The 113,675-nt window shown below is 60.2% G+C and carries 105 protein-coding genes and 1 other RNA gene (1 of these 106 running past the window's edge); 65 read left to right on the top strand and 41 right to left on the bottom strand.

Annotation, left to right across the window (positions count from 1 at the left end):
- The first annotated feature begins 49 nt into the window (after positions 1–49).
- From ubiD to CKW26_RS16495, 3 genes are all read left to right on the top strand, one after another.
- Positions 50–1,516 carry a 4-hydroxy-3-polyprenylbenzoate decarboxylase gene (gene ubiD, locus CKW26_RS16485; RefSeq protein ID WP_095049380.1) on the top strand — a complete coding sequence of 489 codons (1,467 nt, stop codon included), beginning with the start codon at positions 50–52 and terminating at the stop codon, positions 1,514–1,516.
- On the top strand, positions 1,516–2,484 hold the full coding sequence (locus CKW26_RS16490; RefSeq protein WP_095049381.1) for a CDP-6-deoxy-delta-3,4-glucoseen reductase: 969 nt from the start codon (positions 1,516–1,518) through the stop codon (positions 2,482–2,484). Before ubiD ends, CKW26_RS16490 begins: the two co-directional genes overlap by 1 nt.
- 196 nt (positions 2,485–2,680) lie before the next feature.
- The gene (locus tag CKW26_RS16495) at positions 2,681–3,349 is read left to right on the top strand and encodes a gamma-glutamylcyclotransferase (protein WP_095049382.1); all 669 of its coding nucleotides are present in this window, start codon (positions 2,681–2,683) and stop codon (positions 3,347–3,349) included.
- On the opposite strand, the gene glpT is transcribed toward CKW26_RS16495, so the two are convergent.
- Positions 3,325–4,674 carry a glycerol-3-phosphate transporter gene (gene glpT / locus CKW26_RS16500; RefSeq protein WP_016985912.1) on the bottom strand — a complete coding sequence of 450 codons (1,350 nt, stop codon included), beginning with the start codon at positions 4,672–4,674 and terminating at the stop codon, positions 3,325–3,327. The two genes, CKW26_RS16495 and glpT, sit on opposite strands and share 25 nt — an antisense overlap.
- A 224-nt stretch (positions 4,675–4,898) precedes the next feature.
- Between glpT and CKW26_RS16505 the strand changes: the two genes are divergently transcribed.
- Both CKW26_RS16505 and CKW26_RS16510 read left to right on the top strand, forming a co-directional pair.
- On the top strand, positions 4,899–5,528 hold the full coding sequence (locus tag CKW26_RS16505; protein ID WP_095049383.1) for a flagellar basal body-associated protein FliL: 630 nt from the start codon (positions 4,899–4,901) through the stop codon (positions 5,526–5,528).
- 178 nt (positions 5,529–5,706) lie between these two features.
- Entirely contained in the window at positions 5,707–6,321 is a 615-nt protein-coding gene (locus tag CKW26_RS16510; RefSeq protein WP_095049384.1) for an energy transducer TonB, read from the top strand.
- 54 nt (positions 6,322–6,375) lie between these two features.
- Here CKW26_RS16510 and CKW26_RS16515 read toward each other — a convergent pair whose 3' ends face one another.
- A complete protein-coding gene (locus tag CKW26_RS16515; protein ID WP_095049385.1) occupies positions 6,376–7,353 on the bottom strand; it encodes an NADPH:quinone oxidoreductase family protein in 978 nt (325 codons plus the stop codon).
- A gap of 150 nt (positions 7,354–7,503) precedes the next feature.
- Between CKW26_RS16515 and CKW26_RS16520 the strand changes: the two genes are divergently transcribed.
- Positions 7,504–7,911 (top strand): flagellar basal body-associated protein FliL, encoded by a 408-nt coding sequence (locus CKW26_RS16520; protein ID WP_027610485.1) that lies wholly within the window; start codon positions 7,504–7,506, stop codon positions 7,909–7,911.
- A gap of 16 nt (positions 7,912–7,927) precedes the next feature.
- Here the strand turns inward: CKW26_RS16520 and CKW26_RS16525 are convergent, their stop codons facing one another.
- The 4 genes from CKW26_RS16525 to CKW26_RS16540 form a co-directional block, all read right to left on the bottom strand.
- On the bottom strand, positions 7,928–9,046 hold the full coding sequence (locus CKW26_RS16525) for an ABC transporter permease (protein WP_095049386.1): 1,119 nt from the start codon (positions 9,044–9,046) through the stop codon (positions 7,928–7,930).
- The gene (gene rbbA, locus CKW26_RS16530; RefSeq protein WP_095049387.1) at positions 9,046–11,775 is read right to left on the bottom strand and encodes a ribosome-associated ATPase/putative transporter RbbA; all 2,730 of its coding nucleotides are present in this window, start codon (positions 11,773–11,775) and stop codon (positions 9,046–9,048) included. The genes CKW26_RS16525 and rbbA overlap by 1 nt, the downstream gene beginning before the upstream one ends.
- On the bottom strand, positions 11,772–12,737 hold the full coding sequence (locus CKW26_RS16535; RefSeq protein ID WP_095049388.1) for an HlyD family secretion protein: 966 nt from the start codon (positions 12,735–12,737) through the stop codon (positions 11,772–11,774). Before CKW26_RS16535 ends, rbbA begins: the two co-directional genes overlap by 4 nt.
- Positions 12,738–12,858: 121 nt before the next feature.
- A complete protein-coding gene (locus CKW26_RS16540) occupies positions 12,859–13,308 on the bottom strand; it encodes an EVE domain-containing protein (protein WP_095049389.1) in 450 nt (149 codons plus the stop codon).
- Between the two features lie 197 nt (positions 13,309–13,505).
- Here CKW26_RS16540 and CKW26_RS30070 point away from each other — a divergent pair, with 197 nt between their 5' ends.
- A complete protein-coding gene (locus tag CKW26_RS30070) occupies positions 13,506–13,661 on the top strand; it encodes a hypothetical protein (RefSeq protein ID WP_016985917.1) in 156 nt (51 codons plus the stop codon).
- Positions 13,662–13,697: 36 nt separating this feature from the next.
- Here CKW26_RS30070 and CKW26_RS16550 read toward each other — a convergent pair whose 3' ends face one another.
- The 4 genes from CKW26_RS16550 to CKW26_RS16565 all read right to left on the bottom strand — a co-directional run bounded on the left by CKW26_RS16550 (position 13,698) and on the right by CKW26_RS16565 (position 15,115).
- Complete coding sequence (locus tag CKW26_RS16550) at positions 13,698–14,303, bottom strand: 5-formyltetrahydrofolate cyclo-ligase (protein ID WP_093429753.1); 606 nt, start codon at positions 14,301–14,303, stop codon at positions 13,698–13,700.
- Positions 14,304–14,382: 79 nt separating this feature from the next.
- Positions 14,383–14,561, bottom strand: a non-coding RNA gene (ssrS, locus tag CKW26_RS16555) — 6S RNA.
- Positions 14,562–14,591: 30 nt separating this feature from the next.
- Positions 14,592–14,909: a cell division protein ZapA gene (locus CKW26_RS16560; protein ID WP_093429754.1), complete on the bottom strand. Its 318-nt coding sequence runs from the start codon at positions 14,907–14,909 to the stop codon at positions 14,592–14,594.
- Positions 14,906–15,115: a TIGR02449 family protein gene (locus CKW26_RS16565; protein WP_007911197.1), complete on the bottom strand. Its 210-nt coding sequence runs from the start codon at positions 15,113–15,115 to the stop codon at positions 14,906–14,908. Before CKW26_RS16565 ends, CKW26_RS16560 begins: the two co-directional genes overlap by 4 nt.
- Before the next feature lie 125 nt (positions 15,116–15,240).
- On the opposite strand from CKW26_RS16565, the gene CKW26_RS16570 reads away from it, so the two are divergent.
- The 10 genes from CKW26_RS16570 to gcvP all read left to right on the top strand — a co-directional run bounded on the left by CKW26_RS16570 (position 15,241) and on the right by gcvP (position 27,845).
- Positions 15,241–15,801, top strand: coding sequence for a YecA family protein (locus CKW26_RS16570; protein ID WP_095049390.1), 561 nt, complete (start codon positions 15,241–15,243; stop codon positions 15,799–15,801).
- A 27-nt stretch (positions 15,802–15,828) separates the two neighbouring features.
- Positions 15,829–17,163: a Xaa-Pro aminopeptidase gene (gene pepP / locus CKW26_RS16575; protein ID WP_095049391.1), complete on the top strand. Its 1,335-nt coding sequence runs from the start codon at positions 15,829–15,831 to the stop codon at positions 17,161–17,163.
- The gene (gene ubiH / locus CKW26_RS16580) at positions 17,160–18,347 is read left to right on the top strand and encodes a 2-octaprenyl-6-methoxyphenyl hydroxylase (protein WP_095049392.1); all 1,188 of its coding nucleotides are present in this window, start codon (positions 17,160–17,162) and stop codon (positions 18,345–18,347) included. The genes pepP and ubiH overlap by 4 nt, the downstream gene beginning before the upstream one ends.
- A complete protein-coding gene (locus CKW26_RS16585) occupies positions 18,340–18,825 on the top strand; it encodes a DUF4442 domain-containing protein (RefSeq protein ID WP_095049393.1) in 486 nt (161 codons plus the stop codon). The genes ubiH and CKW26_RS16585 overlap by 8 nt, the downstream gene beginning before the upstream one ends.
- 9 nt (positions 18,826–18,834) lie before the next feature.
- Complete coding sequence (locus CKW26_RS16590) at positions 18,835–20,052, top strand: 2-octaprenyl-3-methyl-6-methoxy-1,4-benzoquinol hydroxylase (RefSeq protein ID WP_177409260.1); 1,218 nt, start codon at positions 18,835–18,837, stop codon at positions 20,050–20,052.
- Positions 20,053–20,273: 221 nt separating this feature from the next.
- Positions 20,274–21,278, top strand: a complete 1,005-nt coding sequence (locus CKW26_RS16595) for an extracellular solute-binding protein (protein WP_095049395.1) — start codon at positions 20,274–20,276, stop codon at positions 21,276–21,278.
- 154 nt (positions 21,279–21,432) lie between these two features.
- Positions 21,433–23,049 carry an iron ABC transporter permease gene (locus CKW26_RS16600; RefSeq protein ID WP_095049396.1) on the top strand — a complete coding sequence of 539 codons (1,617 nt, stop codon included), beginning with the start codon at positions 21,433–21,435 and terminating at the stop codon, positions 23,047–23,049.
- Between the two features lie 156 nt (positions 23,050–23,205).
- The gene (gene gcvT, locus CKW26_RS16605; protein ID WP_095049397.1) at positions 23,206–24,288 is read left to right on the top strand and encodes a glycine cleavage system aminomethyltransferase GcvT; all 1,083 of its coding nucleotides are present in this window, start codon (positions 23,206–23,208) and stop codon (positions 24,286–24,288) included.
- Between the two features lie 50 nt (positions 24,289–24,338).
- Positions 24,339–24,722 carry a glycine cleavage system protein GcvH gene (gene gcvH / locus CKW26_RS16610; RefSeq protein WP_095049398.1) on the top strand — a complete coding sequence of 128 codons (384 nt, stop codon included), beginning with the start codon at positions 24,339–24,341 and terminating at the stop codon, positions 24,720–24,722.
- Positions 24,723–24,971: 249 nt separating this feature from the next.
- Positions 24,972–27,845 (top strand): aminomethyl-transferring glycine dehydrogenase, encoded by a 2,874-nt coding sequence (gene gcvP / locus CKW26_RS16615; protein ID WP_095049399.1) that lies wholly within the window; start codon positions 24,972–24,974, stop codon positions 27,843–27,845.
- 190 nt (positions 27,846–28,035) lie between these two features.
- Here gcvP and CKW26_RS16620 read toward each other — a convergent pair whose 3' ends face one another.
- From CKW26_RS16620 to CKW26_RS16630, 3 genes are all read right to left on the bottom strand, one after another.
- Positions 28,036–28,356 (bottom strand): DUF2388 domain-containing protein, encoded by a 321-nt coding sequence (locus CKW26_RS16620; protein ID WP_171057234.1) that lies wholly within the window; start codon positions 28,354–28,356, stop codon positions 28,036–28,038.
- Between the two features lie 65 nt (positions 28,357–28,421).
- Complete coding sequence (locus CKW26_RS16625) at positions 28,422–30,206, bottom strand: GspE/PulE family protein (protein ID WP_095049400.1); 1,785 nt, start codon at positions 30,204–30,206, stop codon at positions 28,422–28,424.
- Positions 30,207–30,298: 92 nt separating this feature from the next.
- Positions 30,299–30,637, bottom strand: a complete 339-nt coding sequence (locus tag CKW26_RS16630; protein ID WP_095049401.1) for a hypothetical protein — start codon at positions 30,635–30,637, stop codon at positions 30,299–30,301.
- Positions 30,638–30,763: 126 nt separating this feature from the next.
- Between CKW26_RS16630 and CKW26_RS16635 the strand changes: the two genes are divergently transcribed.
- A complete protein-coding gene (locus tag CKW26_RS16635) occupies positions 30,764–31,228 on the top strand; it encodes an Lrp/AsnC family transcriptional regulator (protein WP_095049402.1) in 465 nt (154 codons plus the stop codon).
- Positions 31,229–31,295: 67 nt separating this feature from the next.
- Here the strand turns inward: CKW26_RS16635 and CKW26_RS16640 are convergent, their stop codons facing one another.
- The gene (locus CKW26_RS16640) at positions 31,296–32,666 is read right to left on the bottom strand and encodes an inorganic triphosphatase (RefSeq protein WP_095049403.1); all 1,371 of its coding nucleotides are present in this window, start codon (positions 32,664–32,666) and stop codon (positions 31,296–31,298) included.
- Between the two features lie 155 nt (positions 32,667–32,821).
- On the opposite strand from CKW26_RS16640, the gene argE reads away from it, so the two are divergent.
- Positions 32,822–33,967 (top strand): acetylornithine deacetylase, encoded by a 1,146-nt coding sequence (argE, locus tag CKW26_RS16645; protein ID WP_095049404.1) that lies wholly within the window; start codon positions 32,822–32,824, stop codon positions 33,965–33,967.
- A gap of 238 nt (positions 33,968–34,205) precedes the next feature.
- Positions 34,206–35,507, top strand: coding sequence for an amino-acid N-acetyltransferase (gene argA, locus CKW26_RS16650; RefSeq protein ID WP_064116338.1), 1,302 nt, complete (start codon positions 34,206–34,208; stop codon positions 35,505–35,507).
- An 82-nt stretch (positions 35,508–35,589) separates the two neighbouring features.
- On the opposite strand, the gene tauA is transcribed toward argA, so the two are convergent.
- Complete coding sequence (gene tauA / locus CKW26_RS16655) at positions 35,590–36,525, bottom strand: taurine ABC transporter substrate-binding protein (RefSeq protein WP_371917967.1); 936 nt, start codon at positions 36,523–36,525, stop codon at positions 35,590–35,592.
- A gap of 418 nt (positions 36,526–36,943) precedes the next feature.
- Between tauA and CKW26_RS16660 the strand changes: the two genes are divergently transcribed.
- From CKW26_RS16660 to CKW26_RS16700, 8 genes are all read left to right on the top strand, one after another.
- A complete protein-coding gene (locus CKW26_RS16660) occupies positions 36,944–38,308 on the top strand; it encodes an OprD family porin (protein WP_095049405.1) in 1,365 nt (454 codons plus the stop codon).
- Positions 38,309–38,605: 297 nt separating this feature from the next.
- Positions 38,606–39,244 (top strand): peroxiredoxin, encoded by a 639-nt coding sequence (locus CKW26_RS16665; protein ID WP_016772650.1) that lies wholly within the window; start codon positions 38,606–38,608, stop codon positions 39,242–39,244.
- Positions 39,245–39,562: 318 nt separating this feature from the next.
- Entirely contained in the window at positions 39,563–40,156 is a 594-nt protein-coding gene (ssuE, locus tag CKW26_RS16675; RefSeq protein ID WP_095049407.1) for an NADPH-dependent FMN reductase, read from the top strand.
- A gap of 89 nt (positions 40,157–40,245) precedes the next feature.
- A complete protein-coding gene (locus tag CKW26_RS16680; protein WP_038358995.1) occupies positions 40,246–41,211 on the top strand; it encodes a sulfonate ABC transporter substrate-binding protein in 966 nt (321 codons plus the stop codon).
- Positions 41,212–41,236: 25 nt separating this feature from the next.
- Positions 41,237–42,385 carry an FMNH2-dependent alkanesulfonate monooxygenase gene (ssuD, locus tag CKW26_RS16685; protein WP_007939251.1) on the top strand — a complete coding sequence of 383 codons (1,149 nt, stop codon included), beginning with the start codon at positions 41,237–41,239 and terminating at the stop codon, positions 42,383–42,385.
- Between the two features lie 8 nt (positions 42,386–42,393).
- Positions 42,394–43,176, top strand: a complete 783-nt coding sequence (ssuC, locus tag CKW26_RS16690; RefSeq protein ID WP_095049408.1) for an aliphatic sulfonate ABC transporter permease SsuC — start codon at positions 42,394–42,396, stop codon at positions 43,174–43,176.
- Positions 43,173–43,979, top strand: coding sequence for an aliphatic sulfonates ABC transporter ATP-binding protein (ssuB, locus tag CKW26_RS16695; protein ID WP_095049409.1), 807 nt, complete (start codon positions 43,173–43,175; stop codon positions 43,977–43,979). Before ssuC ends, ssuB begins: the two co-directional genes overlap by 4 nt.
- A gap of 27 nt (positions 43,980–44,006) precedes the next feature.
- Complete coding sequence (locus CKW26_RS16700) at positions 44,007–44,222, top strand: molybdopterin-binding protein (RefSeq protein ID WP_003229256.1); 216 nt, start codon at positions 44,007–44,009, stop codon at positions 44,220–44,222.
- A 167-nt stretch (positions 44,223–44,389) separates the two neighbouring features.
- Here the strand turns inward: CKW26_RS16700 and CKW26_RS16705 are convergent, their stop codons facing one another.
- On the bottom strand, positions 44,390–45,016 hold the full coding sequence (locus tag CKW26_RS16705; RefSeq protein WP_034151970.1) for a TetR/AcrR family transcriptional regulator: 627 nt from the start codon (positions 45,014–45,016) through the stop codon (positions 44,390–44,392).
- 243 nt (positions 45,017–45,259) lie between these two features.
- A complete protein-coding gene (locus CKW26_RS16710; protein ID WP_007913842.1) occupies positions 45,260–46,636 on the bottom strand; it encodes a glutamine synthetase family protein in 1,377 nt (458 codons plus the stop codon).
- Positions 46,637–46,914: 278 nt separating this feature from the next.
- Here CKW26_RS16710 and CKW26_RS16715 point away from each other — a divergent pair, with 278 nt between their 5' ends.
- The 8 genes from CKW26_RS16715 (at position 46,915) to CKW26_RS16750 (ending at position 55,729) form a co-directional block, all read left to right on the top strand.
- Complete coding sequence (locus CKW26_RS16715) at positions 46,915–47,271, top strand: glutamine amidotransferase (RefSeq protein ID WP_095049410.1); 357 nt, start codon at positions 46,915–46,917, stop codon at positions 47,269–47,271.
- 95 nt (positions 47,272–47,366) lie between these two features.
- Positions 47,367–48,725: a glutamine synthetase family protein gene (locus CKW26_RS16720; RefSeq protein ID WP_034151968.1), complete on the top strand. Its 1,359-nt coding sequence runs from the start codon at positions 47,367–47,369 to the stop codon at positions 48,723–48,725.
- 56 nt (positions 48,726–48,781) lie between these two features.
- On the top strand, positions 48,782–50,146 hold the full coding sequence (locus CKW26_RS16725) for an aspartate aminotransferase family protein (protein WP_095049411.1): 1,365 nt from the start codon (positions 48,782–48,784) through the stop codon (positions 50,144–50,146).
- A 172-nt stretch (positions 50,147–50,318) separates the two neighbouring features.
- Positions 50,319–51,431, top strand: coding sequence for a polyamine ABC transporter substrate-binding protein (locus CKW26_RS16730; protein ID WP_007913851.1), 1,113 nt, complete (start codon positions 50,319–50,321; stop codon positions 51,429–51,431).
- A gap of 187 nt (positions 51,432–51,618) precedes the next feature.
- Positions 51,619–52,716: a polyamine ABC transporter substrate-binding protein gene (locus CKW26_RS16735; protein ID WP_095049412.1), complete on the top strand. Its 1,098-nt coding sequence runs from the start codon at positions 51,619–51,621 to the stop codon at positions 52,714–52,716.
- Between the two features lie 66 nt (positions 52,717–52,782).
- On the top strand, positions 52,783–53,925 hold the full coding sequence (locus CKW26_RS16740) for an ABC transporter ATP-binding protein (RefSeq protein WP_095049413.1): 1,143 nt from the start codon (positions 52,783–52,785) through the stop codon (positions 53,923–53,925).
- Positions 53,926–53,960: 35 nt separating this feature from the next.
- Positions 53,961–54,842 carry an ABC transporter permease subunit gene (locus CKW26_RS16745; protein WP_176471306.1) on the top strand — a complete coding sequence of 294 codons (882 nt, stop codon included), beginning with the start codon at positions 53,961–53,963 and terminating at the stop codon, positions 54,840–54,842.
- Positions 54,839–55,729: an ABC transporter permease subunit gene (locus CKW26_RS16750; RefSeq protein WP_093429780.1), complete on the top strand. Its 891-nt coding sequence runs from the start codon at positions 54,839–54,841 to the stop codon at positions 55,727–55,729. Before CKW26_RS16745 ends, CKW26_RS16750 begins: the two co-directional genes overlap by 4 nt.
- 141 nt (positions 55,730–55,870) lie before the next feature.
- Here the strand turns inward: CKW26_RS16750 and CKW26_RS16755 are convergent, their stop codons facing one another.
- A complete protein-coding gene (locus CKW26_RS16755) occupies positions 55,871–56,512 on the bottom strand; it encodes an HD domain-containing protein (protein WP_095049415.1) in 642 nt (213 codons plus the stop codon).
- 154 nt (positions 56,513–56,666) lie between these two features.
- On the opposite strand from CKW26_RS16755, the gene CKW26_RS16760 reads away from it, so the two are divergent.
- Positions 56,667–57,632: a GlxA family transcriptional regulator gene (locus CKW26_RS16760; RefSeq protein ID WP_095049416.1), complete on the top strand. Its 966-nt coding sequence runs from the start codon at positions 56,667–56,669 to the stop codon at positions 57,630–57,632.
- Positions 57,633–57,833: 201 nt separating this feature from the next.
- Here CKW26_RS16760 and CKW26_RS16765 read toward each other — a convergent pair whose 3' ends face one another.
- On the bottom strand, positions 57,834–60,242 hold the full coding sequence (locus CKW26_RS16765) for a penicillin acylase family protein (RefSeq protein WP_095049417.1): 2,409 nt from the start codon (positions 60,240–60,242) through the stop codon (positions 57,834–57,836).
- A 102-nt stretch (positions 60,243–60,344) separates the two neighbouring features.
- Complete coding sequence (locus CKW26_RS16770; RefSeq protein WP_095049418.1) at positions 60,345–60,923, bottom strand: DUF6436 domain-containing protein; 579 nt, start codon at positions 60,921–60,923, stop codon at positions 60,345–60,347.
- A gap of 99 nt (positions 60,924–61,022) precedes the next feature.
- Here CKW26_RS16770 and CKW26_RS16775 point away from each other — a divergent pair, with 99 nt between their 5' ends.
- The gene (locus tag CKW26_RS16775; protein WP_095049419.1) at positions 61,023–61,970 is read left to right on the top strand and encodes an alpha/beta hydrolase; all 948 of its coding nucleotides are present in this window, start codon (positions 61,023–61,025) and stop codon (positions 61,968–61,970) included.
- Between the two features lie 73 nt (positions 61,971–62,043).
- On the opposite strand, the gene CKW26_RS16780 is transcribed toward CKW26_RS16775, so the two are convergent.
- Positions 62,044–62,775 (bottom strand): DUF2059 domain-containing protein, encoded by a 732-nt coding sequence (locus tag CKW26_RS16780; RefSeq protein ID WP_095049420.1) that lies wholly within the window; start codon positions 62,773–62,775, stop codon positions 62,044–62,046.
- A 108-nt stretch (positions 62,776–62,883) separates the two neighbouring features.
- Here CKW26_RS16780 and CKW26_RS16785 point away from each other — a divergent pair, with 108 nt between their 5' ends.
- Positions 62,884–63,516 carry a 2OG-Fe(II) oxygenase gene (locus CKW26_RS16785; RefSeq protein ID WP_095049421.1) on the top strand — a complete coding sequence of 211 codons (633 nt, stop codon included), beginning with the start codon at positions 62,884–62,886 and terminating at the stop codon, positions 63,514–63,516.
- A gap of 1 nt (position 63,517) precedes the next feature.
- Positions 63,518–64,003 (top strand): DUF523 domain-containing protein, encoded by a 486-nt coding sequence (locus CKW26_RS16790; protein ID WP_095049422.1) that lies wholly within the window; start codon positions 63,518–63,520, stop codon positions 64,001–64,003.
- A 255-nt stretch (positions 64,004–64,258) separates the two neighbouring features.
- Here CKW26_RS16790 and CKW26_RS16795 read toward each other — a convergent pair whose 3' ends face one another.
- Positions 64,259–64,822, bottom strand: a complete 564-nt coding sequence (locus CKW26_RS16795; RefSeq protein ID WP_095049423.1) for a transporter substrate-binding domain-containing protein — start codon at positions 64,820–64,822, stop codon at positions 64,259–64,261.
- 135 nt (positions 64,823–64,957) lie between these two features.
- Here CKW26_RS16795 and CKW26_RS16800 point away from each other — a divergent pair, with 135 nt between their 5' ends.
- On the top strand, positions 64,958–65,383 hold the full coding sequence (locus CKW26_RS16800; protein ID WP_095049424.1) for a DUF4399 domain-containing protein: 426 nt from the start codon (positions 64,958–64,960) through the stop codon (positions 65,381–65,383).
- A gap of 61 nt (positions 65,384–65,444) precedes the next feature.
- Here the strand turns inward: CKW26_RS16800 and serA are convergent, their stop codons facing one another.
- Positions 65,445–66,674, bottom strand: coding sequence for a phosphoglycerate dehydrogenase (serA, locus tag CKW26_RS16805; RefSeq protein ID WP_008085296.1), 1,230 nt, complete (start codon positions 66,672–66,674; stop codon positions 65,445–65,447).
- Positions 66,675–66,880: 206 nt separating this feature from the next.
- Here serA and CKW26_RS16815 point away from each other — a divergent pair, with 206 nt between their 5' ends.
- The 4 genes from CKW26_RS16815 (at position 66,881) to CKW26_RS16830 (ending at position 71,275) form a co-directional block, all read left to right on the top strand.
- Positions 66,881–68,275 carry an FAD-binding oxidoreductase gene (locus CKW26_RS16815; protein WP_026000500.1) on the top strand — a complete coding sequence of 465 codons (1,395 nt, stop codon included), beginning with the start codon at positions 66,881–66,883 and terminating at the stop codon, positions 68,273–68,275.
- A gap of 39 nt (positions 68,276–68,314) precedes the next feature.
- The gene (locus tag CKW26_RS16820) at positions 68,315–68,980 is read left to right on the top strand and encodes a fumarylacetoacetate hydrolase family protein (protein ID WP_093429791.1); all 666 of its coding nucleotides are present in this window, start codon (positions 68,315–68,317) and stop codon (positions 68,978–68,980) included.
- 258 nt (positions 68,981–69,238) lie between these two features.
- On the top strand, positions 69,239–70,162 hold the full coding sequence (locus CKW26_RS16825) for an SdiA-regulated domain-containing protein (protein ID WP_095049425.1): 924 nt from the start codon (positions 69,239–69,241) through the stop codon (positions 70,160–70,162).
- 195 nt (positions 70,163–70,357) lie between these two features.
- Positions 70,358–71,275: an SdiA-regulated domain-containing protein gene (locus tag CKW26_RS16830; protein ID WP_095049426.1), complete on the top strand. Its 918-nt coding sequence runs from the start codon at positions 70,358–70,360 to the stop codon at positions 71,273–71,275.
- Positions 71,276–71,421: 146 nt separating this feature from the next.
- Here the strand turns inward: CKW26_RS16830 and rpiA are convergent, their stop codons facing one another.
- Positions 71,422–72,096, bottom strand: coding sequence for a ribose-5-phosphate isomerase RpiA (rpiA, locus tag CKW26_RS16835; RefSeq protein WP_007913886.1), 675 nt, complete (start codon positions 72,094–72,096; stop codon positions 71,422–71,424).
- A gap of 146 nt (positions 72,097–72,242) precedes the next feature.
- Between rpiA and ilvA the strand changes: the two genes are divergently transcribed.
- Positions 72,243–73,757 carry a threonine ammonia-lyase, biosynthetic gene (gene ilvA, locus CKW26_RS16840; protein WP_041072159.1) on the top strand — a complete coding sequence of 505 codons (1,515 nt, stop codon included), beginning with the start codon at positions 72,243–72,245 and terminating at the stop codon, positions 73,755–73,757.
- A 40-nt stretch (positions 73,758–73,797) separates the two neighbouring features.
- Positions 73,798–74,211, top strand: a complete 414-nt coding sequence (locus CKW26_RS16845; RefSeq protein ID WP_095049427.1) for a DUF2269 family protein — start codon at positions 73,798–73,800, stop codon at positions 74,209–74,211.
- Between the two features lie 93 nt (positions 74,212–74,304).
- Here the strand turns inward: CKW26_RS16845 and CKW26_RS16850 are convergent, their stop codons facing one another.
- Positions 74,305–74,961, bottom strand: a complete 657-nt coding sequence (locus CKW26_RS16850) for an HAD family phosphatase (RefSeq protein ID WP_095049428.1) — start codon at positions 74,959–74,961, stop codon at positions 74,305–74,307.
- A gap of 143 nt (positions 74,962–75,104) precedes the next feature.
- Here CKW26_RS16850 and CKW26_RS16855 point away from each other — a divergent pair, with 143 nt between their 5' ends.
- Positions 75,105–75,584, top strand: coding sequence for an RNA pyrophosphohydrolase (locus CKW26_RS16855; RefSeq protein ID WP_003229203.1), 480 nt, complete (start codon positions 75,105–75,107; stop codon positions 75,582–75,584).
- A 22-nt stretch (positions 75,585–75,606) separates the two neighbouring features.
- The gene (gene ptsP / locus CKW26_RS16860; protein WP_007913900.1) at positions 75,607–77,886 is read left to right on the top strand and encodes a phosphoenolpyruvate--protein phosphotransferase; all 2,280 of its coding nucleotides are present in this window, start codon (positions 75,607–75,609) and stop codon (positions 77,884–77,886) included.
- Positions 77,887–78,201: 315 nt separating this feature from the next.
- On the opposite strand, the gene CKW26_RS16865 is transcribed toward ptsP, so the two are convergent.
- Positions 78,202–78,948 (bottom strand): NRDE family protein, encoded by a 747-nt coding sequence (locus CKW26_RS16865; protein WP_095049429.1) that lies wholly within the window; start codon positions 78,946–78,948, stop codon positions 78,202–78,204.
- 132 nt (positions 78,949–79,080) lie between these two features.
- On the opposite strand from CKW26_RS16865, the gene CKW26_RS16870 reads away from it, so the two are divergent.
- The 3 genes from CKW26_RS16870 (at position 79,081) to CKW26_RS16880 (ending at position 81,780) form a co-directional block, all read left to right on the top strand.
- The gene (locus CKW26_RS16870) at positions 79,081–79,863 is read left to right on the top strand and encodes a sulfite exporter TauE/SafE family protein (RefSeq protein ID WP_016983201.1); all 783 of its coding nucleotides are present in this window, start codon (positions 79,081–79,083) and stop codon (positions 79,861–79,863) included.
- A 79-nt stretch (positions 79,864–79,942) separates the two neighbouring features.
- Positions 79,943–80,758 (top strand): prolipoprotein diacylglyceryl transferase, encoded by an 816-nt coding sequence (gene lgt, locus CKW26_RS16875; protein ID WP_007913003.1) that lies wholly within the window; start codon positions 79,943–79,945, stop codon positions 80,756–80,758.
- Between the two features lie 50 nt (positions 80,759–80,808).
- Positions 80,809–81,780 (top strand): thymidylate synthase, encoded by a 972-nt coding sequence (locus tag CKW26_RS16880; RefSeq protein WP_034153704.1) that lies wholly within the window; start codon positions 80,809–80,811, stop codon positions 81,778–81,780.
- 118 nt (positions 81,781–81,898) lie between these two features.
- Here CKW26_RS16880 and cadR read toward each other — a convergent pair whose 3' ends face one another.
- Entirely contained in the window at positions 81,899–82,348 is a 450-nt protein-coding gene (gene cadR / locus CKW26_RS16885) for a Cd(II)/Pb(II)-responsive transcriptional regulator (protein ID WP_007912999.1), read from the bottom strand.
- Positions 82,349–82,432: 84 nt separating this feature from the next.
- Here cadR and CKW26_RS16890 point away from each other — a divergent pair, with 84 nt between their 5' ends.
- The 7 genes from CKW26_RS16890 (at position 82,433) to CKW26_RS16920 (ending at position 91,513) form a co-directional block, all read left to right on the top strand.
- Positions 82,433–84,742, top strand: a complete 2,310-nt coding sequence (locus tag CKW26_RS16890; protein WP_095049430.1) for a heavy metal translocating P-type ATPase — start codon at positions 82,433–82,435, stop codon at positions 84,740–84,742.
- Between the two features lie 13 nt (positions 84,743–84,755).
- Positions 84,756–85,619: a LysR family transcriptional regulator gene (locus CKW26_RS16895; protein WP_064116303.1), complete on the top strand. Its 864-nt coding sequence runs from the start codon at positions 84,756–84,758 to the stop codon at positions 85,617–85,619.
- 221 nt (positions 85,620–85,840) lie between these two features.
- Positions 85,841–86,917, top strand: a complete 1,077-nt coding sequence (locus tag CKW26_RS16900; protein ID WP_095049431.1) for a putative 2-aminoethylphosphonate ABC transporter ATP-binding protein — start codon at positions 85,841–85,843, stop codon at positions 86,915–86,917.
- Complete coding sequence (locus tag CKW26_RS16905) at positions 86,917–88,641, top strand: putative 2-aminoethylphosphonate ABC transporter permease subunit (RefSeq protein ID WP_095049432.1); 1,725 nt, start codon at positions 86,917–86,919, stop codon at positions 88,639–88,641. The genes CKW26_RS16900 and CKW26_RS16905 overlap by 1 nt, the downstream gene beginning before the upstream one ends.
- 26 nt (positions 88,642–88,667) lie before the next feature.
- Positions 88,668–89,693, top strand: a complete 1,026-nt coding sequence (locus CKW26_RS16910; protein ID WP_095049433.1) for a putative 2-aminoethylphosphonate ABC transporter substrate-binding protein — start codon at positions 88,668–88,670, stop codon at positions 89,691–89,693.
- Positions 89,694–89,819: 126 nt separating this feature from the next.
- Positions 89,820–90,953 (top strand): TIGR03364 family FAD-dependent oxidoreductase, encoded by a 1,134-nt coding sequence (locus tag CKW26_RS16915; RefSeq protein WP_095049434.1) that lies wholly within the window; start codon positions 89,820–89,822, stop codon positions 90,951–90,953.
- Positions 90,953–91,513, top strand: a complete 561-nt coding sequence (locus CKW26_RS16920) for a phosphonate degradation HD-domain oxygenase (protein ID WP_095049435.1) — start codon at positions 90,953–90,955, stop codon at positions 91,511–91,513. The genes CKW26_RS16915 and CKW26_RS16920 overlap by 1 nt, the downstream gene beginning before the upstream one ends.
- Before the next feature lie 160 nt (positions 91,514–91,673).
- On the opposite strand, the gene CKW26_RS16925 is transcribed toward CKW26_RS16920, so the two are convergent.
- Positions 91,674–93,059, bottom strand: a complete 1,386-nt coding sequence (locus CKW26_RS16925; protein ID WP_095049436.1) for a GTPase/DUF3482 domain-containing protein — start codon at positions 93,057–93,059, stop codon at positions 91,674–91,676.
- The gene (locus tag CKW26_RS16930) at positions 93,052–94,431 is read right to left on the bottom strand and encodes a DUF2868 domain-containing protein (protein WP_095049437.1); all 1,380 of its coding nucleotides are present in this window, start codon (positions 94,429–94,431) and stop codon (positions 93,052–93,054) included. The genes CKW26_RS16925 and CKW26_RS16930 overlap by 8 nt, the downstream gene beginning before the upstream one ends.
- Positions 94,432–94,516: 85 nt before the next feature.
- Between CKW26_RS16930 and CKW26_RS16935 the strand changes: the two genes are divergently transcribed.
- Positions 94,517–95,029, top strand: a complete 513-nt coding sequence (locus tag CKW26_RS16935) for a dihydrofolate reductase (RefSeq protein WP_095049502.1) — start codon at positions 94,517–94,519, stop codon at positions 95,027–95,029.
- 114 nt (positions 95,030–95,143) lie between these two features.
- Here the strand turns inward: CKW26_RS16935 and CKW26_RS16940 are convergent, their stop codons facing one another.
- A complete protein-coding gene (locus tag CKW26_RS16940) occupies positions 95,144–96,535 on the bottom strand; it encodes an L-cystine transporter (protein ID WP_095049438.1) in 1,392 nt (463 codons plus the stop codon).
- A gap of 242 nt (positions 96,536–96,777) precedes the next feature.
- On the opposite strand from CKW26_RS16940, the gene CKW26_RS16945 reads away from it, so the two are divergent.
- A complete protein-coding gene (locus tag CKW26_RS16945; RefSeq protein ID WP_093429808.1) occupies positions 96,778–97,839 on the top strand; it encodes a phosphorylcholine phosphatase in 1,062 nt (353 codons plus the stop codon).
- A gap of 206 nt (positions 97,840–98,045) precedes the next feature.
- On the opposite strand, the gene ilvD is transcribed toward CKW26_RS16945, so the two are convergent.
- The 6 genes from ilvD to CKW26_RS16975 all read right to left on the bottom strand — a co-directional run bounded on the left by ilvD (position 98,046) and on the right by CKW26_RS16975 (position 105,774).
- On the bottom strand, positions 98,046–99,887 hold the full coding sequence (gene ilvD / locus CKW26_RS16950) for a dihydroxy-acid dehydratase (protein ID WP_095049439.1): 1,842 nt from the start codon (positions 99,885–99,887) through the stop codon (positions 98,046–98,048).
- A gap of 257 nt (positions 99,888–100,144) precedes the next feature.
- Entirely contained in the window at positions 100,145–101,377 is a 1,233-nt protein-coding gene (locus tag CKW26_RS16955) for a multidrug effflux MFS transporter (protein WP_093429810.1), read from the bottom strand.
- A complete protein-coding gene (locus CKW26_RS16960) occupies positions 101,370–102,347 on the bottom strand; it encodes a diiron oxygenase (protein ID WP_095049440.1) in 978 nt (325 codons plus the stop codon). Before CKW26_RS16960 ends, CKW26_RS16955 begins: the two co-directional genes overlap by 8 nt.
- Positions 102,344–103,417 carry a SagB family peptide dehydrogenase gene (locus tag CKW26_RS16965; RefSeq protein ID WP_095049441.1) on the bottom strand — a complete coding sequence of 358 codons (1,074 nt, stop codon included), beginning with the start codon at positions 103,415–103,417 and terminating at the stop codon, positions 102,344–102,346. The genes CKW26_RS16960 and CKW26_RS16965 overlap by 4 nt, the downstream gene beginning before the upstream one ends.
- Before the next feature lie 440 nt (positions 103,418–103,857).
- Complete coding sequence (locus CKW26_RS16970; RefSeq protein WP_093429813.1) at positions 103,858–105,054, bottom strand: class I SAM-dependent rRNA methyltransferase; 1,197 nt, start codon at positions 105,052–105,054, stop codon at positions 103,858–103,860.
- 180 nt (positions 105,055–105,234) lie between these two features.
- Entirely contained in the window at positions 105,235–105,774 is a 540-nt protein-coding gene (locus CKW26_RS16975; RefSeq protein WP_095049442.1) for a type 1 glutamine amidotransferase domain-containing protein, read from the bottom strand.
- A 228-nt stretch (positions 105,775–106,002) separates the two neighbouring features.
- Between CKW26_RS16975 and CKW26_RS16980 the strand changes: the two genes are divergently transcribed.
- The 3 genes from CKW26_RS16980 to CKW26_RS16990 all read left to right on the top strand — a co-directional run bounded on the left by CKW26_RS16980 (position 106,003) and on the right by CKW26_RS16990 (position 108,033).
- Positions 106,003–106,815 (top strand): HDOD domain-containing protein, encoded by an 813-nt coding sequence (locus tag CKW26_RS16980; RefSeq protein WP_175559546.1) that lies wholly within the window; start codon positions 106,003–106,005, stop codon positions 106,813–106,815.
- Between the two features lie 12 nt (positions 106,816–106,827).
- Positions 106,828–107,640: a bifunctional DNA-formamidopyrimidine glycosylase/DNA-(apurinic or apyrimidinic site) lyase gene (gene mutM, locus CKW26_RS16985; RefSeq protein WP_034153682.1), complete on the top strand. Its 813-nt coding sequence runs from the start codon at positions 106,828–106,830 to the stop codon at positions 107,638–107,640.
- A 69-nt stretch (positions 107,641–107,709) separates the two neighbouring features.
- Entirely contained in the window at positions 107,710–108,033 is a 324-nt protein-coding gene (locus CKW26_RS16990) for a multidrug transporter (RefSeq protein WP_095049443.1), read from the top strand.
- Positions 108,034–108,175: 142 nt separating this feature from the next.
- Here CKW26_RS16990 and CKW26_RS16995 read toward each other — a convergent pair whose 3' ends face one another.
- The 5 genes from CKW26_RS16995 to CKW26_RS17015 form a co-directional block, all read right to left on the bottom strand.
- Complete coding sequence (locus CKW26_RS16995; protein ID WP_003195146.1) at positions 108,176–108,427, bottom strand: YfhL family 4Fe-4S dicluster ferredoxin; 252 nt, start codon at positions 108,425–108,427, stop codon at positions 108,176–108,178.
- Positions 108,428–108,574: 147 nt separating this feature from the next.
- Positions 108,575–109,054 (bottom strand): pantetheine-phosphate adenylyltransferase, encoded by a 480-nt coding sequence (coaD, locus tag CKW26_RS17000; RefSeq protein ID WP_003229157.1) that lies wholly within the window; start codon positions 109,052–109,054, stop codon positions 108,575–108,577.
- Between the two features lie 115 nt (positions 109,055–109,169).
- Positions 109,170–110,765 carry a GMC family oxidoreductase gene (locus CKW26_RS17005; protein ID WP_095049444.1) on the bottom strand — a complete coding sequence of 532 codons (1,596 nt, stop codon included), beginning with the start codon at positions 110,763–110,765 and terminating at the stop codon, positions 109,170–109,172.
- A 90-nt stretch (positions 110,766–110,855) separates the two neighbouring features.
- Entirely contained in the window at positions 110,856–111,401 is a 546-nt protein-coding gene (locus CKW26_RS17010; RefSeq protein WP_095049445.1) for a twin-arginine translocation pathway signal protein, read from the bottom strand.
- A gap of 29 nt (positions 111,402–111,430) precedes the next feature.
- Entirely contained in the window at positions 111,431–112,861 is a 1,431-nt protein-coding gene (locus CKW26_RS17015; RefSeq protein ID WP_095049446.1) for a coniferyl aldehyde dehydrogenase, read from the bottom strand.
- Between the two features lie 146 nt (positions 112,862–113,007).
- Here CKW26_RS17015 and CKW26_RS17020 point away from each other — a divergent pair, with 146 nt between their 5' ends.
- Positions 113,008–113,675: the 5' portion of a TetR/AcrR family transcriptional regulator gene (locus CKW26_RS17020; RefSeq protein ID WP_007913599.1), read on the top strand. It continues 4 nt past the right edge of the window; 668 of the gene's 672 nt are visible here — the first part of the coding sequence; it begins with the start codon at positions 113,008–113,010; its stop codon lies beyond the right edge, outside the window.

Below are 113,675 nucleotides of genomic sequence, written 5' to 3' on the forward strand. Positions count from 1 at the left end.
CCCGTCAGAGCAGGTAGGATGTACGCCTATTTTGAGGGTGCCATCGTCAATGAAATTCAAGGATCTTCGGGATTTCGTGCAGCAGCTTGAGCAGCGCGGAGAGTTGAAACGCATCCAGATTCCCGTCTCGCCGGTGCTGGAAATGACCGAGGTGTGCGATCGCACGCTGCGGGCCAAGGGCCCGGCGTTGCTGTTCGAGAAACCCACCGGCTACGACATCCCGGTGCTCGGCAACCTGTTCGGCACGCCTGAACGGGTGGCGATGGGCATGGGCGCCGAATCGGTCAGCGAGCTGCGCGAAATCGGCAAGCTGCTAGCGTTCCTCAAGGAGCCGGAGCCACCGAAGGGCTTGAAAGACGCATGGTCGAAACTGCCGATCTTCCGCAAGATCATCTCGATGGCGCCGAAAGTCGTCAAAGACGCGGTGTGCCAGGAAGTGGTCATCGAAGGCGACGACGTCGATCTGGCCATGCTGCCGGTGCAGACCTGCTGGCCCGGCGACGTCGGCCCGCTGATCACCTGGGGTCTGACCGTCACCAAAGGCCCGAACAAGGATCGCCAGAACCTCGGTATCTACCGTCAGCAAGTGATTGGCCGCAACAAGGTGATCATGCGCTGGCTCAGCCACCGTGGCGGCGCTCTCGACTTCCGCGAGTGGTGCGAGAAGCATCCGGGCCAGCCGTTCCCGGTGTCCGTCGCCCTGGGTGCGGATCCGGCGACCATTCTCGGCGCCGTGACGCCAGTGCCGGACAGCCTGTCCGAATACGCTTTCGCCGGGCTCTTGCGCGGTAACCGCACCGAACTGGTCAAGTGCCGTGGTAACGACCTGCAAGTGCCGGCCACCGCCGAAATCATCCTCGAAGGCGTAATCCACCCGGGCGAGATGGCTGACGAAGGTCCTTACGGCGATCACACCGGTTACTACAACGAAGTCGACAGCTTCCCGGTGTTCACCGTCGAGCGCATCACCCACCGGATCAAACCGATCTACCACAGCACCTACACCGGTCGTCCGCCAGATGAGCCGGCGATCCTCGGCGTTGCGTTGAACGAAGTGTTCGTGCCGATCCTGCAGAAGCAGTTCCCGGAGATCACCGACTTCTACCTGCCGCCGGAAGGCTGTTCGTACCGCATGGCTGTGGTGACGATGAAGAAGTCGTATCCGGGGCACGCCAAGCGCGTGATGCTCGGTGTCTGGTCGTTTTTGCGACAGTTTATGTACACCAAGTTCGTTATCGTCACTGACGACGATATCAACGCCCGTGACTGGAACGACGTGATCTGGGCCATCACCACGCGTATGGACCCCAAGCGCGACACGGTGATGATCGATAACACGCCGATCGACTACCTCGACTTCGCCTCGCCGATCTCCGGCCTGGGTTCGAAAATGGGCCTCGATGCCACCCACAAGTGGCCGGGCGAAACCACTCGCGAGTGGGGCCGTGTGATCGTCAAGGACGACGCCGTCACCCAACGGATCGATGCCATCTGGAATCAGTTAGGAATAGATTGATGCGTGTAACCCTGCAGCCCTCCGGAGCAGTGCTTGAGATACAGCCCGGTGAGCGGATTCTCGACGGCGCGCGGCGTCTGGGCTACGAATGCCCGCAAAGCTGCCGCAACGGTAATTGTCATGTGTGTGCGGCGTTGCTGGTTGAAGGCCGCGTCGCGCAGGATGGCAAAGTGCACGACCACGGCGAGTTCTACACTTGCATAGCCGAGCCGCTGGAAGACTGCATCCTGCTGTGGGATGGCGTGCTCGCGCTGGGAGAACTGCCGGTGCGCAGCCTGTCATGTCAGGTCATCGAATGCCGCGACGTGGGTGGCGACACCTGGCGTGTGCGGCTGCGCGCTCCGGCGGGCAAGCCACCGCGTTATCACGCCGGGCAGTATTTGATGATCGAGCGCGAGAACGGTGAGAAGTCAGCGTTCTCCATGGCCTCGGCACCGCACGGCGGGCGTGATCTTGAAATCCACGTGCTGGCGCGCGAAGCCAGTGCACTGAGCCTGATCGAACAGCTGCAACGCAACGCGATGGTGCGGGTCGAGTTGCCGTTCGGCGATACGCATCTGGCCGAGCTGCCCGACGGGCCGCTGGTGTTGGTTGCCGCCGGCACCGGCATGGGCCAGATTCACGCCCTGATCGAACACTGCCGCGCTAAAGGCTTCAAACACCCGGTGCATCTGTACTGGGGCGTGCGCCGTCCGGAAGATTTCTATGAGATCGAACATTGGGACGAGTGGCTGAAATTACCCAATCTGTTCCTGCATAAAGTCGTCAGCGATCAATGCGGTTGGGAAGGGCGCTGCGGCATGCTGCACGAGGCAGTCTGTGAAGATTTCCCAGATCTGAAACCGCTGCACGTCTACGCCAGCGGCTCGCCGGCCATGGTCTACGGCACTCTGGACGCACTGGTTGAAGCGGGCATGGACGCCCATCAAATGCGCGCCGACGTGTTCGCTTACGCCCCCCGCTCCTGATTCGTTATAACTCGCTATATAGCCGATCGGTATTTATGTAATCGCATAAATACCGCTAGGTTATATATCAATCAGGCAATCAATTAAGAACTGTGCCATGGCACTCAAATTGCCTTAAAACATATGTGCCTTATTGTTACAGCGGTGCGTTCTATTAAGTAATTCTTCACCCGCGGGGAGCTGAACGCTATTCGCCATGAGCGCCATTGAAAACGCTTTTCTGAATTTGAATTACCCTCCGCGGCTCGATCTTGGGCCGCAGCTGACGCACGAACAACTTCTCGCTTCCATGCAATCAACCATGGCGCGCCACAAGGGCGGGCCGGTGTGGCTGTTCGCGTATGGCTCACTGATCTGGCGGCCTGAATGCTCGGCGGTGGAGCGGGTGCGCGGACGCGTGCATGGTTACCATCGCGGTTTGTACCTGTGGTCGCACGAGCATCGCGGCACGCCGGAAATGCCCGGCCTGGTGTTTGGTCTGGATCGCGGCGGTTCGTGCAGTGGCTTCGCCTATCGCTTGCCGGAAGATAATCTCGACGCGGCGCTGTACGCCTTGTGGAAACGCGAGATGCCAGTGCCTTCCTACCGGCCACACTGGCTCAACTGCCGGCTCGAAGATGGCAGTCAGGTTCAGGCGTTGGGATTCGTTTTGGAGCGACACCTGCCCAGCTATGCCGGCAACTTGCCGGATCACGTGCTGAGCCAGGTGTTCGCAAGCGCTTGCGGGCGTTACGGCACCACTCGCGATTATGTCGAGCAGACCGCCCACGCCCTGCGCAGCCACGCCATGCCAGACCGTAATCTGGAGGCGCGGCTCAAGCGCTGTAAATCACAAAGCGATCAAGCGACTGCTTCACGGCTCTGACTGGCGACTTGCTTGTGCCATAGCGTCGGGGCCAGGAAGGCCATCGCCAGCAGGCAAGCGCCCACCAGCAGGACGAAACCGCCGTCCCAGCCAAAATGGTCAACGGTGTAGCCCATCGCCGCACTGGCCGCGACCGAACCACCCAGATAGCCGAACAGGCCGGTGAAACCCGCAGCCGTGCCGGCGGCTTTCTTCGGCGCCAGTTCCAGCGCCTGCAGACCGATCAACATCACCGGGCCGTAGATCAGGAAGCCGATCGAAAACAGCGCGATCATGTCGACGGTCGGGTTACCGGCCGGGTTCAGCCAGTAAACCAGGGTCGCCACGGTCACCAGCGCCATGAACACCATACCGGTCAGGCCACGGTTGCCACGGAAGATCTTGTCCGACATCCAGCCGCACAGCAGCGTGCCCGGAATGCCCGCCCACTCGTAGAAGAAATAGGCCCACGAGGTTTTATCCACGGTGAAACCCTTGGCTTCTTTCAGGTAGGTCGGCGCCCAGTCCAGTACGCCGTAGCGCAGCAGGTAAACGAAGACGTTAGCCATGGCGATGTACCAGAGCATTTTGTTGCGCAGCACGTATTTGACGAAGATTTCCTTGGCACTGAATTCGTCTTCGTGGCTGGCGTCGTACCCTTCCGGGTAATCGTTCTTGTACTTCTCGATGGGCGGCAGGCCGACCGATTGCGGGGTGTCGCGCATGGTGATGAAGGCAAATACCGCCACGCCCAGCGCCACTGCTGCCGGTACGTAAAACGCCGCGTGCCAGTCGTTGAACAAGCCCATGCCGAGCAGGAACAGCGGGCCGATCAGGCCGCCGCCAACGTTATGCGCCACGTTCCACACGGATACCACGCCACCGCGTTCCTTCTGCGACCACCAGTGCACCATGGTCCGGCCACTTGGCGGCCAGCCCATGCCCTGGGCCCAGCCGTTGATGAACAGCAGGATGAACATCATGGTCACGCTGGACGTTGCCCAAGGCGCGAAACCGAAAATGAACATCACCCCAGCCGAGACCAGCAGGCCGAACGGCAGGAAGTAGCGCGGGTTGGAACGGTCGGACACCAGGCCCATGAGGAATTTCGACAGGCCGTAGGCGATGGCAATCGCCGACATCGCCAGGCCCAGATCGCCACGGCTGTAGCCTTCGTCGATCAGGTACGGCATGGCCAGCGAGAAGTTTTTGCGCAGCAGGTAGTAACCCGCGTAGCCAAAGAAGATACCGGCGAAGATCTGCCAGCGCAGGCGTCGGTACGTGCTGTCTATTTTTTCTTCAGGCAATGGAGCCTGATGTGCGGCAGGACGAAAGAAAGCAAACATTCAAGAGCTCCAGATTTCTTGTTTTGACTGCGGATGCGAATGTTACAGTTTCGTTACCGAAAATAGCACCGGTTCGCATCGAGCAAATAGCGGAAAATGTTGGAAGTCGCGCGTTCCTTTACGAACCTGTCGCTCAGCTGTAAGAACAGGGCGTTTTTGTCGCGCCTGGAATGTTGTGTCTTAGACTCGCGATCTATGGATCGACTGATTTCGCGAGATAAACGATGACCCCGAAAGTTCGCAGGCTATTGCCCAGACTGTTGATGGTCGCAGTGGTGACTGTTTCAGTGTTGGCACTGAGCTTCGCCCAAGGTTCTGCGGCGCCAGGCCTGCGCAATGTCACCGTGTTGATCGTTCGTCATGCGGAAAAGCCTGATGTAGGCCGTGAACTGAATGCCCGGGGCGAACAACGCGCTGCGGCTTATGCCGACTATTTCACGCCGTTGAAACTGGATGGCCAGGCGCTCACCCCTCAGCGTCTGATCGCTACCGCCGACAGCCCGGAAAGTATGCGGCCACGGCAGACACTGATCCCGCTGTCCCAGCGCCTGCAACTGCCCATCGAACAGCCCTGCGCCAATAACCAGGTCGACGAGCTGGTCACTCGGCTGCGCAAGCACAATCAGGCAAAAACCGTGCTGATTGCCTGGCACCATGGGCACATCAATAAGCTGATTGCCGCTTTCGGCGGCGATGGCCCGGCGCTTATCGGCCAGCCGAAATGGCCAGTGGATGTGTATGACTGGCTGATTGTTCTGCGCTTCGATGACAAGGGGCAGTTGGTCCAATCTCGTAGTCGGAAGGTTCAGGAACAGTTGATGCCCGGTGACGTTACAGGCGCAAACGGCAGCTAAACATCCGTCGGAAAAATTACCTGCGACTATTCGCGCAGCGGATTTTCCCGGTTTCCCGAGGGGATCAGGGAAACGTCCTGCATGCAGCGGCGAAGGTGCGCCATTCAGTTAAAAGTCACTGCTCAGTAACCTTTGTGTTGTTGCCGGAGGGGGCAACTCACTAGGGAGGGGCAGGATCATGCGCTGGATTTTTGCTGGGCTTTTGTTGGTAATCGGCGGTTCTGCGCTGGCCTCAGAAGTGTTTTTGATACCGGAAAACAATCCCCAGCCGATTTACCCGCTGGAGCTGCAAAGGGCGGGTGTAACGGGCGAGGTGAAGGTTAGTTTCATTGCCAGTGCGGATGGTTCAGTCAGCGAAATCAGCATTCGAGAGAGCACTCACCCTGACTTTTCCGATGCGGTTCGAGACGCTATAGCGCAGTGGCGTTTCAAGCCTTGGACGGTTGAAGGGAATAAACCTGAACAGCAGGAAATCATCGCGCCAATGATTTTCAGGCTCGATCTGGATCTGCCCATTCACGTCAATCAGCAACTGAAAGCCTTGCGATGCCGTACGGTTAACGAGAACCTCGCCAACATTGCAGAGTACTCATGGATCGATTCGGCGGTATTTGCTCAAACCCGCGCCTATCTCTCGAACGTCTTCCATAAAACTCAGCTACCGGACGCACAACGTCTGGCGATGATTGCCAAGATGAATCGGCAGGTTGAAAAGATCGTCAGGGCTTGTCGGCAGAGTCCGACGCGTAAATTCATAAGCCTGTTACCAGCGGAGATTCGTGAGTTGCTTTGATAACACAGGCCAGAACGACCGAACCGGGCATTCTGGCCTGCATCGAAAGATTACTCAGCGCACTTGCACTACAACCTTGCCCACGGCCTTGCGCTGGCCAAGATCATTGATCGCCTGCGCCGCATTGCTTAGCGGATACACCTGCGATACCAGCGGTTTCAACTTGCCCTCGGCAAACCAGCCGAACAACTGCTGGAAGTTCGCCGCGTTGTCCTGCGGCTGGCGCTGGGCGAAGGAACCCCAGAATACTCCGAGTACCGCCGCGCCTTTGAGCAGGGCGAGGTTTACCGGCAGTTCCGGAATGCGCCCGCTGGCGAAGCCCACCACCAGCAGGCGACCATTCCAGGCGATGGCGCGGATGGCTTGGTCGAACAGATCACCGCCGACCGGGTCGTAAATCACGTCGGCGCCCTGGCCGTCGGTGAGGCGTTTGATTTCGTCCTTGAGGCTGGTTTCGCTGTAGTTGATCAGCTCATCGGCGCCGGCAGCCTTGGCCACGGCGAGCTTCTCCGCGCTGCTGGCGGCAGCAATGACGCGGGCGCCCATGGCTTTGCCGATTTCCACCGCCGCCAGGCCGACGCCGCCGGATGCACCGAGTACCAGCAGGGTTTCCCCCGCTTGCAGGTTGGCGCGTTGCTTGAGGGCGTGCATCGAGGTGCCGTAAGTCATGCTGAACGCGGCGGCGGTGTTGAAGTCCATCGACGGCGGAATCGGCAGCACGTTGTAGCCCGGCACCGCGACCTGTTCAGCGAAGCTGCCCCAACCGGTCAGGGCCATGACCCGGTCGCCGACCTTGAGGTGGCTGATCTTTTCCCCGACCTCCGTGACCACGCCAGCCGCTTCACCACCCGGCGAGAACGGGAAGGGTGGCTTGAACTGGTACTTGCCCTCGATGATCAGCGTGTCCGGGAAGTTGACCCCGGCGGCGTGCACCTCCAGGAGGATTTCGTTCTTCTTCGCGACAGGGCTGGCGACGTCTTCCAGCACCAGCGATTCGGCAGGGCCGAAGGCTTTGCACAGCACGGCTTTCATCAGGGCTATTCCTTTGGGAGTGATGGCCGATAAGTGTAGGTGTGTCAGTCAACGGGTCAACGAGCATGCCCGGCCCTGATAGTCAGCCATAAGCTTGTGCTTGCGTGGCGGGTCGTTATGCTAGGCCGCAAACCGGATAAGGAGCGAATTGTGAAAGCGTGGATCATGTTGTTGCTGGCCCTGTCTCTGCCTGTGGCAGCGCTGGCCGAAGAAGCTAAAGAAGGCGAGGCGCCGAAGGTCAACTACATCACCCTGAGCCCGCCGTTCGTGGGCAACTACGGGTTGGACGGCACGCCGAAGCTTAAGGTTTACAAGGCCGATGTGGCATTGCGCGTGACCGGTGAGGAGGCGACCAAACTGGTCAAGGCCAACGAGCCGCTGATCCGTAATCAGCTGGTGGCACTGTTCACCCAGCAGACCACCGAGGCGATGGGCAGCATCGAGGGTAAAGAGAAGCTGCGTCAGGAAGCGTTGAAGCAGACCCAGCAAGTGATGAATGACGAGACCGGCAAGCCGGTGGTTGAGGATCTGTTGTTCAATAACCTGATCATTCAGTAAGTGCGTTGGCTGCTGTTCAGGACGCCAGGCTTTTGCGAAAGCGCGCCAGCGCGATGACGAAGAACAGCAGGCCGATGGCCGTCAGCGCCAGCAAGTCCGGCCAGACCACGCTCAGCCCGGCGTCGCGAAACAGAATCGCGGCGCTGAGGCTGACAAAATGTGTGGACGGCGAGCCCTGCATGACCCACTGCAGCCATTGCGGCATGCTGTCCAATGGCGTGCTGCCACCCGACAGCAGCAACATCGGGATGATCACCGGAATCGCCAGCAAGCCGAACTGCGGTGTCGAGCGTGCGAGTGTCGCCAGAAAGATCCCCAACGCGGTACTGGCAAACAGATAAACCGCAGTCACCAGCAAAAACAGGCTCATCGAGCCGGACAGCGGCACGCCGAGTGCGCCTTTGACCACCACCTCCAGCGACAGCCAGGTGCACAGCACCACCACCAGCAGGTTGCTCCAGATTTTCGCCAGCATGATTTCCAGCGCCGTCAGCGGCAGCACCAGCAAATGGTCAAGCGTGCCGTGCTCGCGTTCGCGCAGCAGCGCCGTGCCCGTGAGGATGATTGCCAGAATGGTGATGTTGTTGACGATCTGAATCACCGCCAGAAACCAGCCACCCTCCAGGTTGGTGTTGAACAGCGCGCGGGTGGTCAGTTGAATCGGCGTTTTGCTCGCGGCATCGCCCTGGTCGCCATAGGCCTGCAGCTCGCGCTGGAAAATCCGGCTGATGTAGCCAGCGCCCATGAACGCCTGGCTCATCGCGGTGGCATCGACGTTGACCTGAATGGCCGGTTGCCGCGCCGCCAGTAGATCGGTTTGAAACCCCGCCGGAATGTTGATCACGAAAGTGTACTGGCCGCTGTCCATGACCTGGTCCAGTTGCGGGTAGGGGAGCAGCACTGGCGTCTGGAATTCCGGCGGTTGCAGGGCCTGGGCCAACTGGCGCGAGAGGGCGCTGTGGTCTTCGTCGACGATCGCCACGCTGGCGTTGTGCACGCCGATCACCGAGCCGGCGGCAGGCATGTAGATCGCCACGGTGAAGGCGTAGAACAGGAACAGCAGCAACACGCTGTCGTGGCGCAGGCTGGTCAGTTCCTTGAGCCCCAGGCGCAGGATGTGCGCGAACTTGTGCATCAGGCCTCCTGCTTTTTCAGCATGATCAGGCTCAGCCCGGTGAACCCGACAAAGAACCCGAACAGCGCCAGGCACTGCGGCCACAGCTGCCGCAGGTCCAGCGCTTTGGTGAACGTCCCCACGGCAATGTCGAGAAAGTGTCCTGCCGGAAACAGCATGCCCATCACCGCAGCCGCTCCTTCCAGTGAAGAACGCGGCACGATAAGTCCGGAGAACTGGATGGTCGGCAGGCTGGTAATGATCATGGTGCCGAGGATCGCGGCGATTTGCGTGCGGGTGAACGCCGAGATCAGCAGGCCCATGCTAGTGGTCGCTAGCACATACAGCAGGCCGCCAAACGCCAGCGTCAGCAGGCTGCCCTTGAACGGCACGCCAAACAGCCAGCGGTTCATCGCCACCAGCAGCGCGAGATTGACCAGACTGACCAGCAGGTATGGCGCCTGTTTGCCCAGCAGAAACTCCAGGCGGGTCAGGGGCGTGGCGTAGAAGTTGGTGATCGAGCCGAGTTCTTTTTCGCGCACGATGCCGAGTGCGGTGAGCATAGCCGGAATGAACGCCAGAATCAGCGCCATGACCCCGGGGCCAATAGCGTTGACGCTGACCACATCCTGGTTGTAGCGAAAGCGCGTTTCCAGGCTGGCACCCGCCTGGTGGTTGATGGCGGGGCTGCTCTGTTCGGCCAACTGTTGCAGGTTGGCCAGGTGCACTGCTTCGACATAATTGCGGCTGGTCTCGGCGCGAAACGGCATGCCGCCGTCCAGCCACGCCGCCACCGCAGGCTGGCGTCCGGCGTACAGGTCGCGGCCAAATCCGGGCGGGATTTCCAGCGCCAGTTTGATTTCCGAGCGTTGCAGGCGGCGGTGCAGCTCTTGAGCGTCGTGGATGGCTGGCCGTTCATCGAAGTAGCGCGAGCCGCGAAAGGCTTCCAGATAGGTTCGGCTCTGCGGGGTTTGATCCTGATCGTAAACGGCGAACGCGAGGTTCTCTACGTCGAGGGAAATTCCATAGCCGAAAATCACCATCATGAAAATCGCCCCCGCCAGCGCAAAAGCCATGCGCACTTTGTCGCGCAGCAGCTCCTTGCCTTCGCGGCTGGCCACTGCCAGCAGGCGACCGAGGCTGAAACCGCGTTGCTGGTCTGGCGGCGCGGCGGCTGGCGCTGATGGCGCTGTCGGCGATTCACTCGCGGGAGGCGATGGGGCAGTGCCTTGGGCCTGTTCCAGACACGTCACGAAAGCGGCTTCCAGCGTCTCTCCGGCAAACTGACGCTGCAGCGCTGCCGGGGTGTCGCAAGCGAGGACTTTGCCGGCGTGCATCAGCGAAATGCGGTCGCAGCGCTGGGCTTCGTTCATGAAGTGGGTGGAGAGAAAAATCGTCACGCCTTGCTCGCGGGACAGTTCGATCAGCAGTCGCCAGAAGTCATCACGGGCTGCCGGGTCGACGCCGGAGGTCGGCTCATCGAGGATCAGCACTTCCGGACGATGCAACACCGCGACCGCCAGCGACAGGCGTTGACGCAGCCCGAGAGGCAGGGCACCGGACGGCTGATCGGCGACGCTGAGCAGGTTGAAGCGCTGAATCAATGCGTCGATGCGTTGCGCGCTTTCGGACTTGGGCAAGTCGAACAGACGGGCGTGCAGCTCAAGGTTCTGCCGCACGCTGAGTTCGCCATACAGCGAAAAGCTCTGGGACATGAAGCCGACCCGCTTGCGCGTGGCCAGATCCTTGGCGTTCACCGGATTGCCCAGCAGTGTCGCGCTGCCTTCGCTGGCCGGCATCAGCCCGGTCAGGACTTTCATGGTCGTGGTCTTGCCGCAGCCGTTGGAGCCGAGAAAACCGAAAATCTCGCCGCGACCGATGGCGAAGCTGACGTGATCCACCGCAGTGAAGTCGCCGAAGCGCAGCGTCAGGTCGTGGGCTTCGATGGCAATGTCGGTGGTACCGCCAGTACGCGGCGGAATGACCAACGGCTGAGCGTCGTGATGACTGTCGCCCTGGAAGTGTGTGAAGGCTTCATCGAGTTTGCCGCTGGGGGTGACGGCCGCTAGCTCGCGACTAAGACCGGTGGCAATCAACTGGCCGTTGTCGAGCATCAGGCAATGCTCGAACTGTTCAGCTTCTTCCATATACGCAGTGGCGACCAGCAGGGTCAATTGCGGGCGCTCGCGCCGTACATCGTCGATCAGCTCCCAGAAGCGTCGGCGTGAGAGCGGGTCGACGCCGGTGGTCGGCTCATCGAGAATCAACAGATCCGGCTCATGGATCAGCGCGCAGCACAGGCCCAGCTTCTGTTTCATGCCGCCGGACAACTTGCCTGCAGGGCGCTCGGCGAACTTTAGCAGGTCGGTGGCGAGCAGCAGATTGTGCATGCGTTGCTCGCTGTCGGCTTTCGACAGGCCGAACAGCGTGGCAAAGAACTGGATGTTTTCGCGGATCGACAACTCGGGATACAGGTTGCCGCCCAAGCCCTGGGGCATGAAGGCGATGCGCGCATACAGCGTGTCGCGGTGGCGGCGCTGCTGGATCGGCCCGCCGAGGACGTCCAGTTGCCCTTGCTGCAAGGCCTTCACGCCGGCGATCAGCCCGAGCAGGCTGGACTTGCCCGCGCCATCGGGGCCGATCAGCCCGCAACGGGTGCCGGCTGGCAGGCTGAAGGTGATAGCGCTCAGTGCTTGCTGTTTGCCGTAGCGGTGCGCGATAGCGTTCGCCTGAACCGCGAGGCTGTTCATTGCAGATTGGCCGGCCAGGCAATCGGCGCGGTGCGCACATAACCGGCGCCGGGCATGCCGGGCTTGGCTTGCGGCACGGCGCTGGGTTGGGTCAGGCGCAGCTTGACGCGGAACACCAGTTTTTGCCGCTCGTCACGGGTCTCGACCTCTTTGGGGGTGAACTGCGATTTGCCGGCGACGAAACTGATCTTCGCCGGCAAGGGTTTGTCGGGCAGGGCATCGAGCAGCACCCGGGCTTCATCGCCTACGGCCAGACGCCCGGCCACCGAGGCAGACAGGTAGAGGTTCATGTACTGATCGTTGGGATCAATCAACAGCAGGACGCGGCCACCGGCCCCCAGCACTTCGCCGGGTTCGGCCATGCGCAACTGGATCACCCCATCAATCGGCGCGCGCAGGCTGCTGTCGTCGATTTCGCTGGTCAGTTGAGCGACCTGTGCCTGCGCCGCGCCGATCGCTGCAGCGACCGCCGACACTTGGGCGCGGGCCGCCGTCACGGCAGCATTGCCGGTGCCGATACGCGACTGCAATTGATCGATAACCTGGGCGCTGACGAAACCGTGCTTGAACAGCGACTGAGAGCGCCCGAGTTCCTGCTGGGCCAGCAGCAATTCACTCTGGCGCAATTGCACATTGGCCTCGGCGGCGTTGAGGTTTTCCCGGGCGCGCAAGACTTCGGCTTCGGCTTGAGTGCGCTGGGCTTCGAGGGTGCGGGTATCCATGCGCGCGAGCAGTTGGCCCTTGTTGACCTTGTCGCCTTCATCGACCAGCACCTCGGCCAGGCGTCCAGGTGTCTTGCTGGCGATCTGCACTTCGGTGGCTTCCAGCCGCCCGTTGCCCATCGACAGCCCTTCGACCAGACGGCTGCTGATCGACATCCAGTAACCGAGCCCGCCGGCGGCGGCGAGTAACACCAGAAGCGACCCGGCGTATAAAAGTGAAGAGCGGCTGTGCGTCGACATGGGGGCATCCTGCGGCTGTGGCGTGCAGTCTGACTGTTCAAGCGTTGCAGTCGCTTGATGTCAGTCAACCGAGCGCCAAGCCTAGCCCCTTTTTCGGCTAATAACCGTGACCGGGCAGTTCTCAGCGCAAGCCGAGCACGGCGGCCCACTGTTCGGCCGTCACGGGCATGACCGACAGGCGACTGCCTTTTTGCACCAGTGGCATGTCGGCCAGCGCGGTTTGCTGCTTGAGGTAATCCAGCTTCAATACCCGGGCGAACGTCTCTACGTGGGCAACATCAATCGCGCTCCAAGCGTTTTTCTCGGGTGTAGCTTTCGCATCGAAGTAATGACTCTGCGGCTCCAGTGCGGTGGGATCCGGGTACGCCGCTTCGATAATCTTGCCAATCCCTGCAATCCCCGGCTCCGGGCAGCTGGAATGGTAGAAAAAGAACTCGTCACCCACGGCCATCGAGCGCAGGAAGTTACGCGCCTGATAGTTGCGAACTCCGTCCCAGCGCGCTGTGCCGAGCTTTTCCAGACCTTTGATAGAGAGTTCGTCGGGCTCGGACTTCATCAGCCAATAGGCCATGGTTTTTGCTCCTGAAACGGTCATTGGGCAGGTTGTCGGGCAATTTTATGACAAACCGACAGTCGGTTGACGTCAGCGTTTGCGCGCAGGTTCACGTTGTCGCAAAATGCCGGCCTTTAAAGCTTGACGCTGCTGCACGGCCTACGAACGGAAACCGCTGCTGTCATCGTGATGATGTGCCTTGAGGGGGGCAATCGATGAAACGCAAACCGGATCTACTATGGACTTTGGTAATTTTGTTTGGCTTGGGCGTCGTAACCACCGGTTATGCGCAGAGCTTGTGGTCGAACAAGGCCGACGCGCCGATTGAAGTCGCGCAACAGGTGCAACAGTCGACAGCCTTCAAACGCTGAAACGGCTTTCTCGACGCCGCTGATCTGCGCGGCGTCCTATCCCGCGAAATACCACGCCTTGTCGCTGACCGTGCCTTGTAACGGTACATCCCAGCTTGCCTGCGCCAAGCGTTCGACTTTCTGACATTCATGGGCCAGGCCCAGCAGCGTCGGCTTGCGCCAGCTTTTTCGCCGAGCCAGATACGCCAGGCTGCGATCATAGAAACCGCCGCCCATCCCCAGTCGCCCGCCGACATCGTCAAACCCTACCAACGGCAATAACACCAGATCCAGTGCCCAGACCTTGCGTTGCTGTGCCAGATTGGCTCGCGGCTCGAGAATGCGGAAGCGATTGGGTTTAAGTTTCTCGCCGGGACGAATGCGTTGGAAAACCATCTTGGTGCGTGGCCAGGCGCTGAGCACCGGCAGATAAGTCGATTTACCCCGACGTTGGGCTTCGCGCAGCAGAAGGCGCGGATCGATTTCACCATCGGTGGGCAAATACAAAGAGATATGTCTGGCCCGGCGAAAGTGCGGGTCTTGCGCCAGTTGCCGGTACAGGCCCTTGGCGGCCTGGCGTTGTTCGCTCTTGGTCAGCGCACGACGCGCCTTGCGCAGCAGGCGGCGGAGTTGCGGGCGGGGCAGCAGCGCGGGTTCGGTCATGGTTCGGCTTCGGCAGGTTGGACGAAAACGTACGCATAAAAAATCCGATGGCGGTTTTCACCGACATCGGATTCGAATCAGGCTCCCCGGATGAACCGCTGTCAACTTAGCCCTTGAACCCGAAAGTTCAAGGTGGAAGATGCAGTAGACTTTAAGGCTTTCCGTCTAGCGGACATGCACACCAGCCCAACGTGCAACTTCCAGGGTAGTGCGAATCGGCTCAGGGACATCGTCAACTGGCAAGCACCCCAGGGAGTGCCGCGAGTATACCGCAAGCGGCCAGCTGAATCAGCCCTTGCTGGTGTTCTGATCGTCGGCGAGCACCAGATCGACACGATCGAGCAAGTCACGCACCTGTTCACGGGTCGAACCGCTGGCCTGGATGTCCGGACGCTCTTCTTTGTGCAAGAGGTCATGGGTGATGTTCAGCGCGGCCATCACGGCGATACGGTCGGCACCGATGACTTTGCCGCTGCTGCGGATCTCACGCATCTTGCCATCCAGATAGCGCGCGGCACTGACCAGATTGCTGCGTTCTTCCTGCGGGCAGATGATCGAATATTCTTTATCGAGGATCTGCACGGTGACGCTATTGCTTGAACTCATGAGTCTTGCTCCAGGGCCTTGAGGCGCGAAATCATCGATTCGACCTTACGCCGGGCGATTTCGTTTTTTTCAATGAGGTGAGCGCGTTCCTCGCGCCAGGTCTTTTCCTGAGCTAGTAAGAGTGCATTTTGACTCTTTAGTTGCTCGACTCGGCCAATCAACAGTTCGAGTCTGGCCATCAGCGCTTGCAGGTCGGTGTCTTCCATTGTGTCCACGTGTTCGTCTGATGGGGGGTAGCTGGCGGACAGCCTTTAATAGTCTTGGCGAGTCTGTCGATGTAGGATACAAGGCCTTCATTCTAGACATAGCGCCGTCTGGCGCCTAGCTGCCCATGACCAATGCGAATTCCCCGTACCAAGCCTTTGCCACCCTGCTGACTTCCAGCGGCCACAACGTTTCGCCTGCCGAACTGCACGGCGTGCTGCTCGGGCGCAGTTGCGCCGGTGCCGGCTTCGATAACGAAGGCTGGTTGATCGACGCCGCCGAACTGCTCGAAGGCGATATCCAGGACAACGTCCGTAACGCCCTCATCGGCCTGCAAGAGATGGTCAAAGGCGAGCTGACCGGCGACGACGTCACTGTCGTTCTGCTGCTGCCGACCGATGACGCACCGCTGGCTGACCGCGCCGCTGCACTGGGCCAATGGTGCCAGGGCTTCCTCAGCGGTTTCGGCCTGAACTGCCGCGACAGCAGCATGCTCAGCACTGAAGCCACCGAAGTGCTGCAGGATCTGGCCGCCATTTCCCAAGTGCAGGATGCTCTCGAAGAATCCGAAGACGGCGAAACCGACTACATGGAAGTCATGGAGTACCTGCGCGTTGCGCCGTTGCTGCTGTTCTCGGAAACCAAGAAAGCCGACGTGCCGCCAGCCGCCAAGCCGTCGCTGCATTAATCGCGTGCCAGGGAAAGCCATCTGCCCATGACCCATATCCCCAAAGCGGAATACAGCCGTCGCCGCAAGGCCCTGATGGCGCAGATGGAACCCAACAGCATCGCGATCCTGCCCGCCGCCGCGGTCGCCATTCGCAACCGCGACGTCGAGCATGTCTACCGTCAGGACAGCGACTTCCAGTACCTCAGCGGATTTCCCGAGCCGCAAGCCGTCATCGTTTTGATGCCCGGCCGTGAACATGGCGAATACGTGCTGTTCTGCCGTGAGCGCAACGCCGAACGCGAATTGTGGGACGGTTTGCGCGCCGGGCAAGAGGGCGCGATCCGCGACTTCGGTGCCGACGACGCTTTCCCTATTACCGACATCGACGACATCCTCCCCGGCCTGATCGAAGGCCGCGACCGGGTGTATTCGGCGATGGGCAGCAACCCTGAATTCGACCGTCACCTGATGGACTGGATCAACGTGATCCGCTCCAAGGCGCACCTCGGCGCCCAGCCGCCGAACGAATTCGTTGCCCTGGATCATCTGCTGCACGACATGCGTCTGTATAAATCGGCGGCAGAAGTGAAGGTGATGCGCGAAGCCGCACGGATCTCGGCGCAAGCCCACATCCGCGCGATGCAGGCCAGTCGGGCCGGGCTCTACGAGTACAGCCTCGAAGCCGAACTCGACTACGAATTCCGCAAGGGCGGGGCGAAAATGCCGGCTTATGGTTCGATCGTCGCCGCCGGGCGCAATAGCTGCATCCTGCATTACCAGCAGAATGACGCGCTGCTCAAGGACGGCGACCTGGTATTGATTGATGCCGGTTGCGAGATTGACTGCTACGCCAGCGACATCACCCGCACCTGGCCGGTCAACGGCAAGTTTTCGCCCGAGCAGAAAGCGATCTACGAATTGGTGCTGGCCTCGCAGGAAGCCGCGTTCGCCGAAATCGCCCCGAACAAACACTGGAATCAAGCGCACGAAGCCACGGTTCGAGTGATTACCACGGGGCTGGTGAAACTGGGATTGCTGCATGGCGAGGTCGATGAGTTGATCGCCAGCGAAGCCTATAAAGCCTTTTACATGCACCGCGCCGGTCACTGGCTGGGCATGGATGTGCATGACGTTGGCGAGTACAAGGTCGGCGGCGAATGGCGAGTGCTCGAGGTCGGCATGGCGCTGACCGTAGAGCCGGGCATCTACATCGCCCCGGACAATCAGAACGTCGCGAAGAAATGGCGCGGCATTGGTGTACGTATCGAGGACGACGTGGTGGTGACCAGAACCGGTTGTGAAATCCTCACCAGCGGCGTGCCGAAAACCGTCGCTGAAATCGAAGCGCTGATGGCGCAAGCAAGGACCCACGCGGCATGAGTCGAGTCAATCTGGCAATCATCGGTGGCGGTCTGGTCGGCGCCAGTCTGGCGTTGGCCTTGCAGGCCGGGGCCAAGGCGCGTGGCTGGAAGATCGTCCTGATCGAGCCGTTCGCTCCCGGCGACAGTTGGCAGCCGAGCTACGACGCACGTTCGTCGGCGCTGTCCTTCGGCTCGCGGCAGATTTATCAACGGCTGGGCGTGTGGCAGGAAATCTCCCGTCGCGCCGAGCCGATCAAACAGATTCACGTCTCCGATCGTGGCCGTTTCTCTACCGCGCGCTTGTCGGCGATGGAAGAGGGTGTGCCAGCGCTCGGTTATGTGGTGGAAAACGCCTGGCTCGGCCAGTGCCTGTGGCAGCACATCGATAAAGACGTGATCAGCTGGCGCTGCCCGGCGGAAGTCACGCGTATGGAACCGCTGCCCGATGGCTATCGCCTGACCCTCAATGATGAAACCACCCTTGAATGCGACCTCGCGGTGCTCGCCGATGGCGGTCGCTCCGGTCTGCGCGAGCAGTTGGGCATCAACGTGCGCAAGCGTCCGTACAACCAGAGCGCGCTGATCGCCAACATCACCCCGAGCGAAGCGCACAACGGCATGGCCTTCGAGCGTTTCACCGACGAAGGGCCGATGGCCTTGCTGCCGCTGCCGGAAAACCGCTGTGCTCTGGTCTGGACCCGTTTGGGCATGGACGCGCAGCGCCTGGCCGATTTGAGCGAGCGCGATTTCCTCAGCGAATTGCAGGGCGTGTTCGGATATCGCCTCGGCACGTTGAAACAGGTTGGCGCGCGGCATCTTTATCCGCTGACGCTGGTCGAGGCCGAAGAACAGGTGCGCTCGCATCTGGCTGTGCTCGGCAACGCGGCGCACAGCCTGCACCCGATTGCCGGTCAGGGTTTCAACTTGTCACTGCGTGATGCCGATGCCTTGGCCGCCGCATTGTTGTCCAGTGAAAAGCCGCTGGGCGACTTCGCCACATTGCAGGCTTATCGCGAGCGTCAACGTCTCGATCAGGATCTCACCGTCGGTTTTTCCGATCAGGTCACACGCCTGTTCGGCAGCACGCAGCCATTGGTTTCGTTGGGCCGTAACATCGGCCTGCTCGGCCTTGATCTGTTGCCGCCGGCCAAGCGCTGGTTTGCCCGTCAGGCCATGGGTTTGGGAACACGTCCGGATGCTTAAGTGGTTGACCGCTAAATTCGGCAAGGCGCGGTTGATGCGTTGGGTGATGACGTTCTACCCGCCGTATCTTGGCGCCGGTGTACGGGTTCGGCATATCAGCGATGATTTCCGCGACGTTCAGGTGTCGATGGGGCTGGGCTGGTACAACCGCAACTACGTCGGCACTCAGTTTGGCGGCAGTCTGTATTCGATGGTCGACCCGTTCTTCATGCTGATGCTCATGGAAAACCTCGGCTCGAAGTACATTGTCTGGGACAAGGCTGCCGACATCGATTTCATTGCACCGGGCAAAGGCCCGGTATTCGCCCGCTTCAATATCGACGAGACCTTGCTCGCCGAGATTCGCCGGCAAACCGCCAATGGCGAGAAATACCTGCCGCAGTTGCAGGTCGACATTCATGACGGCGCCGGCAATCTGGTGGCGCGGGTCGGTAAAACCCTTTACGTGCGGCTCAAGCCGCAAGCGAGACAGGCTTAAAGCATGGAAATGCGCGCAGATCTGCTGATTGTCGGAGCCGGAATGGTCGGCAGCGCCCTGGCGTTGGCGTTGCAGGACAGCGGGCTGGAAGTCCTGCTGCTCGATGGCAGCCCGCTGAGCGTCAAGCCGTTCGATGCCGACGCGGCATTTGAACCGCGTGTGAGCGCGCTGTCGGCAGCCAGCCAACGCATCCTCGAACGCCTCGGCGTGTGGGACGGCATCGCCAAGCGCCGCAGCAGCCCGTACACCGACATGCACGTCTGGGACGGCAGCGGCACCGGGCAGATCCATTTCTCGGCGAGCAGTGTGCACGCCGAGGTGCTGGGTCATATCGTCGAAAACCGTGTGGTGCAGGACGCCTTGCTCGACCGTTTGCACGATTGCGATCTGGGCATGCTCGCTAATGCGCGGCTGGAACAGATGCGCCGCTCGGGCGATGACTGGTTGCTGACGCTGGCTGACGGTCGTCAGTTGCGCGCGCCATTGGTGATTGCCGCTGACGGTGCCAACTCGGCCGTTCGCCGCCTCACCGGGATGGCCACGCGCGAGTGGGATTACATGCACCACGCCATCGTCACCAGCGTGCGCAGCAGCAAGTCGCACCAGATGACCGCGTGGCAGCGCTTTACCGATCACGGGCCATTGGCGTTTCTGCCGCTGGAGCGTGACGGGCAGCAGGATTGGTGTTCGATCGTCTGGTCGACCACGCCGAGCGAAGCCGAGCGCTTGATGGCGCTGGATGAAGCGGCGTTCTGCCGAGAGCTGGAGCGTGCCTTTGAAGGCCGCCTCGGCGCAGTCATCAGTGCCGATCCGCGACTGTGCGTGCCGCTGCGTCAGCGTCATGCCAAACGTTACGTGGCTGAAGGCCTGGCGTTGATCGGCGATGCGGCGCACACCATTCACCCGTTGGCGGGGCAGGGTGTGAACCTTGGCTTCCTCGATGCGGCGGTGTTGGCCGAAGTGCTATTGCAGGCGGCCGAACGCGGTGAGCGTTTGGCGGATGCGAAGGTGCTGAGCCGTTACGAGCGTCGGCGCATGCCGCACAACCTGGCGCTGATGGCGGCGATGGAAGGCTTTGAGCGGTTGTTCCAGGCGGATCCGTTGCCGGTCAGGTGGTTGCGTAATGCCGGGTTGAAGCTGGTGGAGCAGATGCCGGAAGCGAAGGCGCTGTTTGTGCGTGAAGCCCTTGGGTTGACCGGGGATCTTCCGGCCCTCGCCAAACCCTGATCTCTTCGTTGCTGCTGATGGCCTCATCGCGAGCAGGCTCACTCCTACAGGGGAACGCATTCCAACTGTAGGAGTGAGCCTGCTCGCAATGGCGCCCGGCCAGGCACCACAATTTTCAAACTGTGCAACATCTGGTAACTCCTTCAAAAAGAGTTCGATTGAGGTGGTAAATGTGAGTCCTTATCATTTGGCCCACATTTTCCGACCGAGAGACCACTCCCATGTTGGCACCCAAGCGTCTTCTGACTGCACTGGCCCTGACCCTGATCGGCAGTACAACGGCCCAGGCCGCTGATGAGGTGGTGGTTTACTCGTCGCGCATCGATGAGCTGATCAAACCGGTCTTCGATGCGTACACTGCCAAGACTGGGGTGAAGATCAAGTTCATCACCGACAAGGAAGCGCCGCTGATGCAGCGCATCAAGGCCGAAGGTGAGAACGCCACCGCCGACCTGCTGCTCACCGTTGATGCCGGCAACCTCTGGCAAGCCGAGCAGATGGGCATCCTCCAGCCGTTCACTTCGAAAGTCATCGATACCAACATTCCGCTGCAATATCGCTCGTCTACTCACGCCTGGACTGGCCTGAGCCTGCGCGCGCGGACCATCGCCTACTCCACTGAACGCGTGAAGCCGGGCGAGCTGAGCACCTACGAAGCACTGGCCGACAAGAACTGGGAAGGGCGCCTGTGCCTGCGTACGGCGAAGAAGGTCTACAACCAGTCGCTGACCGCGACCATGATCGAAGTCCATGGCGCCGAGAAGACCGAAAAGATCCTCAAGGGCTGGGTCAACAACCTCTCCACCGACGTGTTCTCCGATGATGTCGCGGTGCTCGAAGCGATCAACGCCGGGCAATGCGATGTCGGCATCGTCAACACTTACTACTACGGCCGCCTGCACAAGCAGAAGCCCGAGCTGCCGGTGAAACTGTTCTGGCCGAACCAGGCGGATCGTGGCGTGCACGTGAACCTGTCGGGCATTGGCTTGACCCAGCATGCGCCGCACCCGGAAGCGGCCAAGGCTTTGGTTGAGTGGATGACCACACCTGAGGCGCAGAAGATCTTTGCTGACGTGAACCAGGAGTTCCCGGCCAACCCGGCGGTGGCGCCTTCGGAAGAAGTGGCGGCGTGGGGCAAGTTTGTCGCTGACACCTTGCCGGTGGAAGTGGCGGGCAAGCGTCAGGCTGAAGCGATCCGGATGATGGATCGGGCGGGTTGGAATTGAGGCTTTTTCGATAGACTTGTGATCGTTCCCACGCTCTGCGTGGGAATGCATCCATCGACGCTCTGCGTCGTGCCGCCGACAGCGTGACGCAGAGCGTCACAGGATGTGTGCCCACGCAGAGCGTGGGCACAATCATTTGAACGAGACTGTTTCCTTGGCCCACCCTGCCCAACGCCGCTGGTATCCCATCGTTTTCGCCATCGCCGCACTGGTGCTGTTGCCCCTGAGCGTTCTGCTGCTTTCCTGGCAGACCATCGATCAACAGATCTGGTCGCACCTGTGGCAAACCCAGATGCCGCGCCTGCTGGGCAATACCCTGACGCTGGTCGTTGGCGTCGGTGTCGGTGTGACGCTGCTCGGCGTCAGCCTCGCCTGGCTCACCAGCCTCTGCGAATTTCCCGGGCGGCGCTGGCTCGACTGGGCGCTGATGCTGCCCTTTGCCATTCCGGCCTACGTACTGGCGTTCGTCTTCGTCGGCCTGCTCGACTTCGCCGGCCCCGTACAAACCCTGCTGCGCGAATGGTTCGGCACCGATCTGCGCCTGCCACGGGTGCGCTCCACCGGCGGGGTGATCATCGTGCTGGTGCTGGTCTTCTATCCCTACGTTTACTTGTTGGCGCGCACCGCATTCCTCGCTCAGGGTAAAGGCCTGATGGAAGCGGCGCGGGTGCTTGGCCAATCGCCGTGGCAAGCGTTCTGGCGTGTGGCGTTGCCGATGGCGCGTCCGGCCATTGGCGCCGGCGTGGCACTGGCGCTGATGGAAACCCTGGCGGATTTCGGCGCGGTCTCGGTGTTCAACTTCGACACCTTCACCACCGCCATCTACAAGACATGGTACGGCTTCTTCAGCCTGTCGAGTGCGGCGCAGCTGGCCAGTCTGTTGCTGCTGGTGGTGATGCTGGTGCTCTACGGCGAACGTCGCGCGCGTGGCGCCAATCGGGCGGGCAACGAGCGGCCACGGGTGAAAGCCCTGTATCACTTGCGCGGGCTCAAGGCGTTCGCGGCGATGAGCTGGTGCGCACTGGTGTTCGCCTGCGCCTTCGTCATTCCGCTGCTGCAACTGATCGTCTGGTTCTGGCAGCGCGGCCGTTTCGATCTGGACGAGCGCTACGCGGGGCTGATCCTGCACACCTTGTATTTGGGCGGCATGGCGGCGCTGATTACCGTCAGTGTTGCGCTGTTGTTGGCGTTTGCCCGGCGGCTGGCGCCGACGCAGGCGATCAACTCTGGTGTTGGTCTGGCCAACCTGGGCTACGCCTTGCCGGGTTCGGTGTTGGCCGTGTCGATCATGCTGGCGTTCAGTTATTTGGATCGCGAGCTGGTGATTCCACTCTCCGGTTGGCTCGGCGGCGCGGGCAAACCGCTGCTGCTTGGCAGTCTGGCGGCGTTGCTGATGGCCTATCTGGTGCGTTTTATTGCGGTGGCGTACGGGCCGTTGGAAAGCAGTCTGGCGCGTATACGGCCCTCTTTGCCCGAAGCAGCACGTAGCCTGGGTGTCAGTGGGCCGCGACTGTTTTTCAAAGTGTATCTGCCGCTGTTGCTGCCCGGCGCGCTGAGCGCGGCGCTGCTGGTGTTCGTCGATGTGCTCAAGGAAATGCCCGCGACCCTGCTCATGCGCCCGTTTGGCTGGGACACGCTGGCGGTGCGGATCTTTGAAATGACCAGTGAAGGTGAATGGGCGAGGGCGTCTTTGCCAGCGCTGACCCTGGTTCTGGTCGGTCTATTGCCGGTCATCGGACTGATCCGCCGCTCGGCACACCGAAACACTTAGTCGTCAGTCCTGAATCATGCGGCTACAATGCGCGGCATTCGGTGCGGTTCGTCTGACAGACCCGTTCGCTGAAATCGGCTGAAAGCCTTCTATTTCGCGGCTTTCACCCCGTACAGCGGCTGTCCGCACCTTCGCCACGCCCGGAAGGAGAAACCCATGGGACAGCGTACGCCTCTGTATGACCTGCATCTCGCCCTCGGCGCGAAGATGGTCGATTTTGGCGGTTGGGACATGCCACTGCATTACGGCTCGCAGGTCGAGGAGCACCACGAAGTGCGCCGCGATTGCGGGGTGTTCGATGTTTCCCACATGACCGTGATCGATGTCACCGGCACCCAGGCCAAGGCCTGGCTGCAGCATTTGCTGGCCAATGATGTCGACCGCCTGCACCGCCCCGGCCGTGCGTTGTACAGCACCATGCTCAACGAGCGTGGCGGCATCGTCGACGACATGATCGTCTACCGCCTCGACGACGCTTATCGACTGGTGTTCAACGCTTCGACCCGCGATCAGGATCTGGCCTGGATGAGCGCGCAGCGCGGCGATTACGACGTGCAGCTGCACGAGCGCTCCGAGCTGGCGATGCTCGCCATCCAAGGCCCACAGGCCCGGCACAAGATTGCCGAACTGGTGACCCAGTCGCGCGCCACGCTGATCCAGCACCTCAAACCCTTCGAAGGCTATACCGACGGTGACTGGTTCATCGCGCGTACCGGTTATACCGGTGAAGATGGCCTGGAAATCTGCCTGCCGGCCAATCAGGCGCCGGGGTTCTTCAACGATCTGGTCGGTGCCGGCATTTCCCCGATCGGCCTCGGTGCCCGCGATACCCTGCGGGTTGAAGCCGGTATGAACCTCTACGGTCAGGACATTCACCAAGACGTTTCACCATTGGCCTCGAACATGGCCTGGAGCATTGCCTGGGAACCGGCCACCCGCCAGTTCATCGGCCGTGCTGCGCTGGAGGCGGAAAAAGCTGCCGGCATTGCGCACAAACTGGTTGGTCTGGTCCTGGAAGAACGTGGTGTTTTGCGCGCTCATCAAGTGGTTCGCATCGCCGATGTTGGCGAAGGGGAGATCACCAGTGGTAGTTTCTCTCCTACGCTGAGCAAATCGATTGCCCTGGCGCGTGTTCCGATGGCCACCGCCGACCGCGCCGAAGTGGAAATCCGTGGCAAGTGGTACCCGGTACGGGTGGTCAAACCGACCTTCGTACGCCATGGCAAAACTTTGATCTAACCTTTTTCCGGCGGGCATGACCGCTGACCCAATTCCAGAGGACACCGAAGATGAGCAATATTCCCGCTGAACTGCGTTTTGCCGAAAGTCATGAATGGGCACGTCTGGAAGCCGACGGCACCGTCACCGTGGGCATCAGCGATCACGCGCAGGAAGCGCTGGGCGATGTGGTGTTCGTTGAGCTGACCGAAGTAGGCAAGGTGTTCGCCGCTGAAGATCAGGCTGGCGTCGTTGAATCGGTGAAAGCTGCTTCCGACATCTACTCGCCGATCAGCGGTGAAGTCATCGCGATCAACGAAGAGCTGGGCGGTTCGCCAGAGCTGCTGAACTCCGATCCGTACGGCGCATGGATCTTCAAGCTCAAGCCAAGCGATAAGGCTGAGCTGGACAAGCTGCTGGATGCCGGCGCTTACAAGGCTGCTATCGGCGAGTAAGTTCTAAGCAATACCCAAAGCCCCGACTTGTCGGGGCTTTTTTATGCACGATACAAATCCCCTGTAGGAGTGAGCCTGCTCGCGATAGCGTTCTTTCAGACTCATTAATGCGATTGACACACCGCAATCGCGAGCAGGCTCACTCCTACAGGGGGACGGGGTGCACTGAAAATGGGTTGCCACATCGGCTGCTATGCTGGTTTGACCGTGTTGCATTGACGCCGAGCGCCAGCCAAGAGAGAGCCCGTCATGTCCCAGTTGCCGTCCCTGAGCCATTTACGCGATCCCGATGCCTTCCTGCGCCGTCACCTCGGCCCCGATGCAGCCGAGCAACAGGCGATGCTCGACAGCCTTGGCCTCGGTAGTCGAATTGAACTGATCGAGCAAACGGTGCCGCCAGGCATTCGCTTCAATCGCGCGCTCGAGCTGCCACCCGCGCTGGATGAACAAGCCGCGCTGGCCAAGCTGCGCAGTTACGCCGAGCAGAATCAGGTCTGGACCAGCCTGATCGGTATGGGCTACCACGGCACCCTGACGCCAACCGTCATCCTGCGCAATGTGCTGGAAAATCCCGGCTGGTACACCGCGTACACGCCGTATCAACCGGAGATCGCTCAAGGCCGGCTCGAAGCGCTGTTGAATTTCCAGCAACTGACCATCGACCTCACCGGCCTCGAGTTGGCCAACGCTTCGCTGCTCGATGAAGCGACGGCGGCTGCCGAAGCCATGGCACTCGCCAAACGTGTGGCGAAGTCGAAGAGCAATCTGTTTTTCGTCGATGAAAACTGCCATCCACAAACCATTTCGGTGCTTGAGACCCGCGCCGAAGGCTTCGGTTTCGAGCTGATCATCGACGCTGTGGATAACTTGAAACAGCATCAGGTGTTCGGGGCGTTGTTGCAGTATCCCGACACCCACGGCGAGATTCACGATCTGCGGCCATTGATCGACCACCTGCATGCGCAACAGGCGCTGGCTTGTGTCGCGACGGATTTATTGAGTCTGCTGTTGCTGACGCCGCCGGGCGAGTTGGGTGCCGATGTAGTGTTCGGTTCCTCCCAGCGATTCGGCGTGCCGATGGGATACGGCGGGCCGCACGCAGCATTCTTTGCTAGCCGCGAGGAATACAAACGGGCGATTCCCGGGCGGATCATCGGCGTGTCGAAGGACGCTCGGGGTAACGTCGCATTGCGCATGGCGCTGCAAACCCGCGAACAACATATTCGTCGTGAGAAGGCCAATTCGAACATCTGTACCGCACAAGTCCTGCTGGCCAACATTGCCAGTTTCTACGCGGTCTATCACGGCCCGGAAGGTTTGAAGCGCATCGCCCAGCGCACGCATCGACTGACCTGCATTTTGGCGGCTGGACTTGAGCGCAAGGGCATCAGTCGGGTCAACGCACAATTCTTCGACACGCTGACGCTGGACGTCGGCGGTGCGCAAACGGCGATCATCGAGAGTGCCCAGGCTGCGCAGATAAATCTGCGGATTCTCGGGCGCGGTCGGGTCGGGTTGAGTCTCGATGAGACCTGCGATGAACGCACCGTGGCGAATTTGTTCGATGTGCTGCTCGGTGCCGATCATGGGTTGAACGTCGAGGAACTCGACGCCGAAACCCTTTATTCCGGTATCCCCGACAATCTCCAGCGCAACACCCCTTACCTGCGTCACCCGGTGTTCAACGCCCATCACAGCGAAACCGAGATGCTGCGTTATCTCAAGCAACTGGAGAACAAGGATCTGGCGCTCAATCAGTCGATGATCCCGCTGGGCTCGTGCACCATGAAACTCAACGCCACCAGCGAAATGATCCCGATTACCTGGCCGCAATTCGCCGACCTGCATCCGTTCGTGCCGCGTGAGCAGGCGGTCGGTTATACGCTGATGATCGAGGAGCTGGAGCGCTGGCTGTGCGCAATCACCGGGTTCGATGCGATCTGCATGCAGCCCAACTCCGGCGCTCAGGGCGAGTACGCCGGGTTGCTAGCGATCCGCAAATACCACGAAAGCCGTCAGCAGGGGGCGCGGGAGATCTGCCTGATTCCGTCCTCGGCCCATGGCACCAACCCGGCCTCGGCGCAAATGGCCGGGATGCGCGTAGTGATCGTCGAGTGCGACGAGGCGGGCAACGTCGATCTGGAGGATCTGAAAGCGAAAGCCGCCGAGGCTGGGGATAAGTTGTCGTGCCTGATGGCGACCTATCCGTCGACCCACGGTGTGTACGAGGAGGGCATCAGCGAGATCTGCGAGGTTATCCACAAGTACGGCGGTCAGGTCTACATGGACGGCGCCAACCTCAATGCGCAGGTCGGGCTGGCGCGGCCGGCGGACATCGGCGCCGACGTGTCGCACATGAATTTGCACAAGACCTTCTGCATCCCTCACGGCGGTGGTGGGCCGGGCATGGGGCCGATCGGCATTCGCGCGCATCTGGCACCGTTTGTCGCCAATCACCCGGTGGTGCCAATTGAAGGGCCGCTGGCGCAGAACGGCGCGGTCAGCGCGGCGCCCTGGGGCAGCGCGAGCATTCTGCCGATCAGCTGGATGTACATCGCCATGATGGGCCCGCAACTGGCGGATGCCAGCGAGGTGGCGATTCTGGCGGCGAACTATCTGGCGCAGCATCTATCCGGCGCATTCCCGGTGTTGTACACCGGGCGCAACGGGCGGGTCGCTCACGAATGCATTCTCGACCTGCGGCCCTTAAAGGCGCTGACCGGGATCAGCGAAGAAGACGTCGCCAAGCGCCTGATGGATTACGGCTTCCATGCGCCGACCATGTCCTTCCCGGTGCCGGGCACGTTGATGGTCGAGCCGACCGAGAGCGAATCGAAGGCTGAACTGGATCGTTTTATCGGTGCGATGCTGAGCATTCGTGCAGAAATCACTGAAGTGCAAAACGGCAACTGGCCGGCCGAGGACAACCCGTTGAAACGGGCGCCGCATACCCTGGCGGATGTCACCGGGGTTTGGGAGAGACCCTACAGCATCGAGCAGGGCATCACCCCGGATGCGCACACCAAGGCGCACAAGTATTGGCCGGCGGTGAATCGGGTGGATAACGTTTACGGCGATCGCAACCTGTTCTGCGCCTGCGTACCGGCGGATGATTACCGCTGAACTCTCTGGTGGCACATCGTCCCCTGTAGGAGTGAGCCTGCTCGCGATAGCGGTGTATCAGGCAAATTCTCCGGTGACTGATTCACCGCTATCGCGAGCAGGCTCACTCCTACAAGGGATTGTGGTGGGTCTGAAATCCGGGCAAAAAAATGCCGCTCTGTTGAGCGGCATTTTTGCTTCGGCGAACGGCTTACTCGGAAGCCACGGCGTTCTTCGCCAGGATCGCATTCGCCAATTCCATATCGGTCGCCTGCAGGCCCGGATTGTCGGCGCGGACTTTCTGCATCGCCGCTTCCAGATACGGTCCGCGAATGCCGCCATCACTGGCAACGAAGCTGCCGGCATCGTCCTGTGCGGCGATGATCAGCTTGTGATCCTTGAAGGTCAGGTAGGTCGAACCGGTAGTGGCACCGGACGAGATGACGTTACGCCAAAAGCTGTCCGCCATGGCCGAACCAACGGGAAGGGACAGCAAGGCCAGAGTGGCGACAGCAAGTTTGAGACGCATGATGAGATGACTCCAGGGGGTTAACTAGGGCCTTGGATCGCCATTCCCTGATCCGGTTCCGTGGCGGCTTATTTCTGCTCGCTCTGCGGCGTCACCCGCAGCACTTCTTCCACCGTCGTCAGCCCTGCTGCGACTTTCTGTGCCCCGGACAGACGCAAACTGCGCATGCCTTCCTTGAACGCCTGCCGACGAATCGCCGTGAGGTCGGCGTCCGGGGTGATGAACGCCTTGAGGCTGTCGCTCAGTTGCATGATCTCGTAGACCCCGGCGCGGCCGTGATAACCGGTGTCGCGGCATTCCACGCAACCAATGGCACGTTGTGCATTGCCCGGCAGCGGCGCCTGCCACGGGCGGGTCAGGGTTTGCCAGTCTTCCTCTGCCAGCGTCAGCGGTGCCTTGCAATGCGGGCACAAGGTGCGCACCAGACGCTGGGCCATGACACCTAGCACGGTGGCCTTGATCAGGTAATGCGGCACGCCGAGTTCGAGCAAACGACTGATCGCGCTGGGGGCGTCGTTGGTGTGCAGGGTCGACAGCACCAAGTGTCCGGTGAGCGCCGCCTGAATCGCCATTTCAGCGGTTTCAAGGTCACGGATCTCGCCGATCATGATGATGTCCGGGTCTTGCCGCATCAGCGCACGCACCCCGGCGGCGAAGCTCAGGTCGATGTTGTGCTGCACCTGCATTTGGTTGAACGCCGGCTCGACCATTTCGATCGGGTCTTCGATGGTGCAGAGGTTCACTTCCGGCGTCGCCAGTTTTTTCAGCGTGGTGTACAGCGTGGTGGTCTTGCCCGAACCGGTCGGCCCGGTGACCAGAATGATGCCGTTGGGCTGGCGGGTCATGTCTTGCCAGCGGCGCAAATCGTCGGCACTGAAACCCAGCTGGTCGAAATCCTTGAGCAGCACTTCCGGGTCGAAAATCCGCATGACCATTTTTTCGCCGAACGCGGTGGGCAGCGTCGAAAGGCGCAGCTCCACTTCACCGCCGTCCGGGGTCTTGGTCTTGACCCGGCCGTCCTGGGGTTTGCGCTTCTCGGCGACGTTCATCCGCCCGAGGCTTTTCAGGCGACTGACAATTGCCATGGTCACCTGCGGCGGGAATTGATAGACGTTGTGCAGCACGCCGTCGATGCGAAAGCGCACCGTGCCTTGTTCACGCCGAGGCTCGATGTGGATATCGCTGGCGCGCTGCTGGAAGGCGTACTGGAACAGCCAGTCGACGATGTTGACGATGTGCGCATCGTTGGCATCCGGCTCCTGATCGCTGGCGCCGAGGTTGAGCAGTTGTTCGAAGTTGCCGAGGTTACCGCTCTGCTGATCGGCATTGCTGGCGCCGCTGACCGATTTGGCCAAGCGGAAGAACTCGACGCTGAAGCGCTGGATATCCGCCGGGTTGGCCACCACCCGTTTGATCGGCAGCTTCAATACGTGGGTGAGATCGGCCTCCCAGCCGGTGACATAAGGCTGGGCGCTGGCCACGGTCACCGAATCGCGGTCGACCGCCACGGCGAGAATCTTGTGCCGTTGTGCGAAGGCGTAGGACATCAACGGTGTGATCGCGGCGACGTTGATCTTCAACGGGTCAATACGCAAGTACGGCTGGCCGGCCTGTTGCGCCAGCCACAGGGTCAGGCTTTCCAGGTCGAGGTGTTTGCCTGGCCGGCTGAGGTCGTCGAGTTGCTGGCTGGCGATGAACTCCAGCGGATGCATCTGAGCATGAGCCGCGAGACGGCGGCGGGCATTCAGCGCCTGCTCGGCCGCGTCCTGGCAAATAAACCCTTGGGCGACCAGTTCACGCAGCACTTCGTTGAGTTCCAGCCAGCGGTCCTGAGTGGCAAGTTGAACGGACATGCGGGCTTCCTTTTGAGCGACAGTGCGCAAAAGGATAGTCGCGGCCCCGCAGACCGTTGGGCCACTACCCGACGAAGCCGTTGCCGAACTTGTCAGCCGGCCGCTTGCGTCCGCGCATCCCAAGCGCTGTCGGCGTTTTGCAGATTGACCGAGCAGACGCTGATCAGGTTACGAAGTTTTTCCGCGATCACTTGCGCGCGATGCCAACTGAGACCGCCCATGACCAGGTCGATCGACAGCAGATCATCCATGCGCTGCACATTGACCTGCTCCGGTGTGAGGAATTGCAGGGCGAACAGGTTGAGCACCCGCACCAGCAAGTCGGGCTCGGCTTCGGCGAGGATCTGATACTGCGCCAGGCAATGGGCGTTGTTGACGTTCCAGACATCGGCGCGGGTTGGCACGGTGGTGACGGCTTCGAGGTGCGGCATGGCGAGTCTCCAAAATCTCTGGAGGAATTTTTACATTCGACGCCGGGTATTTCTTGGCTATGATCGTCGTTATTGACGATTGATCGAAAGGATCAATTCGCAAGATGTTCAATTAGGGGTTTTTCTATGCACAGCGAGCTGGACAGCTACGACCGCAAGATTCTCGCCCTCCTGCAAGAGGACGCCTCGCTGTCGAGCGCGCAGATCGCCGAGCAGGTCGGCCTGTCGCAATCGCCGTGCTGGCGGCGGATTCAGCGGATGAAGGAGGAGGGCATCATTCGCGGCCAGGTAAGCTTGCTCGATCGCAAGAAGATTGGCCTGAACACGCAGATCTTTGCCGAGATCAAACTCAACGCCCACGGGCGTTCGAACTTCACTGAGTTCACCGAAGCGATTCGTGGCTTTCCGGAAGTGCTGGAATGTTATGTGCTGATGGGGGCGGTGGATTTTTTGCTGCGGATTGTTGCGGCGGACATCGAGGCGTATGAGCGATTCTTTTTCGAGAAGCTGTCGCTGGTGCCGGGGATTCAGGAAGTGAATTCGATTGTGGCGTTGTCGGAGATCAAGTCCACCACCAGTTTGCCTGTCTGACCCTGATCGTTCCCACGCGGAGCGTGGGAACGATCATCAACGGGGGCAGCCCCCCGCCACAGGGTCATCACATACGCAGGAGCATTTTCCATGCGCGATTCTGGTAAACCGCAATCGCCTGTTGCTTGCGCGCGTCGAGCAGTTCGTCAGTGATCGTCGGCTCGTTGGCCAGTTGCGCCAACTTGTTCAGCTCGCCGTACAGACGATCCATTTCCGGGATCTCCAGCACGTCGCGTGCGTGGTGCAGCCAGACCTGAATACGCTCGATACGCGGCAGTTGTTCAGCCAGATCTTCCGGCTGCTGTTGATAACGCTGCAATTGCAGAGCCGTCGCTTCTTCGCCCAAGGTGCGCGGCAACCAGCTGTGTAACTGCGCGCCGCCCTGACGATTGCCACGCACATTGCGCTCGGTGGTCCAGGTGCGAGCCAGCAACCAACGCGAAGTGTTCAGCGAGAACAGGCCCCAGCGCGGGTCTTCGAGTTCTTCGAGGAACTGCTCCGGTGCGGCTTTGCGCACGTCTTCGTCTTCGATACCGGCCTGCACCAGCGGGCGCCAGTCTTCCAGCAAAGCATCGAGTGCCACGCGCAAGTCATGAGTCGACTGACGCGGCGCGGCCTGGCCGAGGCTGCTGAGCAGGGCGCGCATTTCCGCGAGGTTCTCGACCCAGTCGAGCAACAGGCGCCAGTGGCCGTTGAAACGGTACTGTTCGGCCAGACGCTGGCTGCTGCCGAGCAAATGCCAGCTCAGCGCGGCGAAGGCGTCGTCGAGTTGGGTTTCCGGGGTCAGCTCCGGCGCCGGCAGGCTCAACGAGTAGCTGTTGGCGTCGTATAGACGGTAGCCGCGCTCAGCCTTGCTGATGTCACACGGCATCAACGCCAGGGTTTCAGCCAGTTCGGCGGCCAGTTCCAGCAGCGCGGCAGGCTCGCCTTCGCGCAGCTCCAGTTCCAGCTCGCAGATTTCTTCTTTCTGCTTGCCTACCACAACGTGACCGAGATCCAGCGCGGCTTCGATGACCACTTTGGTCTTGCCACGGCCCCAGGCGATTTCGGCGCGCTCGCGGACGAAGTCGGTGGTGAAGATCGGCTTCAGGGTTTTCTTGTCCAGCTCGGCCAGCGACTCGGGCCAGCATTCGCCGTCGAGTTTTTTCACGTCGAGCTTGGCTTTCGGCAACTTCCAGTCGTATTCATTGCGTTCGGACAGACCAGCAACGCTTTGGCCACGGGTCTTGAGGGTTTGAATGACTTCGTCACCGTCCTTGCGCAGGCGCAGGGCGACTTTGGCCTGGGCCAGATCGCGCTCAGGGGTGTCGAAGTACTGGTTCATCAACTCACGGCGTTCCCAGCCACTTTTGTTGCGTTTTTTCAGTAACGGGTGCTCGCGCAGCGCAGCGAGGGTTTCGCGGCTGACGCGGAGTTTGATTTCGGTTTCTTTCTGCATGGCCGGAAAATCCAGGATCGGGAGCGCAGCCGGGGAATATGTGGCTGCCAAGGCCGTGCAGTGTACAGGACTGATTCGTCCTACGCCCTGCGACGGTTTATTCCTGACGCCGGATGGTTCTATGATGGACTTCAAATCGGGAGTTGGAGTCAGCGATGCCTTTGCCGTCCATGCAAGACCAGTTCGCTGCGCTGATCGCCGCGCCATCGGTCAGCTGTACCCAACCGAACCTCGACCAATCCAACCGCGCGGTGATCGATTTGCTCGCCGGCTGGCTGGGCGACCTGGGTTTCAATTGCGATATCCAGCAGGTCAGCCCAGGCAAATTCAATCTGCTCGCCAGTTTCGGCAGCGGCCCCGGCGGGCTGGTGCTCGCCGGACACAGCGACACGGTGCCGTACGACGATGCGCTGTGGCAGACCAATCCGCTGAAGCTGACTGAAGTCGATGGCCGTTGGGTCGGCTTGGGCAGTTGCGATATGAAGGGCTTCTTCGCGTTGATCATCGAAGCGGTGCAACCGCTGCTTGAGCAACCGTTCAAACAACCGCTGTTGATCCTCGCCACTTGCGATGAAGAAAGCTCGATGTCCGGTGCCCGCGCATTGGCCGAGGCCGGGCGTCCAATCGGCCGCGCAGCGGTGATCGGCGAGCCGACCGGGCTCAAACCGATCCGCATGCACAAAGGCATCATGATGGAGCGCATCGACATTCTCGGGCAGAGCGGCCATTCGTCGGATCCGCGCCTGGGCCACAGCGCCCTCGAAGCGATGCACGATGCGATCGGCGAACTGCGCGGCCTGCGCCTGCTGTGGCAGCGCGAATTCAACAATCCGCAGTTCAGCGTGCCGCAACCGACGATGAACTTCGGCTGCATCCATGGCGGCGATAATCCCAACCGTATCTGCGGCCAGTGTTCGCTGGAATTCGATCTGCGGCCATTGCCGGGCATGGACCCGAAAGTCCTGCGCGCAGAGATTCTGCGCAAACTCAACCCGGTCGCCGAACGCCACCAGGTGAAGATCGACTACAAACCTTTGTTCCCGGAAGTGCCGTCGTTCGAGCAGGATGAAGACGCTGAACTGGTGCGCATCGCCGAAAAGCTCACCGGCCACAGCGCCGAAGCAGTAGCGTTTGGCACCGAAGCGCCTTATCTTCAGCGCCTTGGTTGCGAAACCATCGTGCTTGGCCCCGGTGACATTGCCTGTGCGCATCAGCCCGGCGAGTACCTTGAAATGTCACGTTTGCAGCCTACCGTGCATCTATTACGGCAACTGATTGAACATTACTGCCTGAAGAATTGAACGCATCCCTTGTAGGAGCTGCCGAAGGCTGCGATCTTTTGCTTTTGTTTCAGAAGATCAAAAGATCGCAGCCTGCGGCAACTCCTACAGGGCAAGTCGTTAAATTAGTGGGAATCCAACCCGTATTCATGAGGAGAGCACGCGTGTCGCCAAGCCTGTTCCGACGATAACCATCAGCCCGCTGTGCGTTTTCCGTTTCGCCCCTTTTTCGGCTGCTATTTATTACAGGCCCAGGTTCATGCCCGAATACGTCAATTGGCTTCGTCACGCGTCTCCTTACATCAATGCCCACCGCGACTGCACCTTCGTCGTCATGCTGCCTGGCGACGGCGTGGAGCATCCGAATTTCGGCAACATCGTCCACGACATCGTCCTGCTGCACAGCCTCGGCGTGCGCCTGGTGCTGGTGCACGGTTCGCGCCCGCAGATTGAAACCCGCCTCGCCGCCCGTGGCCTGACCCCGCATTACCACCACGGCATGCGCATCACCGATGCCGCAACCCTGGAATGTGTGATCGATGCAGTCGGCCAATTGCGCATTGCCATCGAAGCGCGCCTGTCGATGGACATGGCTTCGTCGCCGATGCAGGGCTCGCGTCTGCGCGTGGCCAGCGGCAACCTCGTTACCGCGCGGCCGATCGGTGTGCTGGAAGGCGTCGACTATCACCACACCGGCGAAGTGCGCCGGGTCGACCGCAAGGGCATCAATCGCCTGCTCGACGAGCGTTCGATCGTGTTGCTGTCGCCTTTGGGCTACTCGCCGACCGGTGAAATCTTCAACCTCGCCTGCGAAGACGTCGCCACCCGCGCCGCTATCGACCTGGGCGCTGACAAGCTGCTGCTGTTCGGTGCTGATCTCGGTCTGATCGACGAGAACGGCAAACTGGTGCGTGAGTTGCGTCCACAGCAAGTGCCGGCGCATTTACAGCGTCTGGGCAGCAGCAACTATCAGGCAGAGCTTCTGGATGCCGCTGCCGAGGCTTGCCGTGGCGGCGTGGCGCGCAGCCATATCGTCAGTTACGCCGAAGACGGCGCGCTGCTGACCGAGCTGTTCACCCGTGACGGTGGCGGTACGCTGGTCGCGCAAGAGCAATTCGAACTGGTGCGTGAGGCGGCGATTGAAGACGTCGGCGGTTTGCTCGACTTGATCAGCCCGCTGGAAGAGCAGGGGATTCTGGTGCGTCGTTCGCGCGAAGTGCTGGAGCGTGAGATCGAGCAGTTCAGCGTGGTCGAGCGTGAAGGCATGATCATCGCCTGCGCGGCGCTGTATCAGATTGCCGATTCCGATGCCGGTGAGCTGGCGTGCCTGGCGGTGAACCCGGAGTACCGCCATGGCGGTCGCGGTGATGAACTGCTGGAGCGCATTGAAACCCGTGCGCGGGCGCAAGGTTTGAAGACGCTGTTCGTCCTCACCACACGCACCGCGCACTGGTTCCGTGAGCGTGGGTTCGAGCCAAGCAGCGTTGAACGCCTGCCAGCGGCGCGGGCTTCGTTGTACAACTTCCAGCGCAATTCGAAAATCTTCGAAAAAACCCTTTAACCGAGTTGCTCCATTCGCGAGCAGGCTCGCTCCCACTCCTGTGGGAGCGACGGTGCGACGATTCGACCTGCTCGCGAAGCTTTTATTGCGCCACAAACTTCGCGCTGACATACGGCGAATAATCCGGCAGCACCGTTTCAACCTTGCCCTGCTCCTTCAAAAACTTCGCCGTCTCGCCAATCGCTTTCGCCGTGCCGCCATCCAGCAGCGCCGTGGTTTGCTGCGCCTTGGCGTCCGGGAACGCCGACCCTGCGAGCAATTCCGGCACATCAGCGGCATTGGCACCGGTCAGTTTGGCGATTTTCTGTACCGGCACCGAGTCAGTCGTCCAGCTGTCTTTATGCGCCGCGTAATCGGCAAATGAATCCAGCGTAACCTTGGCGAACTTCGCGACAACGTCAGGATGCTTCTCGGCGAAGTCCTTGCGCGCGACCCAGACCTCGAAGGTCGGCGCGCCCCATTGGCCCACTTGCGCCGCATCGGTCAGGGTCTTGCCGGTCTTGCGAATTTCCCCAAGCGCCGGCGACCAGACAAACGCACCATCGATATCCCCACGTTTCCACGCGGCAGCGATTTCTGCAGGTTGCAGGTTCACCACTTTGACTTTCGAGGCGTCCAGGCCCCAGTGCTGGAGGGCGCCGAGCAAGCTGTAGTGTGAGGTGGAAACGAAAGGTGTGGCGATGGTTTTGCCGACCAGATCCTGCGGTGTGTTAATGCCGCTGCCATTGCGCACCACCAAGGCTTCGGCGGCATTGATCTGTGCCGAAACGATGAACGCCACAATCGGCAGATTGCGCGAAGCGGCAGCGGCCAACGGGCTGGAGCCAAGGTTGCCGATCTGCACATCACCGGAAGCAATGGCTGTCACAACTTCCGGGCCACTGTTGAAGCGGCGCCAGTCGATTTTCTCGCCGATGGTCTTCTCGTAGACGCCGTCGGCTTGGGGGACTTTGCTCGGGTCGATACCAGTTTGATAACCCACGGTGAGGTTGGCGGCATGGGCGGAAAAACTAATCATCGCCGACACACAAACTGTAACAAATTGACTAGATAGTGCGCGTTTGGCCATCATGGCGTCGCCTTTTCGATAGGGTTTGACGAATTGCGGTTGCGCCAAAGCTAATCGATATAAAAAAAGGCCAACAAATACCATTTAGGAATGAGCTTAGTCGCCGATACGCTGTTTCCCGGCGGAGGTGGCACGATACTGGCCATATTCCGAAATGGTATGAAAAAGAATGAATAAATTCTTTTTGGGTTTATTAGGAAATCTTTACTCTGCACGGACCAAATCACTGCGATTAGACCTTGGTCGTAGACACACAAGGTTACGATTGACTTGTCAGTCACGGTCTGGCGCTAATCGCGCATCTTAGGACCCAGGGCATCAGACCCAGGGCCAGGAACACAAGAATTAGAAACGAGAGGAGCTTTACATGAACAAGTCCACCTTGGCCCTGGCTGTGGCCGTAGGGGTTATGGCGCAGCAGGCAGGCGCCGCCGGTTTCATCGAAGACAGCAAAGCTACTTTGGGGCTGCGTAACTTCTACATCAACAACGACAACCGTGACAGCGCTGCCGGCAGCGCCGCCAGCAAGACTGCCGGTGTTCAGAGCAAGAACGAAGAGTGGGGCCAAGCGTTCGATCTTCGCTTCATCTCCGGTTACACCCAAGGCACCGTAGGTTTCGGTATCGACGCCATCGGCCTGCTGGGCGTGCGTCTGGATTCGGGCGGCGGCACTAACGGCGCTACCGGCACCTCCTACGGCGGCACCGTGTTCCCAAGCGAGCACAACGGTGATGCTGTTGATAACTTCTCCAGCCTGGGCCTGACTGCCAAAGCCAAGATCTCCCAGACCGAACTGAAATTGGGCACCCTGCAGCCAAAACTGCCAGTGATCGTGACCAACGATGGTCGTCTGGTGCCACAAACCTGGCAGGGTGGCCAGATCACTTCCAGCGACATCAAGGACCTGACCCTGGTCGGCGGTCAGATCGAAGCTGTGAAAGGTCGTAACTCCAGCAACAACGAGAACCTGTCCATTGGTGGCGCCAACGCGCGTATCGCCAACAGCAACAAGTTCTACTACGCCGGTGGTGACTACAAGATCACCAAAGACCTGACTGCCCAGTACTACTACGGCAACCTGGAAGACTTCTACAAGCAACACTTCCTGGGTCTGGTCCACAACTGGGCAATCGGCCCGGGCGTGCTGAAGTCTGACTTGCGCTACTTCCACAGCACCGATGATGGCAACAATGGCAACACCACCACTTACTTCAGCAACGGTAACTACGTTGGTAACGTCAGTGGTAAAGGCCCGGTTGACAACAACCTGTACAGCGGTCTGTTCCTGTACACCGTTGCTGGCCACACTTTCGGCGGCGGCTATCAGGTTTCCAACGGCAGCAGCGACTTCCCTTGGCTGAACCAGGGCGACGGTTCGTCGAACTACACCATCACCGACATGCAAATCCAGAAGTTCGGCCGTGCTGGCGAACGTACCTGGCAAGCACGCTACTCGTATGACTTCGCCAAAGTCGGCGTTCCAGGTCTGACGGCTGGTGTGGTTTACCTGCGCGGCGACAATATCGACACCGTGGGTGCCAACCGCGTTGAGAACGGCAGCGGCCGTTCCGAGTGGGAGCGCGACTTCACCGTTGGTTACGTCGTACCTGAAGGCCCGCTGAAAAACGTTGGCCTGATGTGGAAAAACGCTACCTGGCGCAACGACATCCCAGGTCAGCGTGACCAGGATGAAAACCGCCTGATCGTCAGCTACTCGATCCCGCTGCTGTAATAGCGCGTTCCTGCACCTGATGTAAAAAAAAGCCCCGTCCGGCATCGCGCCGGACGGGGCTTTTGCGTTTTCGAGTCAGGCCCACCCCCGTAAGCCTTCCCCGAAATTCCCCTCTTTACAGCAACTCAAGGCCTTCTCGAACCTTGCGACCGATGTTCGTCGGGATGCCGTCGAGCGTCCAGTGAACAGATGTTTAATATTCACTTATGATCTAGATATCTAGTTATTTATTCTTTTTCACGATGGTAAATCCCGAGCTACAGTTGAGGTCTCCAACAACTCATCAGGAGCAGCACCATGAGCCTCAGACTCGGCGACATCGCCCCCGATTTCGAACAGGATTCCAGCGCCGGCAAGATTCGTTTTCACGAATGGCTGGGCGATAGCTGGGGCGTGCTGTTCTCCCACCCGGCGGACTTCACCCCGGTGTGCACCACGGAGCTGGGCTTCACCGCCAAGCTCAAGGATGAGTTCAGCAAACGCGGCGTCAAAGCCATCGCACTGTCAGTCGACCCGGTGGATTCGCACCACAAGTGGATCGAAGACATCAACGAAACCCAGAACACGATCGTCAACTTCCCGATCCTGGCCGATGCCGATCGCAAGGTGTCCGATCTGTATGACCTGATCCACCCGAACGCCAACGACACGCTGACCGTGCGTTCGCTGTTCGTGATCGATCCGAACAAGAAGATTCGTCTGACCATCACCTATCCAGCGAGCACCGGACGCAACTTCCACGAGATTCTGCGGGTGATCGATTCGCTGCAGCTCACCGACAACTACAAGGTGGCCACGCCGGCCAACTGGCAGGACGGTGAAGAGGTGGTGATCGTGCCGTCGCTCAAGGATGAGGACGAGATCAAGCAGCGCTTTCCGAAGGGTTATCGCGCGGTGAAACCGTACCTGCGCCTGACGCCGCAGCCGAATAAGTGATCTCACCGGGCAGATCGTTCCCACGCTCCGCGTGGGAATGCCGCCCGTGACGCTCTGCGTCACAGTGGACGCGGAGCGTCCATGGATTCATTCCCACGCAGAGCGTGGGAACGATCAGTGGTTGCTACTAAGCAGGGGATTTCAGGCCGTTTCGACGGCCTTTTTTTTCGCCCGAAACAAAGTCAATCGTATATCTCCAAAACGCATAACCAAATGAATAAATATGATTTATGGATATATAAATCAGCTGGTAAGGTCACTCCATCGAAGCGAGATCGCAACCCGCGAATCGCCTGCAACGCTTAAGGAATTGTCTCGATGCTGGTCGTCTCACTCGGTGGCAGTCCCAGCCTGCGCTCCCGTTCCGGGGTGCTGCTGGAACGCTCGCAACGCTGGTTGCAGGCACAAGGGGTGGAAGTGGTGAGTTATCAGGTGCGGGATTTCCCGGCCGAAGACCTGCTCCATGCCCGCTTCGACAGCCCGAAGGTGCTCGACTTGCTGCAACAGATTGAAAACGCCGACGGCCTGCTGATCGCCACACCGGTTTACAAAGCGTCGTTTTCCGGCGCGTTGAAGACCCTGCTGGATCTGCTGCCCGAGCGCGCCCTGAACCACAAGATTGTCTTGCCGATGGCCACCGGCGGCAGCATCGCCCACATGCTGGTGGTTGATTACGCGCTCAAACCTGTGCTGTCGGCGTTGAAAGCCCAGGAAATGCTCCAAGGGATTTTCGCCGAGGACAGCCAGATCGCTTACGGCGAAGGCAGTGCCGCAGCACAACTGGCACCAGCGCTGGAGCAGCGACTGCATGAAGCGCTGGATCAGTTTGTCGGTGCCATGGCGCGCCGGCCGAAACCGCTGGAACCGGGCCTGTTGAACGAACGTTTGTTGAATGCTCGCTGGAGCATTTAAGCCTCACCGAAATTTGAAGTACTCGCCTTACTCGCCCGCTAACGGGCAAGCAGGTGCAGCCAAAACCCAACAGCAAAAAGGAGAGCGCTATGCGCACTGTATTTTTGCGTCGTGGTCTGGTCGCTCTGTTTGCTGCGGCTGTCACCTTCGGCGCCATCACTCAAGCTCAAGCCGAGACTCTTCGGATCGGTTATCAGAAGTACGGCACGCTGGTGCTGCTCAAAGCCAAAGGCACTTTGGAAAAACGTCTGGCCGCTCAAGGCGTCGACGTGCAATGGACTGAATTCCCCGGTGGCCCGCAACTGCTGGAAGGCCTGAACGTCGGTTCGATCGACTTCGGTGTCACCGGCGAAACTCCACCGGTGTTCGCTCAGGCGGCTGGCGCCGATCTGCTCTACGTCGCCTATGAACCACCCGCGCCGAACAGCGAAGCGATCCTTGTGCCGAAAGACTCGCCGATCAAATCGGTAGCCGATCTCAAAGGCAAGAAAGTCGCCCTGAACAAAGGCTCCAACGTCCATTACCTGCTGGTGCGCGCGCTGGAAGACGCCGGCCTCAAATACACCGACATTCAGACCGTATTCCTGCCGCCCGCCGATGCTCGCGCTGCGTTCGAACGTGGCAGCGTCGACGCCTGGGTCATCTGGGATCCGTACCAGGCTGCCGCCGAGAAACAACTGCAAGCGCACACCCTGCGCGACGGCAAAGGCATTGTCGACAACCACCAGTTCTATCTCGCGACCAAGCCTTACGCACAGAAAAATCCCGAGGTGATCAAGACCCTCGTGGAAGAGGTGCGCGCGGTCGGCGAGTGGTCGAAAGCCAACCCTGAAGACGTGACCCAGCAAGTCGCGCCACTGCTCGGTCTGCCGGCGGACATCACCCTGACCTCGGTGAAACGCCAGGGCTACGGCGCGCTGTTCCTGACCCCGGAAGTGGTCGCCGCGCAGCAGAAAATCGCGGACACGTTCTTCCAGCTCAAGCTGATTCCCAAGCCACTGAGCATCAAGGATGTGATCTGGACACCACCGGCCGCTGTGGCTAAAGCGCAGTAATTCGAATTCCTAAGGAGACCACTCCATGAGCCTCAATATCTTCTGGTTCCTGCCTACCCACGGCGACGGCCATTACCTTGGCACCGCCGAAGGCGCTCGCGCCGTCGACCACGGTTATCTGCAACAGGTCGCGCAAGCGGCGGATCGTCTGGGCTTTGGCGGTGTGCTGATCCCCACCGGCCGCTCTTGCGAAGACTCGTGGCTGGTGGCAGCGTCGCTGATCCCGGTGACCCAGCGTCTGAAGTTCCTCGTGGCTCTGCGCCCCGGGATCATTTCCCCGACGGTGGCGGCGCGACAGGCAGCCACGCTGGATCGTCTGTCCGGCGGGCGTGCGCTGTTCAATCTGGTCACTGGTGGTGACCCGGAAGAATTGGCCGGCGACGGTCTGTTCCTCAGCCACGAAGAACGCTATCAGGCTTCGGTGGAATTCACCCGCATCTGGCGTCGTGTGCTGGAAGGCGAAACCGTGGATTACGACGGTCAGCACATCAGCGTGAAAGGCGCGAAGTTGCTCTATCCGCCGATCCAGCAACCGCGTCCGCCGCTGTACTTTGGTGGCTCCTCGGAAGCGGCGCAGGATCTCGCTGCCGAACAGGTTGAAATGGTTCTGACGTGGGGCGAGCCGCCCGCAGCAGTGGCAGAGAAAATCGAACAGGTACGTGCCAAAGCCGCCAAGCTCGGACGCACCGTGCGCTTCGGCATTCGTCTGCATGTGATCGTTCGCGAAACCAATGCTGAAGCCTGGCAAGCGGCGGATCGGCTGATCTCGCATCTGGACGACGACACCATTGCTCGTGCCCAGGCTTCCCTGGCGCGCTTTGATTCGGTCGGCCAGCAACGCATGGCCGCATTGCACGGCGGCAGTCGCGACAACCTCGAAGTCAGCCCTAACCTGTGGGCCGGCGTCGGTCTGGTGCGCGGCGGTGCCGGTACCGCGTTGGTTGGCGATGGCCCGACCGTGGCCGCACGCGTGAAGGAATACGCCGATCTGGGTATCGATACCTTCATCTTCTCCGGTTATCCACACCTCGAAGAGTCGTATCGCGTCGCCGAACTGCTGTTCCCGCACCTCGACATCGAGCGTCCGGAACTACCGAAAAGCGCCGGTTATGTCAGCCCGTTCGGCGAGATGGTCGCCAACGACATTCTTCCCAAAGCCGCGTCGCAGAGCTGAGGCGCGCCATGAAGAAAATCATCCACAGCCTCGCGCCCTGGGCGTTGCCGGTGTTGTTGCTGGCGGTGTGGCAGTTGTCGGTGTCGGCGGGTTGGTTGTCGACACGGATCCTGCCGGCACCGGTGGCGGTGATCGAAGCCGGCGTGAGTCTGGTGCGCAGCGGTGAAATCTGGACGCACTTGGCCATCAGCGGCTGGCGCGCGGCCCTCGGTTTCACCATCGGCGGCAGCATCGGTCTTGCCTTGGGTTTCATCACCGGTCTGTCGAAGTGGGGCGAACGCCTGCTCGACAGTTCGGTGCAGATGATCCGCAACGTGCCGCACCTGGCACTGATTCCGCTGGTGATCCTCTGGTTCGGCATCGACGAGTCGGCGAAGATTTTTCTGGTGGCGCTGGGCACGTTGTTCCCGATTTACCTGAATACCTATCACGGCATCCGCAACGTCGATCCGGCGCTGGTGGAGATGGCGCACAGTTATGGCCTGAGCGGTTTCAGCCTGTTCTGGCAGGTGATTCTGCCGGGTGCGCTGCCTTCGATTCTGGTCGGCGTGCGCTTCGCCCTGGGCTTTATGTGGCTGACGCTGATCGTCGCCGAAACCATTTCGGCCAGCTCGGGCATCGGCTACTTGGCAATGAATGCCCGGGAGTTTTTGCAGACCGACGTGGTGGTGCTGGCGATCCTGCTTTACGCGGTGCTCGGCAAACTCGCTGACCTTGCGGCCCGAGGACTTGAGCGTGTGTGGTTGCGCTGGCACCCGGCGTATCAGGTTGCCAAAGGAGGTGCGGCATGACCGCTCAACAACCTCCACGCCTGCTGCGCGGGATTCCGCTGGCGGTGCGCAACCTGCAGAAAACCTTCGGCGCGCGGAAGGTGTTGCGTGACATCGATCTGCATATTCCGGCTGGGCAGTTTGTCGCCGTGGTCGGGCGCAGTGGCTGTGGCAAAAGTACCTTGCTGCGTTTGCTCGCTGGGCTTGATCAGCCGACTGGCGGCGACTTGCTGGCCGGTTCTGCGCCGCTCAGCGATGCGCGGGAAGACACCCGATTGATGTTCCAGGAAGCACGTCTGCTGCCGTGGAAAAAGATCATCGACAACGTTGGTCTCGGTCTTAAAGGCAACTGGCGCCCGCAAGCGTTAGAGGCGCTGGAAGCGGTGGGTCTGGCGGATCGTGCCAATGAGTGGCCGGCAGCGTTATCTGGCGGACAGAAGCAGCGCGTTGCACTGGCGCGGGCGCTGATCCATCAACCGCGTCTGCTGCTGCTCGACGAACCGCTCGGCGCACTGGACGCACTGACCCGCATTGAAATGCAGCAACTGATCGAGCGTCTCTGGCAGCAACACGGCTTCACCGTGCTGCTGGTGACCCACGACGTCAGTGAAGCGGTGGCGATTGCCGACCGGGTGATTCTGATCGAGGACGGCGAAGTGGGCCTCGATCTGCATGTCGAACTGCCGCGGCCGCGAGTGCGTGGTTCGCACCGACTGGCGGCGCTGGAAACCGAAGTGCTTAACCGTGTTCTCTCCCTGCCCGGCGAACCGCCGGCGCCGGAACCTGTTTCACCACTGCCTACGCAACTGCGTTGGGCTCAATAACTCAAGCAAACGACAGGAATCATTGCCATGACTATCAAAGCCATCAACGTCCGTAACCAGTTCAAAGGCTCGATCAAGGAAATCGTCCTCGGTGACGTGCTGTCGGAAATCGACGTGCAGACCGCTTCCGGCATCGTCACTTCGGTGATTACCACCCGCTCGGTCAAAGAGCTGGAGCTGGTGGTCGGTAGCGAAGTGATCGCCTTTGTGAAATCCACCGAGGTGTCGATCGCCAAGCTGTAAGTCGGTGAGTAAAAAACAACCCCGGAGAGCGTGAGCCCTTCGGGGTTTTTTGTGCCTGGCGATCGTTCCCATGCTCCGCGTGGGAATGCCTCTTGGGACGCTCCGCGTCCAGTGACGCGGAGCGTCACGGGCTGCATTCCCACGCAGAGCGTGGGAACGATCATGGCTCAGCGCTTGGGAAGATACGGTGGCAGATACAGGCCGATATAAGCATCAAACACGCGCATCCCTTCCTCGGCCATGCGCGGCGTGATCTGCCCGTGCTGCTGCACCGAACGCGCATAAACCCGGTCACCCAACTCCATCGCTAAAGCAAACACATCGACATCTTCCGGCAGCCTCGGCAATTCGAAGTGATGATCGAACAGCTTGTGCATCAGGTCGCCCAGTTCGATGTCGTGCTGACGGTCAGCCTGGGTGACTTCGGTCAGGCCGTGCTGCGCGAGGATCAACTGCCGTGCGGCGGCGTCTTCGTCGTAGATCTCCAGCATCCGCTGCTCGACCAACCGCGACAGATCACGCCAGTCACGCAAAGCTTCGTGATCGATCGGCGCTTGCAGGCAGGCGCGAAACGCGGCGTGCACATCTGCCGTCAGCGCTTCGAGCAATGCCGGGACGCTGGCGAAGAAGTGGTACACGGAGGAGGGCGGAATTTGCGCGCGCTCGGCGACGCTGTAGATCGACAGACTCGCCACACCCTCGGCGGCCAGCAGCGTGCGCGCGGCGTCGAGTATCGAATCGATGCGCGCCTGACTGCGGGCACGGGGTTTGCGGACGGGGGCGGGTCGCGTCATGGAAGTCTCCTGCGGGGCTGCGGGCATTGTACGAGCCGGCTTGTGTGTTGTCTTGTCGACCGCTTTCGTCGGAACGCCGCCCGGAGCAAGCTCGCTCCCACAGGGGAGCTTTGTATACACAGCATTCATGTTCACTGGAGATCAACTGTGGGAGTGAGCCTGCTCGCGAACCGCCGCAGGCGGCCATAAAAAAACGCCGTTGACTGAATCAGCCAACGGCGTTTTTCCTGAAGCTACAACCGCTTAAACGGTATGCAGATACCAGTTGTACTCAAGGTCAGAGATGGAGTGTTCGAACTCCTCCAGCTCGCTTTCCTTGCAGGCGACGAAGATATCGATGTATTTCGGATCGATGTACTTGGCCATCACCTCGCTGTCGTCCAGCTCACGCAGGGCATCGCGCAAGTTGTTCGGCAGGCTTTGTTCGTTCTGCTCGTAGCTGTTGCCTTCGACAGGCGCGCCCGGTTCGATCTTGTTGGTCAGACCGTGATGCACACCGGCCAATACAGAAGCCATTAACAGGTACGGGTTGGCGTCGGCACCGGCGACGCGGTGCTCGATACGTACGGCATCGGACGAGCCGGTCGGTACGCGAATCGCCACGGTGCGGTTGTCCAGACCCCAGCACGGCGAGTTCGGCACGTAGAACTGTGCGCCGAAACGACGGTACGAGTTGACGTTCGGGCAGAGGAAAGCCATCTGCGCGGGCAGGGTCTCGAGCACACCGCCGATCGCGTGACGCAGCGCGGCGTTCTGCTCGGGATCCTCGCTGGCAAAAATGTTTTTGCCTTCTTTATCCAGAATCGAGATGTGTACGTGCAGACCATTACCTGCCTGGCCCGGGTACGGCTTGGCCATGAAGGTGGTGTCCATTTCATGGTCGTAGGCGATGTTCTTGATCAGGCGCTTGAGCAGTACCGCGTAGTCGCAGGCCTTGATCGGGTCGGCTACGTGGTGCAGGTTCACTTCGAACTGCGCCGGGGCACTTTCCTTGACAATGGCGTCGGCCGGAATGCCTTGCTCTTTGGCGCCTTCCAGAATGTCCTGGAGGCAGTCGACGTATTCGTCGAGGTCGTCGATCAGGTAGACCTGGGTCGAGTGCGGGCGTTTGCCGGAGATCGGCGAGCGTGGCGGCTGAGGACGGCCGTTCACGTTTTCCTGGTCGATCAGGTAGAACTCGAGTTCAAATGCGGCGCAAATGGTCAGGCCCAGTTCGTCAAACTTTGCAACAACTTGACGGAGCACTTCGCGCGGATCGGCGAAGAACGGGTCGCCTTCGAGTTCGTGCATGGTCATCAACAGTTGCGCGGTCGGGCGCTTTTGCCATGGCTCGTTGCACAGGGTATCGGGGATTGGATAGCAGATGCGATCGGCGTCGCCGATGTCCAGGCCCAGGCCGGTGCTTTCCACCGTCGAACCGTTGATATCCAGAGCAAATAGAGAGGCCGGCAGGTTGATGCCTTTCTCGTAAACCTTGTGGAGGCTGGTGCGTTCAATGCGCTTGCCGCGCACCACACCATTCATATCCGCAATCAGAAGGTCAACGTACAGAACCTCAGGATGTTCCTTAAGGAACGCGTTCGCTTCGTTAAGCTGAACGGCACGCGGGGGTACCGACATGATGCAACACCTTTGTTGTTAAAAATATCAATCATTGATCTTTTCTGGTTTCAGTCAACCCGAACGGCCTGCCGAAGTCAAGCGAGGCCTTTTTTGCCCTAAAAAAGCGCTGCAAGGGCATTTATGGGGCACTTTTGGGCGGTTTTTAGTCCTTGTGACGCTTGGCACCCGCGGGCTTGAGCAGGCCGTGTTGTATTTTTTACGGGGGTGTTGTGTAAAAAAATGAACAAGGCTAAGCTCCGATCAAACCCATAACAGCAATAATACCGGGGTGCTTCATGTCTCGCCTGCCGTTAATCGGCATCACCGACTGCTCGCAACAGTCCGGTCTGCATGCTCATCACATCAGTGGCGACCAATCCGTCGGTAGCGCAGCCAGCATGGTTCGCCCGTTAGCGACGATGTTCCCGTCCATGGCCGTTCAAGTGCCAGCGTCCGATATTCTGGACGTATGGGAAAGCATCCTGTTTATGGCGTCTCCTTTCAATATAGATCGCTTTCACTTCCAAAGCCTGTGCGGCTTCCCCAGCCGTGCTCGTGATTCTGCACGCCTTGAGTGTGCACAGGAAATGCAACGCCAGCGTAAAGGGCAGGTAAGCTCCTCTTTCATTGTCTATGCGCGGTGCCAGGCGTAAGCCGGCACTGCGCGAGCAAGCCCCCCTTTAACGCGACGCTCAAAGCGTCAAACTTTGCCTGACATCCTGTCAGGAGACTCAGCCCAGAGGCATTTATGAGTAACAACCTCGACCAGCTCACCGATTGGTTGAAAGACCACAAGATCACAGAAGTCGAATGCATGATCGCCGACTTGACCGGTATCACCCGGGGCAAGATCTCGCCGACCAACAAGTTCATCGCCGAAAAAGGCATGCGCCTGCCCGAGAGCGTGCTGTTGCAGACAGTGACCGGCGACTACGTCGAAGACGACATCTATTACGAACTGCTCGACCCGGCCGACATCGACATGATCTGCCGCCCCGACCAGAACGCTGTGTACCTGGTGCCGTGGGCCATCGAGCCAACTGCTCAAGTGATCCACGACACCTACGACAAGCAAGGCAACCCGATCGAGCTGTCGCCGCGCAACGTCCTCAAGAAAGTTCTGAAGCTCTATGCCGACAAGGGCTGGCAGCCGATCGTGGCGCCGGAAATGGAGTTCTACCTGACCAAGCGCAGCGACGACCCTGATTATCCGTTGCAGCCGCCGATTGGCCGTTCGGGCCGTCCGGAAATCGGTCGTCAGTCGTTCTCCATTGAAGCGGCGAACGAATTCGATCCGCTGTTCGAAGACGTCTACGACTGGTGCGAACTGCAGGAGCTGGACCTCGACACGCTGATCCACGAAGACGGCACGGCGCAGATGGAAATCAACTTCCGTCACGGTGACGCACTGTCGCTGGCCGACCAGATCCTGGTGTTCAAGCGCACCATGCGCGAAGCCGCGCTCAAGCACGACGTGGCCGCAACCTTTATGGCCAAGCCGATGACCGGCGAGCCGGGCAGTGCGATGCACTTGCACCAGAGCATCATTGACATCGAGACCGGCAAAAACGTCTTCTCTAATGAAGACGGGACCATGAGCCAGTTGTTCCTGCACCACATCGGTGGTTTGCAGAAATTGATCCCGGAATTGCTGCCGCTGTTCGCGCCGAACGTCAACTCGTTCCGCCGCTTTCTGCCGGATACCTCGGCACCGGTGAACGTGGAGTGGGGCGAAGAGAACCGCACCGTTGGCCTGCGCGTACCGGATGCCGGCCCGCAGAACCGCCGTGTGGAAAACCGCTTGCCGGGCGCGGACGCCAACCCGTACCTGGCGATTGCCGCAAGCCTGCTCTGCGGCTACATCGGCATGGTCGAAGGCCTCAACCCGAGCGCGCCGGTGGTGGGCCGTGGTTATGAGCGCCGCAACCTGCGCCTGCCACTGACCATCGAAGACGCACTGGAACGTATGGAAAACAGCGCGACCATCGAAAAGTACCTGGGCAAAACCTTCATCACTGGCTACGTCGCGGTAAAACGGGCCGAGCATGAAAACTTCAAGCGCGTGATCAGTTCCTGGGAGCGTGAGTACCTGCTCTTCGCCGTCTGATACGCCAGGCGCGGCTGGCAGCAGCCGCGCCTTCACCGATAACAAGGAGAATTGGCATGACCAGCAACAACCCGCAAACCCGCGAGTGGCAAGCACTCAGCAATGATCACCACCTGGCCCCGTTCAGCGACTTCAAGCAGCTGAAAGAGAAAGGCCCGCGGATCATCACCAACGCCAAGGGCGTTTACCTGTGGGACAGCGAAGGCAACAAGATTCTCGACGGCATGGCCGGTCTGTGGTGCGTGGCTATCGGTTATGGTCGCGATGAGCTGGCCGACGCGGCCGCCAAACAGATGCGCGAACTGCCGTACTACAACCTGTTCTTCCAGACCGCGCACCCGCCAGCGCTGGAACTGGCCAAGGCAATCGCCGACGTGGCGCCGGAAGGCATGAACCATGTGTTCTTCACCGGTTCCGGCTCCGAAGGCAACGACACCATGCTGCGCATGGTCCGCCACTACTGGGCGATCAAAGGCCAGCCAAACAAGAAAGTCATCATCAGCCGCAAGAACGGTTATCACGGTTCGACCGTGGCCGGCGCGAGTCTCGGTGGCATGACTTATATGCACGAACAAGGCGACTTGCCGATCCCGGGCATCGTCCATATCGCGCAGCCTTACTGGTTCGCTGAAGGGGGCGACATGTCCCCGGAAGAGTTCGGTATCTGGGCGGCCAACCAGCTGGAAGAAAAGATTCTCGAAGTCGGCGTCGACAACGTCGGTGCCTTTATTGCCGAGCCGATCCAGGGCGCCGGCGGCGTGATCATTCCGCCAGACAGCTACTGGCCGCGCATCAAGGAAATCCTCGCCAAGTACGACATCCTGTTCGTGGCAGACGAAGTGATTTGCGGTTTCGGCCGTACCGGTGAGTGGTTCGGTAGCGATTTCTACGACCTTGCGCCCGACATGATGACCATCGCCAAAGGCCTGACCTCCGGTTATATCCCGATGGGCGGCCTGATTGTCCGTGACTCCGTTGTTGCGGTGCTCAACGAAGGTGGCGATTTCAACCACGGCTTCACCTACTCCGGTCACCCGGTGGCAGCAGCAGTGGGCCTGGAAAACATCCGCATCCTGCGCGACGAAAAAATTATCGAGAACGCGCACAACGAAACGGCACCGTATTTGCAGAAACGTCTGCGGGAACTGAACGATCACCCGTTGGTGGGTGAAGTTCGCGGAGTCGGTCTGTTGGGCGCGATCGAGCTGGTGCAGGACAAGGCCACGCGCAAGCGTTATGAAGGCAAGGGCGTCGGCATGATCTGCCGCCAGTTCTGCTTCGACAACGGCCTGATCATGCGCGCTGTGGGCGACACCATGATCATCGCGCCGCCGCTGGTGATCAGCAAAGCCGAGATCGATGAGCTGGTTACAAAGGCACGCAAGTGTCTGGACCTGACCCTCAGTGCGTTGCAGGGCTAAGTGCTAGGCTTTGAGCGGGGGAGCCGTGGCGCTCGCGCTCAAAGCTGTCAGAAAGGCTGGTCTTTTCTTGAAAGACCGCCTCGGATCTTGCCAGACTAGCCGCGGTTCCAGTTGTCCGGGTTCGGCCGCTGAACAAAGTGGTTCAAAAAAGAAAAATTTGGAGCATTAACGCATGAAGGCATTAGGCAAAAAGCTCGCTGGCAAGACTCTGCTCGCCATGTCCCTGATGGGAGTCATGGCGGCTGCGGCTCAGGCGGACGACAAGGTGTTGCACGTCTACAACTGGTCCGACTACATCGCCCCGGACACTGTGGCCAACTTCGAAAAAGCCACCGGGATCAAAGTCGTCTATGACGTCTTCGACAGCAACGAAACCCTGGAAGCCAAGCTGCTGGCCGGCAAGTCCGGTTACGACATTGTGGTGCCTTCCAATAACTTCCTCGCCAAGCAGATCAAGGCCGGTGTTTACCAGGAGCTGGACAAGTCCAAGCTGCCAAACTGGAAGAACCTCGACGAAGACCTGCTCAAGGCTGTTGGCGATGCCAGCGACCAAGGCAACAAGCACGCGTTCCCGTACATGTGGGGCTCGATCGGCATCGGCTACAACCCGGCCAAGGTCAAGGCAGCGCTGGGCATCGACAAAATCGATTCCTGGGACGTGGTGTTCAAGCCTGAAAACATCGAGAAGCTCAAAAGCTGCGGCGTAAGCTTCCTCGACGCACCGACCGAAATGATTCCGGCGGCGTTGCACTATCTGGGCAAGCCGACCAACAGCAAGGACAAGGCTGACCTGAAAGCCGCCGAAGACTTGTTCCTGAAGATTCGTCCTTCGGTTGCCTACTTCCATTCCTCCAAGTACATCTCCGACCTGGCCAACGGCAACATCTGCGTCGCCGTCGGTTACTCGGGTGACCTGGAACAATCCAAGACCCGCGCCCAGGAAGCCGGAGACAAGGTCAAGCTGGCCTACACCATTCCAAAAGAAGGTGCTGGCACGTTCTACGACATGGTCGCCATTCCCAAGGATGCCGAAAACGTCGAAGCCGCCTACAAGTTCATGAACTACCTGCTTGAGCCACAAGTGATGGCCGGCATCACCAACGCCGTGCGTTTCCCGAACGGCAACAAAGCTGCCACGCCACTGGTGGACAAGGACATCACCAGCGATCCGAGCATCTACCCGTCGGCTGAAGTGAAGAAACAGCTCTACGCGATCAGCGATCTGGACGCAGCGACCCTGCGCCTGATCACTCGCAGCTGGACCAAGATCAAATCCGGTAAATAAGCCGGTTTGACGCAACAACCGCTGGCCGTCGTCCCCGCGAGGGCGGCCAGCGGATTAATTAAATGACAGGAAGTTTTGCAGGAACGGTTTTTCGAGGGTAAGTTGCGCGCCGGTTTTGTTGCCGGGCAGCCATGGCTGTCATGCAGCGCGGGGCAACTTGGGCCCAACTAATTTAGAGGACCTCCACTTGCCTATTTTTTCTTCTTTGCGCAAAGCCCTGCTGGCCACTGCCGGCCTGACGATCGCTGTCGGAGCCCAGGCCGCCGGTACGGTGCATATTTATAACTGGTCCGATTACATCGGCGAGACCACGCTGGCCGATTTCCAGAAAGAAACCGGGATCAAACCGGTCTACGACGTCTTCGATTCCAACGAAACCCTGGAAGGCAAGCTACTGGCCGGGCGTACCGGTTACGACGTGGTCGTGCCGTCGAACCACTTCCTCGGCAAGCAGATCAAGGCAGGCGCGTTCCAGAAGCTCGACAAGTCGCAGCTGCCAAATTATTCCAATCTCGACCCGGCGCTGCTCAAGCGTCTGGAGCAGAACGATCCGGGCAACCTGTACGCCGTGCCGTACCTGTGGGGCACCAACGGCATTGGTTACAACGTCGATAAAGTGAAGGCTGTACTGGGTGTCGACAAGATCGATTCGTGGGGCGTTTTGTTCGAGCCTGAGAACATCAAGAAGCTGCAAAGCTGCGGCGTGGCATTCCTCGATTCGGCGGATGAAATGATGCCGACCGTGCTCAACTATCTGGGCCTGAATGCCAACAGCACCAATCCGAAGGACTACGAAAAAGCCACCGACAAATTGCTCGCGGTGCGTCCTTACGTGACCTACTTCCACTCGTCGAAATACATCGGTGATCTGGCCAACGGCGACATCTGTGTGGCCATCGGTTTCTCCGGCGATATCTTCCAGGCGAAGAACCGCGCAGCCGAAGCCAAGAAGGGCGTGAACATCGCCTACACGGTGCCGAAAGAGGGTGGCGCATTGTGGTTCGACATGCTGGCAATCCCCAAGGATTCGTCGAACGTGAAGCAGGCCCATGCCTTCATCAACTATCTGCTGAAACCTGAGGTGATCGCTCAGGTCAGTGATTACGTCGGTTACGCCAACCCCAACCCGGGTTCGGACAAGTTGATGGAGCAATCCATCCGCACCGATGCGTCGGTGTATCCACCGCAGGCCGTTATCGACAAGGCCTACGTATCGACCGAGTTGCCACCGAACATTCAGCGTCTGATGACCCGCAGCTGGACCAAGGTCAAGTCGGGGATGTAAGGCACACACTATCCTGGGTTCGCCTTGCGGGGCGAACTGCATTGTTTTTTTCTGGGAGTTTCGTAAATGGCAGTTGCCTCCGGCGCCTATAAGAAAGCCCTCGAGGGCGACCAGACACCGAAACAGGTGTTGGTCAAAATCGACCGGGTCACGAAGAAGTTCGACGAGACGATTGCCGTGGACGATGTGTCCCTGGAAATCAAGAAGGGCGAGATCTTCGCCTTGCTCGGCGGTTCGGGATCGGGCAAATCCACTCTGCTGCGGATGCTGGCAGGGTTCGAACGGCCCACGGAGGGGCGGATTTTCCTCGACGGCGTCGACATCACCGACATGCCGCCGTACGAACGTCCGATCAACATGATGTTCCAGTCGTACGCCTTGTTCCCGCACATGACCGTGGCGCAGAACATCGCCTTCGGCCTGCAGCAGGACAAGATTCACAAGACCGAGGTCGACGACCGTGTAGCCGAGATGCTCAAGCTGGTGCAGATGAGCCAGTACGCCAAGCGCAAGCCGCATCAATTGTCGGGCGGTCAGCGTCAGCGTGTGGCGCTGGCACGTTCGCTGGCCAAGCGACCGAAGTTGCTGCTGCTCGATGAGCCGATGGGCGCACTGGACAAGAAACTGCGTTCGCAGATGCAGCTGGAACTGGTGGAAATCATCGAGCGCGTCGGCGTGACTTGCGTGATGGTGACCCACGACCAGGAAGAGGCCATGACCATGGCCGAGCGCATCGCGATCATGCACCTGGGCTGGATCGCCCAGATCGGCAGCCCGATCGACATCTACGAAACCCCGACCAGCCGTCTGGTCTGCGAATTCATCGGTAACGTCAACATCTTCGAAGGTGAAGTGATCGACGACGCCGAAGGCCACGCGACCATCACCTGTAAGGATCTCGATCGGCAGATCTACGTTGGCCATGGCATCAGCACCTCGGTGCAAGACAAGTCCGTGACCTACGCGATCCGTCCGGAGAAGCTGCTGGTCACTGCCGACCAGCCGACCTGCGAGTACAACTGGTCCAGCGGCAAGGTGCACGACATCGCCTACCTCGGCGGGCACTCGGTGTTCTACGTCGAATTGCCGAGCGGCAAACTGGTGCAGTCGTTCGTCGCCAACGCCGAACGTCGCGGCGCGCGTCCGACCTGGGGCGATCAGGTCTACGTGTGGTGGGAAGACGACAGCGGCGTGGTACTCCGCTCATGAACATGCGCAAATTCAAACGCCGCATCAACCGAATAATCCCCAATGGCCGGCAACTGGTCATCGGGGTTCCGTTCATCTGGCTTTTTCTGTTCTTCATGCTGCCGTTCTTCATCGTCCTGAAGATCAGTTTCGCCGAAGCCGACGTGGCCATTCCGCCGTACACCGAGATTTACACCTACGCCGAGCAGAAGCTGCAACTGCTGCTGAACCTGGGCAACTACGCGATGCTGGCGGGCGACGAGTTGTACATCGCCGCTTACCTCGGCTCGTTGAAGATGGCGTTCATCAGCACCGTCCTCTGTCTGCTGATCGGCTACCCGATGGCCTACGCCATCGCCACCGCCCGTAAAGAGCTGCAAACGGTGTTGGTATTGCTGATCATGATGCCGACCTGGACCGCAATCCTGATCCGCGTTTACGCGTGGATGGGCATCCTCAGCAACAACGGTCTGCTCAACGGTTTCCTGATGAGCATGGGCTTGATCGACGAGCCGCTGCAGATCCTCAACACCAACCTCGCGGTGTACATCGGCGTCGTTTATTCGTACCTGCCGTTCATGATCCTGCCGCTGTACGCCAATCTGGTGAAGCACGACAACAGTCTGCTCGAAGCGGCTTCGGACCTCGGCTCGAGTACTTTCAACAGCTTCTGGAAGATCACTATTCCGCTGTCCAAGAACGGCATCATTGCCGGCTGCATGCTGGTGTTTATCCCCGTGGTCGGTGAGTTCGTGATCCCGGAACTGCTTGGCGGTCCGGAAACCCTGATGATCGGCAAGGTGCTGTGGCAAGAGTTCTTCAACAACCGTGACTGGCCGGTGGCGTCCGCGCTGGCGGTGGTGATGCTGGCGATCCTGATTGTGCCGATCATCCTGTTCAACCGCAGTCAGGCCAAGGAAATGGAGGGTAAAGAATGAAGCGCTTCCGTTTCTCCAGCCTGATGCTGGTTCTGGGTTTGTTGTTTATCTACCTGCCGATGCTGATCCTGGTGATCTACTCGTTCAACGCCTCGAAATTGGTGACGGTGTGGGGCGGCTGGTCGATCAAGTGGTACGTCGGCCTGCTCGACAACACGCAACTGATGGGCTCGGTGCTGCGCTCGCTGGAAATCGCCTGCTACACCGCGGTCGCCGCGGTGGCGCTGGGTACGCTGGCAGCGTTCGTGCTGACCCGTATCACCCGCTTCAAGGGCCGCACGCTGTTCGGCGGTCTGGTCACAGCGCCGTTGGTGATGCCGGAAGTGATCACCGGTCTGTCGCTGTTGCTGCTGTTCGTGGCCATGGCGCAGATGATCGGCTGGCCGCAGGAACGTGGCATCGTCACCATCTGGATCGCTCACACCACGTTCTGTGCGGCGTATGTGGCGGTGGTGGTGTCGGCGCGTCTGCGTGAGCTGGACCTGTCGATCGAAGAAGCGGCCATGGACCTCGGTGCACGACCGTGGAAGGTGTTCTTCCTGATCACCATCCCGATGATCGCGCCATCGCTGGCGGCGGGCGGCATGATGTCGTTCGCGCTGTCGCTGGATGACCTGGTACTGGCGAGCTTCGTCTCGGGTCCTGGTTCGACGACCTTGCCGATGGAAGTGTTCTCGGCAGTGCGTCTGGGTGTGAAGCCTGAGATCAACGCCGTGGCGAGCCTGATTTTGCTCGCGGTATCGATCGTGACCTTCATGGTCTGGTTCTTCAGCCGCCGTGCCGAAGAAGCGCGCAAGAAAGCCATCCAGCAAGCCATCGAAGAAAGCGCAGCCGATTCGTGGAAGCAGCCGGACGTGCGTCGCGCCCCGGCGCCGGAAGCGGCGTAAGCAATATCGGGTTGGCCTCAACCTAGAGGCCAACCCAAATTCAAATGTAGGAGTGAGCGTGCTCGCGATAGCGGTGTATCGGCCAGGAAGTTTTCAGCTGACACACCGCTATCGCGAGCAGGCTCACTCCTACAATGGGATTTATGCCGTCCAGGGAGATTGGCGGATGACTTCAACAAAGTTCATCGGCTTGAACCCCGGCTGCTGATCCTTCAGCACATCAGTCTTCACATTGCCAAACGTCGTCTGCGGACGATGCCGCAAGCCATCGGCAAACGCGCAGATAATGCACTCCTTGAAACCGTCCCCACGCGGGTGCGCATGCACCACCGCTTCGCGCTGCACAGTGCTGAACGCTGCGTAATCCATCCCCAGTACATCCATTTCCACACCAGCGGTGACCAGCGCTACGGTCGGGCGCAGATGCTTCGGCACGCCCGGCGTGGTGTGCAGGGCAATCGACAGCCACACCTGTTCGATGTCGTCATCGCTCAACCCGTACGGTTTGAGAAACGCCGCCGCGGCGTTGGCGCCGTCCACCTCAAAACGCTCGTCATCACTGCGATGACCTTCGACCAGACCGAGGTCATGGAACATCGCGCCGACGTACAACAACTCCGGGTTGTAGGCCAGTTGCTGGCGCTCGCCGCTCAACGCACCGAACAGAAAGACCCGGCGCGAGTGGTGGTAGAGCAGGTCGGATTCGATGTCGCGGATGTATTCGGTGGTGGCCCGGGCGAGGGCGCTGTCAGGGATTTTGATGCCGGCGATGGTTGTGGTCATGGCAAGTTTCCTCACTGAAACGCCGTTGTGGCGCTGATGGGGAAAGTCTGTTCCCGGCGCTGGAAGCGGACAATCGATGCATGGCAGCGATCCTTGCCAATCCACCTGCAAATCGTGCCAACTCGGCTCAGAGACCCAAAGGAGCTTCACCTCCATGAGCAAAACCGTCGCCATTGTGGTGTTCGCAGGCGTGCAGTCGCTGGACGTCAGCGGCCCGATGGATGTGTTCGCCGAGGCCAATCGCTTCCTGGCGCCCGAGAATCACTATCGGCTCGAAGTAATCGGCATCGAGCAAGGGCCGATGGCCTGTTCCAACGGTTTGACCCTGAATGCCCATCGGCATTTCAGCGAAGCACTCGACGCCTACGATCTGCTGCTGGTCGCCGGTGGGCCGCAATTACCCTTCATGGATTTCGGCGCGACGTTCGACGGTTGGCTGCGTGAGGCCTGTGCACGGGCGCAGCGCTTCGGTTCGATCTGCAACGGCGCGTTCATGCTGGCCCGGGCCGGTTTGCTGGACGGGCGCACCGTCACCACGCACTGGAACGACGCCGTCGCGTTGGCGCAGTTGTGTCCGACGACGCAGGTCGAAGCGGATCGCTTGTATGTCGAGGACGGCACGCTCTACACCTCGGCCGGGGTCACGGCGGGGATTGATCTGTCGCTGTACCTGCTGGCGCGGGATCATGGCGCTGAAGTGGCGCTGAGCGTGGCCAAGCGTCTGGTGGTGTTCACCCAGCGTTCCGGTGGGCAATCGCAGTTCAGCCCGTTCCTCACACCGCACGCGGAGCCGACCTCGGCGGTGGCGCTGGTGCAGTTGTATGTGCTGGCCAATCTCACGGGCGATCTGACGATTGCCGATCTGGCCAATGCGGCGAACATGAGTGCGCGCAATTTCTCGCGGGTGTTTGCCCGGGAAGCCAAGGTCACCCCGGCGGAGTTTGTCGAACGGGCGCGAGTGGATGCGGCGCGGGTGATGCTGGAAAGCACGGCGGCACCGTTGAAGACTGTGGCGTATCAGTGCGGGTTTCGCGATGCGCAGCACATGCGCAGTGTGTTCAATCGCCGGCTGGGGGTTACGCCGCAGCAGTTTCGGCTGAATTTTGCGGTGATGGTTTGACCCTCACCCTCACCCCAGCCCTCTCCCAGAGGGAGAGGGGGCCGACCGCAGTGTCTGGCGTGATACATCGACCTGAAAGACCTTAGCGATTATGGATTCGGTAAAGCAGTGTCAGGTCGCTGTAAGCCTTGAGCATCCCCCAATCAGTCCCCTCTACCTCTGGGCGGTCCGACGTTTCGGGAGGGCTAGGGTGAGGGGCTTTTAAGGTGCCCGCATCGGCAACAGCTTCAACGTACTGCGCGTATTCGCCGTCACCTCTTCGGCATTGAAATGCGCCTGCACATAAATCCCGTCGACATACGCCTCAGCCTGATCGTCATAGTGGCTGTCGAACGGCACACCGCTCTGCCCGACCGGGTTGATCGTCAGGCCGTGTGCAGGATCGGCAAAATCCACCAAGCGCCGCGTCGACGGCCCATAAGTCACCGGCCAAGGCGCAGGCCCGATCTTCGCCGACAGGTTGTTCGGCACTTCATGACTGCCCGGCGCCGCAAACGGCCCGACATTGAAAATCCGCTCCAACGGCTTCTGCTGTCCCAACGGATGGCCGTGAGTCAGCGTGTGCGCAGTGCCCCATTTCCACTCGGCAGAGTTATCGCCGAGGGTCAGCTTCAGGTGCTGCATGCTCGCCTGCCACGCCGCGCGCACGACATCGGCGCGGGTCTCCTTGTTCGGCGTGTTGCGGTTATCCCACCACGGTGAATCGGCGTTCGCCGCCAGCTTCGGCAGCGCCGCATCGATCACTCGCGTCGCCAGCAGCGTGTCGAAAAAATCATTGCCCAACTCATCACGCATCGCCGCATCGGCCAGGTCGTAGAGGAACTGGTTGAACACCGTCGCACTGACCGAATCCAGCGGATAGTCGCCCGGCCACTGCGCCAGTTGCTCGACCAGTTTCAACTGCGCCGGATCGCTGACGACTTCACGCAATACTGGCAGCAACGGAGCGAGCAAGCGCGGGCCATAACCGGTCGCCGTGCCCAATTGCAGTTTCTGATTGGCCTCGTTGGTCCACTTCACGCTCTTGTCGCTGAGCTGGCGATTGAGTTGCTGCCCGCGATCGGCAAGGTTGTAGTAACCGGGAATCTCCATGCCGGTCGGCGACAGCGGCTGGAAGTTGGCCGAGACGATGTAGCCGCGTGCCGGGTTCTCTTCCTGCGGGTTGGCGCTGAACGGGTAGAACCCGTCCTTGTCCGCCTGATTGCTGCTGCCGTCGAGAATGAATTCCGGCCTCACCCCAGCGGGGCGCTTGGGCAGCAGCGCCGAGGCCCACCAGGCGATATCGCCCTTGGCGTTGGCGTAAACCAGGTTCAGCCCCGGTGCCTGCACTTTCGCGGCAGCGGTGCGGGCCTTGGCCAGGGTGTCGGCGCGGTTGAGCTGGTAGAAGCCTTCGAGGATCGGGTTCGGCGTTTCGAGGAAGGCCCACCACATGGCGATCGGCGTTTTGCCGGCAGCGGTGCCGAGGGCATCATTGACGATCGGGCCGTGGGACGATTGGCGCAGGGTGAGGGTGACCGGCGGCTGGCCCTTTACATTGATCTGCTGTTGGGTGACGACCATGTCGGTCCACTGGCCGCGATACCAGACCTGATTCGGGTTATCCGGATTGACCTTCTCGGCGATCAGGTCCAGATCGTCGTTCTGGAACATGGTCAGGCTCCAGCCGAAATCCAGGTTGTGTCCCAGAAACGCGAACGGCACCAGCGCCTGATGATGGCCGTACAGCTCGAAGCCCGGCGCCGACAAATGCGCCTCGTACCACACCGACGGCACCGAAAAGCGAATGTGCGGATCACCCGCCAGCAGTGGCTTGCCACTCTGGCTGCGGCTGCCGGCGATGACCCAGGCGTTGCTGCCTTCGAACTGCGGCAGGCCTTGGTCGATCAGCGCCTGTTCGCTGAGGCGGGCGAGGGCGTTGAGGTCTTTCCAGTCGCCGGCGGCGAGGACCGGCGCAGGTTTGGCGTGACCGTTGGCCAGCACACCGTTGGGTTGCCAGTCGAGATCGAAGACCTTGAGGTAATCAGCGCCGAGTTGATCGCGCACATAGGTCAGCAACGGCTCGGTGCGAAACGCCGCCGCAAAGCTGTAGGCCATATAGCCGGCGACGCTGATGCTGTCTTCTGCCGTGAACGGTCGTTTGGGGATGCCCAGCACGTCAAACTCGATCGGTGCGGCGTGGGTGTCCTGATATTGGTTAATGCCATCCAGATAGGCTTGCAGGCCCTTCCACGCCGGTGACTGTTTATCGAGACTGGCGACGTAACTGGCCGCGCGTTCGCGGATGCGCAGGCTGCGGAAGAGTTTGTCGGTGTCGAGCAGTTTCGGCCCGAGCACTTCGGCCAGTTCGCCACGGGCGAGGCGGCGCATGGCTTCCATCTGGAACAGGCGATCCTGGGCATGCACATAGCCGAGGGCGCGGTAGAGGTCGGTTTCGTTCTCGGCGCGCAGGTGTGGCACGCCCCGCTCGTCATAGCGCACGATCACCGAACCTTGCAGGTTGCGCAGTTCAACCTGGCCCTGGCGTGTGGGTTGTTTGCTGTAGACATACCAGCCGACGCCGGCAAGCAGAACAACGATGAGCAAGCCAAGTACGGTGAACACGCGCTTCATGGTGACTCCTTGTGCATGCGGGAATGCCGCCCGTCGGGCTGCAAACAATTAGCACAGACCTTCTGTGCCGTGCAGCGCTGTCCTTGAAAAGTCCGGAATGCCTTACGGCGTTTCCACCGGCCACGGGCAATAACAACCGACCGCCAGGGTGTGCGTGGCATTGACCGGGCGATCCTCCGTCAGGGCATTCAAAATCGGTTCGATAAAGCTGTTGCTGGAATTGCAGGTCAGGCCTTCACTGTACGGGCCGAAGTACGCCAGTTTGCCGCTGCGATCCCAGATCGCCACGGCCGGGCTGGCCGGAACCTGTTCGGAGCCGGGCAATATCGTGATGGTTTTCAGACTGCTGAGGGTCGCGGGCAACTGACCGTGACTGCCGGTTTTCTGCACGGCGAAGAACTCCACGCCTTTAGCGCCAAACCGCTCGACCATCTCGGTCAGGTGCTGTTGATTGCCGACGTTGCACGGGCAGGCCGGGTCCCAGAAATGTACCAGGCGAATCTTGCCGGGACCGGCGAGGTTGTCCGGCAGGCGCAGCGGATCACCGGAAAACACCGCCGTGTGTTCGCTGAACGCACGCAGATAACGCCCCTGAAACCAGTCATACGCCGCCCACAGCACCCCGGCGCAAATCAGCGCGAGCAGGCTGGCAAACAGTGCGGTGCGGTAGGGCGAACGCATGGTTTTCGTTCCAGAAGAGGTGGGCTAGCTTGCCATGCTTGCTCCGACAGATGAATATCGCAGGCCGATAAAGTCTGTTTACCGCTTTGGAATTCCCGCATGCCTGCCACTTTCGACCCCGATCAAATCCGCGCCAGCCTCAAGCCTTTGGCCGAGTGGCAGCCGTTGTCGGACGAGGGCAAGGCCTACCAGCGCTTCTACCAGACCGACTTTCCCCATCGTGATGTCTGGCGTGGCATGGGCCGTTTCGAGGTCGATGGCTATGAAGTGGTCAGCCATTGCTGGTGGCCGGAAAAGGTCAAGGCGACGCTGTTTCTGCTGCACGGTTACTACGATCACGTCGGGCTGTACCGGCATGTAATCGAGTGGGCGCTGGACCAGGATTTCGCCGTGATCGCCTGCGACTTGCCAGGTCATGGCTTGTCGAGCGGGCCGCGCGCGAGCATTCGCGATTTCTCTGAGTACCAGGATGTCCTGCAAGGGTTGTTCGCCGAGGCGCAGTCGATCGCGTTGCCGCAGCCGTGGCATTTGTTTGGGCAGAGCACCGGCGGGGCAATTGTCGTCGATCACTTGCTCAACCATGGCGAAAACAGCCCGGCGCAAGGCCAGGTGATTTTGATGGCGCCACTGGTGCGGCCTCGGGCGTGGGGTTGGTCGCAGCTGAGTTATTACCTGCTCAGGCCGTTTGTCAGAGGCGTCACGCGACGCTTCAGCGAAAATTCCAATGACCCGGATTTCCTGCCGTTTCTCCAGGCCGATCCGTTGCAGCCACGGCGCTTGCCGACCAAATGGGTGGGCGCGCTGTCACGCTGGATCATCCGCGTCGAGCACGCGAAAAAAAGTCCGCGACGGCCGCTGATCATTCAGGGGCAGGCGGATATGACGGTGGACTGGCAACACAATTTGCAGGTGATGAAGTGGAAGTTTGATCGACCGCAGATTCTGCTATTGGCCGAGGCGCGGCATCATCTGGCGAATGAAACGGCGGAGATGCGTGAGGAGTATTTCGAGTTCTTGAGCAAGCGGATCAGAGGCCGGAATCTTTAGCGCCTGTGAGGGCCTCTTCGCGAGCCGGCTCCGGGCGGCGTTCCGACGAAGGCGGCCGGTCAGGCGCTAAAGATCATTGCCCGACCGCAAGTCCTGCCCGAATCGCCGCCAGCGCCGCCTGGTAATACGCCTTGCCCTCAGCCGATTCAGCAAACGTCGCAAACTCTTCCAGTTCTTCATCCGATAAGTCGCGATAGACGTAGAGCAACGTGTTGTTGATGTCCGCGCCAATCTGATCCATCAAGCGCTGGCGCTGACCATTGAGCATGCCTTGCGCCTGACCACCACCGAGCAGCCCCGGGATCATCGAACTCAAGCTGTCCGCCGCCACACCAGCAATCGCCAGGCTGACTTCGGCGCCGGCTTCTCGCGCCGGCAAGGCTTGCGCGAGGTGACCGATGATCAGCAGGCGGCTGTCGCTGGCCTGCATCTTTGGCAGACCCTTGGCATTTTTCGCCAATTGATCGCGGCGGGTCGCGAGCAGTTCGGCAGCGACGATTTTCTTGCCCAGTGGTGATTGGAAGAAGGTCAGGGCCGGTTTAGGGTCGGCGAGTTTCTGCCGTAACTGCGCTTCGGCACGTTGATCCACGGCCTGCGGAGCAAAGCGCTGGTTGCTGTTGTTGACCAAGGCCTGGAACACCGCGGGCGGCAGGCTGTTCTGATAGCGCTGCTGTGCGGCCGTCAGGGCATCGTTGAAATGCGCACGTTGATCTGGCCAGCCGGCGACCTTGTACAACTGATCGTGGCCGTCCGCCCAGGCGGGCAAAACGCAGAACATCAACAGTGAAAAAAGCAAACGGCGCATAGGGACTCCTGTCAGCAGCGGACTATTCTCCGTGCGGTGCCGGTACTTGTCGAGAATTCGTAGCAAGCCGCCGCGTGGCTCTGTCGGATTTCTTGCCGCCGACATACTATGCGCGCCATGCAAATATCCTCTGAACACCCACTGCTGTTACGCATTGTCGATGACCTGGCCGAACACGGCTGGTCGCAGCAGAACATATTCCTGCCCGCCGGTTTGACCCGCGAGCTGGCGGCCGAGTGCCGCAAACGTGAGGCCGAGGGTGAACTGGCGCCGGCGGCGGTGGGGCGTGGGCCGTTTTCGGAGATCCGCGAGGGGATTCGTGGTGACCACATCCAGTGGATCGATCCGGGGCAGGCCGATGCCAGCGACCGTTATCTGAACCTGATGGAGAGCCTGCGCGAGGCGCTCAACCGAGGCCTGTTTCTTGGTCTTGAGGACTTTGAGTGCCACTTTGCCTTGTATCCGCCTGGCGCTTTTTATCGCAGGCATGTCGACCGTTTTCGCGACGATGACAAGCGCATGGTCTCGGTGGTGGTCTACCTCAATGACGCGTGGCTGCCGGAGGATGGCGGTCAGTTGCGCATGTACCTGAATGATGAGCGCGTGCACGACGTGCAGCCTACTGGCGGGTGTCTGGTGGTGTTTCTCTCTGGTGAGGTACCTCATGAAGTGCTGCCAGCGCACCGCGAGCGCTTGTCGCTGACCGGCTGGTTCCGCCGCCGTGGCAACGAGCCGTTCTGAGATGGAAAAGATTCTGGTCAGCCGCTGCCTGTTGGGCCATCGTGTGCGTTACGACGGTGGCGCGAGCGGGCCGTTTGATTTGCTCGAGCAGTGGATTGTTGAAGGGCGTGTGGTGCCGTTGTGTCCTGAGGTTGCGGGCGGTTTGCCGACGCCACGGGCGGCGGCGGAGATTCCGGGGGGGCAGGGTGGTGAAGTGCTGGATGGCATTGCCTCGGTCATGACCACCGAAGGCGAGGATGTCAGTGCGCAGTTTCTGGATGGCGCGTGGCAGGCGCTGGCGTTAGTTCAGAAGCATGGCATTCGGGTGGCGGTGCTCAAGGCCAATAGTCCTTCTTGCGGGAATTTGCTGACTTACGACGGGACGTTCAGTGGCGTGAAGGTCAGTGGCGAAGGCGTGACGGCAGCATTGCTCAAGCGTCATGGTGTGCAGGTCTTCAGTGAAGTTGAACTGCCGCTAGCGGCGGTGGCTCTGGCTGCTTTGGATTGATCCTGAATCGTTGCCCTCACCCCAGCCCTCTCCCCGAGGGAGAGGGGGCCGACCGAAGTGTCTGGCGTTATTCATCGACCTGGAAGACCTTATCGACTATGGATTCGACACAGCCATGACTGATCGATTATGGCTTCGACAAAGCCATGACCAGTCGATTTCGGATTCGGTATAGCAATCCCAGGTCGGCGTACCTCTAAAGCATCCCCCAATCAGTCCCCTCTCTTTCTGGGAGAGGGCCAGGGTGAGGGGCTTTTAAGGTTTCAACCACTTCTCAGTCAGCGCCGCCAAACGTCCATCCGCCTTGATCCGCTGCATCGCACTCGCAAGACTGGCCTGAAACGCCGGATTACCCTTCTGGAACGGAATCGCCAAATCCACCGGCGCTGCCGCTATCGGCTTCTCTTCCGTCAACGCCTGCACCAGCACCATCGGCCGTGGCTGCTCATCCTTCTTCGCCAGCAACTGTGAATCGACGTTGCCGTAAGGCTCGCTGAAGTCGAAACGATCCTTGAGTTCGGGTGTCAGTGCTATGTGGTTGAGCGCAACGTCGTACTTGCCGCTTTCAACACCCTGGAGCAGGTCAGCCTCGTCGGTGACGATGAAATCGGCGCGTACATCCAACTCCCGGGCCAGCAGTTGCCCAAGCTCGACCTCGAACCCCGTGAGTGTGTCGCCTTCCTTGAAATTGAAGGGCGGTGTATTAGCCTCAAGGGCTATGCGCAGCTCGCCACGGTCGTTGACGTCATCAATCAGTTCGGCATGAGCCAAAGGGCTCAGAAGGGGTAGCAGGCAGATCAGGCCAGGCAGAAAGCGCATGGTCACTCCTTTGAAATCATTATCGCGACGCTCTGAGTGAGGCTCGCTTTGCTATGGTTGTCGAGTGCCTTCGACAACGAATGGTCATGAAGTTGTCATGACCCTGCGGATTTTACGGAAAAACTGGAGAAGAAAATGAAAAGCTTTATGTCACGTGCAGCGCTGGCGGGTGTGCTGATGGGTGTTTCGGTGCTGGCCAGTGCGGCTACTCCGGCCCCGAAGGGCGCCGAAGTGTTCATCGTTTCTCCCGAAGACGGGGCCACGGTTTCGCAGACCTTCACCGTCAAATTCGGTACCAAGGGCATCGCACTGGCGCCGGCCGGTGACGTCACCAAGAACACCGGTCACCATCACCTGCTGATCGATGCCAAGGAAATTGTTCCTGCCGGTTCGGTCGTCCCTACCGATGCCAACCATATGCACTTCGGCAAGGCGCAGACCCAGGCTGACATCAAGCTCGCCCCGGGCAAACACACCTTGCAGTTGGAACTTGGCGACAGCGGCCACATGGCATTCGATCCGCCAATCGTCTCGAAGAAAATCACCGTCAACGTCGAATAACGTTTCGGCGTGCATGAAAAAGGGAGCCCGAAGGCTCCCTTTTTTGTCGCTCAACGCTTGATCAGAACAACACGCGGCTACGGATAGTGCCGTTGATGTGCTGCAGCTTCTCTTGCGCCAGATCCGAGTACTCGGCGTCGACGTCGATCACCACGTAGCCAACCTTCTCGTTGGTCTGCAGGAACTGACCGGAAATGTTGATGCCGTTTTCGGCGAAGACCTTGTTGATCTCGCTCATCACACCCGGGATGTTCTCGTGGATGTGCAGCAGGCGGTGCTTGCCAGGGTGAGCCGGCAGGGCCACTTCCGGGAAGTTCACCGACGAAACGGAGGTACCGTTGTCGCTGTACTTGACCAGTTTCTCTGCCACTTCCAGACCAATGTTGGCTTGCGCTTCGGCGGTCGAACCACCGATGTGCGGGGTCAGGATCACGTTGTCGAGGCCACGCAGCGGGCTTTCGAACTCTTCGTCGTTGGAGCGTGGCTCCACCGGGAACACGTCGATGGCCGCGCCGATCAGGTGCTTGTCCTTGATCGCGTCCGCCAGGGCGTCCAGTTCGACCACGGTGCCGCGCGCCGCGTTGATCAGGATGCCGCCCTTCTTGATGGCGCGGATTTCCTTCTCGCCGATCATCCACTGGGTCGCAGCGGTTTCCGGAACGTGCAGGGTGACGATGTCGGACATGCCCAGCAGCTCGGTCAGGCTACCGATCTGAGTCGCGTTGCCCAGCGGCAGCTTGGTCACGGTGTCGTAGAAATACACCTGCATGCCCAGACCTTCAGCCAGAACCGACAGCTGCGTACCGATCGAGCCGTAGCCGACGATGCCGAGTTTCTTGCCACGGATCTCGAAGGAGTTGGCTGCGGACTTGATCCAGCCGCCACGGTGGCAGGAAGCGTTTTTCTCAGGGATGCCGCGCAGCAGCAGGATCGCTTCGGCCAGCACCAGCTCGGCAACGGAGCGGGTGTTGGAGTATGGCGCGTTGAACACGGCGATACCGCGCTCGCGGGCAGCACTCAGGTCAACCTGGTTGGTGCCGATGCAGAAACAGCCGACCGCTACCAGCTTCTTCGCGTGATCGAAGATCTCTTCGGTCAGTTGGGTGCGCGAACGAATGCCGATGAAGTGAGCGTCAGCGATCTTTTCCTTGAGCTGGGCTTCCGGCAAGGAACCTGTCAGGTATTCGATGCTGGTGTAGCCCGCCGCCTTGAGGACGTCGACAGCCGATTGGTGGACGCCTTCGAGAAGAAGGAACTTGATCTTGCTCTTATCGAGAGAAGTCTTGCTCATCTGCGTAAACCTGTATCCCGGAGAAAAATGGCAGGGAGGGGAGCAGCCTGGAGCTGACCCAAACGGCAGGAAAGCCGTTACCGCAGAACTGGCCTTGGGCACTGGCCTGCGGGGTCGGTATGCTAGCATAGCCTCCCCGCTAAACACTCATTCCTGCGACGTGAAGCGTTCTCAGGATGACCATGAATTGTTCGAGAGTTCTGTCGATGACCAATCCTGCCCTGATTGATGAACTGAAGACCCTGGTCGAGCCTGGCAAGGTCCTGACCGACGCCGACTCCCTGAATGCGTACGGCAAGGATTGGACCAAGCACTTCGCCCCGGCGCCAAGCGCCATCGTGTTTCCCAAGACCATCGAGCAAGTGCAGGCCGTGGTGCGTTGGGCCAACACCCACAAGATTGCGCTGGTGCCGTCGGGCGGGCGCACCGGGCTTTCCGCCGCTGCGGTGGCGGCCAACGGCGAAGTGGTCGTCTCCTTCGACTACATGAATCAGATTCTCGACGTGAACCTCACCGATCGCACTGCCGTGTGTCAGCCGGGCGTGGTCACCGAGCATTTGCAGAACGTTGCCGAAGAAAAAGGCTTGTACTACCCGGTCGACTTCGCCTCGGCAGGTTCCAGTCAGATTGGCGGCAATATCGGCACCAATGCCGGCGGAATCAAGGTGATTCGCTACGGCATGACACGCAACTGGGTGGCCGGCATGAAAGTCGTCACCGGCAAGGGCGATGTGCTGGAACTGAACAAAGACCTGATCAAGAACGCCACCGGTTACGACCTGCGTCAGCTGTTCATCGGCGCTGAAGGCACCCTCGGTTTCGTCGTCGAAGCGACCATGCGTCTGGATCGTGCGCCGAAAAACCTCACCGCGATGGTCCTCGGCACCGCCGATTTCGACTCGATCATGCCGGTGCTACACGCTTTCCAGGGCAAGCTCGACCTGACCGCGTTCGAATTCTTCTCCGACAAGGCCCTGGCCAAAGTCATGGGCCGTGGCGACGTGCCGGCGCCGTTCGAGACCGACTGCCCGTTCTATGCATTGCTGGAATTCGAAGCTACCACCGAAGAAGTGGCCAACAGCGCACTGGAAACCTTCGAACACTGCGTCGAACAGGGCTGGGTGCTGGACGGTGTGATGAGCCAGAGTGAAACCCAGCTGCAGAATCTGTGGAAGCTGCGCGAGTACATCTCCGAAACCATCTCGCACTGGACGCCGTACAAGAACGACATCTCGGTCACCGTGTCGAAAGTGCCAGCGTTCCTGAAGGAAATCGACGCGATCGTCGGCGAACACTATCCGGACTTCGAAATCGTCTGGTTCGGCCACATCGGCGACGGCAACCTGCACTTGAACATTCTCAAGCCGGATAACCTGAGCAAGGACGAGTTCTTCGCCAAATGCGCGACCGTCAACAAGTGGGTGTTCGAAACCGTCGAGAAGTACAACGGTTCGATCTCCGCCGAGCACGGCGTGGGCATGACAAAGCGCGATTACTTGACCTACAGCCGCTCTCCGGTCGAGATCGAGTACATGAAAGCGGTGAAAGCGGTGTTCGACCCGAACGGCATCATGAACCCGGGCAAGATCTTCGCGGTTTGATTGGCAATCCCTTGAATCAATGAAGGCAGGAGTCGGTAAATGAGCTATCAGCACCAGTACGTCGACGGTACGCGCATTCACTTCCCGATCGGGAAAGTCGTGTGCATTGGCCGCAATTACGCCGAACACGCCAAGGAACTGGACAATCCGGTGCCTACCGAGCCGTTGCTGTTCATCAAGCCGGGCAGTTGTGTGGTGCCGCTGGAAGGCGGTTTCAGCATTCCGACCGAACGCGGTTCGGTGCACTACGAAGCGGAAATCGCCGTGTTGATCGGCAAACCGTTGTCGACCAAACCGAGCCGTGAAGAAGTGCTCGATGCCATTTCCGGTTTCGCCCCGGCGCTCGATCTGACCCTGCGCGACAAACAGGCCGAGCTGAAAGCCAAGGGTTTGCCGTGGGAAATCGCCAAATCGTTCGACGGTGCGGCGGTGATCGCCCCGTTCGTGGTCGGCAGCACCTTTGCTGACCTGACCGACATCGGCATTCGCCTGACCATCAACGGCGAAGTGCGTCAGGACGGCAACAGCAGCGCGATGCTCAACCCGATCGTGCCGATGATCCAGCACATGGCCGGCTGCTTCTCGCTGCAGGCCGGTGACGTGATCCTCACCGGCACGCCAGTGGGCGTCGGCCCGCTGAACGTTGGCGATGACATCGTCCTCGAACTGGTCGGCGCGAGCAGCTTCAACAGCAGCGTGCGCTGATTTAACGCGGTCCCCTTGTAGGAGTGAGCCTGCTCGCGATAGCGGTCTGTCAGTCAGCGATTGTTTCGACTGACCTGACGCCATCGCGAGCAGGCTCACTCCTACAGGGTTTTGTGATCTCTCCCACAATGGCGCAGGGCAATCCCGCCATTTGCCGTTTTTTTCACATCCTGTACGGATAATTCCTCTCATTCTGGCGTCTGAGCCGGCCTCTTTGTGCTATTACCCATAGCCTGAATTTTCGGAACGCGTCCCTCGATGTCATCTCAAACTCAGCTCAAACCCACCCGCCGTTCACGTTTTGCCTTGCGTTGGTATGTCTGGCTGTTGCTGGTGATTGCCGCCGCTTATGCCGTGGCGTTTGCCATGCATTGGGATGATCGCGGTGTGCTCTGGCTGCAAGAGCGTTTCGAAAGCCAGGCCGGGCAGAAGGAAAGTATCTGGCTGCCGGACTATCGGGTGGTCATCGATGCCAAACCGCTAAAAGGGATGGAGAAGGACGAGGCTTCGGATCTGGCGTACAACCCGCAGACCAAAACGCTGTTTTCGGTGATGGGTAAAAACCCGTTTCTCGCCGAACTGACCTTGCAAGGTGATGTGCTGCGCAAGATGCCGCTGGTGGGCTGGAGCAATCCGGAAGGCCTGACGATGATGGAAAACGGCCTGATGGCCATCGTCGATGAGCGTCAGCACATGCTGTCGATCGTCAAGGTCGACGCCGATACCCGCGAATTGAACATCGCAGATTTCCCGAAATACGATCTAGGTCCGTCGAAAGACCAGAACAAAGCCTTCGAAGCCATCACTTGGGACGCTCGCAATCAGCAGCTGTTGCTGGGCGAGGAGCGGCCACCAGCGCTGTTCACCTGGAAAAGCGATGGCAGCCAGACCCTCAAGGGCGACAAGCAAAAACTCGTCAGTGATGAACTGGATATTCGCAACCTCTCGGCTTTGGCGATTGACCCGCGCACTCAACACACACTCGTGCTGTCCGCCGACTCGCATCTGCTGCTGGAGCTGGACGAGAAGGGCGAGCAGGTCAGCTTCATGACCCTGCTTGGCGGCTTCAACGGTCTGAAAAACACCATCCCGCGCGCCGAAGGCGTGACCATGGACGAGGCGGGCACGTTGTATATGGTCAGCGAGCCCAACCTGTTCTATCGCTTCGAGAAACAGAAATAGCAGCCTTTACAGATTCCAATGTAGGAGCTGCCGAAGGCTGCGATCTCTTGATCTTATGAACAGCAAGATCAAAAGATCGCAGCCTGCGGCAGCTCCTACACGGGTTGGCTTGTGGTTTGAGGCAAGTGGCCATTAAGCTTCAGTTCAGACGGGCGTGATATTTCATCCGCCTGTTTTGATCCCGAGCTCATCCGAATGCGTCGACTTGCCCGTCCCAAACCCCTGATTATCATCCTGTCGGTGATTGCCCTGATCGCATTGCTCGCGATCGGCCAATACATGCGGCTGTTCGAGCGCGCCTGGTTCAACTTGCACACTCTGTGGCAACCGCAGAGTAGCGAGTCGATTGGGCTGGATCAGTATCGCGTCGAGATTGAGGCGCGGGTGATTGACGGGCTGGACGACGATGTTTCGGCGCTGACCTTCGATCCAGTGCGCAAAAGCCTGTTCACTGTGACCAACAAGAATTCCGAGCTGGTCGAACTGTCGCTTGAAGGCAAGATCCTGCGGCGCATTGCCCTGATTGGTTTTGGCGATCCCGAAGCCGTCGAGTACATCAGCGCCGACACCTACGTGATCACTGATGAGCGTCAGCAGCGGCTGATCAAGATTCACTTGGAGGCAGGCACCACATTCCTCGACGCGGCGGACGCCGAGCAGATGACCCTCGGTGTGCATATGGCCAGCAACAAAGGTTTTGAAGGCCTGGCGTATGACTCGGTGGGCAAGCGCCTGTTTGTCGCGAAAGAGCGCAATCCGATGCTGATCTACGAAGTGCACGGCTTTCCGCACTTCAATCCGGAGAAGTCCTACGCGGTGCATGTGATCAACGATCCCAAGCGTGACGCCGGGATGTTTGTGCGCGATCTGTCGAGTTTGCAGTACGACGAGCGCAGCGGGCATTTGCTGGCACTGTCGGATGAGTCGCGGCTGATTCTGGAGCTCGATGTCGGCGGGCGCCCGTTGAGTACGATGTCCATCAGTGGCGGCCGGCAGGGTTTGAGGAAAACCGTGCCGCAGGCCGAAGGCATTGCGATGGATGATGACGGGACGTTGTATCTGGTGAGCGAGCCGAACCTGTTTTACGTCTTCAAAAAGCCAACCCCGAACTAACCAACACCACAAAACACTGTGGGAGCGAGCCTGCTCGCGAAGGCGTCGTGTCAGCCAATGAAAATGTTGGCTGAACTGGCGCTTTCGCGAGCAGGCTCGCTCCCACAGGTTTATTCGTCTGCCCATTAATTGCGGGCAGTCTGGGATTACTCAGCCTTCAGGGTTTTCACGCCTTCGCTAGTACCCAGCAGCAACAGGTCCGCCGGACGCGCCGCGAACAAGCCGTTGGTGACCACACCGACAATCGCATTGATCTGCGCTTCCAGCTCCACCGGGTTGGTGATCTGCAGGTTGAACACATCCAGAATGATGTTGCCGTTATCGGTCAAAACGCCTTCGCGGTACACCGGGTCGCCGCCCAGTTTCACCAATTGGCGCGCGACGTGGCTGCGGGCCATCGGGATCACTTCGACCGGCAGCGGGAACTCGCCCAGCACCGGCACCAGTTTGCTGGCGTCGGCGATGCAGATGAAGGTCTTGGCCACGGCTGCAACGATCTTCTCGCGGGTCAGCGCTGCGCCGCCGCCCTTGATCAGGTTCAGGTGCGCGTCGCTTTCATCGGCGCCGTCGACGTAGAACTCCAGGTCGCTGACGGTGTTCAGCTCATACACCGGAATCCCGTGACCCTTGAGGCGCGCGGCAGTGGCTTCGGAACTGGCCACCGCGCCATCGAAGGCGCCCTTGTGCTGGGCCAGGGCGTCGATGAAGCAGTTGGCGGTGGAGCCGGTGCCGACCCCGACGATGCTCTTGTCGTCGAGTTTCGGAAGGATGAAGTCGACGGCGGCCTGAGCCACTGCCTGTTTGAGTTGATCCTGGGTCATGCGGGCTCCGGAAGCGGGCAAGGTGAGAACGGAAAGGCCGGCATTATAGCCGCAAGCGAGGCTAAAACCTCTGGATTCGTGTGGTCGTCCGGCTGAAAGCCGGGTTAGACTCGTTGGTCCCGCCCAATCGCCAGTGATGCTTTCCGATGCTCGAACAGTACGTCAAAAAGATCCTCACCTCGCGCGTTTATGACGTTGCCGTAGAAACCCCGTTGCAGAACGCTCGCCAGCTCTCCGAGCGGCTGGGCAATGACATCTGGCTCAAGCGCGAAGACTTGCAGCCAGTGTTCTCGTTCAAGATTCGCGGCGCCTACAACAAACTCACCCAACTGACTGACGAAGAGCGTGCCCGTGGCGTGGTCACTGCGTCGGCGGGCAACCATGCGCAAGGTCTGGCCCTGGCGGCGAAAGTGCTGGGCGTCAAAGCCACCATCGTCATGCCCAAGACCACCCCCGAGATCAAAGTCGAAGGCGTGCGCTCGCGTGGCGGCAAAGTAGTGCTGCACGGTGACTCGTTCCCGGAAGCTCTGGCGTACTCGCTGAAACTGGTCGATGAAAAAGGCTACGTCTACATCCACCCGTACGATGATCCGCACACCATTGCCGGGCAGGGCACCGTGGCGATGGAAATTCTGCGCCAGCACCCGCAGCCACTGGACGCGATTTTCGTTCCGGTCGGCGGCGGCGGCCTGATCGCCGGCATCGCTGCCTACGTGAAATACCTGCGCCCGGACATCAAAGTCATCGGTGTCGAGCCGGACGACTCCAACTGCCTGCAAGCGGCGATGGCCGCCGGTGAGCGTGTGGTGCTGCCGACCGTGGGCATCTTCGCCGACGGCGTGGCGGTGGCGCAGATCGGCCAGCACACCTTCGACATCTGCAAAGACTACGTCGATGAAGTGATCACCGTCAGCACTGATGAGATCTGTGCGGCTATCAAGGATATCTACGACGATACCCGCTCGATCACCGAACCTGCCGGCGCATTGGGCGTGGCCGGGATCAAGAAATACGTCGAGTTGCGTGGCGTCAGCGGCCAGACCTTCGTGGCCATCGACTCCGGCGCCAACGTCAACTTCGATCGCTTGCGCCACGTCGCCGAACGCGCCGAGCTGGGTGAAGGCCGCGAAGCGATAATCGCCGTGACCATCCCCGAGAAGGCCGGCAGCTTCAAGGCGTTCTGCGAAGCGATCGGCAAGCGCCAGATCACCGAATTCAACTACCGCTACAACACCGGCAGCGAAGCGCACATTTTCGTTGGCGTGCAGACCCATCCGGAAAACGACCCGCGCAGTGCATTGCTGGCGAGCCTGACCGAACAGGGTTTCCCGGTACTCGACCTGACCGACAACGAACTGGCCAAGCTGCACATCCGCCACATGGTCGGCGGCCACGCGGCGCACGTGATTGATGAAGTGGTGTTCCGCTTCGAGTTCCCGGAGCGTCCGGGCGCGCTGTTCAATTTCCTCAATAAGCTCGGTGGGCGCTGGAACATCTCGATGTTCCACTACCGCAACCACGGCGCTGCCGATGGTCGCGTGGTCGCCGGTCTGCAAGTACCGCACGACGAGCGTCATCTGGTGCCGGCGGCGCTTGAGGAAATCGGTTACCCGTACTGGGATGAAAGCGAAAACCCGGCCTATCAGCTGTTTCTTGGCTGAGCGGCTACGCTGATGGGCATGGCCCAAGGAAGAGAAATACATGGAAACCCTGACCACCCTGAAAGTCCTTCACGTCGCGGCGACCGTGGTCATACTCGCGAGCGGGCTGGGGCTTGCCGCCCTGACCTGGCGTAATCGCAGCGAAGGGCCGGCCAGCACGATGCAGCGTCCCTGGCTGTTTATCTGGTGTTTGATGCTGATCGGTATGCTCAGCATGCCTTTCACCGGCTGGTGGCTGGTGCACCTGATTGGCTGGCCATTGGGGCAGTTGTGGATTTTGGGGTCCAGCGTGATTTATGCCGTGGCCACGTTCAGTGCGGTCTGGCTGCTGGTGCGGCTTAATCGGCTGTGGACAACGGGGGTTGGCAACTGGAAATTCAATCTGGCCCTGGCGATTGTCAGCGGCGTCGGGTTTCTCGCCATTGCGGGGTTGATGGGGGCTAAGCCTGTTTAAGGCTTGAGACCGCGTAGACCCAATCGCGAGCAGGCTCACTCCTACATGGGGATGCGTTCCCCTGTAGGAGTGAGCCTGCTCGCGATAGCGATTTCAGTCGCGCAGAGTAATGACCGGCCAGCCACGCTTCTCTGCTTCGGCCCGCAGATTCGGATCCGGATCGACAGCCACCGGATTCGCCACCTGCTCCAGCAACGGCAAATCATTCATCGAATCGCTATAGAAATAGCTGCCTTCCAGCGAATACCCGGTCTCTTCCAGCCAACGATTCAGCCGCGTCACCTTGCCCTCGCGAAAGCACGGAATGTCGGTGCTGCGCCCGCTATAACGGCCATCAACCATTTCACACTCGGTTGCGATCAGGGTTTCAACGCCCAGGCGCACAGCAATCGGCGCGGTGACGAAGCGGTTGGTCGCGGTGATGATCACCAGTTTGTCGCCGGCGTCCCGGTGTTTTTTCAGCAGTTCCAGCGCCTTCGGCAATACGATCGGCTCAATGCAGTCGCGCATGTAATCGTTGTGCCATTGCTCAAGCACGGCCATTTCGGTGCGGCCGAGGATCTCCAGGCAGAAGTTCAGGTACGCGGCGTTATCCAGTTTGCCGGCCAGGTAATCCTGATAAAACTCGTCGTTGCGAGCCTTGTACGCAATCGGGTCGAGGAAGCCGCGTTCACACAGATAGTCGCCCCAGGCGTGATCGCTGTCGCCGCCCAGAAGGGTGTTGTCCAAATCGAATAGAGCCAGGCGCATTGCAGTTACCCGCTGAAAAGTCAGTAAAAAGGCGACAAGAATACGGTCTTTTCACAAGAGTGCACATAAGGTAGGAAGCCTCGTTGCCGCCTTATCAACCTTTGTGGAACAATGCGGCGACATGCGTTTGCGAGGTTGTTGCCGTGATCGACCCCGATGGTTTCCGCCCCAATGTCGGGATCATTCTGACGAATGACGCCGGCCAGGTGCTATGGGCTCGCCGTATCAATCAAGATGCCTGGCAGTTTCCGCAAGGGGGAATCAACCCTGAAGAGACGCCGGAAGACGCCTTGTACCGCGAGCTGAACGAAGAAGTTGGCCTGGAACGTGAAGATGTTGAAATACTGGCCTGTACCCGGGGCTGGTTGCGCTATCGTTTGCCGCAACGTCTGGTGCGTACGCACAGCCAACCGCTGTGCATCGGCCAGAAACAGAAATGGTTTCTCCTGCGCCTGATCTCCAACGAGCAGCGGGTGCGGATGGATTTGACCGGTAAACCGGAGTTCGATGGCTGGCGCTGGGTCAGCTATTGGTATCCGTTGGGCCAGGTGGTGACATTCAAGCGCGAGGTGTATCGCCGCGCCCTCAAAGAGCTTGCCCCGCGCCTTTTAGCGCGCGACTGACGACGGAGTTCGACCCCGAGCCATGCTCAATACGCTGCGCAAGATCGTCCAGGAAGTTAACTCCGCCAAGGATCTCAAGGCGGCGTTGGGGATTATTGTGTTGCGCGTCAAAGAGGCCATGGGCAGCCAGGTCTGCTCGGTCTACCTGCTTGATCCCGAGACCAACCGCTTCGTCCTGATGGCCACCGAGGGCTTGAACAAGCGCTCGATCGGCAAGGTCAGCATGGCACCCAACGAAGGTCTGGTCGGTCTGGTCGGCACGCGTGAAGAACCCCTGAACCTCGAAAACGCTGCGGATCACCCGCGCTACCGTTACTTCGCCGAAACCGGTGAAGAACGTTACGCCTCGTTCCTCGGTGCACCGATCATTCACCACCGCCGCGTCGTCGGCGTGTTGGTTATCCAACAAAAAGAACGCCGCCAGTTCGACGAAGGTGAAGAAGCCTTCCTCGTGACCATGAGCGCACAGCTTGCAGGCGTTATCGCCCACGCCGAAGCCACCGGTTCGATCCGTGGTCTGGGCCGTCAGGGCAAAGGCATTCAGGAAGCCAAGTTCGTCGGCGTGCCGGGTTCGCCGGGGGCCGCCGTCGGTACTGCGGTGGTCATGCTGCCGCCGGCCGATCTCGACGTGGTGCCGGACAAGACCATCACCGACATCAATGCCGAACTGGCGCTGTTCAAGACCGCCATCGAAGGCGTGCGCGCCGACATGCGCGCGTTGTCCGCCAAACTCGCGACCCAACTGCGTCCGGAAGAGCGCGCACTGTTCGACGTCTACCTGATGATGCTCGACGATGCCTCGCTGGGCAGCGAAATCACCACCGTGATCAAGACTGGCCAGTGGGCGCAGGGCGCGCTGCGTCAGGTGGTCACTGAGCACGTCAACCGTTTCGAACTGATGGACGACGCCTACCTGCGTGAGCGTGCGTCGGACGTCAAAGACCTCGGTCGCCGCCTGCTCGCCTACTTGCAGGAAGAGCGCCAGCAGAACCTGGTCTATCCGGAAAAAACCATTCTGGTCAGCGAAGAGCTGACGCCGGCGATGCTCGGCGAGGTGCCGGAAGGCACGCTGGTCGGTCTGGTTTCGGTACTCGGCTCGGGTAACTCGCACGTCGCGATTCTCGCCCGGGCCATGGGCATTCCGACGGTGATGGGTCTGGTCGACCTGCCGTACGCCAAGGTCGACGGCATCGAAATGATCGTCGATGGCACACGCGGCGAGGTCTACACCAACCCGAGCGAAGTGCTGCGCAAGCAGTTCGCCGAAGTCGTCGAAGAAGAGAAACAACTGGCGCTGGGCCTCGACACCCTGCGCGACCTACCGTGCGTGACCCTCGATGGCCACCGCATGCCGCTGTGGGTCAACACCGGCCTGCTGGCCGATGTGGCGCGGGCGCAGAAGCGTGGCGCCGAAGGTGTCGGCCTGTACCGCACCGAAGTGCCGTTCATGATCAACCAGCGCTTCCCGAGCGAGAAGGAACAACTGGCGATCTACCGCGAGCAACTCGCCGCGTTCCACCCGCAACCGGTGACCATGCGCAGCCTCGACATCGGCGGTGACAAGTCGCTGTCGTACTTCCCGATCAAGGAAGACAACCCGTTCCTCGGCTGGCGCGGCATTCGTGTGACTCTCGACCACCCTGAAATCTTCCTGGTGCAGACCCGCGCGATGCTCAAGGCCAGCGAAGGCCTGAACAACCTGCGGATTCTGCTGCCGATGATCTCCGGCACCCACGAACTCGAAGAAGCCCTGCACCTGATCCACCGGGCCTGGGGTGAAGTGCGCGACGAAGGCACCGACGTGCCGATGCCGCCGATCGGCGTGATGATCGAGATCCCGGCAGCGGTGTACCAGACCAAGGAGCTGGCGCGGATGGTCGACTTCCTGTCCGTCGGTTCCAACGACTTGACCCAGTATTTGCTGGCGGTCGACCGTAACAACCCGCGTGTGGCCGATCTCTACGACTACCTGCATCCGGCGGTGCTGCAAGCCCTGCAAACCGTGGTACGCGATGCCCATGCCGAAGGTAAACCGGTGAGTATCTGCGGCGAAATGGCCGGTGATCCGGCGGCGGCAGTGCTGTTGATGGCGATGGGTTTTGACAGTTTGTCGATGAACGCCACCAACTTGCCGAAGGTGAAGTGGATGCTGCGTCAGGTCAATCTGAGCAAGGCTCAGGAATTGCTGGCGGAGCTGATGACCATCGACAATCCGCAAGTTATCCACAGCTCGCTGCAATTGGCGCTGAAGAACCTTGGGTTGTCGAAGATGCATCCGCCGGCGGTGGTCAAGGCCCTCTGAAGATCAAAAGCCCCTCACCCTAACCCTCTCCCGGGGGGAGAGGGGACTGATTGGGGGATGCTGCAGAACTCCGCCGACCTGAAAGTGCTTTGCTGGATCCATAATCGATTCAAACCGACTTGAGGTGTTGTGCTGAATCCATAATCGAACCGCACCGGGCTGGAAGTGCTGTGTTGAATCCATAATCGATTCACACCGACTTGAAAGTGCGTGTTGAATCCATAATCAACTCGGTCTTTCAGGTCGATGCATGGCTCAAGACACCTCGGTCGGCCCCCTCTCCCTTTGGGAGAGGGCTGGGGTGAGGGTTGGCTTTTAAGCTGTTATTTCCACTTCACCCAAATGCCCGCCATACGGCCCAAAACTCCGCTCCACCATCCGCCGCGCCCCATCCGCCTGCACAATCAACGCCGTACTCGCCCGCGTCCCGTAACTCTGGCTGGCGATAAACACGCTCGATAACAATGACTCCGTCGCCAGACCCACCCCAGTATCCGGCAACTCGGCAAACGGCGCGGTCTGCGCATCGCCCAGCAGCTCCATCAAGCGCTCAGGCTGCGGATCATCCAGCACTGCACTCAACGCAGCCTTGGCCTTGAGCAACTTCGGCCACGGCGTATCCAGCCCGGCATTCGACAGTCCGTAAACACCTGGCTCCAGCATTACTGGTTCCGACATCCGCGCATTGAAGTGCCACAGCTCATGGCTGTTGCCGAGCAGCAGATTAAACCCGGCATATTCCGGCGCACGTCCGACCACATCGCTCAAATAATCATCAATCGACGCATCGTCGGTGAGAAATCGCGCCACCAACTCACCCCGTGACTTGCGCGCTGGCGGTTGATGCGGATCGCGGATATTGGTCAGCGCGGCAAAGCGTCCGTTGGCGCCAATCCCCAGCCAACTCCCGCCGGCCTCAAGATCACGTCCGGCATGCACATGCGGCGCTTCTGGCCATGGCGCCAGTGGCAGGCTTGGCCGGGCGTAGAACTCGTCACGGTTGGCCGCGACGATCAGCGGCTGGGCATGGCCCGGGCGCCAGGCGAAAACAATCAGGCACATAAGGTGGTCCTTGTGTGTGTTTTGCTCACTCTACGCATCCGGCGTCCGTGCATCCATCGCCAGTGGAGCCAAAGGGTGTGCATCCGTTACCATGCCGCTCCGGTTTTGCGGATGCGGTCTGGGGAGACGGTCATGGAATTTCTGCTCTATCTGGCGCTGGGCGCCTGTGCGGGCGTGCTGGCCGGGCTGTTCGGGGTTGGCGGCGGGATCATCATCGTGCCGGTGCTGGTGTTCAGTTTCACCTTGCAGGGCTTTGATCAGTCGATCCTCACCCATCTGGCGGTCGGGACGTCGCTGGCGACGATCATCTTCACCTCGGTCAACGCCGTGCGTGAGCATCACCGTCGAGGCGCAGTGCGCTGGCCGATCTTCATGTGGATGGCCGTCGGCATTCTGCTCGGTGCAGGTTTCGGCGCGCTGACTGCGGAAGCGATTTCCGGGCCGCACCTGCAAAAGATCATCGGCGTGTTTGCCTTGATCATCTCGGTGCAACTGGCGCTGGACATTAAACCCAAGGCCAGCCGAACGGTGCCGGGTAAACTCGGTCTGACCGTGGCCGGCAGTGTGATCGGTTGGGCCTCGGCGATTTTTGGCGTGGGCGGCGGTTCGCTGACCGTGCCGTTCCTGACCTGGCGCAGCGTGCCGATGCAGCAAGCCGTGGCAACCTCATCGGCCTGCGGTCTGCCGATCGCCCTTGTCAGTGCATTAAGTTTCATGATTCTGGGGTGGCACGATCCGTTGTTGCCACCGCATAGTCTCGGTTTTGTTTATTTACCGGCGCTGCTGGGCATCGCCCTGACCAGCATGGTCTTCGCCCGCATCGGCGCGCGTTTGGCGCACAGATTGTCGCCGCGCTTGCTGAAACGGCTGTTCGCCGCTTTGCTGTTCAGCGTGGGTCTGAGCTTCCTGCTTTAACCGCGTCGCAATCCTGGCTTAATCCTGAGGTGGCAGCGTCGCCCGGGAATTTTGGTTTCAACTCTAACGAGGAGTCGCAATGCTGCCTTACCCGCAGATCGACCCGGTGGCCCTGGCCATCGGTCCGCTGAAAATCCACTGGTACGGTCTGATGTACCTGATCGGCATCGGCGGTGCGTGGCTGCTGGCGTCGCGCCGGCTCAACCGTTTCGACCCGACCTGGACCAAGGAGAAACTCTCCGACATGGTCTTCTGGATGTCGATGGGCGTGATCGTCGGCGGACGTCTGGGTTACGTGCTGTTCTACGATCTGAGTGCCTACCTGGCCAACCCGACGCTGATTTTCGAAGTGTGGAAGGGCGGCATGTCGTTCCACGGCGGGTTCATTGGCGTAATGCTCGCAGCCTTGTGGTTCGGCAAGCGTAACGGCAAGTCGTTCTTCCAGTTGATGGACTTCGTCGCACCAATGGTGCCGATCGGCCTGGGTGCTGGGCGCATCGGTAACTTCATCAACGCCGAGTTGTGGGGTAAAGCCACCGACGTGCCGTGGGCGATGGTCTTCCCGCCGTTCAGCGATCCGGCGCAACTGCCGCGTCACCCGTCGCAGCTGTATCAGTTCGCGCTGGAAGGCGTGGCGCTGTTCCTGATCCTGTGGATTTTCTCGCGCAAACCGCGTCCGACCATGGCCGTTTCCGGCATGTTCGCGCTGTTCTACGGCATCTTCCGTTTCATCGTCGAGTTCGTCCGCGTGCCGGATGCGCAACTGGGCTACTTGGCCTGGAACTGGCTGACCATGGGCCAGGTGCTCTGCGTGCCGATGATCGTTGGCGGGCTGTTCCTGATCTGGCTGGCCTATCGTCGCGCGCCGGCAGCACCGCTCGCACCGACGGCTTAAACTACGAACCCCGGCGCGCGACGCCGGGGCTCAAAGGACACAGGTAACTCATGAAGCAATATCTCGAACTGGTCTCGCACGTCATTCAGAACGGCACCAAACAGGCCAACCGCACCGGTATCAACACCATCAGCTTCCCGGGTGCGATGCTGCGTTTCGATCTGCAGGAAGGTTTTCCGGCGATCACCACGCGCAAAATGGCCTTCAAATCGGCCATCGGCGAGATGTGCGGATTTTTGCGTGGCGTGAACAACGCCGCTGAATTCCGGGCGCTGGGCTGCAAGGTCTGGGACCAGAACGCCAACGAAAACGCGCAGTGGCTGGCCAACCCGTTCCGCCAGGGCGACGACGACCTCGGCGAAATCTACGGCGTGCAATGGCGCAAGTGGCCGGCGTACAAGCAGATCCCGCTGAGCAACACCGCCGCCATCGAACAAACGCTGAGCAACGGCTACAAGCAGATTGCTCAGGGCGAAGAAGACGGCCAGGCCTACGTGGTGCTGTACAAAGCCATCGACCAGGTGCGCCAGTGCGTCGATACGATCATCAACGATCCGGGTAGCCGCCGTATTCTGTTCCACGGCTGGAACGTTGCTCAGCTGGATGAAATGGCCCTGCCGCCGTGCCACCTGCTGTACCAGTTCCACCCGAACGTCGAGACCAAAGAGATCTCCCTGACCCTGTATATCCGCTCCAACGACCTGGGTCTGGGCACGCCGTTCAACCTCACCGAAGGCGCCGCGCTGCTGAGCCTGATCGGTCGCCTGACCGGCTACACGCCGCGCTGGTTCACCTATTTCATCGGTGATGCGCACGTCTACGAGAATCACCTGGACATGCTCAACGAACAGCTCAAGCGCGAGCCGTTCGCCATGCCGAAGCTGAAAATTTCGGATCGTGTGCCGGAGTTTGCCAAGACCGGTGTTTATCAGCCGGAGTGGCTGGAGCTGGTCGAGCCGAGCGATTTCTCGCTGGAAGGCTATGAGCATCACGCGCCGATGACCGCGCCAATGGCGGTCTAGTCAGCAGGATCGTTCCCACGCTCTGCGTGGGAATGAATCCCGTGACGCTCCGCGTCACTTAGGACGCGGAGCGTCCATGGCGGCATTCCCACGCGGAGCATGGGAACGAGCGCCAACGTCAGTGGCCGTGGCTGCGGCCTACGTGGGAGTGTTCAACTTCCGTCGCGACAACCCCGCCACTCACTTCCAGCCGCTGCAAAATCCCGCATTGATCGGCCATCGGCCCTTCTCCACAACGTTGGCGCAGGTCGAGCAGTTGCGTCTGCAACGCCAGCAACCCATCAATCCGCGCCTTCACATGCTGAATGTGCTCGTCGATCAGCGCATTGACGCTTTCGCACTGGTCTTGCGGACTGTCGCGCAAGGCGAGCAGGCTGCGGATTTCTTCGAGGGTCATGTCGAGGGTGCGGCAGTTGCGGATGAAGGTCAGGCGTTCGGCGTGGGCCTGGGTGTAGACGCGGTAGTTGCCGTCGCTGCGAGCCGGTTCCGGCAGGAGGTTTTCGCGCTCGTAGTAGCGGATGGTTTCCACGGCGCAGTCGGTGAGTTTGGCCAGTTCTCCGATCTTCATGACGGCAATCTCCAAAAGGGTGCTTGACCCTATAGTGGCTACAGGGTCTTTACTTGGCAACAGGCACCTTCATGGACGCGACCAATGAGCGATTCCCAGCACACCCACAAGCCCGGCGACGGCCACGATCACAGTCATAAATTGCAGCCTGTGCATAAACATTCCCATGGCGGCGATTCTTGCTGCGGGTCGAAAGTTGCAGCCCCGGCACCGGTTCATGCGCACGAAGATTCCTGCTGCTCGTCGACAGCTGCCGCGCCTGCGTTGGTGCAACTGAGCGAGAAAACCAGCGCCGATGCGCGACTGAGCAGTTTCCGCATCGAGGCGATGGACTGCCCGACCGAGCAGACGCTGATTCAGAACAAGCTCGGCAAACTCGCCGGTGTGCAGCAACTGGAATTCAACCTGATCAACCGTGTGCTCGGCGTGACTCACAATCTGCCGGGCACCGAGCCCATCACCGAGGCGATCCAATCCCTCGGCATGCACGCCGAGCCGTTGGAGGCGGGCGTCGAAGCGCCAGCCCCGGCGCCAGTGAAAAAACACTGGTGGCCGCTGGCGTTGTCCGGTGTCGGCGCGCTTGCCGCCGAAGTCATCCACTTCACCAACGCCGCACCAACCTGGGTGGTGGCGATCATCGCGCTGGTGTCGATCCTCAGCGGTGGCCTGACCACCTATAAAAAGGGCTGGATCGCCCTGAAGAACCGCAACCTCAACATCAACGCACTGATGAGCATCGCCGTGACCGGTGCGATCCTCATCGGCCAGTGGCCGGAAGCGGCGATGGTGATGTTCCTGTTCACTGTCGCCGAGTTGATCGAAGCGCGCTCGCTGGACCGTGCGCGCAATGCGATCAGCGGCCTGATGCAGATGACGCCGGAGCAAGCCACGGTGTTGCAGGCTGACGGCAGCTGGATCGAGCAGGACGTGAAAAGCGTCGAACTCGGCGCCCGCGTGCGGGTGAAACCCGGCGAGCGCATCGCGCTGGACGGCGAAGTGGTCAGCGGCAGTTCGACCATCGACCAGGCACCGATCACCGGGGAAAGCCTGCCGGTGGAGAAGACCGTCGGCGACAAAGTTTTCGCCGGCACCATCAATCAGGCCGGTTCGCTGGAATACGCGGTGACCGCAGCGGCGAACAACTCGACCCTGGCGCGCATCATTCACGCCGTGGAACAGGCCCAAGGTGCGCGCGCCCCGACCCAGCGCTTCGTCGATCAGTTCTCGAAAATCTACACGCCGGTGGTGTTCGTGTTTGCCTTGGCCGTGGCGATCATTCCGCCGCTGTTCATGGGCGCTGTGTGGTTTGACTGGATCTACCGTGCGCTGGTGTTGCTGGTGGTCGCGTGCCCATGTGCACTGGTGATTTCGACCCCGGTGACCATCGTCAGCGGCCTCGCGGCAGCGGCGCGCAAAGGCATTCTGGTCAAGGGCGGCGTGTACCTGGAGGGCGGTTTCAAGCTCGACTATCTGGCGCTGGATAAAACCGGGACGATTACCCACGGCAAACCGGTGCAGACCGATTACCTGTCCCTCGATCCAACTGCCGATGCCACGGCGCCGGCCATCGCCGCGGCGTTGGCCGGTCGCTCCGATCACCCGGTGTCGCTGGCCATCGCCAATGCCGCTGTGGATAAAAACTTCGCTGTGCTGAGTGTGGATAACTTCGAAGCACTGGGCGGGCGTGGCGTCAAAGGTGAAATCAACGGTCAGACCTACCACTTGGGCAACCATCGTTTGGTCGAAGAACTGGGCCTATGCTCGCCCGCGCTGGAAGAAAAACTCTTCGCGCTGGAGAAACAGGGTAAGTCAGTGGTGTTGCTGCTTGACGGCTCTGGCCCACTGGCTCTGTTCGCTGTGGCCGATACCGTCAAGGAATCCAGCCGCGAAGCGATCCGTCAGTTGCATGAACTCGGGGTGAAAACCCTGATGCTCACCGGCGACAATGTCCACACCGCCCAGGCGATTGCCGCGCAGGTCGGCATCGACGAGGCCCGTGGCGACTTGCTGCCGACCGACAAACTGCAAGCCATCGAAGACCTTTATGCACAAGGCCGGCGAGTTGGCATGGTCGGCGACGGCATCAATGACGCGCCGGCACTGGCCCGCGCCGAGATCGGTTTCGCCATGGCCGCTGCTGGTACCGACACTGCTATCGAAACCGCCGATGTCGCCCTGATGGACGACGATCTGCGCAAAATCCCGGCGTTCATCAGCCTGTCGCGCAATACCGCGAGCATCCTGAAACAGAACATCGCGTTGGCACTGGTGATCAAAGCTATCTTTCTTGGGGTAACCTTCGCCGGAGTCGCCACCATGTGGATGGCGGTGTTCGCCGACATGGGCGTGAGCCTGTTGGTGGTGTTCAACGGTTTGCGCCTGCTGCGCAAATAGATGAGGAAAGGTTGTGCTGAGTGCCGAGCTGAAAGCGTTTTACATGGTCGCTCGCCTGGGCAGCATCACGCTGGCGGCGAAAAAACTCGGCCTCAGCCAACCGACCGTGACCACGCAGATCCGCAATCTGGAGAGCCAGTATTCGGTGGAGTTGTTTTATCGCGGCGGTCGACGCCTGAGTGTCAGTGATGAAGGCGCGCGGTTGCTGCCGATGGTCAAAACACTGTTGCAGCAGGAGGCCGACATCGAGTTCTTCCTGCGCAACAGCGGTCAGGTGCAGGGCACTTTGCGCATCGCGGCGACGGCACCGTATTACATCCTCGATCTGGTGAAGACCTTTCGCGAGCGCCTGCCGCAAGTGGAAGTGTCGGTGGAAATCGGCAACTCGCAGCAAGTGCTGGAAGCGCTGGAGGATTACCGCGTGGACATCGCCGCGTCGTCGCAATTGCTCGATGACGCGCGGTTGATTCGTCGGGTGTTGGGCACTGATCCGCTGGTGCTGGCGGTGCATCGCAATCATCCGCTGGCGGCGCAGGAGCATGTGGCGTTGAGTGCGCTGGCCGGGCATACGTTGTTGATGCGTGAATCCGGTTCAACCACACGGCGGCTGACGGAAGAGTTGCTCGCGAGTGCCGGGGTGAGCTTCGGGCCGTTGCTGGAGATTGGTAGTCGTGAGTCTATCCGTGAGGCGGTGTTGCGCAATATCGGCATCAGTATCATTGCCCGCCAGGAAGTGCCGCATGACCCGCAGTTGCGCGTGCTGACGATCGAAAATGCGCCGCAAATTCCCGAATATCTCTATTGCCTGAAAGAGCGCAAGGGCGCGCGGTTGCCGGCGGCGTTTCTTGGGTTGGCGCAGGAAATGTCCCCTGCGTAATGATCGTTCCCACGCTCAGCGTGGGAATGCAGCCCGGGACGCTCTGCGTCCCAAGAGCCGAACGCGGAGCGTCCGATGAGGCATTCCCACGCAGAGCGTGGGAACGATCGGTAGTGAACCAAAATCCCCGAATACCACTATCAACGGTTTTTGCCTCACTGCCACATGACGGACGCATTACAACTCTAGGATTGGCCTCATCTGCTTGATGAGGTCTGTCCATGAATCCTGCCATCGCAACTGCCCTGACCAACCCCGGTGCGCCGATGAAAGTGCGCGGCGTACAGAAACGCTTCGGCGCTTTCACCGCGCTGGATAATGTGTCCCTCGACGTCGCCGCCGGTGAGTTGGTGTGCCTGCTCGGCCCGTCGGGCTGCGGCAAGACCACGTTGCTGCGTTGCATCGCCGGTCTGGAAAAGCAGGACAGCGGCGAGTTGTACCTCGGCGATCGCGATGTCTCGCACCTCGCCCCGCAAGCCCGCGACTACGGGATTCTGTTCCAGTCCTACGCACTGTTCCCCAATCTGACCGTCGAGGCGAATATTGCCTACGGCCTTGCTGGCAGCGGGCGCGACGAAGTGCGCCAGCGCGTCGGCCAGATGCTCGAACTGGTCGGCCTCACCGGCAGCGAGAAAAAGTACCCCGGCCAATTGTCCGGCGGCCAGCAGCAACGCGTCGCGCTGGCCCGCGCTCTGGCGCCGGCACCGTCGCTGCTGTTGCTCGACGAACCGATGTCCGCCCTCGACGCCCGCGTCCGCGAGCATCTGTGCACCGAGCTGCGCCAACTGCAACGCAACCTCGGCATCACCACGCTGATGGTCACGCACAATCAGGACGAAGCCATGCTGATGGCCGACCGCATCGCCGTGATGAACAACGGCCGCGTCGAGCAGTACGCCACGCCGCAGGAAATCTACAACCGCCCGGCCACGCCGTTCGTGGCCGAGTTTGTCGGCCAGGGTAACTGGCTGCCGTTCCAGCGCAGCAGCGCCAGCCACGCCAGGGTTGGCGGGATGGATGTGCGTCTGGCGGATGGCAGTGTGAGCGGCGCCTCGGGCCGACTGTTCTGCCGCCCGGAAGCGATCAACGTCAATCCGCTGGTGCATGAGGAAAACCTGTTCCCGGCCAAAGTCCGCGAGATCACCTTCCTCGGCAACCGCTGCCGCATGAGCTTCGAACTCGATCAGTTGCCCGGCCACGCCTTGCTCGCCGAACTCGCCCCGGAAGCCATGCCGCGCCTCGGCGCCCAGCAAATCATGGTCGCCTTGCCGCCGCGCAGCCTGCAGGTGTTTGCCTGATGAACAGCAATCTCGCGCTGCCGCTACCGCACAAGCAGGTGCGCCAGACTTCGAAAGCCGAGATCGGCGACCGCATTTTTGTCGTCGGCGGCAAAGTTGTCTTGCTGCTGTTGCTCGGCGTCGCGGTGTTGCTGCCGTTGCTGGCGATCTTCTGGCGCGGCTTCAGCAGTGAAGCCGGGCAGGGCGGTGGCTGGCTCGCGGCGAAGGAGTTGGTGAGCAGCGAGAATTTCCACTGGCTGCTCGGCAACAGCCTGAAAGTTTCCCTCAGCGTCGCGGCCATCGTCGTACCGCTGGCCTACCTGTTTGCCTACGCGCTGCAACGCACGCTGATTCCGGCGAAAGGCATCTGGCGCGGGATTTCCCTGCTGCCGCTGATGGCGCCGTCGATGCTGCCGGGGATTGCGCTGGTCTATCTGTTCGGCAACCAAGGCATGTTGCGCGGGCTGCTCTCGGACAACATCTATGGATTCTGGGGGATTGTGCTGGGTGAGGTGATTTACACCTTCCCGCATGCGCTGATGATTCTGCTCTCGGCATTGTCGCTGGCCGATGCGCGCTTGTTCGATGCGGCGTCGAGCATGGGCGCCAGTCCCGCCAAGGCTTTCCGCAGCATCACCTGGCCGGCCACTCGCCAAGCGGTGTTTGCCGCGTTCTGTCTGGTGTTCACCCTGACCATCACCGATTTCGGCGTGCCGGTGGTGGTCGGTGGCGACTATCAAGTGCTGGCGCTGGAAGCTTACAAAGCCGTGGTCGGCCAACAGCAGTTCGGTCGCGGCGCGTTGATTGGCATGGTGCTGTTGCTGCCGGCGCTGTTCAGCTTCGGCGTCGATGCGTGGTTGCGTCGGCGACACGGCGATTCCATGAGCGGGCGTGCACAGGTGTTCAAACCGGCACCGTCGAAAGTGCGCGATGGCTGCTATCTGGCGATTGTTTTGCTGATCAGCGCCGCGTTGATTCTGGTGTTCGGCATGGCGGTGTTTTCCTCGCTGGTGAAGTTCTGGCCGTACAACCTGTCGCTGTCACTCAACCATTACCAGTTCAACGAAACCGCTGGCGGTGGCTGGCTGGCCTACAGCAACAGTTTGAAGATGGCTTTGGGCACGGCGTTGATCGGCAGCGTGCTGATTTTCACAGGCGCTTACCTGATGGAGAAAACCCGCACTCAGCGAGGCCTCAATCTGACCTTGCGCATGCTCAGTTTCGTGCCGATGGCGGTGCCGGGGCTGGTGCTTGGTCTCGGTTACGTTTTCTTCTTCAACCTCACGGGTAACCCGCTGCATGTGCTCTACGGGACGATGACGTTGCTGATCGTCTGCACGATTGCGCACTACCTGACCACCGCACAAATGACCGCGACCACCGCGCTGCGCCAACTCGATGCCGAGTTCGAAGCCGCAGCGCTGTCGCTGAAGGCGCCGCTGTATCGCCACTACCTGCGTGTCACTGTGCCGATCTGCCTGCCGGCGCTGCTCGACATCGTGCGCTACCTGTTCGTCTCGGCGATGACCACCGTTTCCGCTGCGATCTTCCTCTACAGCCCCGACACCATCCTCGCGGCAGTCGCGGTGCTGAACATGGATGACGCCGGCAACGTTGGCGGTGCGGCGGCGATGTCGACCCTGATTCTGTTCACCTCGGCGGGCGTGTCCTTGCTGCTGGCGTGGGCTTCGCGCGGCTTGCTGCGCCGTTCTCAAGCCTGGCGGCAAACCGCGCCCGGTCACTGATTCAACTCACTTACAGGAAAACGATCATGTTCAAGCCTATGGCCCTGGCCGCTGCTGTGCTCGCTACTTTCAGCCTGAATGCCTTCGCGGCAAAAACCGAGTTGACGGTGTACACCGCCCTCGAGGCCGAGCAACTGAAGTCCTACAAAGAAGCCTTCGAAAAGGCCAACCCGGACGTCGAGATCAAATGGGTGCGTGATTCCACCGGGATCATCACCGCCAAACTGCTCGCCGAAAAGGCCCGTCCGCAGGCTGACGCGGTTTGGGGCCTGGCGGCTTCCAGTCTGGCGATCCTCGATCAGCAAGGCATGCTGCAGAGCTACGCGCCAAAGGACCTCGGCAAGATCGGCGCGAACTACCGTGACGCCGCTAACCCGCCAGCCTGGGTCGGCATGGACGTCTGGGCCGCGACCATTTGCTTCAACACCGTCGAGGCCGAGAAGCAGGGCCTGAGCAAGCCCGTGAGCTGGCAGGATCTGACCAAGCCTGAGTACAAGGGCAAGATCGTCATGCCCAACCCGGCGTCGTCCGGCACCGGTTTCCTCGACGTCAGCGCCTGGCTGCAATCCTTCGGCGAGAAGCAGGGCTGGGCCTATATGGACGGTCTGCACCAGAACATCGGCCAGTACGTTCACTCCGGTTCCAAGCCTTGCAAACTGGCAGCGGCGGGGGAATTCCCGATTGGTATTTCCTTTGAATACCCGGCGGTACAGCTCAAGCGTCAGGGCGCACCGCTGGACATCATCCTGCCGAAGGAAGGCCTGGGTTGGGAGATCGAAGCGACGGCGGTGATCAAAGGTACGCCGCATGAAGAGGCAGCCAAGAAGCTGGCTGACTTCTCGGCGAGTGCTGAGGCGATGGATCTGTACAAGGAGAACTTCGCTGTCCTCGCGCAGCCAGGGATCGCCAAGCCGCAGACCGAATTGCCGGCGGATTACGAGCAGCGCCTGATTAAGAACGACTTTGCCTGGGCGTCGAAGAATCGCGACGAGATCCTCACTGAATGGCGCAAGCGCTATGACGGCAAGTCCGAGAAAGTCGCCGCCAAGTAACCGTTGCCGATCGTTCCCACGCTCTGCGTGGGAATGAATCCCGTGACGCTCCGCGTCACTATGGACGCAGAGCGTCCTTGGCTGCATTCCCACGCAGAGCGTGGGAACGATCATTGAGGTAGCTTCATGACACAACAACAAGACTTGCTGATCGTCGGCGCCGGCATTCTGGGCCTGTCCCACGCCTACGCCGCCGCCAAACGCGGTCTCAAGGTCGCCGTCTTCGAACGCACCGCCACGCCGCTGGGCGCCTCGGTGCGCAACTTCGGCCAAGCCTTGGTCACCGGCCAACCGCCGGGCCCAATGCTCGAGCTGGCCAAAGCCAGTCGCGAAATATGGGGTGGCTGGGCGCAGCTCGCCGGTTTGCAAATCAAGCGCAACGGTTCCTATCTGTTCGCCCGCACTGAAGCCGAAGAACATCTGCTCGAAGCCTTCTGCAACGGTCGCGCCGTGGAACACGGTTACAACATTCAGTTGCTGCGCGGCGCTGCCTTGCGCGATCTGTATCACGGTCAGTTCAGCCACCACCGTGCCGCTTTGCACGGCATGGACGATCAACAGCTGTATTCGCGCGAAGCGATTCCGGCACTGATCGATTATCTGCGCCGCGACCTTGGTGTGGAGTTTCATTTCTCCACGCTGGTGCGCGACGTCGAACCGGGGCGTCTGCACAGCACCGTCGGCAGCTTCACGGCGAAGCAGATTATCGTCTGCTCCGGCCACGATTATCAGACTTTGCTGGCCGAGCCGATTGCCGCACTCGACCCGCAAATCTGCCGCCTGCAAATGCTCCGCGCCAAACCGCAGACCGAACTGAATCTGCAACACGCCTTGCTCACCGGCCTCAGCTGCGTGCATTACGGCGCCTTCGCCGATCTGCCGGAAGCGGCGGCGGTGCAGGCGCAAATCCTCCATGAGCAACCGCACCTGCACGACAACGGTATTCACCTGCTGATCAGCCCGACGCCGTACGGCGAACTGATCATCGGCGACTCGCACCATTACGGCAGCGATCCTTCCCCGTTCAACGCCGAGCAAGTGGACAACTGGATGCTCGAACTGGCCGAGCAGACGCTGGGCTGCAAGGTGCAAGTGGTCGAGCGCTGGCAGGGCGTCTATGGTTCCCGGGGGCCGGGGCCGTTCTCGTTCCTGCGCCCGGCACCCGGGTTGAGTGTGGCGCTGATGCACACCGGCGTCGGCATGAGCGTCGGCCCGGCGTTGGCGGAGCGCAATATCGCGCAGTTGCTGGAGGAAGATTGATGACAGGTCACGAGCAAGTCGTCGCCCGGGTGTTCGGCTTGTATGAACGCTATGGCACTAGCGATTACATCGGCGAGCCGGTGTCGCAGATCGAGCACATGTCCCAGGCCGCTGAGTTGGCGATGGCCGAAGGCTTCGATGACGAAGTGGTGCTGGCGGCGTTCTTCCATGACATCGGCCACCTGTGTGCCGAGGGCGCGGAAAACATGGGCGGGTATGGCGTGGTCAGTCATGAACGGCTGGGTGCGGACTATTTGCGTGAGGCCGGGTTCAGCGAGCGCATGGCGCGGCTGGTGGAATATCACGTGCAGGCCAAGCGGTATCTGACGTTGCGTGAGCCGGGGTATTTTGATCGGCTGAGTGAGGCGAGTCGGCGGACGCTGGCGTATCAGGGCGGGGTGATGACGGAGGCTGAGGCTGATGAGTTTGCGCGGGATCCGTTGTGTGCGGTCAGTCTGCGGATGCGCCAGTGGGATGAGCTGGCCAAGGAGATGGCGGTGCCGGTGATGGATCTTGGGGTTTTGAAGCGTAAGGCTGCGAGATTGTTGTCTACTGTGTGATTGTCGCCCTCACCCCAGCCCTCTCCCGGAGGGAGAGGGAGCCGATTTTCATGCCTTTTAAACCTGAGTTCGACTGGATATCTCAGGTCGACGTATGACGGAAGAACAACACGGTCAGCTCCCTTTCCCTCTGGGAGAGGGCTGGGGTGAGGGTCGGCGTCTACAGCTCAAGCACCTTCCCCACCAACGCCTCAATCTGCTCCTGCCTTTCCGCTTGATTCAATTTCGCCTGCGGATTGAGCGACGACCACTGCGGATGCGCCCGCGCCTTGCTCAATGCCTCCGGCAACTTGCCCTCGCGCCAGGTCTTGTCCTGCGGTGTTGCCACCTGAATGCTGTCCATCGCCGCATGCCCACGCTGATCCAGCGCCAACACCAACTGCCGCTGACGCAACGCCAGCAGCCGCAACACCCCGTCATCCACCGTCAGCTCACGCTGCCCTTTGATCTTGCCCAGCAAGCGACTGCCATAACTACGCGCCGTCTGCAGCGCACCACCGGCAATCGCCCCAGCCAACGCCGCAGCGCCGAGGGTAATCCCGCCAACCAGCAAATCCACGCCAGCCCCCGCCGCCGCACCGGCAGCAATGCCGCCACCCACGCGCACGCCGAGTTGCTTTAAGGTCTCAGGGTTGAACAAATCATCGCCCCAACGTCCATCCAGCAGCGGCAAATCACTCGCCGCCGCATCTTGCGGGCGGAACGCATACAGCTTGAGCAGCGCCTCAACACACTTCTGCTCACGCTGGCGCACAGCTTTGCGCAGTTCACTGATCGCCTGCTGTTCCTGCTCGGCTTCACTGACCACACTGCGCCGACACGCGGCGCAGTCGATCAACAATTCAGCAATCAATCGCGCCGCACTTTGCTGACGGGCAAGGCGCTGAGCCTGCTGATCGGCAATCAACCGCTCCAATTGTGGCCGAGCATTCTCCAGCAACAACGCGAGACTTTCGTACAGCCGTCGCTCGCCATCCTCCGGCGGCGCCACACTGTCGAAACGCACAAGCGCATGCAGTCCGAGCCGCGCCAAAGCCTCACGCCAATCCGGCTCGCGATGGTTGGCGCTGCTGACAAAATTCAGTACCGGCAGCAGCGGTTTGCCGCAACTGGCGAGTACTTCCAGCTCATCGCGATACTTGGCCAACACCGGTTCGCGGGCGTCGATCACATACAAACCGGCGTCGGAAGCAAGCAGTTGCCGTAGCACTTTCGCCTCCTGCTCGAAACGCTGGCGCGCTTCGCTGCCGTCGAGAAACCGCGCCAGCCGCGCCGGGCCATCGAGGCGTTCGCCGGGCCGCTCCAGTCGTTCGAGAAAATCCAGCAGAGCGATCGCATCTTCCAGGCCAGGCGTGTCGTAGAGGTCGAGTAACGGCTCGCCGTCCACCGACAACCGCGCACCTTCGACATGCCGCGTGGTGCTCGGGCGATGGGAGACTTCGCCGAAGCCGACATCGCGGGTCAGCGTGCGTAGCAGCGAGGTTTTGCCGACGTTGGTGTGGCCGACCACCGCGAGTTTCAGCGGCGCTTTCCAGGCATCAGTCATGGCCACTCTCCAGCCAGTTCAACGGCGCGCAATCGGCAAACGGCAGATCCAGCTGTTGCAGCGCGGTGTGCCAGTCGCCGAGGCGCTCGGCATCCAGTGCTTCGCCCGGTGGCGCTTGCAGCAGCCACACGCGAGTCTCGCCCGCGCTGCGCGCTAGTTCAGCGATCAAGGCGAGGCTGCCGCGATCCGGCGAGCGCCGTGGGTCGCAGGCAATCGCCAGACGTGCCGGTGGAAAACGGCTGAGTTGTTCGAGGAGTTTGTGGCGTGATTCGCGGCTGTCGAGGATGCCGGCGTTGCTGACATTCTTTGGCAGCGCGGGCGGCCATGGGCGTTGTTCGTCAAGTTCGATGGCCACCAGCAATGCGCCTTCACTGGCGAATTCGCCGACGGCGCTTTCGACGCGGTGCAATTGTGCCGGCTCCGGGTCGTTGACGCCGAGGCGTTCGCTGGTTGGCATCAGACGTTCGCGCAGTTGCGCGTAGCCGGGCAGGTTCAAGTCCAGACGCAAGCGATCCCGACCACGCTTCCAGCGCCAACGGCAGAACAGCATCAGCAGCAGACGGGGTAGCACGCCATAGATCAGCACCGCGCCGACCAGCCATATCGCCCACATCTGGCGAACCAGGACGCGGTTGTAATCGGTGTCCAGCGTCACGCGAATCATGTCCACGCTCGGCGCACTCCAGCCCAGCGCATGGGGAATGACCGTCAACGCATCAGTCAGTGCCGCGAAGAAGTCTGCGCCCAGCAGCGTGCTTTCCCAGATGAAGTCATATTGCCGAGTGGCCATCATCAATATCAGCATGCTTAGCGCGCTGAACATGATCAGCAGCCACAGGCCATTGACCAGCGTGCCAATCGCCCAGCGATTGAGTTTGTGGCGTTGCAGCAAGACCAGTAATGCGGGGGGTAACTGCGCGGCCTTGGCGTCCCGGGCAAATTTTTCGCTGAGCCACAGCCACAGGCGGCCGAGCGCTGCTCCGTGTTCGCCAGCGAAAAGCAGACCCAGCGCCCAGCTCAGCAGGAGGATCAGATTGACCCCGAGCAAGGTGCCCAGCGCCCAGAAAATATTGACCGCTCGTGTGCCGTCGCCGAGCGCAGAAAATGCCATGCCTGCGCCAGTGACGCAGGCCAGTAGCGCCATTAGCACCAGCGCCAGACGCGCGCCTTGCAGCCAGTGTTTGAGGGCTGCCGTCAGCCCGTCACGCTCGGCCAGCCATAAAGCCCGGCGTTGAATGCGGCTCGGCAGATCGCCGCCGGCCGTGCGCGCCAGTCGGTTGGCTTCCAGATCTTCCAAGGGGCCTGCGTGTTCTTCGCGCAGGCGCACGGTCTCGGTCAGCCAGAGGTTTTGCAGTGGAGTCAGTTCAGTCACGCGGCGTCCCGTCGCTTAAATGAGCGCTGAGCATAACCGCTGTGGCGCTTATCGGGGTAAGCGCGGCTCTGGTATCCTCGCCGGCATGACTAAATCACTCCCCCTCAGCCTGATCGCAGCCCTTGGTGAAAACCGCGTGATCGGCGTCGACAACAGCATGCCCTGGCACCTGCCGGGGGACTTCAAATACTTCAAGGCCACCACCTTGGGCAAGCCGATCATCATGGGTCGCAAGACCTGGGATTCGCTCGGCAGGCCACTGCCGGGGCGCTTGAACATCGTGGTCAGCCGTCAGGCCAATCTGGTGCTCGAAGGTGCGGAAGTTTATCCGTCGCTGGAAGCGGCCGTGGTTCGCGCCGAAGAATGGGCGAAGGAGCAGGGCGTCGATGAGCTGATGCTGATCGGTGGTGCGCAGTTGTATGCGCAAGGGCTGGCGCAGGCGGATCGTCTGTATCTGACTCGCGTGGCGTTGAGCCCGGAGGGTGATGCGTGGTTTCCGGAGTTTGATTTGAACCAGTGGAAACTGGTGTCGAACGTTGAAAACCCGGCGGTTGAAGATAAACCCGCATACAACTTCGAAGTCTGGGAAAAGGCTTAAAAGCATCGCTGGCAAGCCAGCTCCCACAGGTCTTGAGGTGTTCACAAAATCTGTGTTCACCACAAAACATTGTGGGAGCTGGCTTGCCAGCGATAGCGGTCCTTCAGGCGCTAATCAGGCCTGAGCTAGCTCCGCATGCTCATCAGCATCCAGCAGTTCTTTATCGGTCTGCTGCATCACCTGACTGGTAATCGCCCCAGCGGTAATCGAACCACTCACGTTCAGCGCCGTGCGCCCCATATCAATCAGTGGCTCAACCGAAATCAGCAACGCCACCAGCGAAACCGGCAAGCCCATCGCCGGCAGCACGATCAGCGCCGCGAACGTCGCGCCGCCACCCACACCGGCCACACCCGCCGAACTCAACGTTACAATCGCCACCAGCGTCGCGATCCACAGCGGATCCAGCGGGTTGATGCCAACGGTCGGCGCAACCATCACCGCCAACATCGCCGGGTACAAGCCCGCGCAACCGTTCTGGCCGATGGTCGCACCGAACGATGCGGCAAAACTCGCCACCGATTGCGGAATCCCCAGACGCCGGGTCTGCGCTTCAATGCTCAGCGGAATGCTCGCCGCGCTGGAGCGGCTGGTGAACGCGAACGTCAGCACCGGCCAGATCTTGCGGAAGAAACGCAGCGGGTTGATCCCGGCCGCCGATACCAGCAAACCGTGCACGACAAACATCAGGCCCAGACCGAGGTACGAGACTACGACGAAACTGCCGAGTTTGATGATGTCTTGCAGGTTGGAACCGGCGACGACTTTGGTCATCAGCGCCAGCACGCCGTACGGGGTCAGTTTCATCACCAGACGCACCAGACGCATCACCCAGGCTTGCAGGGTGTCGATGGCATTGATCACTTTCTGACCTTTCTCGACGTCATCCTTGAGCAGTTGCAGCGCTGCGACCCCGAGGAACGCGGCGAAAATCACCACGCTGATGATCGAGGTCGGCTTGGCCCGCGCCAGGTCGGCAAACGGGTTTTGCGGGATGAACGACAGCAGCAGTTGCGGCACATTCAGGTCGGCGACCTTGCCGGCGTAGTCGGTCTGAATGGTTTGCAGACGGGCCATTTCCTGGGTGCCAGCGACCAGACCTTCGGCAGTCAGGCCGAACAGGTTGGTCAGGCCGATGCCGATCAGCGCCGCAATCGCGGTGGTGAACAGCAGGGTGCCGATGGTCAGGAAGCTGATCTTGCCCAGCGACGAGGCGTTGTGCAGACGCGCCACGGCGCTGAGGATCGAGGCGAACACCAGCGGGATGACGATCATTTGCAGCAACTGCACGTAGCCGTTGCCGACCAGATCGAACCAGCCGATCGAGGCTTTCAGCACCGGGTTACCGGCACCGTAAACGGTGTGCAGAGCTACGCCGAACGCCACGCCGAGCACCAGTGCGAGCAGGACTTTTTTCGCCAGACTCCACGTGGTGTGGCGGGTTTGCGCCAGACCGAAGAGCAGGGCGAGGAACACCAGCAGGTTGAGAATCAACGGTAGATTCATGAGATCTCCAGGAAAGACTGTGCCAACAGCCTTCCGGGGCTGCTGCGAACCGGCAAGCCTAACAGCTTGATTTGCAATGATTTAATACCGAAATCTTAGGGCGTCCGTCGTTTTTGGAATAAGCCCGTGTCGCTCTCGGCAATGCATCTGGCGCAAACAGGGACGCGGGCGGTCGCTGACAGACGAGTACTGTCACACATATTTGTTAGCGTCGATTTCTTTGAATCAGGGAGAAGAGGCTTATGAAGTTCGCACCGAAATTTCTGGCGGTCGCACTGGCTGTGGGCATGGGTCTGGCCACTCAGGCGTTCGCCACCGACCTGAAACACTGGCCGGCCGATCAGGCCAAAGCGCTGGATGCGATGATCGCCGCCAATGCCAACAAAGGTAACTACGCGGTGTTCGACATGGACAACACCAGTTACCGCTACGATCTCGAAGAGTCGTTGCTGCCGTTCATGGAAAACAAGGGCCTGATCACCCGCGACAAACTCGACCCTTCCCTGAAACTGATGCCGTTCAAGGACACCGCCGACCACAAGGAAAGCCTGTTCAGTTACTACTACCGCCTCTGCGAAGTCGACGACATGGTCTGCTACCCGTGGGTGGCGCAGGTGTTCTCCGGTTTCACCCTCAAGGAACTCAAAGGCTACGTCGATGAGCTGATGGCTTCGGGCAAGCCGGTGCCAGCGACTTATTACGAAGGCGATGTGGTCAAGAAACTCGACGTCAATCCGCCGAAGATCTTCACCGGCCAGCAAGAGCTGTACAACAAGCTGATGGAGAACGGCATTGAGGTCTACGTGATGACCGCCGCCTCTGAAGAGCTGGTGCGCATGGTCGCGGCGGATCCGAAGTATGGCTACAACGTCAAACCGCAAAACGTCATCGGCGTGACCACCCTGCTGAAGAACCGCGAGACCAACGAACTGACCACTGCACGCAAGCAGATCACCGCCGGCAAATATGACGAGAAGGCCAACCTTGGCCTCGAACTGACCCCGTATCTGTGGACCCCGGCAACGTGGATGGCCGGCAAGCACGCGGCGATCCTCACTTACATCGACGAGTGGAAAAAACCGGTATTGGTCGGTGGCGATACGCCGACCAGCGACGGTTACATGCTGTTTCACGATGTCGATGTGGCCAAGGGCGGGATTCACTTGTGGGTCAACCGCAAGGACAAGTACATGACGCAAATCAACGGCATGATGGCCAAGCATGCGGCGGCGCAGGCGAAAGAAGGGTTGCCGGTGACGGCGGACAAGAACTGGGTGATCGTTAAGCCAGAAGAGATTCAGTAAGCCACACCGATCCAATGTGGGAGCGAGCCTGCTCGCGAAAGCGTAGTGTTAGTTGATCGTTCCCATGCTCTGCGTGGGAATGCAGCCCGTGACGCTCCGCGTCACTGGACGCTCCGCGTCCCTTGAGACATTCCCACGCAGAGCGTGGGAACGATCAAAAAATGCCCCGCACTTGGCGGGGCATTTTTGTTGCCGCGATTTGACGCTTACAGCCCGTCGAGCATCGCTTTGTTACGCACAGCACCCTTGTCGGCACTGGTCGCCAGCAGGGCGTAGGCCTTGAGAGCGGTGGTCACTTTGCGTGGACGGATCTCGACCGGTTTCCAGCCTTTCTTGTCCTGCTCGGCGCGGCGTGCAGCCAGTTCTTCGTCGCTGACCAACAGGTTGATCGAGCGGTTCGGAATGTCGATCAGCACCTTGTCGCCGTCCTGTACCAGGCCGATCGCGCCGCCGGCTGCTGCTTCTGGCGAAGCGTGGCCGATGGACAGACCCGACGTGCCGCCGGAGAAACGACCGTCGGTGAGCAGTGCGCAGGCTTTGCCCAGGCCTTTGGATTTCAGGTACGACGTCGGGTAGAGCATTTCCTGCATGCCCGGGCCGCCTTTCGGGCCTTCGTAGCGAATGATGACGATGTCGCCTGCCTTCACTTCGTCCGCGAGGATGCCGCGTACGGCGCTGTCCTGGCTTTCAAAGATCTTCGCGTTGCCTTCGAAGACGTGGATCGACTCATCGACACCGGCAGTTTTCACCACACAGCCGTCGAGGGCGATGTTGCCGTACAGCACGGCCAGGCCACCTTCTTGCGAATAGGCGTGCTCGAAGCTGCGGATGCAGCCGTTCTCACGGTCGTCATCGAGGGTTTCCCAACGGGTCGACTGGCTGAACGCCGTCTGTGTCGGAATACCGGCAGGGCCGGCCTTGAAGAAGTGGTGCACGGCTTCATCGTCGGTCTGGGTGATGTCCCACTTGGCGATGGCTTCTTCCATGCTGCGGCTGTGCACAGTCGGCAGGTCGGTGTGCAGCAGACCACCACGGGCCAGCGAACCGAGGATGCTGAAGATACCGCCAGCGCGGTGCACGTCTTCCATGTGGTACTTCTGGATGTTCGGCGCCACTTTGCACAGTTGCGGAACGCTGCGCGAGAGACGGTCGATGTCGCGCAGGTCGAAATCGATCTCGGCTTCCTGAGCGGCAGCGAGCAAGTGCAGGATGGTATTGGTCGAACCGCCCATGGCGATGTCGAGCATCATCGCGTTCTCGAACGCCTTGAAGTTGGCGATGTTGCGCGGCAATACCGACTCATCGTTCTCGCCGTAGTAGCGTTTGCACAGCTCGACGATGGTGCGGCCGGCCTGCAGGAACAGTTGTTCGCGGTCGCTGTGGGTGGCGAGGGTCGAACCGTTGCCGGGCAATGCCAGACCCAGTGCTTCGGTCAGGCAGTTCATCGAGTTGGCGGTGAACATGCCGGAGCACGAACCGCAGGTCGGACAGGCGCTGCGCTCGTACTCAGCGACTTTCTCGTCAGAAGCGCTGGCGTCGGCGGCGATCACCATGGCATCGACAAGGTCGAGGCCGTGGGAAGCGAGTTTGGTCTTGCCGGCTTCCATCGGGCCGCCGGAAACGAAGATCACCGGAATGTTCAGGCGCAAGGCAGCCATCAGCATGCCCGGGGTGATCTTGTCGCAGTTGGAGATGCAGACGATGGCGTCGGCGCAGTGGGCGTTGACCATGTACTCGACGGAGTCGGCGATGATTTCGCGACTCGGCAGCGAATACAGCATGCCGTCGTGGCCCATGGCGATGCCGTCATCCACGGCGATGGTGTTGAATTCCTTGGCCACGCCACCGGCGCGTTCGATTTCACGGGCGACCAGTTGACCGAGGTCCTTCAGGTGCACGTGGCCCGGTACGAACTGGGTAAATGAGTTGGCAATGGCGATGATCGGCTTTTTGAAGTCGTCATCTTTCATCCCCGTGGCGCGCCACAGTGCGCGGGCACCGGCCATGTTGCGGCCGTGGGTGGATGTTTTCGAGCGGTAATCTGGCATGGAGCACTCCGGGCGGCTAATCAGGTATCAAAGGGGAGTGAGCTTCTATTGACGTCTGGAACACTCAGAAATGGCCGTGTGTCCGTGAAGTTGCCGATGACGTTGCGGGATCGCCGCTGGTCTCAGCCTGAGCTCATAAACCCGCCGGGGGATGAATGGCGATGAATCAGCCGATTCTACACCGCTGGCGTCTGGAGGGAATGGCGCAAAGCGTTGTTCCAGTGCAGACGGCGTGTATGGGATGACGACTGGCGGGTTTAATCACCGCCGGTCTGCGCCATGACGTTGCCTTCAAGGTTTTTCGCGCGACGGCTGAGCCGGTTGTTGAGCACCAGCGCGATCGCGCTCAGCAGGACAAAGCTGTAGCCCAGCGTCAATTGCAGATTGGCCGGACTGAGGCTGATCAATGCGCTGATCAGGCCGCCACAAATAAAGATGATCGTACTGCCCGCCGAGGCCGATGTGCCGGCGTTTTCAGGAAACAGGCCCATGGCCCGAGAGGTAGCGGCGGGGCGGGCAATGGTGGTGCCAGCGGTGCAAATCAGCATCGGGATCAACACCGTGGCCGGTGCCAACACATGATTGGCTGCCAGGTACAGCATTGCCAGTCCCGACAGCAGTATCAGGCTCAGCCCGGTGAAGATTTGCTGAACCGGCGTGATGCGTCGATTGAGTACCGCGGCGATGATCCCGCCGACAACATACGCCGCACCGTAAACCAGCAGGATCAGCGAAAAGTCGTAAGGCGCGAGTTGCAGTTGGTCCATGAAAATCAGCGGCGAAATCACGATGAACGAGAAGTGGCAGGCGAAGGCAAACGCCGAAATCAGCCAGTAGCCGACAAACTCGAAGTCGCCCAACACGCGTCGGTAGGATTGAAAGAAGCCGGTCGGCGAACCACCTGAGGCCGGACGGCTGCTCGGTAAAAACAGCCAGGCCTTGATCAGCACCATGGCGGACAGTGCGCAAAAGACCCAGAAGCTGCCGCGCCAACCAAGTGTCGCCTGGAGAAAAGTCCCGGCCAGCGGCGATACCGAAATGAATATCCCGGTCGCCGTGACCATCAGGATCCGTAACCGGTCGCGCTCTTCACCTTCGAACAGATCCTGCACCAGTGCCTGCGACAGCACGAAACATCCACAGCCCAAGGCCTGCATCACCCGAAATACCAGGAATAGCGTGTAATCGGAGGTCATCACGCAACCGAACGCACCCAGCATCGATACGCTCATGCCGGCGAGTAACAGGCCCTTGCGCCCGATCACGTCCGAGAGGGGGCCGATCAAGAGCTGGGCAAACGCGATCCCCACGGCGAACAGGCTGATGGACAGTGCGATGTCTGCCGGTGAACGGAGAAAGTGCGTCGCCATTGCCGGGAAGGAGGGCAGCAGCACGTCCAGTGGAAACACACCCAGCAGCACCATGGCCAGCAATAGGCTGACAGCGGCGCGGCGCTGCCTTGTGGTTGCCACGGATTGTCCTTTATCCATCGATCAGTCCTGCCTTGGCGAAAAGTTTCTGGTTATGGGGAAGTGCGAAAAAACCGGCCTTGCGTAGTGCGTCCAGCGTTGCGATGGCGCCTGATCGTGCACGGGCCCGGTTGGCTTGCACCGTTGCCATGCCGCCGACGATTTGTTTCACGTCACTGTCGGCGATGCCTGCCCCTCGCAGGCTCTGTTGCAGCCAACGTTCGTCGGCCTCGAAAAAAATCCCGATGATCTCCAGCAGTGTCCGGCTCACAAACGCACGCTGGCGGCTGTTCATCGACAGCCAGAAATAATGGAACACCTCGCTGAAGTAGCGGCTGTGGCGGGCTTCGTCAGTCAGGTGGTCGCGCAGCATGTCGTTGACGCTGGACACCAGGCTGTCGCGGCAGACGTCCAGCAGCTCGCGGGCAATGATGGTTTCCGAGACGAAGCCGAGCAGAAACCATGCCAGTGGCCGATTGTTTTCCGGGGTGCGGGCGATCAGTGCGTTGAGGCGGCTGATACGCTTCGGAATCGTCGGACGTCCGGTGAACCCGTAGAACGCGGCGATCTGTTCGGCGAGACGATTGGAGAACAGCGCGTGATAACCCTCGTCGGTGTAGAGCTGCAGCGCGGCGTGCTTCATCGGCAGAGGCACGTAAAGGGGCAGTTCCCGGTGCACGATGACTTCCACTGCACGATTGACGATGCGGTGTTCAAGCAAGGTGGTGTAATCGAGAAAATGCACCAGATGGTTGGCTGCCAGTCGATGCTGTACGTCGCACCCCGCCGCTTGGATGGCCGGATGTGCCAGATAAGGCAGAAATGCCGGCGGGAACCAGTGGCGGGTTTGCAGTTGCAGCGGCACATCGTCGGGCAATTGATAGTCATGGGTACTGCTGCGCACCGAGGCCCGGCTTTCCCAGTCTCCCAAGGTAAATTTGAGCGCCCAGGACACCGGCGCTTGATCAGGGTCGGCCATCGACAGGGTCATGCCTGTCCCTCGCGCAACAGCTCGCGCATTTCGTGGCACATCACTTGCCCGTCGCTTTGTCCACAGCCAACAAAGAACAGCGGTTGTTCAGCGCTGCCCTCGAGATTGAGCAGTGCTTCGACCTGCTGGTCGGCAAATGCGCCGGTCAGCCAGGTGTTGAGACCCAGTGCCGTGGCGACCAGTTGAAAGGTTTGCGACAAGTGGCCCGCTTCAATGAAGGCCATGCGATAGGCCCGCGAGTGTTCGTACTTCCACCAGAGCCGGTCAAAACGGGCGGTGATGAACAATCCCAGCGGCAGGTTGTTGATGAAGTGCTGACCGCCGAGCAATTGGCCCAGCGCTGGTTGAGGCAGCGGATTGATCCGGCTCAGGGTGTGGTCGGCCGGATGATAGGCATAGATGCCCGGTTCCAGGCCATCGACGTTCTGCACCAGGAGGAAGCCTTCGCAAGCGTTCAGGCCCCCCGCGGAAGGACTGCTTCGCCGTGCGCTTAGTCCTTGGGCGATGCTGTCGTCGCGATCATTGTCTCGTTCATGGAGATAACCGAGGGAAAGGTAAAGCAGGGTGCCGACGTCCTTCAGCGTTATCGCTGCACCTGTATAGGAACGGCAGGTTTTGCGCTGGAGCAGAACATTTCCCAAACTGTCGTTGTTCAAAGCGCACGGCGCAGGCAGGGCGATACGCTGTTCGGGTGCTGGCGTCGGGCGGTCTGTAGCAGGCTGTGGGGTGGCCAGTACTTCGTTGCAGTGCGCCAGATATTGCCTGGACCACTCGTGAATATTCTGTGGGGTATGTTCGCAGGGAATATTTTGTGTGCCGATGTGATAAATCTTCGACAGCTCATCCCAGCCCCATGGCGGATTGTCTATTTTTGAAACGGTAAGAATGTCTGCGCTCAATAGTTGTGTGTCTATTATGTTGTGCGCGTCGAACAGTTGAGGGTTGTTGATTAGTTGCGCAAGGCGAGTTGCATAGTTCAGGTCAAGCTCGTGTTGTGTATGGTTTTTGTAATTCCATACAACTTGTCCGGTCGGGCGCGGCAATATAAACAAGTAAGGATTGATGTGCATATTAATCGTTTCACTCTGGAAGAAGTCAAAAGGACGCTGGGTTGCCGGCACTCCCCAGCGTCCTGACTTACTTAGCGGGCTTTAGGGGCAACCAGAAAAGCCAGGTTTGCGATTTTTTTACTTTCCAGAGAAATACTTTTCATGATGTGAACTCCTTGTTCATTGATAGTTGAAGTCACCTCGTGGTGACAACTTCATAATAGTTTGTAATGGATGATTGGCAAGGGGATATTAGGTAGGAAATTTCCAGTAATTTTGTCGGAGCAATCTTTAGCTGGAAATAAACTTGTAGGGTAAGTTTCAGTAATTAAAAGGCGTAAGGAAATGTCCTGCATGTCTGCGGGAATATAATTGTAGGAAGTCCAGGGAGATAGCGAAGGGAAGGGCGATGCCAGAAACCAAAACGGGGAGCCTGCTGGCTCCCCGTTATCCGCAAAAAATCAGCTGTTGGGCAGCAGGCGGCAGGTGATGCTCTTGATGTAGCGCGTTTCGGCGATGGCAGGGTGCACCGGGTGATCCGGACCCTGGCCGCCCCGCTCGAGCAACTGGATGTTGCGATCCAGGTGACGGGCGCTGGTCAGCAGGATGTTCTGCAGGTCATCTTCCGGCAGGTGCATCGAGCACGACGCGCTGACCAGGATGCCGTCCTTGTTGAGCAGGCGCATGGCTTGCTCGTTCAGGCGACGGTAGGCGCCTTCGCCGTTTTTCATGTCTTTCTTGCGTTTGATAAACGCTGGCGGGTCGGCCACGATCACGTCGAAGCGCTCTTCGCTGGCTTTCAGCTCTTTCAAGGCTTCGAAGACGTCGCCTTCGATGCAGGTCATCTTGTCGGCGAAACCGTTCAGCGCGGCATTGCGCTCAACGCCGTCGAGGGCGAAAGCCGAGGCGTCGACGCAGAACACTTCGCTGGCGCCGAACGCAGCAGCCTGCACGCCCCAGCCACCGATGTAGCTATAGAGGTCGAGGACGCGTTTGCCTTTGGCGTAAGGGGCCAGGCGTGCACGGTTCATGCGGTGGTCGTAGAACCAGCCGGTTTTCTGACCCTGAATGACCGGGGCTTCGAACTTCACGCCGTTCTCTTCCAGCGCCACCCACTCCGGCACCAGGCCGAACACGGTTTCGACGTAGCGGTTGAGGCCTTCGGCATCACGGGCTGCGGAGTCGTTCTTGAACAGGATGCCGCTTGGCTTGAGCACTTGGGTCAGGGCCGCGATCACGTCATCTTTGTGCGCTTCCATGGTCGCCGAGGCGATCTGCACCACAAGAATGTCACCGAAACGGTCAACGACCAGGCCTGGCAACAGGTCGGAGTCGCCGTAGACCAGACGGTAGAACGGTTTGTCGAACAGGCGCTCGCGCAGTGACAGGGCCACGTTCAGACGGTGCACCAGCAGCGATTTGTCCAGCGCAACTTTAATATCGCGCGACAGCAGGCGGGCGCAGATCAGGTTGTTCGGGCTCATCGCCACGATGCCTAACGGCTTGCCGCCAGCGGCTTCGAGGATGGCCTGGTCGCCGGCATTGAAGCCGTGCAGCGGGGTGGCGGCTACATCGATCTCGTTGCTGTAGACCCACAGGTGACCGGCGCGCAGGCGACGGTCGGCGTTGGCTTTGAGGCGCAAGCTAGGCAGGGACATGACGTCGCTCCGGAAAAAAGAGCGGGAGTATAGCGTGTTGCGACTTGTGCCGGGTTTGATGAGCGATGAAACGCTGATGGCCTCTTCGCGAGCAGGCCCGCTCCCACAGGGGATTTGTGACTGACACAAGATCAATGTGGGAGCGACGATTCGACTTGCTTGCGAAGGCAGTTGTGAATGCTACGCAGACAGTGCGTTGATCAACTCCTTGCTGAACGCCGGAATATCATCCGGCTGACGGCTGCTGATCAGGTGACCATCCTTGACCACTTCTTTATCGACCCAGTTGGCCCCGGCATTCACCAGGTCATCCTTGAGTGTCTTGTAGCTGGTCATGGTCTTGCCGTTGACCAGCCCGGCGGAAATCAGCAGCCATCCGCCATGGCAGATCACCGCAATCGGTTTGCCGGCAGAGGCGCCGGTCTTGACCAGATGCTGGGCATCCTGATCGATGCGGATGGTATCGGAGTTCTGTACGCCGCCCGGCAGGACGATCGCGTCGTACTGCTCGCTGCTGGCACCCTGGAAGGTCTGGTCGACCTTGAAGTCATCCGCCGGTTTATCGTGGTTCCAGCCTCTGACCTTGCCGGCCTCGGCGGAAAGGATGTCGACTTGCGCGCCGGCTTGCTCCAGTGCCTGCTTGGGACCGGTCAGTTCGACCTGTTCGAAACCGTCTGTTACCAAAATGGCGACGCGTTTGCCGTTGAGGGAAGTGGCCATCGATAAGCTCCTGAGTCTGTGGGAGTTTGCCGCCGCAATGGGCCGGTGTGACCCGTTGGGCATTACAGATTCCGAAGCCTGGGCGTTAATGAAAGTTCCTGACAATTGCCCACTGGTGTGTCGTCTCGCGGTTTTTAGAGGTTAGAATCGCCGCCTGTCCCAGAGTGTGTACTTATGTCCCAAGAGCTGACCACCGAACAGATTCAACAATCGCTGCAAGGCATCAGTGTGCCGGCGCAACCGCAGATCATGGTGGATCTGCAAATGGAGCAGTACATGCCCGACCCGGACCTGGAGGTGATCGCCAAGCTGATCGCTCAGGATCCTGGCCTGTCCGGCTCGTTGCTGAAAATCGTCAACTCGCCGTATTACGGTCTGAGCAACAAGATCACCTCGATTCAACGCGCGGTGAATCTGTTGGGCAGCCGCTCGATCATCAACCTGATCAACGCGCAGTCGATCAAGGGCGAGATGAACGACGACACCATCGTCACGCTCAACCGTTTCTGGGACACCGCCCAGGACGTGGCAATGACGTGCCTGACGTTGGCCAAGCGTATCGGCACTCAGGCTGGCGACGAGGCGTATGCCTTGGGCCTGTTCCACGATTGCGGCGTGCCGTTGATGCTGCAACGGTTCCCCAATTACATGACGGTTCTGGAAAAGGCTTACGCCAACGCTAGCGCCGAATGTCGCGTAGTGGACACCGAAAACAGCGAGTTCAACACCAACCATGCGGTGGTCGGCTACTACACCGCCAAATCCTGGCGCCTGCCGGAGCATGTCAGCGCGGCCATCGCCAATCACCACAATGCCCTGGCAATTTTCAGCGATGAGTCGTCGCGCAACAGTCAGCTGAAAAACCTCCTGGCGATCCTGAAGATGGCCGAGCATATTTGTGCGTCATACCGTGTGCTGGGCAACCAGACCGAAGATTCCGAATGGAACGCCGTCGGCCCGCTGGTACTCGATTATGTAGGACTGTCGGATTACGACTTCGAAACTCTCAAACAAACAATCCGCGACCTCGGCGCGCATTGATCCGAGAACGCCATGCCTGAACTGCCGGAAGTCGAAACCACCCGTCGCGGGATTGCCCCGCACCTGGAAGGCCAGCGCGTCAGCCGGGTGATCGTGCGGGACCGGCGCCTGCGCTGGCCGATTCCCGAAGACCTCGATGTGCGCCTGTCGGGGCAGCGCATCGTGTTGGTCGAGCGTCGCGCCAAGTACCTGCTGATCAACGCCGAGGTCGGTACGTTGATCAGTCATTTGGGCATGTCGGGTAATTTGCGTCTGGTTGAGGTCGGGCTGCCGGCGCTCAAGCACGAACACGTCGATATCGAGCTGGAGTCGGGGCTGGCGCTGCGCTACACCGATCCGCGCCGGTTCGGCGCGATGTTGTGGAGCAACGACCCGCTCAATCATGAACTGCTGATTCGCTTGGGGCCTGAGCCACTGACCGATCTGTTCGATGGCGAGCGCTTGTTTCAGCTATCACGCGGGCGGTCGATGGCGGTCAAGCCGTTCATCATGGACAACGCAGTGGTGGTCGGGGTCGGCAATATCTACGCGACCGAAGCGCTGTTCGCCGCCGGGATCGATCCGCGCCGCGAGGCCGGAGGCATTTCCCGGGGGCGCTATCTGAAGCTGGCGATCGAGATCAAACGCATTCTGGCCGCTGCCATCGAGCGCGGAGGTACGACGCTGCGCGATTTCATTGGCGGCGACGGCCAACCGGGGTATTTCCAGCAGGAACTGTTTGTCTACGGCCGTGGCGGTGAACACTGCAAGGTCTGCGGTACCGGTTTGCGTGAGGTGAAGCTCGGCCAGCGTGCCAGTGTGTTCTGCCCGCGCTGCCAGACCTGAGGCAACAGGCTGAAAAAGTCCTACGGTCTATAGTGAGTGGTCTCACTGTTTAGCCCGAAGGATCGTGCCATGAAATCCTTGCAAACCCTCGTTATTACGCTGCTGCTGTGTTCCAGTCTGGCGGTTCAGGCCACGGAAAACGGCAGCGGCGATCCGCGTTACACCATCCAGAATCCACCGGCCTACGCGATGATCGGCGACTTGCTGATTGCCCGACCTTTATTGGTGGTGGCGACGGTGATCGGTGCGGGGGCGTTCGTCGTGTCGTTGCCGTTTACCGCACTGGGCGGCGGGGTGGGCGATGCCGGGCAGGCGCTGGTAGTTGATCCGGCTAAAGCCGCTTTTGTGCGGTGCCTGGGGTGTATCGGGGAGGGTTTTGAGCAGCGCGAGTAAGCTGATCAGGGATTTGCGGAGCAGCTAATGGCCCTTTCGCGAGCAGGCTCGCTCCCACAGGGGATTTGTAAGCGACGCAAATCCAATGTGGGAGCGAGCCTGCTCGCGAAGAGGCCCGAAAGATCGCTATAAAACTATCGAATCAGGCCTTGCCGGTAATCTTGCGGTATTTCTCCATCAACTGTTCTTCAGTCTCCGGATGCGCCTCGTCCAGCGGAATGCAATCCACCGGACAGACCTGCTGGCATTGTGGTTCGTCGTAGTGGCCGACGCACTGGGTGCACAGGTTCGGGTCGATCACGTAGATCTCTTCGCCTTGGGAGATGGCGGCGTTCGGGCACTCGGGTTCGCAGACGTCGCAGTTGATGCAATCGTCGGTGATGATCAGGGACATGCTAACTCCAGCCGGGGCGGCAGGCCCGGGCGCTATAAATCAATGCGCGCAATTGTGCCGCATTGGCGAGCGCAGTGCACGCGGCTGCGATCAAGGGCACGAGACTGCAATCTTTTAAAAGCAAAAGATCACAGCCTTCGGCAGCTCCTACTTCTTGAAGCGTAGGGTCAACGCATCAGCCACGGCCGGGTGGACGAACTTGCTGATATCGCCGCCCAGCGCGGCAATTTCCCGCACCAGCGTCGAGGAAATGAACGAATAACGCTCGGACGGCGTGAGAAACAGGCTCTCCACATCCGGGGCCAACTGACGGTTCATGTTGGCCAGCTGGAATTCGTATTCGAAGTCCGACACCGCACGCAGACCGCGCAGGAACACGTTGGCGTTCTGCTCTTTGGCGAAATGCGCCAGCAGTGTCGAGAAACCGACCACTTCCACGTTCGGCAGGTGTTTGGTGACTTCGCGAGCCAGTTCTACCCGTTGTTCCAGCGGGAACAGCGGGTTTTTCTTCGGGCTGGCAGCGACTGCAATAATCACGTGGTCGAACAGGCGCGAGGCGCGTTCGACCAGATCGCCATGGCCCTTGGTAATAGGGTCGAAGGTACCTGGGTACAACACTCGGTTCATCGCGTCGTCCTGGCGGGAGTCCGTTGGGGAGTCGGATGGTATCGCAGCCGTCCCGGTCGGCCAAGTCGCCTGTTGGGTAAGAAAGCACTATAGACGAGGCAATTAATTGGTTTTTTCACGGATTTCTCAGCCGATCGGCGAGGGAAGTCGCCAGTTGCGCGGTCAGGCCATACACCGATAGCTGCGGGTTGGCGCCGATGCTGGTAGGGAACAGCGAGCCGTCGTGAATCGACAGATTAGCCAGTTGATGATGCCGGCCGAGACTGTCGGTGACTGCGCTTTTCGGCTCTTCGCCCATCGCGCAACCGCCCATGACATGCGCGCTGCCCAGACGCGTGCGGTACAGCTCAAGGCTCAAACCATCGATCAGCGTGCGGGCCTCGGCCAGGGTTTTCACGTAACGGGCGTCGGCGTGCATCGGCATCACCGCATTTGCACCGCCGGCAAACTGGATTTCGGCCATGACGTGAAAGGCCCGGCGCAGGCCTTCCCAGGCGTAAGGTGAAACCTGATAGTCGAGCACCGGCGAACCATCGCCACGCAACTCGACGGTGCCGCCCGTGCTGTCCGGGTGAAAACCGTCACGCAGCAAGGCCAGCATGGCGTGGGTGTGCGGCAGGTCTGCCATATGTTGCGCGCTCTCTGCGCCAAAACCGCCGAGCAAGGTGGCAGCCAAGGCCGGGTGCAACGGCGGCACTTCGAGTTTGAAGGCCATCGGCCCGCTGGTGCCGTCCTTCCACTGGAAATGGTCGGAGTAGATCGACTGCGGTGCCCCGTAAAACGGGTTGATGACTTCGTCGAAGCGCGCTGCGGACATGTTCACCGGGTGCAGGAAGGTACGTTTTCCCAGGGTTTTATGTGGGTCCGCAGCATCCGAACGCAGCAGCAGCGCCGGGCTGTTGATGCCGCCGCCGGCCAGCACGTAATGCCGCGCCTTGACCGTGATTTTGCGTCCGGTCGGCGCGACGCAACGTTCGTCCATCGCCACGCATTGCAGGCCAGTGACCTTGTCGCCGTTGATCAGCAGCTTCTCCGCGCGGGCCAGATAAAGCAGTTCGCCGCCCATTTCCAATGTCGCCGGAATGGTCGTGACCATCATCGATTGTTTGGCATTGGTCGGACAGCCCATGCCGCAATAGCCGAGGTTCCAGCAGCCGCGCACGTTACGTGGGATCACGTGCCAGCTATAGCCCAGTTGCTCGCAGCCTTTACGGATCACGTCGTTGTTGGCATTGGGTGGCACCATCCACGGGGCGACGCCGAGGCGCTGCTCCATTTTCTCGAACCACGGCGCCATCTCGGCAGGGCTGTGACCTTTGACGTTGTGTTCCTTGGCCCAGTGCTCGAGGGTCGGCTCCGGGGTGCGAAAGCTCGAGGTCCAGTTGATCAGCGTTGTGCCGCCGACAGCGCGGCCCTGAAGAATGGTGATCGCGCCGTCCTTGCTCATGCGCCCGATGCCTTCCTGATAAAGGCTGCTGTAGGCCTTGTCTTCGAGCATTTTGAAGTCGGAGCTGGTTTTCAGCGGGCCTTCTTCGATCAGCAGCACTTTGTAGCCGGCGGCGCTGAGGATTTCTGCCGTGGTGCCGCCACCGGCGCCGCTGCCGATGATAGCGACGTCGGCTTCAAGGGTGAGGTCGTCGGTCAGTTGTGCGCCGTTGTAGGTTTTCCAGCCTCGGGCGAGGCCTTCGCGGAACGGGTCGGGTACGGGCATCGATCAGGTTCTCTTTATTATTTTTGGATGCGGCGGTGTGGCGGCCGCCCCCTGTGGGAGCGAGCCTGCTCGCGAAGGGAGGACACGGTTTCAGACGCTAGGCGGCCCTGGATAACCGCAATGCGCCCACGACTCCGCGCGGGTATACCAGGCCATCATCACCATCTGCTGCAACGAGCTATGCCCCATGCGCAGTAGGTTCAGCGAACTGTTTTCCCAGCGATCAAGGAAATGCCGCATGGCCTCGGCACTGGCGTTCTCCCAACTGCCCCAGATCCCGGTGAGTGGTCCGCGCGTCACGGCCATGCCGAGTACATCGAACAGTTGTCGTGTGAGCTTGAGCATTTCCGGCGACAGGTGGTCGAGGCTGTAGTCCAGCGACTTGAGCGTGCCATCAACCGCGCTCGGCATCCTCTCGGCTGCCACGGCGCCGTCGAGCATCACCGGAATCAGCGCGCGCAGAAACAGCAGGTCGCCGTCACGCAACGACACAAAACCGTTCGCCGCGACGCTCGATGAACAGCCACTGAGGCTGGCGCCGAGTCCGGCGGTGGCGAGAAACGCCGTGGCGCCGAGGCTGAATTTCAGCAGGCCACGGCGCGACAGTGCAGGTGTTTCGGTCAGGCTTGGGTGCATTGTTTTTATTACCCGGCGGTGACGAAGGTTTAGCGAATGAACAGCTTCTGGATCAGTTTCTGAATCGATTTGCCGTAGGGCGGATAAATTAGCCTGGCCGCGTTGAAGCGCTGTTTAATCAACACGCCTTTGGCTTTGCTGAAGGTCAGGAAGCCTTCGTGACCGTGGTAGTGGCCCATGCCCGAAGCGCCGATGCCACCGAACGGCATATCGTCCTGAGCCACATGCAGCAACGTGTCGTTCAGGCACACGCCGCCGGAATGGGTTTCGTGCAGCACCCGGTTCTGTTCGCGTTTGTCGTAGCCAAAGTAGTAAAGAGCCAGAGGACGTGGCCGCTGATTGATGTAAGCAAATGCCTGCTCCAGGTCCTGATACGGCACGATCGGCAGCAGCGGGCCGAAGATTTCGTCCTGCATCACCGTCATCTCATCGCTGACATTCAGCAGCACACTGTGCGGCATGCGTCGGCCCTGGCCCTGCTCGAACAGCGGAATCAACAGCGCGCCCTTGCTGGTGGCGTCGCTTACATAGTCGTTGAGCCGCGCCAGTTGGCGTTCGTTGATGATCGCCGTGTAGTCCGGATTGTCGGTGAGTGTCGGGTAAAAACCCTGCACCGCCTGGCGATAGGCTTCGACAAAAGCACCGACCCGGTCTTCCGGCACCAGCACGTAATCCGGGGCAACGCAGGTCTGGCCGGCGTTGAGGGTTTTACCGAAAGCGATGCGCTCGGCGGCATCCTTGAGCGGTACGTCGCGGGAGACGATGGCCGGCGATTTGCCGCCCAGTTCCAGTGTCACCGGGGTGAGGTTTTCGGCGGCGGCGCGCATCACGTGTTTGCCGATGCTGGTGGCGCCGGTAAACAGCAAGTGGTCGAAGCGCAAGCGCGAGAACGCCACGCCGATGTCGGCTTCACCGAGCACCACGCAGACCAGGTCTTCGGGGAAAATTCGCGCCAGCAACTCTTTCATCAGCAAGCCGGTGGCGGGGGTTGATTCACTGAGTTTGAGCATCACCCGGTTACCCGCCGCCAAGGCGCCGACCAGTGGGCCGACGGCCAGATACAACGGGTAGTTCCACGGCACGATGACGCCGACCACGCCCAATGGTTGATAGACCACTTTCGCCGAGGCCGGCTGGAACGCCACACCAACCTTGCGCCGCGAGGCTTTCATCCAGCCCTTGAGGTGGCGGCTGGCGTAATGAATGCCGTGCAGGCTCGGCATCAGTTCGGCGAGCAAGGTTTCGTCGGCACTGCGATGGCTGAAATCGGAGCTGATCGCCTCGATCAAGGCCTTACGCTCGTTGCTGAGCAAATCACTCAGGGCCTTGAGCCATTGCTGGCGCTGGGCGGCGGGCGGCATCGGAGTGGCGGCATACGCAGCCCGCTGCGCCTCGAACAACCGGTCCAGTTCGGCCAGCGGTTGTTGCAGCGTTTGCAGGTAAGCAACGTCGGCAGTCATGGTCTGCTCCGGATTTATTGTAGTGATGAACTTTTTAGAGTCTATGCTCTAGAAAGTCAAATGACTTCCTTGCACGGCAGTGTTTTATCCATTTCCGGTTAGGTCGTAAGATGCTCCCCAACGCACTCTGAATTAAAGCTCAAGCCATGGCCCCACGAATAAAAACCAGCGAGCGTATCGTGCTGAACAGCCTTGAACTGTTCAATCAGCAGGGCGAGCGCAGCATCAGCACCAATCATATTGCCGCCCACATGGAGATTTCTCCGGGCAACCTGTACTACCACTTCCCCAACAAGCAGGCGATCATCGCCGTGTTGTTCAGTGAGTACGAAAGCCTCGTGGACAGCTTTCTGCGCCCGCCGCAGGGGCGCGCGGCGACGGTCGAGGACAAGCGTTTCTATCTCAAGGAATTGCTCTCGGCGATGTGGCGCTACCGCTTTCTGCACCGCGATCTGGAGCATCTGCTCGATAGCGATCCGGAACTGGCCGCCCGCTATCGTCGCTTTTCCCAGCGCTGCGTGATTCAAGGCGCGGCGATTTACGAAGGTTTTGTTGCCGCCGGGATCCTTGATATGGATCGCGTGCAAATCGAATCCCTGACCCTCAATGCCTGGATCATCCTGACGTCCTGGGTGCGCTTCCTGTGCACCACCCGCGAAAACTCCAACCACCTCAGTGAGCAAGCCATTAAACGTGGCGTGTATCAGGTGCTGGTGCTGGAAGCCGGGTTTGTCACCGAGCAGGCGCGTGACGAGGTCAATGCGTTGTTCGAGGAGTTCTACGTGCCGCTGGCCCAGGCCCTCGAAGACGTGAA

Origin of the sequence: Pseudomonas sp. Irchel s3h9, assembly GCF_900187475.1 — a bacterium.
GTDB classification, from domain to species: Bacteria; Pseudomonadota; Gammaproteobacteria; order Pseudomonadales; family Pseudomonadaceae; genus Aquipseudomonas; species Aquipseudomonas neuropathica.

Bases quoted from the DNA above. Each gene is read 5' to 3' on its own strand.
- CKW26_RS16540 (WP_095049389.1), bottom strand. From the start codon at position 13,308: ATGGCCTATTGGCTGATGAAGTCCGAGCCCGACGAACTCTCTATCAAA.
- CKW26_RS30070 (WP_016985917.1), top strand. From the start codon at position 13,506: ATGAAACGCAAACCGGATCTACTATGGACTTTGGTAATTTTGTTTGGC.
- CKW26_RS16955 (WP_093429810.1), bottom strand. From the start codon at position 101,377: ATGGATAAAGGACAATCCGTGGCAACCACAAGGCAGCGCCGCGCCGCT.
- rpiA (WP_007913886.1), bottom strand. From the start codon at position 72,096: ATGACCCAGGATCAACTCAAACAGGCAGTGGCTCAGGCCGCCGTCGAC.
- CKW26_RS16960 (WP_095049440.1), bottom strand. From the start codon at position 102,347: ATGACCCTGTCGATGGCCGACCCTGATCAAGCGCCGGTGTCCTGGGCG.
- pepP (WP_095049391.1), top strand. From the start codon at position 15,829: ATGACCCATATCCCCAAAGCGGAATACAGCCGTCGCCGCAAGGCCCTG.
- CKW26_RS16560 (WP_093429754.1), bottom strand. From the start codon at position 14,909: ATGAGTTCAAGCAATAGCGTCACCGTGCAGATCCTCGATAAAGAATAT.
- CKW26_RS16570 (WP_095049390.1), top strand. From the start codon at position 15,241: ATGACCAATGCGAATTCCCCGTACCAAGCCTTTGCCACCCTGCTGACT.
- CKW26_RS16490 (WP_095049381.1), top strand. From the start codon at position 1,516: ATGCGTGTAACCCTGCAGCCCTCCGGAGCAGTGCTTGAGATACAGCCC.
- CKW26_RS17015 (WP_095049446.1), bottom strand. From the start codon at position 112,861: ATGACTGCCGACGTTGCTTACCTGCAAACGCTGCAACAACCGCTGGCC.
- coaD (WP_003229157.1), bottom strand. From the start codon at position 109,054: ATGAACCGAGTGTTGTACCCAGGTACCTTCGACCCTATTACCAAGGGC.
- CKW26_RS16625 (WP_095049400.1), bottom strand. From the start codon at position 30,206: ATGTCCGTTCAACTTGCCACTCAGGACCGCTGGCTGGAACTCAACGAA.
- ilvA (WP_041072159.1), top strand. From the start codon at position 72,243: ATGCTCGAACAGTACGTCAAAAAGATCCTCACCTCGCGCGTTTATGAC.
- CKW26_RS16760 (WP_095049416.1), top strand. From the start codon at position 56,667: ATGAGCAAAACCGTCGCCATTGTGGTGTTCGCAGGCGTGCAGTCGCTG.
- ubiH (WP_095049392.1), top strand. From the start codon at position 17,160: ATGAGTCGAGTCAATCTGGCAATCATCGGTGGCGGTCTGGTCGGCGCC.
- CKW26_RS16565 (WP_007911197.1), bottom strand. From the start codon at position 15,115: ATGGAAGACACCGACCTGCAAGCGCTGATGGCCAGACTCGAACTGTTG.
- CKW26_RS16900 (WP_095049431.1), top strand. From the start codon at position 85,841: ATGAATCCTGCCATCGCAACTGCCCTGACCAACCCCGGTGCGCCGATG.
- CKW26_RS16730 (WP_007913851.1), top strand. From the start codon at position 50,319: ATGAAGGCATTAGGCAAAAAGCTCGCTGGCAAGACTCTGCTCGCCATG.
- CKW26_RS16535 (WP_095049388.1), bottom strand. From the start codon at position 12,737: ATGTCGACGCACAGCCGCTCTTCACTTTTATACGCCGGGTCGCTTCTG.
- CKW26_RS16585 (WP_095049393.1), top strand. From the start codon at position 18,340: ATGCTTAAGTGGTTGACCGCTAAATTCGGCAAGGCGCGGTTGATGCGT.
- CKW26_RS17005 (WP_095049444.1), bottom strand. From the start codon at position 110,765: ATGCCCGTACCCGACCCGTTCCGCGAAGGCCTCGCCCGAGGCTGGAAA.
- CKW26_RS16775 (WP_095049419.1), top strand. From the start codon at position 61,023: ATGCCTGCCACTTTCGACCCCGATCAAATCCGCGCCAGCCTCAAGCCT.
- CKW26_RS16595 (WP_095049395.1), top strand. From the start codon at position 20,274: ATGTTGGCACCCAAGCGTCTTCTGACTGCACTGGCCCTGACCCTGATC.
- CKW26_RS16515 (WP_095049385.1), bottom strand. From the start codon at position 7,353: ATGAAAGCCGTGCTGTGCAAAGCCTTCGGCCCTGCCGAATCGCTGGTG.
- CKW26_RS16850 (WP_095049428.1), bottom strand. From the start codon at position 74,961: ATGCGCCTGGCTCTATTCGATTTGGACAACACCCTTCTGGGCGGCGAC.
- ssuC (WP_095049408.1), top strand. From the start codon at position 42,394: ATGAAGAAAATCATCCACAGCCTCGCGCCCTGGGCGTTGCCGGTGTTG.
- CKW26_RS16995 (WP_003195146.1), bottom strand. From the start codon at position 108,427: ATGTCCCTGATCATCACCGACGATTGCATCAACTGCGACGTCTGCGAA.
- CKW26_RS16970 (WP_093429813.1), bottom strand. From the start codon at position 105,054: ATGTCCCTGCCTAGCTTGCGCCTCAAAGCCAACGCCGACCGTCGCCTG.
- rbbA (WP_095049387.1), bottom strand. From the start codon at position 11,775: ATGAACAGCCTCGCGGTTCAGGCGAACGCTATCGCGCACCGCTACGGC.
- CKW26_RS16800 (WP_095049424.1), top strand. From the start codon at position 64,958: ATGAAAAGCTTTATGTCACGTGCAGCGCTGGCGGGTGTGCTGATGGGT.
- CKW26_RS16790 (WP_095049422.1), top strand. From the start codon at position 63,518: ATGGAAAAGATTCTGGTCAGCCGCTGCCTGTTGGGCCATCGTGTGCGT.
- CKW26_RS16945 (WP_093429808.1), top strand. From the start codon at position 96,778: ATGAAGTTCGCACCGAAATTTCTGGCGGTCGCACTGGCTGTGGGCATG.
- CKW26_RS16660 (WP_095049405.1), top strand. From the start codon at position 36,944: ATGAACAAGTCCACCTTGGCCCTGGCTGTGGCCGTAGGGGTTATGGCG.
- CKW26_RS16785 (WP_095049421.1), top strand. From the start codon at position 62,884: ATGCGCGCCATGCAAATATCCTCTGAACACCCACTGCTGTTACGCATT.
- CKW26_RS16640 (WP_095049403.1), bottom strand. From the start codon at position 32,666: ATGCAGAAAGAAACCGAAATCAAACTCCGCGTCAGCCGCGAAACCCTC.
- tauA (WP_371917967.1), bottom strand. From the start codon at position 36,525: ATGATTAGTTTTTCCGCCCATGCCGCCAACCTCACCGTGGGTTATCAA.
- CKW26_RS16935 (WP_095049502.1), top strand. From the start codon at position 94,517: ATGACTAAATCACTCCCCCTCAGCCTGATCGCAGCCCTTGGTGAAAAC.
- CKW26_RS16870 (WP_016983201.1), top strand. From the start codon at position 79,081: ATGGAATTTCTGCTCTATCTGGCGCTGGGCGCCTGTGCGGGCGTGCTG.
- CKW26_RS16780 (WP_095049420.1), bottom strand. From the start codon at position 62,775: ATGCGCCGTTTGCTTTTTTCACTGTTGATGTTCTGCGTTTTGCCCGCC.
- CKW26_RS16820 (WP_093429791.1), top strand. From the start codon at position 68,315: ATGAGCTATCAGCACCAGTACGTCGACGGTACGCGCATTCACTTCCCG.
- ssuB (WP_095049409.1), top strand. From the start codon at position 43,173: ATGACCGCTCAACAACCTCCACGCCTGCTGCGCGGGATTCCGCTGGCG.
- CKW26_RS16705 (WP_034151970.1), bottom strand. From the start codon at position 45,016: ATGACGCGACCCGCCCCCGTCCGCAAACCCCGTGCCCGCAGTCAGGCG.
- CKW26_RS16635 (WP_095049402.1), top strand. From the start codon at position 30,764: ATGCACAGCGAGCTGGACAGCTACGACCGCAAGATTCTCGCCCTCCTG.
- CKW26_RS16755 (WP_095049415.1), bottom strand. From the start codon at position 56,512: ATGACCACAACCATCGCCGGCATCAAAATCCCTGACAGCGCCCTCGCC.
- CKW26_RS16525 (WP_095049386.1), bottom strand. From the start codon at position 9,046: ATGCACAAGTTCGCGCACATCCTGCGCCTGGGGCTCAAGGAACTGACC.
- CKW26_RS16910 (WP_095049433.1), top strand. From the start codon at position 88,668: ATGTTCAAGCCTATGGCCCTGGCCGCTGCTGTGCTCGCTACTTTCAGC.
- CKW26_RS16905 (WP_095049432.1), top strand. From the start codon at position 86,917: ATGAACAGCAATCTCGCGCTGCCGCTACCGCACAAGCAGGTGCGCCAG.
- mutM (WP_034153682.1), top strand. From the start codon at position 106,828: ATGCCTGAACTGCCGGAAGTCGAAACCACCCGTCGCGGGATTGCCCCG.
- CKW26_RS16680 (WP_038358995.1), top strand. From the start codon at position 40,246: ATGCGCACTGTATTTTTGCGTCGTGGTCTGGTCGCTCTGTTTGCTGCG.
- CKW26_RS16590 (WP_177409260.1), top strand. From the start codon at position 18,835: ATGCGCGCAGATCTGCTGATTGTCGGAGCCGGAATGGTCGGCAGCGCC.
- CKW26_RS16740 (WP_095049413.1), top strand. From the start codon at position 52,783: ATGGCAGTTGCCTCCGGCGCCTATAAGAAAGCCCTCGAGGGCGACCAG.
- CKW26_RS16710 (WP_007913842.1), bottom strand. From the start codon at position 46,636: ATGTCGGTACCCCCGCGTGCCGTTCAGCTTAACGAAGCGAACGCGTTC.
- argE (WP_095049404.1), top strand. From the start codon at position 32,822: ATGCCTTTGCCGTCCATGCAAGACCAGTTCGCTGCGCTGATCGCCGCG.
- CKW26_RS16890 (WP_095049430.1), top strand. From the start codon at position 82,433: ATGAGCGATTCCCAGCACACCCACAAGCCCGGCGACGGCCACGATCAC.
- CKW26_RS16845 (WP_095049427.1), top strand. From the start codon at position 73,798: ATGGAAACCCTGACCACCCTGAAAGTCCTTCACGTCGCGGCGACCGTG.
- cadR (WP_007912999.1), bottom strand. From the start codon at position 82,348: ATGAAGATCGGAGAACTGGCCAAACTCACCGACTGCGCCGTGGAAACC.
- CKW26_RS16865 (WP_095049429.1), bottom strand. From the start codon at position 78,948: ATGTGCCTGATTGTTTTCGCCTGGCGCCCGGGCCATGCCCAGCCGCTG.
- ssuD (WP_007939251.1), top strand. From the start codon at position 41,237: ATGAGCCTCAATATCTTCTGGTTCCTGCCTACCCACGGCGACGGCCAT.
- gcvP (WP_095049399.1), top strand. From the start codon at position 24,972: ATGTCCCAGTTGCCGTCCCTGAGCCATTTACGCGATCCCGATGCCTTC.
- CKW26_RS16940 (WP_095049438.1), bottom strand. From the start codon at position 96,535: ATGAATCTACCGTTGATTCTCAACCTGCTGGTGTTCCTCGCCCTGCTC.
- CKW26_RS16700 (WP_003229256.1), top strand. From the start codon at position 44,007: ATGACTATCAAAGCCATCAACGTCCGTAACCAGTTCAAAGGCTCGATC.
- ubiD (WP_095049380.1), top strand. From the start codon at position 50: ATGAAATTCAAGGATCTTCGGGATTTCGTGCAGCAGCTTGAGCAGCGC.
- CKW26_RS16495 (WP_095049382.1), top strand. From the start codon at position 2,681: ATGAGCGCCATTGAAAACGCTTTTCTGAATTTGAATTACCCTCCGCGG.
- CKW26_RS16630 (WP_095049401.1), bottom strand. From the start codon at position 30,637: ATGCCGCACCTCGAAGCCGTCACCACCGTGCCAACCCGCGCCGATGTC.
- CKW26_RS16915 (WP_095049434.1), top strand. From the start codon at position 89,820: ATGACACAACAACAAGACTTGCTGATCGTCGGCGCCGGCATTCTGGGC.
- CKW26_RS16880 (WP_034153704.1), top strand. From the start codon at position 80,809: ATGAAGCAATATCTCGAACTGGTCTCGCACGTCATTCAGAACGGCACC.
- CKW26_RS16770 (WP_095049418.1), bottom strand. From the start codon at position 60,923: ATGCGTTCGCCCTACCGCACCGCACTGTTTGCCAGCCTGCTCGCGCTG.
- CKW26_RS16750 (WP_093429780.1), top strand. From the start codon at position 54,839: ATGAAGCGCTTCCGTTTCTCCAGCCTGATGCTGGTTCTGGGTTTGTTG.
- CKW26_RS16825 (WP_095049425.1), top strand. From the start codon at position 69,239: ATGTCATCTCAAACTCAGCTCAAACCCACCCGCCGTTCACGTTTTGCC.
- argA (WP_064116338.1), top strand. From the start codon at position 34,206: ATGCCCGAATACGTCAATTGGCTTCGTCACGCGTCTCCTTACATCAAT.
- CKW26_RS16765 (WP_095049417.1), bottom strand. From the start codon at position 60,242: ATGAAGCGCGTGTTCACCGTACTTGGCTTGCTCATCGTTGTTCTGCTT.
- CKW26_RS16830 (WP_095049426.1), top strand. From the start codon at position 70,358: ATGCGTCGACTTGCCCGTCCCAAACCCCTGATTATCATCCTGTCGGTG.
- CKW26_RS16965 (WP_095049441.1), bottom strand. From the start codon at position 103,417: ATGCACATCAATCCTTACTTGTTTATATTGCCGCGCCCGACCGGACAA.
- ssuE (WP_095049407.1), top strand. From the start codon at position 39,563: ATGCTGGTCGTCTCACTCGGTGGCAGTCCCAGCCTGCGCTCCCGTTCC.
- serA (WP_008085296.1), bottom strand. From the start codon at position 66,674: ATGAGCAAGACTTCTCTCGATAAGAGCAAGATCAAGTTCCTTCTTCTC.
- CKW26_RS16990 (WP_095049443.1), top strand. From the start codon at position 107,710: ATGAAATCCTTGCAAACCCTCGTTATTACGCTGCTGCTGTGTTCCAGT.
- lgt (WP_007913003.1), top strand. From the start codon at position 79,943: ATGCTGCCTTACCCGCAGATCGACCCGGTGGCCCTGGCCATCGGTCCG.
- CKW26_RS16720 (WP_034151968.1), top strand. From the start codon at position 47,367: ATGAGTAACAACCTCGACCAGCTCACCGATTGGTTGAAAGACCACAAG.
- gcvT (WP_095049397.1), top strand. From the start codon at position 23,206: ATGGGACAGCGTACGCCTCTGTATGACCTGCATCTCGCCCTCGGCGCG.
- CKW26_RS16550 (WP_093429753.1), bottom strand. From the start codon at position 14,303: ATGACCGAACCCGCGCTGCTGCCCCGCCCGCAACTCCGCCGCCTGCTG.
- CKW26_RS16505 (WP_095049383.1), top strand. From the start codon at position 4,899: ATGACCCCGAAAGTTCGCAGGCTATTGCCCAGACTGTTGATGGTCGCA.
- ptsP (WP_007913900.1), top strand. From the start codon at position 75,607: ATGCTCAATACGCTGCGCAAGATCGTCCAGGAAGTTAACTCCGCCAAG.
- ilvD (WP_095049439.1), bottom strand. From the start codon at position 99,887: ATGCCAGATTACCGCTCGAAAACATCCACCCACGGCCGCAACATGGCC.
- CKW26_RS16510 (WP_095049384.1), top strand. From the start codon at position 5,707: ATGCGCTGGATTTTTGCTGGGCTTTTGTTGGTAATCGGCGGTTCTGCG.
- CKW26_RS16925 (WP_095049436.1), bottom strand. From the start codon at position 93,059: ATGACTGATGCCTGGAAAGCGCCGCTGAAACTCGCGGTGGTCGGCCAC.
- CKW26_RS16975 (WP_095049442.1), bottom strand. From the start codon at position 105,774: ATGGCCACTTCCCTCAACGGCAAACGCGTCGCCATTTTGGTAACAGAC.
- CKW26_RS16665 (WP_016772650.1), top strand. From the start codon at position 38,606: ATGAGCCTCAGACTCGGCGACATCGCCCCCGATTTCGAACAGGATTCC.
- CKW26_RS16715 (WP_095049410.1), top strand. From the start codon at position 46,915: ATGTCTCGCCTGCCGTTAATCGGCATCACCGACTGCTCGCAACAGTCC.
- CKW26_RS17010 (WP_095049445.1), bottom strand. From the start codon at position 111,401: ATGCACCCAAGCCTGACCGAAACACCTGCACTGTCGCGCCGTGGCCTG.
- glpT (WP_016985912.1), bottom strand. From the start codon at position 4,674: ATGTTTGCTTTCTTTCGTCCTGCCGCACATCAGGCTCCATTGCCTGAA.
- CKW26_RS16815 (WP_026000500.1), top strand. From the start codon at position 66,881: ATGACCAATCCTGCCCTGATTGATGAACTGAAGACCCTGGTCGAGCCT.
- CKW26_RS16795 (WP_095049423.1), bottom strand. From the start codon at position 64,822: ATGCGCTTTCTGCCTGGCCTGATCTGCCTGCTACCCCTTCTGAGCCCT.
- CKW26_RS16725 (WP_095049411.1), top strand. From the start codon at position 48,782: ATGACCAGCAACAACCCGCAAACCCGCGAGTGGCAAGCACTCAGCAAT.
- CKW26_RS16920 (WP_095049435.1), top strand. From the start codon at position 90,953: ATGACAGGTCACGAGCAAGTCGTCGCCCGGGTGTTCGGCTTGTATGAA.
- gcvH (WP_095049398.1), top strand. From the start codon at position 24,339: ATGAGCAATATTCCCGCTGAACTGCGTTTTGCCGAAAGTCATGAATGG.